77 protein-coding genes, 2 tRNA genes and 2 pseudogenes are annotated in these 91011 nt (G+C 69.2%); 42 read left to right on the forward strand and 39 right to left on the reverse strand.

From position 1 onward, the window contains the following. Both QL985_RS00925 and QL985_RS00930 read left to right on the forward strand, forming a co-directional pair. Positions 1 to 733: pseudogene (locus QL985_RS00925) on the forward strand (glucose-6-phosphate dehydrogenase); the annotation flags it as partial. 190 nt (positions 734 to 923) lie between these two features. After that, positions 924 to 3884 (forward strand): hypothetical protein, encoded by a 2961-nt coding sequence (locus tag QL985_RS00930; RefSeq protein ID WP_259906392.1) that lies wholly within the window; start codon positions 924 to 926, stop codon positions 3882 to 3884. A gap of 144 nt (positions 3885 to 4028) precedes the next feature. Here QL985_RS00930 and QL985_RS00935 read toward each other — a convergent pair whose 3' ends face one another. Beyond that, positions 4029 to 5591: an AbgT family transporter gene (locus QL985_RS00935; RefSeq protein ID WP_070637234.1), complete on the reverse strand. Its 1563-nt coding sequence runs from the start codon at positions 5589 to 5591 to the stop codon at positions 4029 to 4031. A gap of 249 nt (positions 5592 to 5840) precedes the next feature. Here QL985_RS00935 and QL985_RS00940 point away from each other — a divergent pair, with 249 nt between their 5' ends. Genes QL985_RS00940 through QL985_RS00960 form a run of 5 tightly spaced genes read left to right on the forward strand, consistent with a single transcriptional unit; the run spans position 5841 to position 11923 of the window. Next, positions 5841 to 6665, forward strand: a complete 825-nt coding sequence (locus tag QL985_RS00940) for an NUDIX domain-containing protein (RefSeq protein ID WP_135010542.1) — start codon at positions 5841 to 5843, stop codon at positions 6663 to 6665. Next, on the forward strand, positions 6662 to 7999 hold the full coding sequence (nadA, locus tag QL985_RS00945; protein WP_070637238.1) for a quinolinate synthase NadA: 1338 nt from the start codon (positions 6662 to 6664) through the stop codon (positions 7997 to 7999). Before QL985_RS00940 ends, nadA begins: the two co-directional genes overlap by 4 nt. Then, positions 7992 to 9818: an FAD-dependent oxidoreductase gene (locus QL985_RS00950; protein WP_259906236.1), complete on the forward strand. Its 1827-nt coding sequence runs from the start codon at positions 7992 to 7994 to the stop codon at positions 9816 to 9818. The genes nadA and QL985_RS00950 overlap by 8 nt, the downstream gene beginning before the upstream one ends. Further along, positions 9796 to 10695 carry a carboxylating nicotinate-nucleotide diphosphorylase gene (nadC, locus tag QL985_RS00955; RefSeq protein ID WP_259906235.1) on the forward strand — a complete coding sequence of 300 codons (900 nt, stop codon included), beginning with the start codon at positions 9796 to 9798 and terminating at the stop codon, positions 10693 to 10695. The genes QL985_RS00950 and nadC overlap by 23 nt, the downstream gene beginning before the upstream one ends. Positions 10696 to 10744: 49 nt before the next feature. Then, entirely contained in the window at positions 10745 to 11923 is a 1179-nt protein-coding gene (locus QL985_RS00960; protein ID WP_259906234.1) for a cysteine desulfurase family protein, read from the forward strand. A gap of 151 nt (positions 11924 to 12074) precedes the next feature. On the opposite strand, the gene QL985_RS00965 is transcribed toward QL985_RS00960, so the two are convergent. Further along, complete coding sequence (locus QL985_RS00965; RefSeq protein WP_259906233.1) at positions 12075 to 13052, reverse strand: D-glycerate dehydrogenase; 978 nt, start codon at positions 13050 to 13052, stop codon at positions 12075 to 12077. Positions 13053 to 13162: 110 nt separating this feature from the next. Next, the gene (locus tag QL985_RS00970) at positions 13163 to 13783 is read right to left on the reverse strand and encodes a superoxide dismutase (protein WP_019310464.1); all 621 of its coding nucleotides are present in this window, start codon (positions 13781 to 13783) and stop codon (positions 13163 to 13165) included. A 162-nt stretch (positions 13784 to 13945) separates the two neighbouring features. On the opposite strand from QL985_RS00970, the gene QL985_RS00975 reads away from it, so the two are divergent. Beyond that, positions 13946 to 14641, forward strand: coding sequence for a GNAT family N-acetyltransferase (locus tag QL985_RS00975; RefSeq protein ID WP_259906229.1), 696 nt, complete (start codon positions 13946 to 13948; stop codon positions 14639 to 14641). Here the strand turns inward: QL985_RS00975 and QL985_RS00980 are convergent, their stop codons facing one another. The 9 genes from QL985_RS00980 to QL985_RS01020 form a co-directional block, all read right to left on the reverse strand. Continuing rightward, positions 14642 to 15250 (reverse strand): hypothetical protein, encoded by a 609-nt coding sequence (locus QL985_RS00980; protein ID WP_259906227.1) that lies wholly within the window; start codon positions 15248 to 15250, stop codon positions 14642 to 14644. A gap of 412 nt (positions 15251 to 15662) precedes the next feature. Beyond that, positions 15663 to 17624 (reverse strand): alpha-amylase family protein, encoded by a 1962-nt coding sequence (locus tag QL985_RS00985; protein WP_039101559.1) that lies wholly within the window; start codon positions 17622 to 17624, stop codon positions 15663 to 15665. A gap of 458 nt (positions 17625 to 18082) precedes the next feature. Further along, a complete protein-coding gene (locus tag QL985_RS00990) occupies positions 18083 to 19051 on the reverse strand; it encodes an ABC transporter substrate-binding protein (RefSeq protein ID WP_047978877.1) in 969 nt (322 codons plus the stop codon). Beyond that, positions 19048 to 19725 (reverse strand): ABC transporter permease subunit, encoded by a 678-nt coding sequence (locus QL985_RS00995; protein WP_039101560.1) that lies wholly within the window; start codon positions 19723 to 19725, stop codon positions 19048 to 19050. Before QL985_RS00995 ends, QL985_RS00990 begins: the two co-directional genes overlap by 4 nt. Continuing rightward, complete coding sequence (locus QL985_RS01000; protein WP_039101561.1) at positions 19722 to 20477, reverse strand: ABC transporter permease; 756 nt, start codon at positions 20475 to 20477, stop codon at positions 19722 to 19724. The genes QL985_RS00995 and QL985_RS01000 overlap by 4 nt, the downstream gene beginning before the upstream one ends. Continuing rightward, complete coding sequence (locus QL985_RS01005) at positions 20474 to 21640, reverse strand: ATP-binding cassette domain-containing protein (RefSeq protein ID WP_039101562.1); 1167 nt, start codon at positions 21638 to 21640, stop codon at positions 20474 to 20476. The genes QL985_RS01000 and QL985_RS01005 overlap by 4 nt, the downstream gene beginning before the upstream one ends. A 64-nt stretch (positions 21641 to 21704) precedes the next feature. Further along, positions 21705 to 22280, reverse strand: coding sequence for a YetF domain-containing protein (locus QL985_RS01010; RefSeq protein WP_102613347.1), 576 nt, complete (start codon positions 22278 to 22280; stop codon positions 21705 to 21707). 45 nt (positions 22281 to 22325) lie between these two features. Next, on the reverse strand, positions 22326 to 24212 hold the full coding sequence (locus QL985_RS01015; protein ID WP_047978874.1) for an ABC transporter ATP-binding protein: 1887 nt from the start codon (positions 24210 to 24212) through the stop codon (positions 22326 to 22328). A gap of 166 nt (positions 24213 to 24378) precedes the next feature. Further along, a complete protein-coding gene (locus QL985_RS01020; protein ID WP_019310454.1) occupies positions 24379 to 24855 on the reverse strand; it encodes a MarR family transcriptional regulator in 477 nt (158 codons plus the stop codon). A gap of 237 nt (positions 24856 to 25092) precedes the next feature. Here QL985_RS01020 and QL985_RS01025 point away from each other — a divergent pair, with 237 nt between their 5' ends. Together QL985_RS01025 and QL985_RS01030 are read left to right on the forward strand one after the other, a co-directional pair. Continuing rightward, entirely contained in the window at positions 25093 to 25836 is a 744-nt protein-coding gene (locus QL985_RS01025) for a hypothetical protein (RefSeq protein ID WP_070637258.1), read from the forward strand. A gap of 34 nt (positions 25837 to 25870) precedes the next feature. Further along, entirely contained in the window at positions 25871 to 26680 is an 810-nt protein-coding gene (locus tag QL985_RS01030) for a hypothetical protein (RefSeq protein ID WP_101888172.1), read from the forward strand. Between the two features lie 199 nt (positions 26681 to 26879). Here the strand turns inward: QL985_RS01030 and QL985_RS01035 are convergent, their stop codons facing one another. Further along, positions 26880 to 27254, reverse strand: coding sequence for a hypothetical protein (locus tag QL985_RS01035; protein WP_101888171.1), 375 nt, complete (start codon positions 27252 to 27254; stop codon positions 26880 to 26882). Positions 27255 to 27398: 144 nt separating this feature from the next. On the opposite strand from QL985_RS01035, the gene QL985_RS01040 reads away from it, so the two are divergent. From QL985_RS01040 to QL985_RS01055, 4 genes are all read left to right on the forward strand, one after another. Next, on the forward strand, positions 27399 to 28229 hold the full coding sequence (locus tag QL985_RS01040) for an aldo/keto reductase (RefSeq protein ID WP_259905812.1): 831 nt from the start codon (positions 27399 to 27401) through the stop codon (positions 28227 to 28229). 125 nt (positions 28230 to 28354) lie between these two features. Next, the gene (locus QL985_RS01045; RefSeq protein ID WP_208547551.1) at positions 28355 to 29866 is read left to right on the forward strand and encodes a peptide MFS transporter; all 1512 of its coding nucleotides are present in this window, start codon (positions 28355 to 28357) and stop codon (positions 29864 to 29866) included. Between the two features lie 197 nt (positions 29867 to 30063). Then, a complete protein-coding gene (locus tag QL985_RS01050) occupies positions 30064 to 31563 on the forward strand; it encodes an APC family permease (protein WP_019310448.1) in 1500 nt (499 codons plus the stop codon). 49 nt (positions 31564 to 31612) lie between these two features. Next, positions 31613 to 32023, forward strand: a complete 411-nt coding sequence (locus tag QL985_RS01055; RefSeq protein WP_019310447.1) for a universal stress protein — start codon at positions 31613 to 31615, stop codon at positions 32021 to 32023. A gap of 280 nt (positions 32024 to 32303) precedes the next feature. Here QL985_RS01055 and QL985_RS01060 read toward each other — a convergent pair whose 3' ends face one another. Then, complete coding sequence (locus QL985_RS01060) at positions 32304 to 33074, reverse strand: phosphatase PAP2 family protein (protein WP_237708745.1); 771 nt, start codon at positions 33072 to 33074, stop codon at positions 32304 to 32306. A 347-nt stretch (positions 33075 to 33421) separates the two neighbouring features. Here QL985_RS01060 and QL985_RS01065 point away from each other — a divergent pair, with 347 nt between their 5' ends. The 3 genes from QL985_RS01065 (at position 33422) to QL985_RS01075 (ending at position 38352) form a co-directional block, all read left to right on the forward strand. Continuing rightward, the gene (locus QL985_RS01065; protein ID WP_083310958.1) at positions 33422 to 34714 is read left to right on the forward strand and encodes an ROK family transcriptional regulator; all 1293 of its coding nucleotides are present in this window, start codon (positions 33422 to 33424) and stop codon (positions 34712 to 34714) included. Between the two features lie 344 nt (positions 34715 to 35058). Continuing rightward, on the forward strand, positions 35059 to 36489 hold the full coding sequence (locus QL985_RS01070; RefSeq protein ID WP_070637264.1) for a sugar porter family MFS transporter: 1431 nt from the start codon (positions 35059 to 35061) through the stop codon (positions 36487 to 36489). Positions 36490 to 36690: 201 nt separating this feature from the next. Next, positions 36691 to 38352, forward strand: coding sequence for a thiamine pyrophosphate-dependent enzyme (locus QL985_RS01075; RefSeq protein ID WP_102613343.1), 1662 nt, complete (start codon positions 36691 to 36693; stop codon positions 38350 to 38352). A gap of 78 nt (positions 38353 to 38430) precedes the next feature. On the opposite strand, the gene QL985_RS01080 is transcribed toward QL985_RS01075, so the two are convergent. Beyond that, on the reverse strand, positions 38431 to 39684 hold the full coding sequence (locus QL985_RS01080; RefSeq protein ID WP_029603341.1) for an MFS transporter: 1254 nt from the start codon (positions 39682 to 39684) through the stop codon (positions 38431 to 38433). Positions 39685 to 39790: 106 nt separating this feature from the next. Here QL985_RS01080 and QL985_RS01085 point away from each other — a divergent pair, with 106 nt between their 5' ends. Further along, complete coding sequence (locus QL985_RS01085; RefSeq protein WP_102613342.1) at positions 39791 to 40792, forward strand: zinc-binding dehydrogenase; 1002 nt, start codon at positions 39791 to 39793, stop codon at positions 40790 to 40792. A 12-nt stretch (positions 40793 to 40804) separates the two neighbouring features. Here QL985_RS01085 and QL985_RS01090 read toward each other — a convergent pair whose 3' ends face one another. Next, positions 40805 to 41461 carry a VTT domain-containing protein gene (locus QL985_RS01090; RefSeq protein ID WP_259905814.1) on the reverse strand — a complete coding sequence of 219 codons (657 nt, stop codon included), beginning with the start codon at positions 41459 to 41461 and terminating at the stop codon, positions 40805 to 40807. 395 nt (positions 41462 to 41856) lie between these two features. Here QL985_RS01090 and QL985_RS01095 point away from each other — a divergent pair, with 395 nt between their 5' ends. Both QL985_RS01095 and QL985_RS01100 read left to right on the forward strand, forming a co-directional pair. Beyond that, positions 41857 to 43014, forward strand: a complete 1158-nt coding sequence (locus QL985_RS01095; protein WP_259905815.1) for an esterase family protein — start codon at positions 41857 to 41859, stop codon at positions 43012 to 43014. Between the two features lie 19 nt (positions 43015 to 43033). After that, positions 43034 to 43723 (forward strand): hypothetical protein, encoded by a 690-nt coding sequence (locus QL985_RS01100; protein WP_259905816.1) that lies wholly within the window; start codon positions 43034 to 43036, stop codon positions 43721 to 43723. Between the two features lie 12 nt (positions 43724 to 43735). Here QL985_RS01100 and QL985_RS01105 read toward each other — a convergent pair whose 3' ends face one another. From QL985_RS01105 to QL985_RS01115, 3 genes are all read right to left on the reverse strand, one after another. Then, positions 43736 to 44986, reverse strand: a complete 1251-nt coding sequence (locus QL985_RS01105) for an MFS transporter (protein ID WP_259905817.1) — start codon at positions 44984 to 44986, stop codon at positions 43736 to 43738. A gap of 404 nt (positions 44987 to 45390) precedes the next feature. Beyond that, on the reverse strand, positions 45391 to 45933 hold the full coding sequence (locus tag QL985_RS01110; protein ID WP_259905818.1) for a rhomboid family intramembrane serine protease: 543 nt from the start codon (positions 45931 to 45933) through the stop codon (positions 45391 to 45393). A 430-nt stretch (positions 45934 to 46363) separates the two neighbouring features. Further along, positions 46364 to 46918, reverse strand: a complete 555-nt coding sequence (locus QL985_RS01115; protein ID WP_259921724.1) for a peptidylprolyl isomerase — start codon at positions 46916 to 46918, stop codon at positions 46364 to 46366. 159 nt (positions 46919 to 47077) lie between these two features. Between QL985_RS01115 and QL985_RS01120 the strand changes: the two genes are divergently transcribed. Continuing rightward, entirely contained in the window at positions 47078 to 47989 is a 912-nt protein-coding gene (locus QL985_RS01120) for a hypothetical protein (RefSeq protein WP_259906011.1), read from the forward strand. A 94-nt stretch (positions 47990 to 48083) separates the two neighbouring features. Here the strand turns inward: QL985_RS01120 and QL985_RS01125 are convergent, their stop codons facing one another. The 11 genes from QL985_RS01125 to dnaA form a co-directional block, all read right to left on the reverse strand. Beyond that, a complete protein-coding gene (locus tag QL985_RS01125; protein WP_259906012.1) occupies positions 48084 to 49379 on the reverse strand; it encodes an Nramp family divalent metal transporter in 1296 nt (431 codons plus the stop codon). 282 nt (positions 49380 to 49661) lie between these two features. Then, positions 49662 to 49734 (reverse strand) — tRNA-Ala (locus tag QL985_RS01130). Between the two features lie 51 nt (positions 49735 to 49785). After that, the gene (locus tag QL985_RS01135) at positions 49786 to 49908 is read right to left on the reverse strand and encodes a hypothetical protein (protein ID WP_256388763.1); all 123 of its coding nucleotides are present in this window, start codon (positions 49906 to 49908) and stop codon (positions 49786 to 49788) included. Between the two features lie 49 nt (positions 49909 to 49957). Further along, positions 49958 to 50031, reverse strand: a tRNA-Ile gene (locus tag QL985_RS01140). Between the two features lie 91 nt (positions 50032 to 50122). Next, complete coding sequence (locus QL985_RS01145; protein WP_019310431.1) at positions 50123 to 50608, reverse strand: DUF3566 domain-containing protein; 486 nt, start codon at positions 50606 to 50608, stop codon at positions 50123 to 50125. Next, positions 50605 to 53319: a DNA gyrase subunit A gene (gene gyrA / locus QL985_RS01150; RefSeq protein ID WP_259906013.1), complete on the reverse strand. Its 2715-nt coding sequence runs from the start codon at positions 53317 to 53319 to the stop codon at positions 50605 to 50607. Before gyrA ends, QL985_RS01145 begins: the two co-directional genes overlap by 4 nt. A gap of 77 nt (positions 53320 to 53396) precedes the next feature. Beyond that, positions 53397 to 55460, reverse strand: coding sequence for a DNA topoisomerase (ATP-hydrolyzing) subunit B (gene gyrB, locus QL985_RS01155; RefSeq protein WP_124109061.1), 2064 nt, complete (start codon positions 55458 to 55460; stop codon positions 53397 to 53399). Positions 55461 to 55710: 250 nt separating this feature from the next. Continuing rightward, positions 55711 to 56304: a DciA family protein gene (locus tag QL985_RS01160; RefSeq protein ID WP_019310428.1), complete on the reverse strand. Its 594-nt coding sequence runs from the start codon at positions 56302 to 56304 to the stop codon at positions 55711 to 55713. Continuing rightward, the gene (gene recF, locus QL985_RS01165) at positions 56297 to 57511 is read right to left on the reverse strand and encodes a DNA replication/repair protein RecF (RefSeq protein WP_019310427.1); all 1215 of its coding nucleotides are present in this window, start codon (positions 57509 to 57511) and stop codon (positions 56297 to 56299) included. Before recF ends, QL985_RS01160 begins: the two co-directional genes overlap by 8 nt. A 4-nt stretch (positions 57512 to 57515) precedes the next feature. Continuing rightward, entirely contained in the window at positions 57516 to 58640 is a 1125-nt protein-coding gene (gene dnaN / locus QL985_RS01170) for a DNA polymerase III subunit beta (RefSeq protein WP_019310426.1), read from the reverse strand. Positions 58641 to 59241: 601 nt separating this feature from the next. After that, complete coding sequence (gene dnaA, locus QL985_RS01175; protein WP_039101583.1) at positions 59242 to 60936, reverse strand: chromosomal replication initiator protein DnaA; 1695 nt, start codon at positions 60934 to 60936, stop codon at positions 59242 to 59244. 595 nt (positions 60937 to 61531) lie between these two features. Here dnaA and rpmH point away from each other — a divergent pair. The 7 genes from rpmH (at position 61532) to QL985_RS01210 (ending at position 65942) form a co-directional block, all read left to right on the forward strand. Then, a complete protein-coding gene (rpmH, locus tag QL985_RS01180) occupies positions 61532 to 61669 on the forward strand; it encodes a 50S ribosomal protein L34 (RefSeq protein WP_012399425.1) in 138 nt (45 codons plus the stop codon). 25 nt (positions 61670 to 61694) lie between these two features. Beyond that, positions 61695 to 62036, forward strand: a complete 342-nt coding sequence (gene rnpA, locus QL985_RS01185; protein WP_039101584.1) for a ribonuclease P protein component — start codon at positions 61695 to 61697, stop codon at positions 62034 to 62036. Between the two features lie 66 nt (positions 62037 to 62102). Beyond that, positions 62103 to 62537: a membrane protein insertion efficiency factor YidD gene (gene yidD / locus QL985_RS01190; RefSeq protein ID WP_224764933.1), complete on the forward strand. Its 435-nt coding sequence runs from the start codon at positions 62103 to 62105 to the stop codon at positions 62535 to 62537. Further along, entirely contained in the window at positions 62534 to 63517 is a 984-nt protein-coding gene (gene yidC, locus QL985_RS01195; RefSeq protein ID WP_101888159.1) for a membrane protein insertase YidC, read from the forward strand. The genes yidD and yidC overlap by 4 nt, the downstream gene beginning before the upstream one ends. Before the next feature lie 13 nt (positions 63518 to 63530). Continuing rightward, a complete protein-coding gene (locus tag QL985_RS01200; protein WP_039101587.1) occupies positions 63531 to 64079 on the forward strand; it encodes a R3H domain-containing nucleic acid-binding protein in 549 nt (182 codons plus the stop codon). Beyond that, positions 64076 to 64810, forward strand: coding sequence for a 16S rRNA (guanine(527)-N(7))-methyltransferase RsmG (rsmG, locus tag QL985_RS01205; protein ID WP_191871947.1), 735 nt, complete (start codon positions 64076 to 64078; stop codon positions 64808 to 64810). Before QL985_RS01200 ends, rsmG begins: the two co-directional genes overlap by 4 nt. A gap of 79 nt (positions 64811 to 64889) precedes the next feature. After that, on the forward strand, positions 64890 to 65942 hold the full coding sequence (locus tag QL985_RS01210; RefSeq protein ID WP_290147284.1) for a ParA family protein: 1053 nt from the start codon (positions 64890 to 64892) through the stop codon (positions 65940 to 65942). 441 nt (positions 65943 to 66383) lie between these two features. Here the strand turns inward: QL985_RS01210 and QL985_RS01215 are convergent, their stop codons facing one another. Continuing rightward, positions 66384 to 66527, reverse strand: a complete 144-nt coding sequence (locus QL985_RS01215) for a hypothetical protein (RefSeq protein ID WP_019310419.1) — start codon at positions 66525 to 66527, stop codon at positions 66384 to 66386. 535 nt (positions 66528 to 67062) lie between these two features. Here QL985_RS01215 and QL985_RS01220 point away from each other — a divergent pair. Then, positions 67063 to 68367, forward strand: coding sequence for a ParB/RepB/Spo0J family partition protein (locus tag QL985_RS01220; RefSeq protein WP_237708748.1), 1305 nt, complete (start codon positions 67063 to 67065; stop codon positions 68365 to 68367). Positions 68368 to 68511: 144 nt separating this feature from the next. Here the strand turns inward: QL985_RS01220 and QL985_RS01225 are convergent, their stop codons facing one another. The 6 genes from QL985_RS01225 to QL985_RS01250 form a co-directional block, all read right to left on the reverse strand. Next, positions 68512 to 69825: a peptidoglycan-binding protein gene (locus QL985_RS01225; RefSeq protein WP_019310416.1), complete on the reverse strand. Its 1314-nt coding sequence runs from the start codon at positions 69823 to 69825 to the stop codon at positions 68512 to 68514. Positions 69826 to 69979: 154 nt separating this feature from the next. After that, on the reverse strand, positions 69980 to 70315 hold the full coding sequence (trxA, locus tag QL985_RS01230) for a thioredoxin (RefSeq protein ID WP_259921384.1): 336 nt from the start codon (positions 70313 to 70315) through the stop codon (positions 69980 to 69982). A 116-nt stretch (positions 70316 to 70431) separates the two neighbouring features. Next, a complete protein-coding gene (trxB, locus tag QL985_RS01235) occupies positions 70432 to 71415 on the reverse strand; it encodes a thioredoxin-disulfide reductase (RefSeq protein WP_059281318.1) in 984 nt (327 codons plus the stop codon). Between the two features lie 247 nt (positions 71416 to 71662). Then, positions 71663 to 73504, reverse strand: coding sequence for a hypothetical protein (locus tag QL985_RS01240; protein ID WP_059281290.1), 1842 nt, complete (start codon positions 73502 to 73504; stop codon positions 71663 to 71665). Between the two features lie 65 nt (positions 73505 to 73569). Next, positions 73570 to 75225 (reverse strand): lipid II flippase MurJ, encoded by a 1656-nt coding sequence (locus tag QL985_RS01245; protein ID WP_019310412.1) that lies wholly within the window; start codon positions 75223 to 75225, stop codon positions 73570 to 73572. Between the two features lie 65 nt (positions 75226 to 75290). Further along, positions 75291 to 75791: an NUDIX hydrolase gene (locus QL985_RS01250; protein ID WP_029603333.1), complete on the reverse strand. Its 501-nt coding sequence runs from the start codon at positions 75789 to 75791 to the stop codon at positions 75291 to 75293. A gap of 165 nt (positions 75792 to 75956) precedes the next feature. Here QL985_RS01250 and QL985_RS01255 point away from each other — a divergent pair, with 165 nt between their 5' ends. From QL985_RS01255 to dnaB, 10 genes are all read left to right on the forward strand, one after another. Beyond that, on the forward strand, positions 75957 to 77381 hold the full coding sequence (locus tag QL985_RS01255) for a CCA tRNA nucleotidyltransferase (RefSeq protein ID WP_223110091.1): 1425 nt from the start codon (positions 75957 to 75959) through the stop codon (positions 77379 to 77381). Positions 77382 to 77620: 239 nt separating this feature from the next. Beyond that, complete coding sequence (locus QL985_RS01260; protein WP_059281288.1) at positions 77621 to 78880, forward strand: glycosyltransferase 87 family protein; 1260 nt, start codon at positions 77621 to 77623, stop codon at positions 78878 to 78880. A gap of 15 nt (positions 78881 to 78895) precedes the next feature. After that, on the forward strand, positions 78896 to 80047 hold the full coding sequence (locus QL985_RS01265) for a hypothetical protein (protein WP_019310408.1): 1152 nt from the start codon (positions 78896 to 78898) through the stop codon (positions 80045 to 80047). Between the two features lie 51 nt (positions 80048 to 80098). Beyond that, a complete protein-coding gene (locus tag QL985_RS01270) occupies positions 80099 to 80488 on the forward strand; it encodes a TM2 domain-containing protein (RefSeq protein ID WP_039102103.1) in 390 nt (129 codons plus the stop codon). A 130-nt stretch (positions 80489 to 80618) separates the two neighbouring features. Then, positions 80619 to 80924 carry a 30S ribosomal protein S6 gene (gene rpsF, locus QL985_RS01275; protein ID WP_012399407.1) on the forward strand — a complete coding sequence of 102 codons (306 nt, stop codon included), beginning with the start codon at positions 80619 to 80621 and terminating at the stop codon, positions 80922 to 80924. A gap of 121 nt (positions 80925 to 81045) precedes the next feature. Next, a complete protein-coding gene (locus QL985_RS01280; protein WP_059281287.1) occupies positions 81046 to 81672 on the forward strand; it encodes a single-stranded DNA-binding protein in 627 nt (208 codons plus the stop codon). 66 nt (positions 81673 to 81738) lie between these two features. After that, complete coding sequence (gene rpsR, locus QL985_RS01285; RefSeq protein ID WP_012399405.1) at positions 81739 to 81975, forward strand: 30S ribosomal protein S18; 237 nt, start codon at positions 81739 to 81741, stop codon at positions 81973 to 81975. A 20-nt stretch (positions 81976 to 81995) separates the two neighbouring features. Continuing rightward, the gene (rplI, locus tag QL985_RS01290) at positions 81996 to 82445 is read left to right on the forward strand and encodes a 50S ribosomal protein L9 (RefSeq protein WP_012399404.1); all 450 of its coding nucleotides are present in this window, start codon (positions 81996 to 81998) and stop codon (positions 82443 to 82445) included. 189 nt (positions 82446 to 82634) lie between these two features. After that, on the forward strand, positions 82635 to 82949 hold the full coding sequence (locus QL985_RS01295) for a hypothetical protein (RefSeq protein ID WP_059281286.1): 315 nt from the start codon (positions 82635 to 82637) through the stop codon (positions 82947 to 82949). Between the two features lie 207 nt (positions 82950 to 83156). Further along, positions 83157 to 85523, forward strand: coding sequence for a replicative DNA helicase (gene dnaB, locus QL985_RS01300; RefSeq protein WP_101888153.1), 2367 nt, complete (start codon positions 83157 to 83159; stop codon positions 85521 to 85523). A 47-nt stretch (positions 85524 to 85570) separates the two neighbouring features. Here dnaB and QL985_RS01305 read toward each other — a convergent pair whose 3' ends face one another. Continuing rightward, the gene (locus tag QL985_RS01305; RefSeq protein WP_141564922.1) at positions 85571 to 86518 is read right to left on the reverse strand and encodes a hypothetical protein; all 948 of its coding nucleotides are present in this window, start codon (positions 86516 to 86518) and stop codon (positions 85571 to 85573) included. A gap of 139 nt (positions 86519 to 86657) precedes the next feature. Here QL985_RS01305 and QL985_RS01310 point away from each other — a divergent pair, with 139 nt between their 5' ends. Then, a complete protein-coding gene (locus tag QL985_RS01310; RefSeq protein WP_259905303.1) occupies positions 86658 to 88007 on the forward strand; it encodes a threonine/serine exporter family protein in 1350 nt (449 codons plus the stop codon). A 4-nt stretch (positions 88008 to 88011) separates the two neighbouring features. Here QL985_RS01310 and QL985_RS01315 read toward each other — a convergent pair whose 3' ends face one another. Further along, entirely contained in the window at positions 88012 to 88515 is a 504-nt protein-coding gene (locus QL985_RS01315) for an FBP domain-containing protein (protein WP_259905305.1), read from the reverse strand. A 667-nt stretch (positions 88516 to 89182) separates the two neighbouring features. Here QL985_RS01315 and QL985_RS01320 point away from each other — a divergent pair. Together QL985_RS01320 and QL985_RS01325 are read left to right on the forward strand one after the other, a co-directional pair. Beyond that, on the forward strand, positions 89183 to 89632 hold the full coding sequence (locus tag QL985_RS01320; RefSeq protein ID WP_059281283.1) for a hypothetical protein: 450 nt from the start codon (positions 89183 to 89185) through the stop codon (positions 89630 to 89632). Positions 89633 to 89684: 52 nt separating this feature from the next. Beyond that, positions 89685 to 90935 (forward strand): annotated as a pseudogene (locus tag QL985_RS01325) (RecQ family ATP-dependent DNA helicase); the annotation flags it as partial. Between the last annotated feature and the right edge of the window lie 76 nt (positions 90936 to 91011).

The raw sequence follows: 91011 nt of genomic DNA on the forward strand, positions 1-91011 counted from the left end.
CGCGCGGGACATGCTGCAGTCCCACCTGCTGCAGGTCATGGCGCTGACCATGATGGACCCGCCCTCGCGTTTCGACGCCGTGGAGGTCCCCGCCAACACCGCGCACATCCTGCGGGCCACCCGGCTGTGGGACGAGGAGTCCGCGATGCACGCCGCCGAGCACCCCGGCATCACCCCCGTGGTGCGCGGACGCTACACCGCCGGAACTGTGGGCGGACACGAGGTCCCGGACTACGCACGGGAGAAGGACGTGGACCCGGAGCGGGAGACCGAGACCTTCGTGCAGGTGACCCTGGAGGTGGACACGTGGCGCTGGAACGGGGTGCCCGTGACGCTGCGCTCCGGCAAGGCGATCGGCGATCCGGCCCAGCACATCCGCGTGACCTTCCGCCGCCCGCCGCACGAGTACAAGGGCTGGCCGCACCCCACCGCACCCAACGCGCTGAGCGTGGGCTTCGAGGAGGAGCACGTCCAGCTGGAGGCCAACGTGGGCAGCCCCTTCGACTCCCGCGGGATGAACCGCCTCACGCTGTCCAGCGGCGTGCCGGAACCCGGGCTCACCGCGTACGGCTCCGTGATGCGCTGGATCCTGGACGGGGACCCCACCTTCACCGTGCGCTCGGACGCCACCGAGGAGGGCTGGCGGATCATCGACCTCATCCAGCACGCCTACGACACGTGCGCGCCCCTGCAGGAGTATTCGGCGGGATCCGCCGGTCCGCAGACCACCTGAGCCCACGCTCCGCCGCCACCCCACCGGGGGTGGCGCGCATCCGGGCGATGCTCCTCTTTTTCGTGACTTATTCATAAACATGTCCCCCTGTCGGTAGGTCGCGCCCTCGGCGGACCCCGGAGTCTGTTATCCAGGAATTGCCCAGGATCACGTGCTGGGCACCAGCTGCAGACACCAGGGAGAGATGACCATGCCTTCATCGGCGCACGATCCGGCGGGCGAGTCCCGGGAACCGGACCCGAACACCACCGGGGGTGTTCCCGCCGCTGAAGGCACGGGACACCACCGGGACGAGACCACCTCCGCCGCGAGCGACACGGAGCAGACGCGGGCGATGCCGCCCGTCCAGGGCACAGACCGCACGGGCGAGGCCCACCAGACCAACGGTGCCGCCGCGAACGGCACCGCGGGAGCGCCGTCGCCCGCTCCCGCCGCGAGCGCCGGGGCACCCGCCGCCGGCACCGCCACCACCGCAACCGCCGGTCAGCCCGGCGCCCCCGCCTACACACCCCCCGCCGCACTGGCGAGCATGACCTCTCGGCACTGGTGGACGCCTCTCGTGGCGGGCATTGCCGGCTACCTGGGAACCGTTGCGGGCACCGTGGTCGCCCTGCTGCTGACCCTGCTGGGCGCGGCCATCTCGGACGACTCCGGCACCAGCCTGAGCGAGCAGCTCAACGACCAGGTGGACGACATCACCGGCGTGCAGCCCGATTCCTCCACATGGAGCTGGATCGTCGCCGCTCCGTTCCAGCTGGCCGCGATGGCGGCCCTGGTCCCCCTGCGCCTGATCATCAGCGCGGACGGTGAGAGCGGTTCCGCGGGCATCACGATCCCGCAGTACTTCGCCCTCGCGTGCGGCATCGCCGCGGCGTGGTTCACCGCCCGCAAGCTCACCTCCCACCTGCGCGTGGAGACCCGCGCGGTGCAGTGGCTCATGGCCGCTCTCGCCGGTGTCAGCTGGGGTGTCGTGGCGCTGATCTTCACCGCACTCACCGCACTGCAGTCGGACACCTCCTTCTTCTCCACGGATCTGCGGGTGCGCATCACGGCCATGGGCGGCCTGCTGTTCCCCGTCCTGTTCGTGGTGGGGCTCCTGAGCGTGGCCGCCGCCCTGAGCGTGCGCTCCACCCACACCTCCCCCGGCCGGGTGGTGATCGGTGCCGAGCGCACCGCCCCCGGGCTGCTGCAGGTGCTGCGGCCCATGGTCGTGCAGTTCGTTGTGTTCGGCGCCATCAGCGGGCTGCTGCTGGTGATCTGGGCGTTCGTCAAGGGCGGCGCGGTGGCGGGCTTCTCCGCCCTGTTCTGGCTGCCCCTGGCCGTGGGCTGGCTGTTCGTCATGGGCCTGCTGTCCGCCCTGTTCGTGGGCGGCGAGGCCGCATCCCTCGGTGACCTCACGGGCCGCGCCCAGGCCGCCTACCTGTGGACCGACGGCGCCGTTCCCGCCTGGGCCGTGGTGCTGGTCATCGTCCTGGCCGTGCTGTCCGTGGTCTGCGCGGCCCTCGTCTGGGCGCACGTGCGCCCCGTGGACCAGCGGGTGGCCCGCAATCCCGTGGCCTGGGGCGTCCTGCCCCTGGCCTACTTCCTGCTGGGCCTGCTGCTCATGTGGCTGCTGCGCGTGGCCGGCTATGCCTTCGAGGACGTCAACAGCCCCGCCTCGGGAGCTTTCAGCGTGCGCCCGGCCGGCTGGACCTGCCTGGTCTTCCTCCTGTGGGGCGTGGTCATCGAGCTGCTCGCGCGCTTCGTGGCCCCCGCCTTCATGCACTCCCTGCCCGCCCCGGTGACCCGCTGGCTGCGCGGTTCGGAGCGCTCCCGCGGGCGCGCCGCCGTGGTGGCCTCCGCCGCCGCGATGGGGGGCGCGGCCGTCGCACACCACGGCGCGGCGAACGCCGCCGCACCGCAGGGCGCCGCGGCGTCCGGCACCCCCGTGCCCGCTGCCCCCGCGCAGGAAACGGCCGCGGCGGCGTCGTCCCCGCAGTACCCCGCGGAGCCCGCCGTGACCGCGCAGCGCGACCACACGGCCCCCGTCCCCGGGGAGCAGACCCAGGAGCTGCCCCGGTACGACGACGCCGCGGCTGCCACCTACACGCGCCCGCCGCGTGAACCCATGGACCCCGCCAAGAAGAAGCGGATCCGGCTGATCGCGATCATCGTGGGCGCCGTGCTGCTGCTGGCCGTGGTGGCCGCCGTGGTGTTCTCCGTGCTGGGACGCACCGTGTTCGGCCCGGACAAGCAGGCCGAGCAGCTGCTGCAGTCCGCGACGAACGGGAAGGCCACCGCCGTCACGGAGGCGGCCGACCCGAACGTGAGCACCAGCGAGCGTGCCCTGCTCACGGACGAGGTCTACGGCGCCGCCGAGAACCGGATCTCGTCCTACGAGATCAAGGACACCCGGATCGACGGGGACCACGCCACCGTGAACGCCACCGTGACCCAGGACGGCGTGACCACCCCCGTGGACGTGCCCATGGTCAGCGACTCCCGCAACGGGCTGTTCAAGTCCTGGCGCGTGGACGAGAGCGCGGGGGTCCCGCTGTACCAGAGCTTCAGCGTGGAGATCCCCGCGGGCGTCAGCGAGCTCACCGTCAACGGCCAGAAGGTCGCGGTGGACGAGCAGGGCGAGGCCCACAGCACGCAGTTCACGGTGCTGCCCGGTGACTACGCCGTGGCCGTGTCCTCCACGAGCAAGTACGTTACCTACGGCGGCGAGCAGGTGGCCGAGATCCGCGCCGGGTCCGCACCCCTGTCCTCCGGCATGGCGTTCCAGCAGTCCTTCACCCCCGCGCTCGAGCAGGACGTCACCAAGCAGCTCAACGCGCAGCTGGACAAGTGCGCCAAGACCGCCGAGTTCGAGCCCGAGGGCTGCCCCTTCGAGTACTCCATCTACGGGGACGAGAAGGACTACCGCAACCCCGTGTGGAGCATCGAGAAGTACCCCACGTACTCGGTGTCCCGCTCCCCGTTCGACAGCGGCGAGATCTCTTTCACCACCACCAAGTCCGGTGAGGCGCGTCTGGACTACCAGCACAACGAGGAGTACGACGACGACGAGCCCGCCGACTGGTCCGACGAGGACACCACCACGAGCATCTCCACCTCCGGCACCGTGGTGGTGTCCGGGGACAAGCTCACCGTGAAGACCGGCGACTGACACCCCTCCCGCTGCCGCGGGACGTGACGACGGCGCCTCCGTCCGCATCGCACGGGCGGGGGCGCCGTCGTCGTCGGACCAGGAGACCTGGCGGTCGCCGGATCGGGGCAGTGGCGGGGCCCTGGCCGACTGGTCAGGCCGGTGTCAGAGGTCCTGGGGGCCCAGCGGCAGGCCCAGCAGGTACCAGGCCACGAACAGCAGGAACCAGCCGATCAGCATGGCGATCGACACCGGCAGCACCAGGGAGATCAGGGTGCCCACGCCGGCCTGCTTCTGGTAGCGGCGCAGGTAGCCGAGCACCAGGGCGAAGTACGGGCTCACGGGGCTGATCACGTTGGTGGGGGAGTCGCCGATGCGGAACAGCGCCTGGGTCATCTCCGGGGACACGTTCAGCAGCATGAGCATGGGCACCATCACCGGGGCCAGCAGCGTCCACTGGGCGGAGCCGGAGGTGATGAGCAGGTTCATCACGGCCACGATCACCACGATGCCCGCGAACGTGAACACGGGACTCAGACCCAGCGAGCCGATGAAGTCCGCGCCGTGCACGGCCAGCACGGGCCCGATCCCGGACCACTGGAAGTACGCGGTGAACTGCGCGGCGGCGAAGAACAGCACGAGCACGGGAGTGACGCCAGCCAGGCCCTTGGCCATGGCCTCGGGCACCTCTCGGGCGGTGGTCATGGTCCCGGCGGCGCGCCCGTAGACCCAGCCCACCACCGCGAACATGATCGCGATGACGATGCCCACGTTGAGCAGCAGCGGGGACATCAGGATGGAGCCGTCCTCCGCGCGCAGCGGCGAGCCGGGGGTCAGCAGCAGGGCCAGGTAGATGGCCAGCATGATCACGAACGCGATCCCGGCGTTGCGCAGACCGCGCTTCTCGCGGGGCTTCAGGCGCATGTCGTTGAAGTCGCCCATGTCCTGCTGCTTGGTGTCCGTGTCCTCGGCGAGCGCCTCGCCGCGCTTGGACAGCACCGTCTCGGTGACAAGCGTGATGATGGCCGCGAGCACGAAGGAGGAGACGAACGTGAAGAAGTAGTTGGACACCGGGGTCACGATCACGGAGTCGTCGATCAGTCCCGCGGCGGCGGTGGTGATCCCGCCCAGTAGCGCGTCCGACGCCGTGGGCAGCAGGGACGCGTTGAAGCCCGCCGCCACGGACGTGAACGCCACGATCAGCCCCACCACGGGAGAGCGCCCTGCGGCCTTGAACGCGAGCGCGCCCAGGGGGATGAGCACCACGTACATGGCGTCCGAGGCGATGGAGCCGGTGATGCCGGTCAGCGCCAGCACGAAGGTCAGCCACTTGGGGCCCACGCGCGCCACGGAACCGCGCAGCGCCGCGGAGATCATCCCGGACTGCTCCGCCACGGCCACGCCGAGCAGGACCACGATCACCAGACCCAGCGGCGGGAACTCCACGAAGTTGGTGACGGCCTCGGAGACCATCTTGCGCAGCCCCTCCGGGGACAGCAGGTTGGTCACCGCCACGGCCTCCCCCGTGGCGGGGTTGACCGCGCTGAGGCCCACGGCGGACAGGATCCAGCTGAGCAGCAGGACGATGCCCGCGAGCATCAGGAACAGCCAGAAGGGATCGGGGAGCTTGTTGCCCAGCCACTCGATCCAGTTCAGGACCCGGAGCAGGCCGCCGGTTCCCTTGCTGCCCGCGCCCTTCGGGCGGGCGCTGGGTGCGGTTGAGGACATTGCGGATTCCGTTCTGACGGTGGACGTGTGATCTGCCTAACGTACGCAACGCCCGGCCCGTCGTGGGTGAGGACACGAGGGAGCGCGCAGTGTGGCGCCGTTCCCCGGGCGCCGCACACAGAGTCTCAGCCGGTCGCACCCCCGCACGTCACAGTCGCGCACTCAGTGTCACAGTGACTCTAAGAGGGTTAGAGTCTCTGTGACATCAACGGGCCCCGTCCCGGTTCTCTCCCGCGAAGGGCGGTGGTCATGGGCACCCCGTGCACGAGCATCGCCGTGTCCACCGTGATCTTCACGGTGCGCCCCACCGGGCCGGGCGGGCGCCACGAGCTCTGGCTGCCCCTGGTGCGCCGGATCCGCGAGCCGTACCACCACCGGTGGGCGCTGCCCGGCGGGCCCCTGGGCGAGGACGAGGCGCTGGAGGACTCCGCCGCCGCGTACCTGCGCCTCACCACGGGTCTCGACGCCGCCCACCTGGAGCAGCTCGCCACCTTCGGCGGCCTCACCCGCTCGCAGGGCGCCGACGAGCGCGTGGTCACCGTGGTCTACTGGGCCGCGCTGTCCCCGCAGGAGGCGGCCGCGCGCGAGGACGACCTCAACGTCACGTGGCTGCGCGCCACCGACCTGCCACCCCTGGCCTTCGACCACTCGCTGATCGTGACCCACGCCCTGGACCGGTTGCGCGACCGGATCGCGGACCCCGCCGTCGCCCGCTCCTTCCTGCCGGACTCCTTCACGATCGCCCAGCTGCGCGAGGTGCACGAGGCCATCCTGGGCCGCGCCGTGGACGCCCCCAACTTCCGCCGCCACGCGCTGCGCTCGGGCCGGCTGCGGGACACGGGTGAGCGCGTGGCCGGAACCCCGCACCGGCCGCCCGCGCTGTACCGCTTCACCGAGGACACCGCTCCGGACTTCACCCGCGCCGGTCCGCACCCCGTGGAGCGTCCCAGCCCCGCGAGCGCTCCCGGCCCCTCGAGCACTTCCAGCCCTTCAAGCAGTCCCGGCCCGCCGGGGCCGTCGACCCCGCCGAGTCCGCCAACACACGAGAGCCCTTCGAGCCAGGAGACACCATGACCTCCGTAGCCACCCGCCTCACCCTGCTGTCCTCCCGCCCCGGGGACGACGCCGCGCAGTCCGGCGCGCCCGGCGGCTCGTGCAGCGCCGCCCTCGCGGAGCAGCCGTGGGACTTCCCGGCCCCGCTCACCGAGGGCTACGGCCCCGGGGCGTCCCAGCACGACGTCGTTCCCGCAGGTTCCCCGACGCAGCCCGCCATTCCGCAGCGCTACCGGGACGCGAGTCCCGAGGAGCTGGACGCCATGATCCGCGCGGCCAAGCAGACCCTGGGGGACCGCGTGGTGGTGATGGGCCACTTCTACCAGCGGGACGAGATCGTGGCGCACGCGGACTTCATCGGGGACTCGTTCCAGCTCGCGCAGCAGGCGAAGGCGCACCCGGAGGCCGAGACCATCGTGTTCTGCGGCGTGCACTTCATGGCCGAGACCGCGGACATCCTCTCCACGGAGCAGCAGGCCGTGATCCTGCCCAACCCGGCCGCGGGCTGCTCCATGGCGGACATGGCGGACGAGGACTCCGTGGAGGAGTGCTGGGCGGAGCTCATGGACGTCCTCGGCCCCCACGCCACGGACGAGCACGGTGACGCGCGCACGGATGAGCGGGGCGAACCGCTGGCCTCGGTGGTTCCCGTGACCTACATGAATTCCTCCGCGGCGCTCAAGGCGTTCTGCGGGCGCCACGGGGGCATCGTGTGCACGTCCTCGAACGCCGCCACCGTGCTGGAGTGGGCGTTCGCCCGCGGGCAGCGGGTGCTGTTCTTCCCGGACCAGCACCTGGGCCGCAACACCGCCAAGGCCATGGGCGTGCCGCTGGAGCAGATGCCGCTGTGGAACCCGAACAGGCCGCTGGGCGGCAACTCCCCCGCAGGGCTGGAGGATGCGAGGGTGATCCTGTGGCACGGCTTCTGCTCCGTGCACCGCCGCTTCACCGTCGCCCAGATCGAGCAGGCCCGCGCCGAGCACCCCGGCTGCACCGTGGTGGTCCACCCCGAGTGCCCCATGGAGGTGGTGGACGCCGCGGACTCCGCCGGCTCCACGGACCACATCCGCAGGGCCGTGGCCGCGGCGGAACCGGGACAGACCTTCGCGATCGGCACTGAGATCAACATGGTCAACCGCCTGGCCGCGGAGCACCCGGAGCACACCATCTTCTGCCTGGATCCGGTGATCTGCCCGTGCTCCACGATGTACCGCATCCACCCCGGATACCTTGCGTGGGTCCTGGAGGAGCTCGTGGCCGGGCGCGTGGTCAACCGGGTGAGCGTGGCACCGGAGGTCGCGGCCGAGGCGTCGGTGGCCCTGGAGCGCATGCTCGCCGCGGTGCCGCGTGCGTGAGGCGCGGGACCGCCCGGACGACGATGCCGCGCCGCGCTTGCTCGTCGTGGGCTCCGGTGCCGCCGGACTCACCGCCGCACTGGGTGCCGCCGCCCGCGGCGCCCGGGTCACCGTCCTGACCAAGTCCACCCTCGGCCACACCGCCACGGACCGGGCGCAGGGCGGAATTGCCGCCATGACCCGCGACCTCCCTGGCGGTCAGCCCCTGGACACCCCCCAGCTGCATGCCCGGGACACCGAGGCCGCAGGAGCGGGGCTGTGCAATGCGGAGGTGGTGCGCGGCGTCGTCGCCGACTCCCCGGAGGCCATCACCCTGCTCACGGAGCACGGCGTGTCCTTCGACCGCGTGGCCGGGCCGGGCTCCCCGTGGGTCCAGGGGCTTGAGGGGGCGCACAGTGTGCCGCGGATCCTGCACGCCGGGGGTGATGCCACCGGACGGGTGATCCAGGAGGCCCTCACGGCACGGGTGCGGGAGGCCAGCGCGTCGGGAGGCATGAGTGTCCAGGAATACACACTGGTCACCGGCATCCTGCAACGGGGTGGAACCGTGTCGGGTGTGACCGCGCGCTCCGTGGATCCGGCGGGTCGCCTGGGTCCCGAGCACGTCCTGGCCGCCGAGCACGTGGTGCTCGCCACCGGCGGCGCGGGCCACCTGTACCCGTTCACCACCAACCCCGAGGTGGCCACGGGGGACGGCATCGCGCTGGCCCTCCGTGCGGGGGCCGCGGTGCGCGATCTGGAGTTCCTGCAGTTCCACCCCACCGCCCTGGCCGAGCCGGGTTCGTTCCTGATCTCGGAGGCCGTGCGCGGCGAGGGGGCCGTGCTGCGCAACCACCGCGGGGAGCGCTTCATGCTCGGCGTAGATCCCCGGGCGGAGCTGGCGCCGCGGGACGTGGTGGCCCGGGCGATCGCCGCCGAACGGGCGTCCGCCCCCGGAGCGCACGTGGTGCTGGACTGCACCGCGGTGCCCGTGCCGGACGGCCTGACCCGCGCGGAGCACCTGGCCCGTCGCTTCCCCACGATCGACCAGGCACTGCGTGACCGCGGGATCGACTGGTCACGCGAACCGGTTCCGGTGAGCCCCGCCGCGCACTACCTCATGGGCGGGATCGCCACCGACGCCGCCGGACGCACCACGGTCCCCGGGCTGTGGGCCGCGGGCGAGTGCGCGGCCACGGGACTGCACGGGGCCAACAGGCTGGCGTCCAACTCGCTGCTGGAGGCCGTGGTGTTCGGGGACCGGGTGGGCCGGCTCGTGGCCGCTGCACCGGCCGATCCCGCGTCCTGGCCGGGACCCGCACCCCGTACCGCCCCGGAGGGCGACGACGCCCGGACCACGTCGCAGGGTCCGGATTCGTATGCATATGCATCTTCTAGAGCGGCGTCCGCCCCGCTCCCCGGCGCCGCGCCAGGTCCGGACGAACGGATCCCGTTCACCCGTGCGGCCCTCCAGGCCGTGATGTGGCAGGGTGCCGGAGTGGTTCGCACCGAGGAGGGACTAGCGCAGACGGAACGGGTGCTGGACGGGTGGCTCGCGGCGTCGTCGTCCGCGGGGCTCCGAGCGGGTACAGACACCCTCGCCGAGCACGAGGACCGGAACCTGCTGACCGTGGCGCGTGAGCTCGTCCGGTCGGCGCGGCGGAGGACCGAGTCCCGCGGAGCGCACCACCGCGCCGACGATCCGACGAACGCAGACCACACCGCCCCCGGCACCGGCACACCCCGCAGCGCGGAGTCGGTCCTCCCCGGAGGACACCACGCCGTCAGCGCGCCCACCAGCAACGAGAGGACAGCACATGCTGCATCGACCAGCCGTTGAGGCCGCGATCCGCGCGGGACTCGCCGAGGACGCCCCGTGGGGTGACCTCACCTCCGAGCTCGCGCTCCCCGAGGACGCGCACGCCACCGCCACGGTGACCTCCCGGGAGAGCGGGGTGTTCGCGGGCGCGGAGGTGATCCGGGTGGGCTTCACCGTGCTCGACCCCTCGGTGGAGGTGGAGCTCCACGTGGCGGACGGGGGCTCCCTCGATCCCGGCACCGCCATTGCCACCGTGACCGGACCGGCACGGGCCATCCTGACCGCCGAGCGCGCGGTGCTGAACCTGGTGCAGCGGATGTCCGGGATCGCCACGACCACCGCGCGCTACGTCGCCGCCGTGGAAGAGACCGTGGCGGAGGTGGAACGCACGAACAAGCTGCCCGCCGGAACCATCACCCGCACCCGCGTGTGCGACACCCGCAAGACCACGCCGGGTCTGCGAGCACTCGAGAAGCACGCCGTGACGTGCGGCGGCGGGCACAACCACCGCTTCGGGCTCTCGGACGCGGTGATGCTCAAGGACAACCACCTGGCCGTCCTCACCGCCGGGGGTGCGTCCCTCCCCCGTGCCCTGCGCGAACTGCGCCGGAAAATGCCCCACACGGCATGCATGGTGGTGGAGGTGGACCGGCTGGACCAGATCGAGGACGTCCTGGCCGGCGGCGCGGACGTGGTGCTGCTGGACAACTTCGCCCCCGCGGACCTGGTCAGCGGGGTGGCCATGATCGACGGCCGCGCCGCGGTGGAGGCCTCCGGCGGGATCACCCTGGAGACCATCGGCCGGGTGGCCGCCACGGGCGTGGACGTGATCTCCGTGGGAGCGCTGACCCATTCGGTGCGTGCTCTGGACCTGGGCCTGGACATCGCGGTGGACTGAGCCCCGCCCCGCCTGGACCACCCGATCGCCACCCCGTGAGAGGTCACCCATGATCTACCTGGACCACGCCGCCACCGCGGCTCCCCGCCGGGACGTGCTCGAGGCCATGTGGCCGTGGCTCACGAGCGAGTACGGCAACGCGTCCAGCCACCACGAGCGCGGGCGCCGTGCCGCTCGGGCCCTGGAGGCTGCCCGCGAGCGCGTCGCGGCGGTGCTCCACGCCCGCCCGGGGGAGATCGTCTTCACCTCCGGGGGCACGGAGGCGGACAACCTCGCGGTCAAGGGCATTGCCCTGGCCCGCCGCGAGCGCCGCCCGTCCCGCACCCGCGTGGTCACGAGCGCCATCGAGCACCACGCCGTCTTGGACTCCTCCGCGGACCTCGCCCGCTACGACGGCTTCACCGCCCGGACGATCCCCGTGGACCCGAGCGGCGCGGTCACCCCGGAGGCCTTCCGCGCCGCGCTGCTGGCCGACGACGCCGCGTCCGAAGTGGCGGTGGCCTCCGTGATGCTCGCGAACAACGAGGTGGGGACCGTGCAGGACCTCGCCGCCCTGGCGGAGATCGCCGCCGAGCACGGCGTTCCCCTGCACACGGATGCCGTGCAGGCCGCGGGCGTGCTCCCCCTGGACGTACGGGCACTCGGAGTGAGTGCGTTGAGCCTCGCGGGCCACAAGATCGGCACACCCCCGGGCATCGGACTGCTCTGGATCGCGCGGGGCACACCGCTGCGGCCGCTGCTCAGCGGCGGCGGTCACGAACGGGGTCGCAGGTCCGGGACCTCCACCGTGGCGGGAGCGGTGGGACTCGCGGTCGCCCTGGAACGGGCGGAGGTGGAACGCGAGGAGCACGCACGACGCACGGCGGCGCTGCGGGACCGGCTCATCGAGGGCATCCTCGGCCGCGTTCCCGGTGCCCTGCTCACGGGCCCGGATCCCAGAGCCGGTGGGAACAGGCTGGCCACGAACGCCAGCTTCTGCTTCCCCGGGGTCAACGGGGAGACGGTGCTGGTGGACCTGGAGAACCGCGGGGTGCAGGTGTCCTCGGGGTCCGCGTGCTCGGCGGGTTCCACGGAACCGTCCCACGTGCTCACCGCCCTGGGCCTCTCACCGGAGGTGGCGAGCACCGCGGTCCGCTTCAGCTTGGGCAGGGACACCACCGAGCAGGACGTCGACACCGCGATCGCCGTCACGGCGGACGTGGTCGCAGCACTTCAGGGGCGCGGCTGACCCGCCGGCACCGTCTCACCAACCGACGCCGCTCACCGGGCCCGGCCAGCACAGCACCCGCGCCCCGACCCCTGCTCCCGGGAACTGGACACCCCGGGGTTCACGATCCGCCCCACAACGAGTATCCGGCTCCACGAGCCACCCGCGCGGGCTACGCCTCCACCGGGTACGGCGTCCTCTCCCCGCGGGCCATGGCCACGGCGTTCTCCGCGGCCATCCGCGCCATCCCCGCCCGGGTGCCCGCCTCGGCGGAGCCGATGTGCGGGAGCAGGAAAGCGTTGGGCAGCTCCAGCAGACCGGGCTCCACGGCGGGTTCGTTCTCGAACACGTCCAGCCCGGCGGCGAAGATCTGGCCCTCGCGCAGGGCGTGCACCAGGGCCTTCTCGTCCACCACCGGCCCACGCGCCGTGTTGACCAGCACCGCCGTGGACTTCATGCGGCGCAGGACGTCCGCGTCCACCAGGTGCGTGGTGTCCTCCGTGAGCGGGACGTGCAGCGAGAGGTAGTCGCTCGTGGCCACGAGCTCGTCCCACGGCACCTGGGTGACGTGCCCCGCCAGCTCGCCCAGTTCGTCGTCCGACACCGCCCGGTCCTGCGGCGGCCGCTGCGTGAACTGGACGGTCATGCCGAGCCCCAGTGCGCGCCGGGCCACGGCCTTGCCGATCCGCCCCATGCCCGCGATCCCCAGGGTGGCGCCGGTGACGTCCTGACCCACCAGCAGCTGCGGACGCAGCCCCTGGAACTGACCGCCGCGCAGGAACTCGGAGGCCTCGTGCGCCCGGCGCGCCGCACCCAGGAGCAGCAGCACCGCCACGTTCGCGGTGGCGTCGTCCAGCACGTCCGGGGTGTTGCCCACGGCGATCCCGTGCTCCGCGGCCGCCGCCACGTCGATGTTGTTGTACCCCACCCCGTAGTTGGCGATGCCCCTGATCCGGGCCTCACCCAGCAGCTCGGCGGAGAAGGCGTCCGAGGTCTGGGAGAGCACCACGTCGTACTCGCCGCCCGTGACAGCCTCCCGCAGCTCCTCGGCGGTCATGCCGCTGCGGATCTCCACCTCCCCCGCGTCGCGCAGGATGCTGGGGCCGGGTTCGGGGATCTCCCGGGTCACCAGGAAACGGGGTGTGCTCATGGACGGGACTCCTCGGAATGGCTGGCTGGTAGCGCGAAACCCCGCACGGCAGAGTACCGGGCGGGGTTTCGACAGGTCACGGCACCGCGGGGCGATGCGTCACTGCGGGATCAGATGAGGGACTTGGCCCCGGCACGCGCCTTCTCGAAGCGCTCGGTGACGTCCGCCCAGTTCACGATGTTCCAGAAGGCCTTGACGTAGTCCGCCTTGACGTTCTGGTAGTCCAGGTAGAAGGCGTGCTCCCACATGTCCAGCTGCAGCAGCGGGATGGTGGCCACGGGGACACCGTTCTGCTGGTCGTACATCTGCTCGATCACCAGGTTGCCGGCGATCGGCTCGTACGCGAGGATCGCCCAGCCGGAGCCCTGGATGGTCGTGGCCACGGCCGTGAACTGGTCACGGAAGGCGTCGAAGGAGCCGAAGAACTCGTCGATCGCGGCGGCCAGCTCACCGGTGGGCTTGTCGCCGCCCTCGGGGGAGAGGTTCTTCCAGAAGATCGAGTGGTTGATGTGGCCACCCAGGTTGAACTGGAGGTCCTTGGAGAGCTTCGCGGCACCGGCGGCGTCGCCGTTGGCGCGGGCCTCCTCCATCTTCTCCAGGGCGGTGTTCGCACCGGTCACGTACGTGTTGTGGTGCTTGTCGTGGTGCAGCTGCATGATCTGCGCGGAGATGTGCGGCTCGAGCGCTGCGTAGTCGTACGGAAGATCGGGGAGAGTGAACTTTTCAGCCATGGTGAATCATCCTTCCTTTGCGGAGACGTGATGCTTCAACTTTCCGCCCGCCGTCTTGCCCGGGTCAAGCACGTTCAGCCCCTGGCGTACGGGCCCCGGGCTCCCCGTCACGTTCTGTCACACCCTGCGCCCCCGGCCACGGGCCTGACCTAGTCTCGGGTCATGCCAGACGACGCCGCCGCACGCCCCGTTCCGCACCTCGCCCCGGGTGTCACCGCCCCGGGCTCCCGCGCGGAATCCGGGAACGCCCCGGGGTCCGAGAGCGCAGCCGACTCCGGGGACCCCGCCCAGCGGCGTCGTGCCCCCGCACGCCTGGACCCGAACGCCCTGGAGGTGGTGCGCGCGCGGCGCGAGCACGCGCGCGGCATCATCGCGCTCCGGGACACGCTGGCCCGCTGGATGCAGGCGCGCGGGATCGACCAGTGGCGCGAGGGCGAGTTCGCCCTCGGCCACGTGGAGCAGGAGATCGAGCGGGGCGAGTGGTGGGTCATGGAGTCCCCGCAGCGCCCCGGGGACGTGCTCGCCAGCGTGCGCGTGATCTGGGAGGACCTCCCGATCTGGGGCCCGCAGCCCGAGCCCGCGGGGTACATCCACGGCGTGGCCGTGGACCGCTCGCTGAGCGGCACCGGAACGGGGTCCCGCCTCATCCGCGTGGCGGAGCAGGCCATTGCGGCCTCCGGGCGCACGATCTCCCGCCTGGACTGCGACGAGTCCAATCCGGTGCTCCAACCCTTCTACGCCGGGCTGGGCTACACGCCGCGCGGGGCGGTGGACTTCGACGTCCCCGGCATGGACTACCGGGTGCGCGTGCTGCGCATGGAGCGTTCCCTGGCGCCGGAAGCCCCCGCCGAACCCTGATCAGACGCGCTGCGCGCGGTGCCGCGCGTGGGCGGCACGGTGGGCGGCGGCCATGCGGCCCCGCCCGGGAGCACCGGTCTCCCGGGTCGTCTCCGCGCCACTGCCTGCCACCACCGGCGCGGCCGTCTGGACACTCGGAGCCGCGCCCAGCTGCTGGCGCATCCGCTCCATCCCCACCGTGAGCTTGCGCCGTGCCACGGCTTGCGTCCACCGGGTCCGCCACCACAGTTCATGGCGCAGCCGGAAGTCGATGTTCATCCGCACACGGGTTCCGGTGCTCGTGGCCCACCACGTGTACTCGAGGGTGACGTCCACGGATCCGCGCGTGGTGCGGAACAGCAGTGACTCCCCGGGCACCCGGTCCGCCACGATCATGATGAAGTCGAAGTGCAGCGGGCCGATCGGCGCCCTGAACTCCAGGGCGGAGCCCACCTCCATCTGGTGGTCGGGGCACGTGGGCCAGGTGAACTCCACACCGAACCACTCGCCCATCCCCCTGGGTCGACCAATCGCACGGTCGAACTCTTCGACGGTCACGGCCACATCCTGCTCCGCGACCATGGTGAAACTGCGGTCGGACTCCCCGACCTGCGTGATGCACACAGACATGTTTTCCCCCTAGGACGTGCCTCTCCCCATGCCGCTCGTCCCACCGAGCGGCCACGGCACGCTTGTCATCAGAACTCCAGTCTGATGCAAAGGGCACAACTCGTCACCCCGCTCGGGGAGTGTGTCTCGTGCACACCTGGTGGACAACGGTTATCCACAGCCGTGGAGAAGTCTGTGCACAATTCGAACACATATTCGATGCAATTGCATACTCCACGGGCGGGCCGCCCCGAAACCCGCCCGTGACCAGACGAGATACCGAACGGTCGTGCGGTTCGCCCGGGGAGAGCACAGGCGTGTAACTTATCCACGCCTGTGGAGATCTCCTGTGGACAACCGTGAATGTCCGCCCTTATGGGTGCAATCACCCCTCTTGGGGGGACACTCAGATCACACCCCCGCCGGGGGCGGTTCAGCGCACCGGGATGACCCGGAGCCACCGGAATCCGTGGGCCTCCAGGAGGATCCCGCCGCGCAGGTCCACCTCGGACTGCGCGTGCAGCAGCGTGGCCGTGGGCAGGAACCCGCTGAGCGTCTCCCCGGTCACGAACTGCGACCAGTCGCTGACGTTGGCCAGGCACAGCACCAGGCTGTGCTCGCCCGGGCGCTGGTACCCCAGGACGTGGCTGTTGTGCGTGTCGAACGGGATGAGCGTGGTGCCCTCGAACTCCGGCGTGCTGCGGCGCACCGCGATCATGCCCCGGATCCCGCCGAAGATCCGCCCCTGCACGGAGAACAGGTCGTGGCGCCGCTCGTGGTCCGCCTCCCTGCGCCGCGGGCGGTGCACCCACCGGGCGTCGTCCCCGTGACCGGGCTCCTGGCTCCAGTGGGGGTCGTTGAGCTGGCCCACCTCGTCCCCAAGGTAGACCAGGGGGACCCCGCCGGTGCTCATGGCCAGGGAGTGGGCGAGCAGGATGCGGTCCACCGCGGCGCCGGGCTCGGCCTCCAGACCCAGCAGGGACGCCGTGGTCCCGCAGATCCGGCAGTCACCCGTGCGCGGGTTGTCCTGGAAGGCGACGCCGTCCGCAAAGCTCCCCGGGTGGCGCCCGGTGTAGAAGGCGTTGAGGAAGCGGCGGTGACCGGCGGGGTCCACACCCAGCCGTGCGGCGTCGTCGTCGGAGAAGGTCCAGCCGATGTCGTCGTGGCCGCGCACGTAGTTGACCCACGCAGTGCCCTCGGGGGTCTCGTGGCGCTCGGCGAGCGCGGCGGAGAGCAGGGTGACGTCCCGGGTGGCCAGGGCCTCCCACGTGAGCGCCATCTGGAGGGGGTTGTAGGACAGGGCGCACTGCTCGGGGTGGACGTAGCGGATGACCTCGTCCGGGTGGACGATCGCCTCCGACTTGAACTCCACGGCGGGCGCGGCGAGGGCCGCGACGGCGCGGAACGCGCGCAACAGGTCGTGGACCTGCGGCTGGGACTCGCACGTGCTGCCCAGCTGCTTCCAGATGAAGGCCACGGCGTCCAGGCGCAGCACCTGCGCGCCCTGGTTCGCGAGGAACAGCATCTCCCCCGCCATGGCGTGGAAGACCTCCGGGTTGGCGTAGTTCAGGTCCCACTGGAAGCGGTGGAACGTGGTCCACACCCAGCGGGGATCGGGGTCGAACGGGCTCGCGGCGCGCCCGGCCGGGGTGCTGTCCACACGCGTGAAGACTCCCGGGTGGTCGTCCGGGAAGATCTCCCGGGCCGTGCGCTCGAACGCGTCCGGAAGGGTGCGGTCCCGGTGGATCCAGTAGAACCGTTCGAAGTGCGGGTCCCCCGCGGCCGCGGCCCGGGCCCACTCGTGCTCGTTGGAGGTGTGGTTGAACACGAAGTCCAGCACGAGCGCGATCCCCTGCGAGCGCAGCTCGGCGGCCAGCTCCGCGAGCTCGTCCATGGTCCCGAGGGCCGGGTCCACGCGCCGGTAGGAGGAGACCGCGTAGCCGCCGTCGGAGTTGCCCGCGGGGCTCTCGTACAGGGGCATGAGGTGCAGGTAGCTGAGCCCGAGCTCCCGGAAGTAGGGGATCTGCTCCCGCAGCCCGGCGATCGTGCCGGCGTAGCGGTCCACGTAGCACACCCCGCCCACGGCCTCGCGGGACGTGAACCAGGGAGCCGCACCCTCGCGCTGCCGGTCCAGGTCCCGGAGGTCCGCGGGGCGCTCGGCGTAGGCGTCCCACGCGGTCAGCACGGCCCGTGCGACGACGTCCCAGATCTCCGGGCCGGAACCGTAGACGGCGGACAGGGACGTGACGATCCGGGGAAGCTGCTGCGGCAGGCGGTGGAGGAACACGTGGCGGTCCGCGGCGGCCACCCGGGTGTCCCGCACCAGGTGCTCCTGCAGCACGGCCAGCAGGTTCTCGCGACCGGTGATGCGGTGGGGGATGTTGTCAGTCAGCACGGGAAGGCCTCCTCTGCCGGCACGCAGCACGTCCGCGAGCAGTGATGGTGCCCGGGATCCCCCTTGACTCCGAGCTCGGATCTGCCGGGCGCTCCGGAGGGAGGACGCGGCCCGTCCAGCATAGGCAGGCGAGATCCCGTGACCGGCAGGTGACGTCCCCGTGACCGTCCGCGCACCCGGTGTTCACTGCACAGCGTGTGCACAGCGTTGTCCACAGGTGTGGACAACACCCTGTGTGCAACACGGTGCCACGTGGGGAAACGCCCGCGTCACCGCAGGTCAGGAGGGTGCGACTCCTGCCCGGTGACCGTGTGGACAACGCTGTGCAGAACGGAGTTTCCACCACGTCACCCCTGTGCGTGCGCACGTGCGAATGAACGGAAGATGACGCGCGCCCGGTGGTTCCGCCCGATCGGCGGGACCACCGGGCGCGGCCCGGCCCCGTGGTGGGAGACGGCTCAGGAGGCCTTGTCGTACCCGTTGTCCTTCAGCCACTGCTTGGCGGCGTCCGCGGGGTTCTGCTGCTCGTCCCCGCTGACCTTGCGGTTGAGGTCGATCAGGTCCTGCGTGGTGAGCTTGGTGGAGAACTCGTTGAGCGCGTCCACCGCCTCCTGGGGCAGGCGGTCCGGAGCGGTGAGTGGCAGCACCTGCTGGGCGATGAAGTTGTTCTTGGGGTCCTCCAGCACCACCAGGTTCTCGTCCTGGATGGCCGGGGTGGTGGTGAAGATGTCCGCCACCTGCGCATCGCCCTTGGTCAGCGCCTGGACCGTGAGGGGCCCGCCGCCGTCGTTGATGGGTTGGAAGGACTTGAACGAGCAGTCGTACTTCTCCTTGAGCCCGCTCACGCCGTAGGCGCGCTCCTGGAACTCCGGGGGCCCGGCCATGACCAGCTCGCCGCACACGGAGGAGAGGTCCTCCGCGGACTTCAGACCGTACTTCTCCGCGGTGGCCTGCGTGACCACCAGCGCGTCCTTGTCCTCGGCCTTGGACGCGTCCAGCACCGACAGCCCCTGGCTCTCCAGCGCACCCGGCAGGGCCTTGGCGATCTCCTCCGCCGACGCCGCCTGGGCGTCCTTGTCCGCGAAGAGCAGCAGGTTGCCGGAGTAGTCCGGGACCACGTCCACGGAACCGTCCTTGACGGCGCCCACGTACGCCTCCCGGGCGCCGATGCCCGGAGAGGTCTCCGCGGTCACGCCGGCGTCCCGCAGCACCCCGGCGTAGAGCTCCGCGATGATCTGCGACTCGGGGAAGTCCGCCGAGCCCACGGTGACGGTGTCGGAGGAACCGCCCGAGGCGGCGTCGTTGTCCTCCGCCAGGGGGTCGGAGCCGCCGCCGCACGCCGTGAGGGCGAGCAGGGCGGAGACGGCCACCCCGGCGAAGGCCACGGGCCGCCAGCGGGGGCGGGGGGACGAGTGGTGGATGGTCATGGGCGATCTCCTGTCAGTCTGAGACCCGGCGACGTCACCAGGCGCTGGATGAGGGCGAGCAGGGCGTCCGCGGTGAGCGCGAGCGCCGCCACGAGCACCACGGACGCGAGCATGCGCGAGTAGTCGCGCACCGCGAGCCCGTCGATCAGGTAGCGGCCCAGCCCGCCCAGGTTGATGTACGCCACGATGGTCACGGTGGCGAGCACCTGCAGCGCGGCGTTGCGGATCCCGCCCAGGATCACGGGCAGCGCCACCGGGACCTCCACGCGGAACAGGGTCTGGGACTCCGTCATGCCCATGGCGCGCGCGGCGTCCACGAGCGCGGGGGACACCGCGGCGATCCCGGAGTAGGTGCCGGACAGGATGGGCGGGATGGCCAGCAGCACGAGCGCCAGGATGGGCGGCATCAGACCCAGGCCCATCAGCAGGGTGAACAGCGTGAGCAGGCCCAGGGTGGGCAGCGAGCGCAGCGCGCCGGCCAGGCCCACGACCACTCCCCCGCCGCGGCCCGAGTGGCCGACCCACAGGCCCAGCGGGACGGCGATCACCAGGGCGATCACCATGGTCAGCAGGCTGTAGCCCACGTGCTCGAGCATCCGCTGGGGGATGCCCGTGGCACCCGTCCAGTTGGCGGGGTCGGTGAGGAACTGGCCGGCTTCGGCGAACAGGTTCATGCGGTGGCACCTCCTGACTCCACGGCGGCCAGGGAGCCTGCCTCGTCCCGCGAGCCCCCTTCGTGGGCCCGGGTGCCCCGGCCGTCACCGCGCCGCACGGCCGGGTTCTTCCCGCCGGCGCCGGTGCGCTGCCAGCGGGTCAGCACGTGGCCCAGCAGGCGCAGCAGCTGGTCCAGGACCACCGCGATGAGGACGGTGGCCACGATGCCCACTACGATCTCCGCGACGATCGAGCGGCGCAGCCCGTCCGTGAAGAGCGTGCCCAGGGACTGGATGCCGATCACCGCGCCCACCGAGACCATGGAGATGTTGGAGACGGTGGCCACTCGCAGGCCCGCGATCATCACGGGCACGGCCAGCGGCAGCTCCACCCCGAAGAACCGGCGCGCGGGCTTGTAGCCCATGGCCGTGGCCGCCTGCAGGACGTCCCGGTCCAGCGACTCGAACGCGTCCACGCACGAGCGCACCAGGATGGCGATCACGTACAGGGTCAGCGCCACGACCACGTTGACCACGGAGGTGATCTGCGTGCCCAGGACCAGCGGCAGCACCACGAACAGCGTGAGCGAGGGGATGGTGTAGAGCAGCGAGGAGCCCGTGACGAACACGGGTCGCAGCCACCGGTTGCCCGCCGCCAGCCGCGCCAGGGGAACGCTGATGAGCAGCCCCACGAGCACCGGGATCACGGACTGCACCAGGTGGGAGCCCGCAAGCTCCAGGACCGTGGGCCAGTTGTTCGTCAGCCAGTTCACGGCCTCCGCCCCCGGTCCTCACGGGTGGAGCGCTGGTCCTCGATGGCGCGCATCACGGCATCGCCCGGGACCACACCGGCCACCGATCCGTCCTCGTGGACGGCCACGGCCTGCCCGGACGGCGAGGACAGCGCGGCGTCGAGCGCGGTGCGCAGGGAGTCGCCCGAGTGCCAGAGGGTCCCGCCCACACGCAGCTCCTCGTGCCCGGCGGCCTCACCGCTCTCGCGCACCGGGAGCCACCCCAGGGGATGCTGCCGCTCGTCCACCACGAGCACCCAGTCCGACGTCGCCGCCGCGCCGTCTCCCTGCCACGGCGCCGGGTTCTCCACCCCGGGACCCACCACGGTGCGCTCACCCGTGGTGGAGGACAGCACGGTCACGGGCTGCAGGGCCACGCTGGCGCTGTCGAAGCTGAGGGAGCGGAAGCCGCGGTCCCGGCCGATGAAGTCCGCCACGAAGTCGTCCGCCGGGGCCCGCAGCAGCTCCTCGGGTGTGGCGTACTGGGCCAGCCGGCCGCCCCGGGCGAAGACCGCCACGCGGTTGCCCAGCAGGACGGCCTCGTCGATGTCGTGGGTCACGAACACGATGGTGCGGTGCAGCCGCTTCTGCAGGTCCAGCAGCTCCTGCTGCAGGTCCTGGCGCACCACCGGGTCCACCGCGGAGAACGGCTCGTCCATGAGCAGGATGGGCGGATCCGCCGCGAGCGCCCGGGCCACGCCCACGCGCTGCTGCTGACCGCCGGAGAGCTGCGCCGGGTAGCGGGTGGCCAGGGACTCGTCCAGGCCCACCGAGCCCAGCAGCTCACGGGCGCTCGCCCGCGCCTCACGCTTGGAGACCCCGTTCAGCCGGGGCACCGTGGCGATGTTGTCCTCCACGGTCTTGTGCGGCAGCAGGCCCGACTGCTGCATCACGTAGCCCATGGAGCGGCGCAGCTGGGCGGCCGGGATGGTGGAGACGTCCTGCCCGTTGACCTCCACCACGCCGCCGGTGGGCTCCACCATGCGGTTGAGCATCCGCAGGGACGTGGTCTTGCCGCAGCCGGAGGGTCCCACGAACACCGTGAGGGACCCCGCGGGGACATCGAGGTTCAGGTCGTCGACCGCTGTGGTTCCATCCGGATAGACCTTGCTCACACCGCGATAGCGGATGGCCATGTCGGTCATGGGGTCCGTGTCCCTTCGTAGGCGTGGCCCTCATCATAGTCGGCGGCAACAATCAGCGTGCGAACTAATCGGTGCGTTCCGGGGCGAGGAGCTCGTCCGGGATCCGCTCCGCACCGGCCACGTCCGAGAGGAGGTGGCGGTCCACGGGGACGCCGCGGCGCAGCACGCTGATCCCGCCCCCGGACTCGTGGAGCACGCAGGCCACCTCCCCGTAGGAGCGCACACCGGCCCGGCGCAGGGCCCCGTGGAGCTCGGAACGGGTGATGTGGGCGCGCCGCAGCTCCGCCTCCTGCACCTCGTCCCCGACCATGAGCAGCCGGGTGGGGGCGTTGAACAGCCGCTGCAGCCGCGGGCGTGTCCCCAGCTGACCGAAGACCGCCTCCAGCAGGAACAGGGTGGCCAGCCCCAGCACACCGCTCGCGAGGGTGGGCGGGTGGCCCAGGATCACACGCCCGGCCACGGCGCCGAGCATCACGGTCACCACCACGTCGAACGTGGACATGGCCGAGAGCACCCGCTGGCCCAGCAGCCGGACGAACACCAGGAACACCACGTAGATCCCCGCTGCGGAGAGCACCACGCCCACCGCGTGCGGGAGCGTGATGCCGAGCTCCGCCCAGAGCCTCTCCCAGCCGCTCATGCCTGACTCCTGATCTCGAGGGGAACCGTGCGTTCGCCGGGAACGCTACCGGGCGTCGTCGTGGTCCGAGGTCGTGGCGGCGAACTGCGTCTCGTGCAGCTCCGCGTAGCGGCCGCCGCGCGCGAGCAGCTCCTCGTGGGTGCCCCGCTCGGCGATCCGACCGGCCTCGACCACCAGGATCTGGTCCGCCCGGCGGATGGTGGACAGCCGGTGGGCGATCACCACGGCGGTGCGACCGGACATGGCCTCGTCCAGCGCGGCCTGCACGTGGGCCTCGTTGGTGGAGTCCAGCGCGGAGGTGGCCTCGTCCAGGATGACCACGCGCGGGCGCGCCAGGAGCAGCCGGGCGATCGTGAGGCGCTGCCGCTCACCGCCCGAGAGCCGGTAGCCGCGCTCCCCCACCACGGTGTCCAGCCCGTCCGGCAGGGACGCGATGACGTGGCGCAGCCGCGAGCGCTCCAGAGCGTCCCAGACCTCCTCGTCGGTCACGCCCTCCCGCGCCACCGCGAGGTTGGCCCGGATGGTGTCGTGGAAGAGGTGCCCGTCCTGCATGACCATGCCCACGGTGTGGCGCAGGGACTCGAAGGTGGTGTCCCGCACGTCCTGACCGCCGATGCTCACCTCGCCGGAGTCCACGTCGTACAGCCGCGCCACCAGCTGGGCGATCGTGGACTTGCCGGCGCCGGAGGAGCCCACGAGCGCCACGGTGTGTCCTGGGGCCGCACGGAAGCTGACGTCGTGCAGCACCTCCTCACCGCCCCGGGAGTCGAGCACCGCGACGTCCTCCAGGGACGCGAGCGAGACCTTCTCCGCGGAGGGGTAGGAGAAGTTGACGTGGTCGAACTCCACGGCCACCGGACCCTCGGGCAGGGCGCGGGCGCTGGGGCTCTCTGCAATCAGGGGCTTGATGTCCAGCACCTCGAACACGCGCTCGAAGCTGACCACCGCGCTCATGATGTCCATGTGGGCGTTCGCGAGCATGGTCAGCGGTGTGTAGAGCCTGGTCAGCAGCATGCCCAGGGCCACCACGGAACCGGCGTCCAGGTGGCCCAGCAGCGCCTGGGTGCCACCCACGCCGTAGACGAGTGCCAGCGCCAGGGCGGAGACCAGGGTCAGCGCGGTCACGAAGGTGGTCTGCAGCATGGTGGAGCGGATCCCGATGCCGCGGACGTCCGCCGCACGGGCCGCGAACTCACGGGACTCCTCGGCGGGATCGCTGTAGAGCTTGACCAGGGTGGCGCCGCCCGCGGAGAAGCGCTCGGTCATGCGCGTGGACATCTGCGCGTTGTACTGCGCGGACTGCCGCTGAAGCGAGGCCAGCCTGCCGCCCATGGCGCGGGCGGGGACCAGGAAGATGGGGAGCAGCAGCAGGGACAGCAGTGTCACCTGCCACGAGATGGTCACCATGACCGCCACGGTGAGCACCAGGGACACCAGGTTGGACACCACGCCGGACAGCGTCCCGGCGAAGGCGCGCTGCGCGCCGATCACATCCGTGTTCAGCCGGGACACCAGCGCACCGGTGCGCGTCCGGGTGAAGAAGGCGAGCGGCATGGTCTGCACGTGGTCGTAGACGGCCGTGCGCAGGTCGTAGATGAGGCCCTCGCCGATGCGCGCGGACTGCAGGCGGCTCAGCAGGGAGAGCCCGGCGTCCGCCACGGCCACCACCGCGATGGCGATGGCCAGCCACACGACCACGGAGACGTCGTGACCGCCGGTGATGGCGTTGACCACGTCCCCGGCGAGCACCGGGGTCACGACCCCCAGCACCGCCAGCACCACGGACACCAGCACGAACGCGATCAGCGCCCGGCGGTGCGGCCGGGCGAACGTGGCGATCCGCTTGACGGTGTCCCAGCTGACCCGCCGGCCCTTGTTGTCCTGCCCGCTCATGGTCCGCCACATGGCCATGTGGGCGCTCTGCATGCTCACGCCGTCACTGTAGACCTGCGCTCAGACGTGCCCAGCAGTCCTCGCGACCACCCCGTCCGTCACGGACTGGGCAGGGTCAGTGGCCCTTCAGTGGGCATGCTGTTCACGCCGGGATGGAGACTTTCCGGGGGACCGCACGGCACGAGCGGCCATGGCGCTGGGCCCGTCAGTCCAGACCCAGCACGCTGCGGGCGTTGTCGCCGCAGTTGAGTGCGCGGCCGATCTCCCGCAGCTGCGCCACCTGCTCGGTGCTCAGCCGGTCGAAGACGATCTCCCGGACGTGGCGCACGTGGGCCGGCGCGGCCTCCTTGACGCGCTCGAGGCCCGCCGGGGTGATCTCCGCGATCACCACGCGCCGGTCGTCCTGACGTCCCTGCCGGGTGACGAGCCCGTCCCGCTCCATCCGGGCGACAATGCGCGAGAGCCGCGACTGCGAGGTGTTCGTGGCCGTGGCCAGTGCGGACATCTTGTGCTGACGCCGCGGTGCTTCCGAAAGCATGGCGAGCACCAGGTACTCCGCCAGGGACATGTCCTCCTCGGTGCGCAGCTGGTTCTCCACGCGCCCCGGCAGACGGAACATGATCGACACGAGCGCGAGCCACGCCTCCCGCTCGTCCTCGGACAGCCACTTCGTCTCAGTCATGGCAAGGATTGTAGTAAGCAAAGATTGCCGCTGCAAATGTTTCTGACCCGGGGCCGCACCCGGACGTTGGCCGCGTCCGCGCTCCTCAAAGACGGCGCGTAGCCTGGTGGGCGAGGGATTCGCCCCGGCCGGCACCCCCCAGATCCGACCGCCTGCCCGGGCCCCCGCCGCCGGACCCGGCAGACGGACGGCATCGCGCGCCCCCGGGCGCAGACACACGAGGGAGAGCACCAGAGCATGACCCAGCAGCACGACGCCGCCCGCACCCTCACCCGGCGGACCCTCGCCAAGGGCGCCGCGTGGTCGGTTCCGGTCATTGCGGCGGCGTCGGTTGCGCCGGCGCTTGCCGCGTCCAGCCAGTGCCAGCCCGCGCTCCGGTTCAGCGGGGGCATGTTTTACGACTTCGGCACCATCGATTCCGGCACGGGGAGGACCAATCAGTACCTGACCCTGGGAGGTCAGACCTACGTGGACAACCTCCCACCCGGAGTAATCGTCACGGACATCAGCTACACCTTCTGGATGGAGAACCGACAGGGGCAGGACAGTAGCGGCCCGGGGGTGTTCTGGATGGGAAACTCCACCGCTAGCACGCGCAACACATGCTCGAACGGGACCTGCAATGCCTCTTGGTCCCCCACATCTGGCAGTGGATTCCGGTCACGGGTCACCAACACCGTCAACAACACGACTGTTGAACACCCAAATGCTGGCCCGCTGCCTTCGTGGGATGTCAACATGTTCTGGTCAGCCGCCCAGGACACCGGAAACCGGTACAAGGTCGACTCTCAGACTGGGTGCAGGAATTTTGATTCAGGACCTTCTGGCCGGTTCCGCGTGGATTACACAGGGGTGGTAGCCCTCACCACGGCCGATGTGCGCAACGGCAAGAAGAGAATTCGGTCATTCGCGGAAGTCACGGCCACTTTGAACACGGGTCAGAAACTCACCAAGTCCTACCCCGTGGTCTATACAGGCTGATCTACCCCCTCCCCACTCCCTCATAATGGACCCCATGGATTCCCACGCCACCTGGCCCGCGCCCGTCACCGTGAACGACCGGGGGTTCGACGCCGCCGCGCTGCGCCAGCTGAGGAAGGCGCCCTCTCCTGCGAGCGGCGACGAGGCGGGGCGGCCCCACGCGTCGTCGAGCACGGAGGCCGGGGAGACGGGCGTGGCGGCGGCCGAGTCGGCTGGTTCCCACGAGAGCGCGGTGACGTCTGCCGAGGCGGGCAGCGGGGCGGCGTCGTCGGACGGCGCGGCGGCGGACGGCCCCGGTGGCAGCGCACCTGCCGCGCGGAAACCGCCCGTGGGCGAGCGTCTGGTGGCGTCCCTGCTGCTCGTGATCCCGCTGGTGTCCGCGCTCGTGATCGTGCTGAGCGGAATGCGCTTCGCGGACACCCGCAACGGGCTGTGGCTGGGGGTCATCGCCGTGGTCCTGGTGGCCGCGGCGCTGTCCTGGGTGGCCGTGCTGCGCCGCTCCTTCGCCAAGGCGCAGGGACACCTGGCCGCGCGGCTGCCCGGCGTGATCGGCTACGGCGTGGGCATCGTCCGCGAGCTGGACGTGGAGTCGCCCTTCGACGAGAACGGCGTCTCGGACACCGTGACCGCGCACCTCACCGTGCGCGTGAACCCCGCACAGGGCCCCGCGTTCACCGGCACCCTGGATGCCGTGTACGCCGTGGCGGACGCGGAGAAGCTCGCGGTGGGCTCCCACGGCCCGGTGCGCTACCTGCGCTCGGACCCGGAGAACACGGTCAGCATCGAAACCCGCCTGCCCGCGGAGAAGGTGCAGCAGATCTACCGTGCCGCCGCGATGAACTGACCACCGACCGTCCCTGCGGGGGAGGAGGGCCCCGTCTCTCGCCCCTCGCCGGAGGAGGACTGACGGCGGGCCGGGCGCGAACGCGCCCGCCGTGACGAGCTGGCCCGGGTGACAACCGGTGATGGCGGGACGGCCGCCGGCCCGGGTCCGGACTCTGCGAGAGCAGTTCCGGAGTGGGAACGGTCCTGGCCGACGCCGCTCAGAACTCGGCGCGGTCCCTGGCGGGGGCTGCGGAGGGACGGACCGCCGAGGAACCGCCCTGCGCGGACGTCCCCGCCGATGCTGCGGAGCGCCCGGAGACCGAGTGCTGGGCGCGTGCGGGGGCGACGACGTCGTGCTGGTCGGTCTCCGGCTCCGAGTCCTCGACCACGCGGGTGCCGGTGCGGCGAGCGCGCGCGGGGAGGTCGTCGATCGCGGTGATGCTCACAGCCATGACGTTGAGGGCGATCCCCAGGATGGTGAGGATCCACGCGAGCACCGCCAGCGAGCCCACGGCGCACAGCAGCCCGATCACCACCAGGGCCACGGACGTGAGGTAGGCGGGGGTCTTGACACGCTGGAAATCGAACTTCATGGATCCATTTCACCACGTTTCCCTGACCGCCCCGCCCGGTCGTGGGACAGCTGGGGGAACTTCACCCACAACTTAACTGCTTGTCAGACCCGGCCACCGCGCAGTTGACTGGGAGGTAGTTGTCAACGAAAGGATTCAGTAACGATGTCCAAGAACCAGACCCTCCAGCTCAATGACGGAAACACCATCCCGCAGTTCGGCTTCGGCGTGTGGCAGGTGGACGCGGACGTGGCGGAGGACGTGGTGAGCCAGGCCCTCAAGATCGGCTACCGCCACATCGACACCGCCAAGATCTACGGCAACGAGGAGGGCGTGGGCCGCGCGATCGCCAGCAGCGGCATTCCGCGCGAGGAGCTCTTCGTGACCACCAAGCTGTGGAACGACGACCAGGGCTACGAGTCCACCCTCGAGGCCATGGACAAGTCCCTGGAGCGCCTTGGCCTGGACTACGTGGACCTCTACCTCATCCACTGGTCCCAGCCGGAGAAGGGCAAGTACCTGGAGACCTGGAAGGCCTTCCAGGAGATCAAGGCCTCCGGCAAGGCCCGGTCCATCGGTGTCTCGAACTTCACGGAGAAGGCGTTGCAGGACGTGCTGGACACCGGGGTGGCCCCCGCCGCGCACCAGATCGAGCTGCACCCCTACTTCAACCAGCAGGCCCTGCGCGAGCTGGGTGCCCAGCACGGCATCGTCACCGAGGCGTGGTCCCCGCTGGGCCAGGGCAAGGCGGACCTCCAGGACGAGACCATCGGGAAGATCGCCGGGGCGCACGGCGCCACCCCCGCCCAGGTGGTCATCGCGTGGCACCTGGCCATCGGCAACGTGGTGTTCCCCAAGTCCGTGACCCCTGAGCGCATCCAGGAGAACTGGGACGCACAGAAGCTCACGCTCACCCCGGAGGAGATCGAGCAGATCAACGGCCTGACCCGTGACAACGGCCGCATCGGCCCGGATCCCGCGGACTTCAACGACTGACTCCGCACGGTTCGCGACTGCCGTGTGACGAAGCCCCCGGGTGTCCTGCCTCACAGGAACCCGGGGGCTTCGTCCTGTGCGTCGGAAAGCAGTTCCCCGGGCATCCGGGTGCATCATGGTGACCCATGAGTCACAGCACACCAGGCAGCGGCCTCACCGGCAACGCGCCGAACGATCCGAACCCGACCATCGACCCGCACAACCCCGCGGGCAGAAGAACCTTCTTCGGTCAGCCCGGCATGCTGGCCAACCTCTTCTCCGTGGAGATGTGGGAGCGCTTCTCCTTCTACGGCATGCAGGCCCTCGTCCTGTTCTACATGTACTACCCGGCGGCGGAGGGTGGTCTCGGCCTCGACCAGGGTGTGGCGACAGGCATCGTGGGCGCCTACGGCGGCACCGTGTACCTGTGCTCCATCCTGGGCGGCTGGGTGGCCGACCGTCTGATCGGCTCCGAGCGCACCATGCTCGCCTCGGCGGTGCTGATCATGGTCGGCCACATCGCCCTGGCACTGATCCCCAGCGTGCCCGGTCTGGCCATCGGCCTGCTGTGCGTGGCCGTGGGTTCCGGTGGTCTGAAGACCACGTGCGTGAACCTGGTGGGCACGCTCTACGAGCGCGACGACCCGCGCCGTGACGCCGGCTTCTCCATCTACTACATGGGCGTCAACATCGGCGCCCTGTTCGGGCCGCTGCTCACGAGCTTCGCGTGGGGCACCTGGGGCTTCCACGCCGGCTTCGGCATCGCCGCCTTCTTCATGGCGCTCGGCCTGGTGCAGTACTTCCTCACCCGCAAGGGCCTGCCGGACTCCGTGCACACGGTGGCCAACCCCCTGCCCCGCTCGCAGTACGGCAAGTGGATCGGGATCGCCCTGGGCTTCGTGGTCGTGGTCCTGGTGCTGCTCTTCACCGGGATCCTCAACCCCGGCAACCTGTCCGGCGCCGTGGTCCTCATCTCTCTCGTGGCGGCCATCGCCCTGTTCGCCATCATGCTGAAGGACAAGGGGCTCTCCCCCGAGGAGCACTCCCGGGTGGTCGCCTTCATCCCCCTGTTCATTGCCACAGCGGCATTCTTCGCCCTGTTCCAGCAGCAGTTCACCGTGCTGGCCGTCTACGCGGACACCCGCCTGGACCTGAGCCTCTTCGGCATGGAGTTCAAGCCGTCCGCGGTCCAGTCCATCAACCCCGTGTTCATCATCCTGTTCGGCATGGTGTTCGCGGGCGTGTGGACCAAGCTCGGAACGCGCCAGCCCAGCACCCCGGTGAAGTTCGGCATCGCCCTGCTGCTGATCGGTGCGGCGTTCCTGCTCTTCATCACCCAGGCGGACACCGCGTCCGTGTTCGTGGGCTGGATCGTGCTGATCCTCCTCGTTGCCACCCTGGGCGAGCTCTTCCTCTCCCCGGTGGGGCTGTCCCTGGCCACCAAGCTGGCACCGCGGAGGTTCCCGGTGCAGATGGTTGCCCTGTACAACCTCTCGGTGGCGCTGGGCACTGCACTGTCCGGCTCGCTGGCCGAGTTCTACAGCCGCGAGAACGAGGTCGCCTACTTCGGCACCATGGGCGCGGTCACCATCGTCCTCGGTGTGGTCATGCTGCTGACCGCCAAGCCCATCCTCAGGATGATGCGCGGCATCCGCTGATCCAGCTCGTCGCGTGAGAGCGCGTCCCGCCCCACCCAGGGCGCGGGGCGCGCTCTTTCCACTCCTGCCGCAGTGCCCCCTGCGGCGCGCAGCATCCCTTAGGGTTACCTGTACGCAATGAGCCGCAGATCACAGGTCGAACCCCCGAGCGGGTGAACCGTGCGCGGCCGCACTCTGGTCGATCCGCGGAGGACAACATGAGCAGTTCAGCTACGCCGAACGGCGCCGCACCGGCGTCGTCGGCCACGGGCCGTGACACGGCCGCAGCCGGGGGCACGGACCCCTCGGGAGAGAACCACGAACTCAAGCGGGTGATGGGCCCAGGCCTGCTCCTGCTGTTCATCGTGGGCGACATCCTGGGCACCGGCGTCTACGCCCTGACCGGCAACATCGCCGGTGAGATCGGCGGCGCCGCGTGGGCCCCCATCCTCGTGGCGTTCGTGGTGGCCACCATCACCGCGTTCTCGTACCTGGAACTCGTGACCAAGTACCCGGGCGCCTCCGGTGCGGCGCTCTACACGCACAAGGCCTTCGGCATCCACTTCCTCACCTTCCTGGTGACCTTCGCGGTGCTGTGCTCCGGACTGACCTCGGCCGCCACCGCGTCGAGCACCGTGGCGGCGAACTTCGCCAAGGGCTTCCACCTGGACCTGAGCCCGTTCGGCATCACCCTCGTGGCCGTGGGCTTCATGGCCCTGCTCGCACTCGTCAACCTGCGCGGCGTCTCCGAGTCCGTGAAGCTCAACGTGGTGCTCACCGTCATCGAGCTCACCGGCCTGCTGATCGTGATCCTCGTGGGCTTCTGGGCGGCGTTCCAGGGCAACGCGGACTTCAGCCGCACCATGATCTTCGAGACCGCCGAGGACAAGAACATGTTCCTGGTGCTCTCCTCGGTGACGTCCCTGGCGTTCTTCTCCTTCGTGGGCTTCGAGGACTCCGTCAACATGGTCGAGGAGACCAAGGATCCCACCCGCAACTTCCCGCGGGTCATGCTGTTCGGGCTGTGCATCACGGGCGTCATCTACGTGGTGGTGTCCCTGTTCACCGTGGCGATCGTTCCCATCGGTCAGCTCAGCGAGTCCACCACCCCGCTGCTGGACGTGGTCAAGATCGGTGCGCCCAACATCCCGATCGACACCATCTACCCGTTCCTCACCATCTTCGCGGTGGCGAACACCGCGCTGATCAACATGCTCATGGCCTCGCGCCTGCTCTACGGCATGGCCAAGCAGGGTGTCATCCCCGGGTTCCTGTCCAAGGTCCTCCCCGGGCGCCGCACGCCCTGGACGGCCATCCTCTTCACCACCGCGCTGGGCATGCTGCTGATCGTGATCGTGAACAACATCATGGGCAAGAGCACCGCGTCCGCGCTCGGTGGCACCACGGCCCTGCTCCTGCTGGGCGTGTTCACCGTGGTCAACGTGGCCGCCATCATCCTGCGCCGCGACCGCTCCCAGGAGGGCCACGACTACTTCCACGCGCCGCGCGTGCTCCCCTACCTGGGTGCCGTCACGTGCGCGTTCCTGCTGGGCCCGTGGGCGCAGGACACCATCGAGTACCAGATCGCCCTGGTGCTGATCGCCCTCGGCGTGGTGCTGTGGCTCGTGAACTTCCTCTACGCCCGCCTGTTCACGGGGCGCCGCACGCGCTTCCAGCACCCCGAGGACATCGCCCACCTCGAGGACGTGGACCGCTGAGGTCCCCGGCCCACCCCAGAACCCACCACGTCACGGACCAGGAGACCCCATGAACATCGTTGTCGGATACCTGCCCACCCCCGCCGGGCGCGCCGCGCTGCGTGCCGCCATCGACGAGGCCAAGCTGCGTGCCGCGGACCTCGTGGTGGTCCAGGGCCACCACACCAAGCGGTGGGGCCGCCACACTGGTCCGGAGGAGACCGAGACCGCAGTGAGGGAGGACCGCGCCGCGCTGGACGCGAGCGGCGTCGCCTACGAGCTGATCCCCATGGCGGACGACGCCGACCCGGCGGACGTCATCCTCGACGTCACCGACCGCACGCACACCACGCTGCTGGTGATCGGCACCCGCCGGCGCACGCCGGTGGGCAAGCTCATCATGGCGCCCACCACCCAGCGTCTGCTGCTCGAGGCCGGGTGCCCCGTGCTGTGCGTGAAGGCCGAGTACACGCAGGACTGACACGCCGCTGGACTCCCCCGGGAAATACCCCGGGACGTCCACGGCGGCGCTGAGGGCCGTGCGACGGGTGCACGCCGCGAGTGCTTCCCGAGACCGGGGCTGCTGCGGGCACATCTCAGACTCCGCGCGCAGGACCGCACGACGACGGCGGGCCGAACCTCCCAGAGGTTCGGCCCGCCGTTCGTCGTGGGCGCGCGCACACCATGTCCTGACGCGTCCGCCAATGCTCAGCGCGGGCCCACCCGCCACCGGCAGTGGGCGCGCGAGGGGGGCGCAGGGATCAAGCCGCTCGGTCCGAGCGCCGCGGATCGTGGGTGTCGGAGGATCCCGTGACGCGGCGGGCCGTGGAGCCGTGCGCCTCGGTGGGAACCGCCGCCCGGGTCGCGGCACGGCGCGAGTCTGGTGCCTCGAGGGACACGCCCACCTGCTGCCACGAGAAGCCGTACGCCAGGGCGGGGACCACCTTGTTGGCCACGGCGGTTCCCACCATCACCCCGGCCCAGGCCACCGGCAGGGCGGCCAGGACGTCGAGGGGGTAGTGGGCCCCCGAGTACACGCGGGCGGCACCGACCACGGCCACCCCGAGGGTGCCCCACAGCAGCACGTTGCGCCGGGTCCGCCGGCGCGCGGCCACGAAACCGAGGGCGAGGACGATGGCGACCAGGGCACCCGTGTGGGACGAGGGGAAGGATGTGGATCCCGCAACCACTTCCAGTGGATCGCCGGACACCGCCGGCCGGGGACGTTCCACGAGCACTTTCACGAGCCCCACCGCGCCCCAGCCCGCGAGCGCGGTGATGGCGAACCCCGTGGCGTCGAGGGGGCGGCGTCGGATCACGGCCAGCCAGCCGATGACGGCCGCGATGATGAGAACCACCCCGCCGTTGGACAGCGTGAACTGCACCAGGGTGGCGATGCCGTCCAGAAGGACGTTGCGATGCTGGGAGAGCCCCTCGAGCAACGCGGTCTCCCCGTCGGTCACCTGCGGTGAGAGCACCAGCAGACGACCGATTGTCGCTGTCAGCAGCACCACGACCAGAGGAACGGCCACGCGGTGACGCAACTGCGGCAAGTGCCACGGGGACCCGCCCGGCGAGGGGGAAGTGTACTGCGCCGGATTGGTCATACAGCAATGGTGACACGAGACACCGTGTGAATCCTGGTGTCGGCGTGTCGTGCTCCGCGTGGCGCCAGCAGACGCTCGTTTCACGTGAAACAGCTTGTGAAAAGGCTACCCATAAGCATTGCATGTCTTCTACGCCATATTAGACGCCCGCTCCCGCGGGCCCCTTCCCGGCACCGGAGGACTTCCGCCCCACTTTCGCCCGGACTTCGTGTTCGTTGCCCGAACGTTGACTACACTCAGGCCACCACGAGCATTCGAGAAGGGAAGAGACGATGACGTCCTCACCCACGGCGCGGCCCGCGGAGCGCCCGGCCACGGGTCGGCTCCGTCCACCGCGTCCATCCCCCGTCGAGAGCCCCGACGAGGCGGAGTCCAACGCCGCGCGGGCCGACACCGCGGCACGGGTCGCCAGTCCCACCGCCCCGGGATCGCAGACGGCCCTGCGCGTGGCCAACCGGCGACGAGTGGTGGACGCCGTGCGCGAACTGGGGGCCGTGACCCAGGCGAGGATCGCGCGGGAGACGGCCCTGGCGCCGTCGACCGTCTCGTCGATCGTCAAGGAGCTCACCCGGTGCGATCTGCTGGCCGTGGAGCCGGATCACGGGGGACGCAGGGGTCAGAATGTGCGGTTCAGCCCCCGCGCCGGGCACCTGCTGGGGGTGGACGTGGGACACCGCCACGTGGCCGTGGCCGTGGCGGACCTCAACGTGGAGATCCTCGCCCGGAAGCGCTGCGAGCTGCCGCCCGACCACGGAGCCGCCGAGGTCCTCGAGACCGCGCGCCGCATGGCCGACGAGCTGCGGGACGAGCTCGGGATCTCCGCTCAGCGCTTCCTGCAGGCCGGGATCGCGGTGCCCGCTCCCGTGGCCGAACGAGGGCGGGAGCTGGACTCCGCGGCCATCCTGCCCCGCTGGGCGGGAATGGACGTCCAGGATCTGGCATCCCGGGTGCTGGACTGCCCCGTGGTCCTGGAGAACGACGCGAATGCCGGCGCGGTCGGCGAGCACTCCCTCGGTGCCGGGCGGGACGTGCGCGACATGGCCTACCTGAAGGTCTCCCACGGGGTGGGTGCGGGGCTGGTCCTGGGAGGTCGGCTCTACCGCGGCGCCACGGGCTCCGCCGGGGAGATCGGCCACGTCACCCTGGACGAACGGGCCGGGCTCTGCCGCTGCGGGAACAGGGGCTGCCTCGAGACCTTCGTGTCCTCCGCCGCCGTGCTCGGTCTGGTGCACTCGTCGGGACGCCCGCTGGAGACGGTGCCGGACGTGGTGGACGCGGCCCTCGCGGGAGACCCGGGCTGCACCCGGGTGGTCGCGGATTCCGGGGGACTCATCGGCGGGGCCGTGGCCCAGCTGTGCAACCTGCTCAACCCGCAGCTCGTGGTCGTGGGCGGGGACCTCGCCCGCGCCGGGGACCTGCTGCTCGAACCGCTGCGACGGGCCGTGGAGAAGTACACCCTGCAGCGCGGGGACCGGGTGCGGATCACCACGTCCGAGCTGGGCCCGTTGGCGCACCTGACCGGCGCGCTGCTGCTCGCCCGGGCGGGGACCCCGCTCCCCGTGTGAGCCACCCGGTCCCGCCGGGTGGCTGTGGCCGGCCCGCGGTGCCTCCGCCCACGGGGCCCGGCGCGAGAGACCTCCGCGGGGCCTGATGCGATGTGGTGCGTCCGCCCTCTGAGCCGGAGCAGACATGACGCGCCGTTGTGTTCGACTCATGGACATTCTGTGATGCGAGTCCTACGCTGGGGTCACCGTCCACACCGGCGGCCGCTCCACATGCCTCCACGGTCACGGAGGCCCGGTCCTCGCCGACCGCGCCCCCTGGTCCCGCGCGTCCAGCTGTGCACGGCGGACGGCGGGGCACGGTATCCACCGAGCGTTGAAATTCACGACAGCAAGGGAGCTGTGGGATGAGCCAAGCGGCGCAAGCACACCCGACGGAACACCACCAGACGAACACCGCGGCGGTGGTTCGCATCACCACCGTGGCCGCCTTCGGTGGCCTCCTCTTCGGATACGACTCCGCCGTGATCAACGGCGCCGTCTCCTCGATCCAGTCCACCTTCGACGTGGGCCCCGGACCGCTCGGCTTCGCCGTGGCCGCCGCCCTGCTGGGTGCTGCGGTGGGTGCCTTCTTCGGCTCCCGCATCGCGGACCGCACGGGCCGCATCCCCGTCATGAAGGTCGCGGCCCTGCTGTTCCTACTCTCCGCGATCGGCTGCGGTCTCACGCAGTCCATCGAGTGGCTCATCTTCTGGCGCGTGATCGGCGGCGTGGGCGTAGGCGTGGCCTCCGTGATCGCTCCCGCCTACATTGCCGAGGTCTCCCCCGCCCACCTGCGCGGGCGGCTGGGGTCCCTGCAGCAGATGGGCATCGTGCTGGGCATCTTCCTGTCCCTGCTCGTGGACGCCCTGCTCGCCAACTGGGCCGGCGGAGCCTCCCAGGAGCTGTGGCTCGGGCTGGCCGCGTGGCGCTGGATGTTCCTGATCATGGCCGTCCCCGCCCTCCTCTACGGCATCGGCTCCTTCCTGATCCCGGAATCCCCGCGCTTCCTGGTGGCTGCCGGCCGCGAGGACGAGGCGCGCAGCGTGCTGTCCCGGATCCACGGTGACGACGCCGTGGACGTGCGCGTGGACAAGATCCGCACCACCGTGAACAACGAGCGCAAGCCGCGCTTCTCCGATCTGCGCGGTTCCATGGCCGGGCTCAAGCCCGTGGTCTGGGTGGGCATCGGCCTGGCCGCCCTGCAGCAGTTCGTGGGCATCAACGTGATCTTCTACTACTCCAACACGCTGTGGGAGTCCGTGGGGTTCAAGGAGTCCGACTCCTTCGCCATCTCCGTGGCCACCTCCGTGGTCAACGTGCTCGTGACCATCGTGGCCATCTTCCTGGTGGACAAGGTGGGGCGGCGCCCGCTGCTGCTCGTGGGCTCCGGCGGCATGGCCGTGACCCTTGCTGCGATGTCCTTCGTCTTCGCCACCGCCGGCAAGGAGATGGTGGACGGTCAGCTCACCCCGGTCCTCGGCCCCGTGGCGGGCCCGGTGGCTCTCGTGGCGGCCAACCTCTTCGTGGTGTTCTTCGGCGTCTCCTGGGGCCCGCTCATGTGGGTGCTGCTCGGCGAGATGTTCCCCAACCACATCCGCGGTGCGGCTCTCGCCGTGGCCGGCGCGGTGCAGTGGCTCGCCAACTGGGCCGTGACCGTCTCCTTCCCCACCATGTCCAACAACTCGCTGGGCCTGACGTACGGGATCTACGCGTTCTTCGCCGTGGTGTCCCTGGTGTTCACCATCAAGATGGTGCGCGAGACCAACAACGTGGAGCTCGAGGACATGCACGACTGACCTGTTCCCCCGCACCACACCGTCCGCCCCGGCCTGCACCTGCGCAGACCGGGGCGGACGGCGTCCGCGGCCCTGTCCGTGTCGCATGCTGGACGCATTTCCGTGCGCTTTCCTGCCGTCGGGTATTTTGCGAAGAACACTCGTGGGCGCTGCGGCCTTCCGGTCCCGGCGCCCGTCCTGACGGCGAAAAGAGACCTTCCCATGACGCAGCCAACCGCCACCGCAGCTCCGGGCCGTATGTCCGCCGGGCACGTGATCGTCGAGTCCCTCGCGGCGCACGGCGTGGAGCGCGCGTACGTGGTCCCCGGGGAGAGCTACCTGGACGTTCTCGACGGCCTGCACGACTCCTCCATCGAGACGGTGGTGTGCCGCCACGAGGGCGGAGCGGCGTACATGGCGGAGGCGGACGGGAAGATGAACCAGGTCCCCGGGGTGGCCATGGTGACCCGCGGCCCCGGTGCGGCCAATGCGCACGTGGGCCTGCACACCGCGTGGCAGGACTCCACCCCCATGGTGCTGTTCGTGGGGCTGATCCCGTTCGAGCACCGGGAGAAGGAGGCCTTCCAGGAGTTCGACCCGCACCAGTGGTTCGCCTCGGGCGCCAAGCGCGTGATGGTGCTGGACCACGCGGAGCGCGCCTCCGAGTACGTGGCCGAGGCCATGTTCGCGGCCCGTTCAGGACGGCCCGGTCCCGTGGTGGTGGGGCTCCCGGAGGACGTCATCACCCGTGAGATCGACGCCACGCTGCACCCGGAGATCCCCGTGGCCGGCGGCGGCATGACCGTGGACGACTGGAAGGCCCTCGAGGCCGCGCTGCAGCAGTCCATGAAGCCCCTGTTCGTGTTCGGCGGCAACGACTGGAGCACGGAGGGCGCCGAGCGGTTCACTCAGTGGCTCGAGGAGCACCACATCCCGGCCGCCGCCGAGTGGCGCTGCGAGGGCACAGTGCCCTTCGGATCCCCCTCCTACGTGGGCCCCATCGGGTACGGGCGCCCCAAGCCCACGTTCGACCTCATGGAGGAGACCGATCTGCTGGTCTTCGTGGGCACGGTCCCCGGAGACGTGATCACCAACGGGTTCCTGGTGCGCCAGGACTGGTCCAAGAAGAACTTCATCGTGACCATGGATCCCTCCATGCGCGGTCGTTCGGGCGCCGTGACCTACCAGATCGTGGCCAAGCCGGACGTGTTCGTGAGGGACCTGGTGCGGATGAACCTTCCGGTCAAGGACTCGTGGCGGGACTGGTGCCACCGCATGCGGCAGCAGCAGGTGGACTTCTGCACGCCCCAGCCGTGGCCCGAGCAGGACGGCCCCGCCACCATGGACGCCGTGATGACCGAGCTGACGCGGACCCTCCCGGAGGACGCCATGGTCACCTTCGGGGCGGGTGAGCACACCAACTGGGCGCACCGCTACTTCCCCACCAACGGGTACGCGTCCATGATCTCCGCGCGCAACGGGTCCATGGGGTACTCGGTGCCCTCCGCGGTGGCGGCATCGCTGAACTTCCCGGGCCGCCGGGTGATCTCGATCGCCGGGGACGGCGAGTTCCTGATGAACGGGCAGGAGCTGGCCACGGCCGCCCAGTACGGCGCCACCCCGCTCGTGATCGTGATGGACAACCAGGAGTACGGCACCATCCGCACCCACCAGGAACGCCAGTACCCGGGTCACGTGTCCGGGACGCAGCTGAAGAACCCAGACTTCGCGGCCATGGCCGCCGCGTTCCACGGCGTGGGCATCCGGGTGGAGTGGCAGTCGGAAATCCCCGGGGCGCTGGAGCGGGCATACCGGGCCATCGACGAGGACCACACGTTCGCGGTGATCCACGTGGTCGTGGAGCAACGCCAGAAGGCATACTGATCCGCACATAAATACAGGTCAGCAAGGCATCACGACGCCGCCGCGAGCCTCCCTGCGAGGCTCGCGGCGGCGTCGTCGTCAGCGCAGCGGGTGCTCCGCCTGGTCCCGGTGCATCCGGCCCACGACGACCGCCACGACACCCAGGGCGGGGGTCAGCAGGGCCACGCCCCAGAAGATGGCCTCGGGTGGGACCACCTGCGAGACCGGGCCCGCCACGGCCATGGAGATGGGCATGAGCAGCAGGGACACGAAGAAGTCCAGGGAGGAGATCCGCCCGAGCATGTGCGAGGGGACCCGACGCTGCAGCAGGGTGCCCCAGATGACCTGGCCCGCCCCGCCGGTGGCGCCGAACACGCACAGCGCGCCCGCCATGACCCACCACGAGCCGGTCATTCCCACCAGGCCGAAGGGCAGCGTGCCGAAGCCCCAGAGCCAGATCATGGTGGTGAGATACTTCCGCGGCAGCTGGAGGGAGGCCATCACGCTGGAGCCCACCGCCGTGGAGATGCCGTAGAGACCCAGCATGGCGCCGTAGTCCGCCACCGTGCCCCCCAGCCGGTCCACCACGAGGAACGGGACGAGCACCTCGAGCGGACCCATGAACATGAAGATTGCACTCATGGCCCAGAGCAGGGTCCACAGCAGCCACGGTGTGCGCACGCAGTACTGGAAGCCCTCCAGCATCTCGCGCAGCATCGAGGACTGCGACGCCGCCGCGTCCTGCGCGCCGTCACCGCCCCGCTCCGGGAGCCGCAGCCGCAGCATGAACACGAGCGCCACGGCGTGGCACACGGCGATGGCCAGGACAGAGGCCCCGGGCAGCGCCAGACCGGTGAGCGCACCGCCCACGGCGGGGCCTGCCGCGAGCTGCAGCAGGGGGCGGGCCGTGCCCTCCACGCCGTTGGCCGCGAGCAGCTGGTGGACCGGCAGAATCCGGGGCAGCGCGGCGGAGTAGGCCGGGTAGAAGAAGCCCACGGCCCCGGAGAACACGAAGGCCGCAACGCCCAGGTGCCACAGGGCGAGGGTGTCCGTCCAGGTGAGGACCACGATGGTCGTGGCCGTGACCAGGTTGGTGACCTCCACGCACCGAAGGATCACCGTCAGTCGGAACCTGTCCGCAGCCACTCCCCCCACGAGCACGAAGACGACCATTCCCACGGCCCCTGCCGCCGTGACCAGGGACAGGTCCACGGCCGATCCCCCGAGCTCCATGACCCGGGCCACCATGGCCACGGCCCACAGCCCGGACCCGAACACGCTCACGCCCATGGCCAGGGCGAGCACCGTGTAGGCGCGCGAGGAGAAGGGGGCGAGGGCCCGGGGAAGTTTCACCGTCACAGGCTATCGGCAGCCGGAGACGCCCCGCGTGTGAGCCGGAACTCACCATGGCGTAGCGTGCAGAGTGACCAGCACACCTGCACCGATCCGAAGGAGCACCATGCGCGCCACCCACGTCCCCAGCCCCGGAACCGTCGTGGTGAAGCAGTGGCCCGATCCCGAGGCCACGCAGGACGGCGAGTTCGTGGTCAAGATGGTCGCGGCGTCGGTGTGCGGCTCCGACCTGCACTCCGTGCTGCACGGGACGCTCCACCCGCGGGGCCCCGAGCTCCCCGGCTACCCGGGTCACGAGGGAGTGGGCGTGGTCACGGAGTCCCGCTCGGAGAAGTTCCCCGAGGGCACCGCGGTGCTGTGCCTCGCGCCCGGGGAGCTCGGCGGCGCCTTCGCCGAGTACATGCTCCTGGACGAGGACCACGCGGTGGCGCTGCCCCCGGAGGTGGACCCCACGGACCTCACCGAGATGCGGCGCTACCTCATGGCCCAGCAGATGGGCACCTGCATCTACGCCATGAACCTCTACTGGCCCACCGAGGTGCCGCCCCGGCGTGCCGGGACCTGTGTGGTCATGGGAGCGGGTTCCGCGGGGCTGTTCTTCCTGCAGGACGCCCTGCGGCGGGGCTTCGAGCAGGTGATCGTCTCCGACAAGGAGGAGTCGCGGCTCGAGATCGCCCGGCAGCTGGGTGCCCGCACCGTGCACGTGCCGCACGAGGAGCTGACGGCCGTGGTCTCCGAGGCCACTGGCAACACGGGTGCGGACCTCGTCATCGAGGCCGTGGGCTCGGACGCCCTGCGCGCGGAGGCCGTGGAGATCGTGGCCGACCGCGGAATCGTCGGGTGGTTCGGCCTCTACGAGAGCTTCGAGTCCGCACCCGTGCCGGTCTACGAGGTCTTCCGCAAGTCGGTCCGGCTCCAGGGCTCCGTGGCCGCCCAGTCCGAGCCCGGTCTCGTGTCCTTCCACGAGGCCGTCCGGCGCATCCGGGACGGCGAGGTCACCGTGGACTACTGCCTGGGCCCCGTGCACCCGCTCGAGGAGACCATCGACGTGCTGCGCACGGCCGAGCGCGGCGGGGACGGCCACGTGAAGTTCACGATCGTGCCGTAGGCCCCGCGCGGGTCAGCTCTGCACGCTCCTGCCCCGCATACTCGTGATGATCTGGACGGCCACCGGGATCAGCGAGAGGAGCACAATCAGGATGGCGATCAGGTCCACGTGGTCCCGGATCAGCGGGATGCCGCCCAGCAGGGAGCCCGCCACCACCATGATGGTGACCCACAGGAAGCCGCCCAGCACGTTCCAGCCCACGAACTGCCGGTAGGGATGGCGTGCGGCCCCCGCCACGAGGGGCACGTAGGTCCGCACGATCGGCACGAAGCGCGCGAGCACGATCGACCGGCCCCCGTACTTGTGGAAGAAGTCCTCGGTCTGGCGCAGGTACGCGGTCTTCAGGAACCGGGCGTCGTCCTTGAAGAATCGCCGCCCGTACCGGTGCCCCAGGAAGTACCCCACCTGGTCTCCGGCCACCGCGGCGATGAACGGCACCAGGATCATGAGCCACAGCGGAATGTTCAGCGCCTCGTGCAGCAGACCGCCCGTGAACAGCAGCGAGTCGCCGGGCAGGAACGGGAACAGCAGCCCGGACTCGATGAAGACGATCACGGTCATGCCGGCCAGGGCCCAGGGTCCGAGCTGCTGCAGCAGCTGCTCGGGATCCCCCAGTGGGAGCAGCTGGGGCGCGAGGGCTCCCGCGGTCTGCATCAGTTCAAGCGTCATGGTGACCCATTATGCGCCCTCGGGACCGGGTCGCCGCGGCGGGGGTTCACGACGCCGCCCGGACCGTCCACGCTCCCGTCACCCGATTCCCGGGGCGCGTTCCACGGGGCGCGTTTCCCCGGGCTCACTTTCCCCGGGGCCCGTCGTACCTGGGCAGGCGGGTCCGGAGTCCCCGTGCGGCTTCCTCGCCGGCCGAGCTCCGGCCGGGAGTGCGCTGGTGTGCACCTGGCAGCAGCCCCCTTGTTTTCTGCCAACACCCTGCCGTGTTCCGTGCCGTGCCCGTCCGGCACTCCGGATACCTATGCTGTCCCCGTGCGATGATCCAGTCTCCGTGGGGAGACCACCGGTCGTCCCACGGAGTCCACGGACAGTCCACAGGAAACGAGCAGTGTGCCATGGCGTTCTTCGAGCTGACAGGGTGGCCCCTCTTCGTCCTCGTCGCGGGGGCCGCGCTGGTCCTGCTCGCGGTCACGGTGCTGGTCCTGCCGCGCCGTCGTGGGCCGGGGCTGGGAAAGTACGTGGTGCAGCTCGTGTGCGTGGTGCTGGTGCTGCTGCTGACCCTCGTGGGCGTCTTCCTGAAGATGAACATGGACAACCAGTGGTACTCGAGCTGGGGTGACCTCCTGTCCAACGGCGGGGGGCCCGTGACCACCGCGACCGTCGGCGCCGTCCCGGCCGCCGTGACCACCGCCGCGAAGGATCTTCCCCACCAGCCCTTCACCTCCGCACAGACGGATCCCACCGGCAGCACCTTCTTCGGATCGCAGGTGGATGCCGCCAACACCTCGGGACAGTGGGTGCACTTCACCCTTCCCGGCCGGGAGTCGGGCATCACGCAGGATGCCACGGCCTGGCTGCCGCCCTCCTACATGGCGCAGCCGCAGCGCGCCTATCCCGTGATCACCGCCTTCACCGGCTTCCCGGGGGACGTGCGGACGTACACCAAGGCCATGGACATCGGCCACCACATCCGCTCCGCCGTCTCGGACGGCACCATGCGGGAGTCGATCGTGGTGATCCCGGACGTCTACCCGGGCAACAACGACACCGAGTGCGTGGACAGCGACCACGGGCTGTGGGACACCTACGTGAGCAGGGACGTGGTGTCCTGGATCCGCGAGAACCTCCGGGTCTCGAGCGATCGGGCCGCGTGGTCCACCCTGGGCTACAGCGCCGGCGGCTGGTGCTCGTCCATGTTCACGGTGCGTCATCCCCAGATCTGGTCCAGCAGCGTGAACCTGGCCGGCTACTTCGCGCCCATGTACAGCCCGGGACAGCAGTGGAAGACCGCGGATCCGGCGGCCTACGACCTCGCCTCGGTGGTCCGTCGCGAGAAGCCGGACGTGCGTCTCTGGTTCTTCTCGGGCGGTGAGGACACCGTCTCGGTGAACGCCGTGCGCCGCTTCGCCCCGGCCGTCTCCGCCCCCACGAGCCTGGAGACGAACATCTCCCAGAGCGGTGGTCACCGGGTCGCCCTGTGGGAGGCCCAGCTGGACTCCTCCCTGGCCTGGTTGGGCCGGACGTCTCCCGCGTTCGCGCCGGTCGCGGCATGAGCGGCTCGCGTCACCGAATATGAACGCCGGGGAATACGCCGGGACGGTGTTCGTCACCGCCCTGGGTGGCTTCGACCCTGCCCCCATGATCATCATGGCCGCAGCGCTCGGTGCGGGGGTCCGCCGACGCCACATCATGGGCGCGTCCGCCCTCCTGCTGGGAGGCACCGCGGCGTGGGGCGTGGCGCTCACCCTGCTGGTGGGACCCCGCCTGCAGCGCGTGGACTGGTGGGCCCTGGTGCGCCACGGCAGCACCGCCGCATGGGTCGAGGTCGGTCTCGCAGTGGCACTCGGGGGCTACGCGCTGTGGCGGGCCGTCTCGCGCCGCCGGGCCCGGGGAGAGCCGACTCCCGAGAAGCCCGCCGCGAGCCCCTGGGCCCTGTACACCACGTCCCTCGTGTTCGTGGGGATCGTGGTGCTCGACATCCCGTTCGACGTCCACGTGGCGGTCGCCGCGTCCCAGCCCCTGCCACGGATGGTTCTCGGATGGGTGGTGTGGGCCCTGCTGAGCCAGATCGCCCTGACCGCCCTGGTGCTGCTGACCCTGCTGGGCAGGCAGGAACGGTTCTCCGCAGTGATGCGACGCGCGTGGGCGGCCGTGGCACCCAGGATCTCGGTGGTCGTCACCGCCCTGCTGGGCCTGGCGTCCCTGCTCATGCTGCTGGACGCCGGGCTGTTCCTGTGGGCGGGCCAGTTCCTGTTCGTGTGATCCGGTCCCTGCTCAGACCGCCGTCTGGGAGGCGGTGACGGGGTGCCCGGCCGCCAGGCGGCGTCGCCGGTCCGCCTTCTGCCGCTGCACTCCCGCGAGCGCTAGCAGTCCGCCCACGATGGACAGCGCGCACGCCACCACGGCGGGTGAGCGGTAGCCGAAGCCGGCGGAGATCACGACGCCGCCCAGCAGGGCCCCGATCGAGTTGGCCACGTTGAACGCGGCGTGGTTCAGGGATGCGCCCATCAGCTGGGCGGAGCCCGCGGCCGTGATGAGCCAGCTCTGGATGCTGGGCATGATGAACGAGTTGACCAGCGCCATCACGAAACCGGCCACGAAGATTCCCACCGGGGAGCCACCGAGGATCCCCATGAGGAGAAGTGCTGCGGCCAGTGCCGGGAAGCCCACCGCCATGGTGCGCCGGGCGCTGCGGTCGGCGCTGATGCCGCCGAGGGCGTTGCCGATCGTCATGCCCACGCCCACCACCGCAAGCAGCCACGGGATCGCGCCGGCGGGCAGCCCCGCGAGCTCGCGGCCCATCTGCGTCAGGTACGTGTAGATCGCGAAGAACCCGCCGAAGCCCACGGCGGCCACCCCCATCACGATCCACACCTGGGGCAGGGCGAAGGCCTTGAGCTCACCGCGTCGGCTGGCCCCCGCCACGGGCTCCTGGCGGGGAACCGTGAACCACAGGCCGAGGACGGTCACGGCGAAGACCAGGGCCACCGCGCCGTACGCCATCCGCCATCCCCACGCCTGGCCGATGGCCGTCATGACGGGCACGCCCACCACGTTCGCCACCGTGAGACCGGACAGCGCGAGGGCCACGCCCTTGGCCTGGTTGCCGGGGCCCATGACGGTGGCGGCCACCAGCGAGGCGAGCCCGAAGTAGGCACCGTGGGGCACGCCCGCCAGGAAGCGCAGCACGACCAGGGACTCGAACGAGGGTGCCAGCGCGGAGGCCAGGCTGCCCGCGAGCAGTGCCGCAGCCATCACCAGGAGCATGACCGTGCGCGAGGACTTCGCCGCCAGGAAGGAGATCACCGGGGCCCCGACGACGACGCCGGCCGCATAGGCGCTCACCATCCAGCCTGCCCGGGCGATCCCCGTTTCCGGCGACTGCCCGTAGAGCTGCGGCATGAGATCCTGGGCGATCTGCGGGAGCAGGCCCATGGAGGCGAATTCGGTGCAGCCGATGCCGAAGCCGCCCAGCGCCAGGGCGAGCAGGGCGAGTCGGCGGCGAGCAGGAGTCAGCTGAGTCATGACCACGCGGCCTTTCGAGGATCCGGGAGCGAGGGGCGGCACGGGGCGGCCGTGCCTCTCGGGGCGGCTCTTCGCACGCGACGGCGGGTACGCAATGAGCAGGCGGCGTCGGACGGCGCACATCCGTCACGGCGCACACACGGACAACGCACGCGGAGGGGAAATTATTCGCTCCGGGGGACCCGTGTGCGGGAGGTCACCGGCGGCTTCTCCCCACCCGGTGCACGGACGTTTTCCACAGGTGTGGAGAAAAGTGTGAATATCTTCCGGCACATGTGTGGATCGGGGGCCGTGAAGCCTGGAAATCCGGTATCCACAAGGTTGTTCACAGGTGTGGAATTACAGATGTGTAAGTTGTTAACAGGTGTGGACAAGCCCTGTGGAGAACACCGTGGGGCACCACGTCAGATCCTCCGCCGCAGCTGCGGCAGCATGAGCGCCGCCACGATCGCGCCGGTGACGAGGCCGCCCAGGTGGGCCTGCCACGCGACCCCTCCCACCAGGAATCCGAAGGCCAGGTTGATCACGATCAGCACCGTGATGGGCACCATGTTGTTCTCGAAGTGCCGCATGAACACGAACATGGCGCCGAAGAGTCCGAAGATGCCGCCGGAGGCACCGATCACGAGCACCCAGGGATCACCGAGCAGCAGCACTCCCACCGAGCCCCCGACCACGGAGAGCAGGAACAGCGCGGCCATCCGCCACGCTCCCAGCAGCGGCTCCAGCATCCGTCCGAAGAGGTAGAGGGTGTACATGTTCAGCAGCAGGTGCACGGGAGAGGGCATCGCGTGAACGAAACCACTCGTGAGCATCCGCCACGGCTGGGACGCGGTGAGGGCGGGGGCGTAGCCCAGCACGGTGGAGAGGTCGTAGGGCGTGAACAGACGCGTGAGCCACTGCAGCGCCCACATGCCCGCACAGATGCCGATGAGCGTCCACGTCACCGGCCAGCCGCTGCGTCCGCGCCCCCTCCGGGATCGCCCGTGGGAGGGCGCACCGCCCCAGGCAGGGTTGTGCTGCCCGGGGTTGTCCTGCCCGGGGTGGGACGGTCCGTGGCCGTGCGGCCCGTACCCGTGCGGTGCCGGGCCCTGAGGGGCGCCGCCGCCCGCCCGGGGGTCGCCCGGCTGCTGCCCGGGAAGGTACTGGCCGTAACGGGGCGCCGGCACACCACCACCCTGCGGGACTCCGGGGACTCCCCCGAGGCCGGGGTCCCCGTGCGGGTGGGCCGACCGCGGGTCGGAGCCTTCACTGGCGTGGTCGTCACTCATGTCATCTCCGGCATGTCAACTGGTGGGAAGGGGAATTCCTCCCCGGATAGACGTGGAGCCCACCCGGTGACCGGGTGGGCTCCACGCTGTGTGGTCTCGAGGGGGCTCAGAGAGCTTCCACGTCGATGGAGGTGATCACGCAGTCCTCTACGGGGCGGTCCTGGCCGCCGGTGCGGACGGTGTTGAGCTCGTCCACGACCTTCTTGGACTCGTCGTCCGCCACCTCACCGAAGATGGTGTGCTTTCCCTGCAGCCAGGTGGTGGGGGCGGTGGTGATGAAGAACTGCGAGCCGTTGGTGCCGCGTCCGTTGCGGGTGCCGGCATTCGCCATGGCCAGCATGTACGGAGCGTTGAAGTTCAGCTCGGGGTGGATCTCGTCGTCGAAGTTGTAGCCCGGGCCGCCGATCCCCTGACCCAGCGGGTCGCCGCCCTGAATCATGAAGTCCTTGATGATCCGGTGGAACACGACGTCCTTGTAGAGGGGTCCGGTCTGCTTCTCACCCGTGCGGGGATCGGCCCACTCCTGGGTTCCGTCCGAGAGACCCACGAAGTTCTTGACCGTCTTGGGGGCGTGGTTGCCGAAGAGCTCCACCACGATGTCCCCGTGGTTGGTGTGGAAGGTGGCCTTGTGCGTGGCAATAGCGGAAGTCATGGCTGTCATTCTGGCACGGGTGTCACGCAGCCGTCAGGACGGCCGAAAGGTGTTCAGCGCACAGTGAAAAGCCCCCCGGGCAGCCCGATCCCCGGGAGTCTCCCAGCTCACAGAACGTATGCTGGGAAGTGGAGATTGACATCATCGCCACTGTAGGAGGGAGACATCATGAGCGTGTTCAAGAGCAAGGCTCAGAAGCAGGCCGAGGCTACAAGCAAGGCGGCCGGGCACAAGGTCGTCCACGCGGGGGACTGGCTGTCCACCGAGATCGGTGAGCTCGGCGAGAAGCTGCAGCACGGCGTGGAGGCCGGCGCCACCGCCCTGGCGAGCGGCGTCGAGGCCACGAGCCCGTACGTCCAGGACGGTCTGGGCAAGGCCCAGAGCTTCAGCGAGGACGCCCGCAAGCGCAGCGAGAAGGCCAAGGCCGCGAGTGTCGCGGCTGCTGCTCCCCTCGCCGCCAAGGCCGCCAAGAAGACCGCCTCCGGTCGCGCCGCCGCCCAGGAGAAGTACTCGGGTGCCGTGGCAGCACTGGCCGCCAAGGTCGCGGACGCTGACACCTCTGACCAGTTCGACGCCCTCGTCACCAAGCTGACGGGCGACAAGAAGACGGTCAAGCGCATCCAGAAGGCCGCCAAGAACTCGGCCAAGGAGTACGCCAAGCAGCAGAAGAAGGCCCAGGGCGGTCACAAGGGCCTGCTGGTCCTCGGTCTGCTCGTGGCCGGCGGCGTGGCAGGCGTGGCCGCGTGGCGCGCCTCCCGTCCGGTGCAGGATCCCTGGAAGACCCCGGCCACTGCGTCGCCGCGCGTCTCCGCGTCCCCCGTCAACACCAACTCCACCGTGGCCGCCGGCACCGGTGTGAAGGTGGACGACGTCAAGGACCCCACGTCCACCGTGCACCAGGAGGGCACCGCCACGCAGGCGGCCCACCGCGCCACGGACGGCGTGAAGTCGGTGGCCGAGGACGCCAAGCAGACCGTCAACGAGGTCAAGGAGCAGATCAAGGGCTCCAAGACCGATGACACCAAGCTGGGTTCCGCGGACAACGCCTCCAAGCACAACCCGGGCAACACCAAGCACTGAGGTTCCACAGGATCCCCGCAGGGGATCCCGTGACCACAGCACGACGCCGCGCTCCTCCTCCGAGGGGCGCGGCGTCGTCGTTGTCAGGGCCGGGTCAGGAGAAGATCCCGGCCACGGTGTCGTAGGTCTGGTACACGCCAAGGATGATGAACAGCACCGCGCACACCACCAGCACGGCGTTCGTGAACATGCCGTTGCGCCACTTCTTGGGGGTGCGTGACGTGTTGAGCAGCCCCAGCAGCGTGATGGCCAGGAACGGCATGAACAGCGCCCCCAGCACGCCGTAGAGCAGGATCAGGAACACGGGCTTGCCCAGGAGCAGCAGCAGCATGGGCGGGAACGTGAGCCACAGCAGGTAGAACTTGAAGTACTTCCCACCGGATCTGGTGTCCGGGTGCCCACTGGGCTTGTGGCGGACATTGCCCCAGTAGTCCGCGAACATGAGGGAGACTCCGGACCACACGCCCACCACGGAGGAGAACGAGGCGGCCCAGAACCCCACGAGGAACGTCACGCCGATCACGTCCCCGTAGCGCTCGCGCAGCACCTTGTCGAGGTCCAGCAACCCCTCGTCCCCGGCGCTGATCGCATAGCCCGCCGAGTAGAGCACCTCCGCACCCACCACGAGCATGGCGAGCACGAAGATGCCCGTCATGGTGTAGGCCACCACGTTGTCCAGCTGCATCACGCGCATCCAGCGGGGCTGGTGCCATCCCTTCTCCCGCAGCCAGTAGCCGTACGCGGCCAGGGTGATGGTGCCGCCCACACCGCCGGCCAGGGCGAGCGTGTACACCACACCGCCCTGGGGGATCACGGGGATCAGCCCGGTGATCATCTCGGGGATGTCCGGCACCGTGATGACGGCCAGGCCCACCATGACCACGAACATGATGCCCACCATGGCCGCGGTGATCTTCTCGATGACCGCATACCGTCCGAGCCACACGATCCCGAACCCCAGCACGCCCATGATCATGGCCCACGCCCACAGCGGCAGGAACGGGAACAGGGCCGCCAGGGGCAGCGCGGACGAGGACATGGCGGTGGCTCCGTACACGAAGCCCCAGATGATGATGTACGGGCCGAAGTACCAGGAGGTCCAGCGGCCCAGGGACCGCCAGCCCTCGAAGATGGTGCGGCCACTGGCCAGGGAGTAGCGCCCCGCTCCCTCCACGAGCACGATCTTCATGATGGTGCCGGCCACGACCGCCCACAGCAGGGTGTAGCCGTACCGGGAACCGGCGGTGAGGGTGGCCACCATGTCCGCGGCACCCACGCCCGTGGCGGCGACCACCAGTCCGGGGCCGATCAGCTTCCACCGCTCGATCCGCTCGAGCGGCTCGTGGGGATCGACCGAGGCCAGGGGCTGCAGGGGGGTCTTGTCGCGCATGGGGAGACTCCGCACTTCGATATGGGGCACGTCACAGGTGGGGACCAGTCTGTCACGGCCCCGGGCCCCTCGGTGACAGTCGCGTTCCACGGCGGGCCGCCCGTGCCGCGCAGGAGGCGCCCCCGGGAACCGGCGGGCCTGAGGCACCCGGTGCCCCGGCGCCGTCGGCCCCGTGCATGTCCCTCTGTCGGTGCCGGCGGCCCTGCGCGGCCCCCCGCTCACCTGCTGGGGAACGAGAAGAACCCCGGACACCTCATTGCAGAGGCGTCCGGGGTTCGGGTGTGGAGCCTAGGAGATTCGAACTCCTGACATCTGCCTTGCAAAGGCAGCGCTCTACCAACTGAGCTAAGGCCCCGTATTCAGTTGCGGCGCTCCTCCGCCGGGAGGAACGCCGTGCCCGCGGTTCTCAGTCCACGGGATCCACTGCCGAATTCCACGCGTCCCGCTTGGCCTCGGCATCGCGCCAGGACTTCACAGCGGCCACCGTCAGTCCGGTCAGGGCAACCAGTGCCGCAATGCGTGACTTCACAGGGATCCTCCGGTCGAGCAGAACTCGCGGTGGGTGGGAATTCGATGGGTGGGCGTACCAGGAATTGAACCTGGGACCTCTTCGTTATCAGCGAAGCGCTCTAACCGTCTGAGCTATACGCCCTCAGCGTGGCCGGAACAGAGCATTCTCTGGCTGGCCACGCCAAGACTTTACCGGAGGTTGGTCCCCGCACCAAATCTGTGCGGGCCGGGGATCAGTCGTCGGTGAGGGTCACGCCGATGCCGCCGATCAACGACGCCGCGATGTTGTACAGGATCGCTCCCAGCACGGAGAGCGCAGACAGCAGGATCACGTTGACCACGGAGATCAGGGTGGAGAACAGCGCCGTGTTGCCGAGCGACAGGAACTTCTTGATGTCCGCTCCCTCCGCACTGCCACCGAGCATGGAGAGCAGCTCGTTGATGCCCTGGAAGAGACCGGTCAGATCCAGCACGAGCCACAGCACGAGGGACGCGACCACGGTGATGATCCCCAGGGCCACGGACAGCAGGAACGCCAGCTTCAGGACGGACCACGTGTCCACCTTGGAGACCACCAGGCGGGCGCGGCGCACCTTGGCCCGGGGGGCGGGTCGCACGAGCCCCTTGCCGGAAGTCTTTCCGTTCTGCTGGGGCTTGGACTTCTTGGGGGAAGAAGTCGTCGCGGGCTTGCCCGCTTTCGAGGCCGAGCTCGCGCTCATGCGTCACCTCCGTTGTCGTTGTCCTCCAACGCTACTGCATCGTTCTGGCCGTCGGAGTCAGCCTGGCCGTCCCCGGTGCCCTCCGGGACGACGTCACCGGATCCGGTGTCCCGTCCCTCACCGACGACGCCGCCCGGCCCGGTGCCGTGCGCCGCGTCCTCCTCGGCCACTTCCTTCTCGATCTCGCGCTCCGCGTTGCGGGCCACACCCACGATGGTGTCCTCGGGGCCCGGCTTGGCGAAGATCACGCCCATGGTGTCGCGGCCGCGGGCCGGCACCTCACTCACGGTGGAGCGGACCACCTTCCCGCTCTCCATGACCACGAGCACCTCGTCGTTCTCGCCCACGATCAGACCACCCACGAGGCCGCCGCGGACCTCGGCGAGCTTGGCCACCTTGATGCCCAACCCACCTCGGCCCTGCACGCGGTACTCCTGGACGGAGGTGCGCTTGGCGTAGCCGCCCTCGGTCACCACGAACACGTGGGAGTCGTCGTGGACCACGTTGGCGGAGAGCAGCTCGTCACCCGAGCGGAACTTCATGCCCGTGACACCCGAGGTGGCGCGACCCATGGGGCGCAGGGCGTCGTCGTCGGCCCGGAAGCGCAGGGACTGGCCGTGGCGCGAGATCAGCATGACGTCGTCGTCCGTGTCCACGAGCATGGCCGAGACCAGCTCGTCGTCCTCGCGCAGGTTGATCGCGATCACGCCGGCGGAGCGGTTGGTGTCGTAGTCCGTGAGGCGGGACTTCTTGACCAGGCCGTTGCGGGTGGCCAGCACCAGGTACGGCGCGTCCTGGTACGAGCGCAGCTCCATGACCTTGGCGATCCGCTCCTCGGGCTGGAACTCCATGAGGTTGGCCACGTGCTGGCCCTTGGCGTCCCGCCCGGCCTCCACGAACTCGTAGGCCTTGACGCGGTAGACCCGGCCCAGGGTGGTGAAGAACAGGATCCAGTGGTGGGTGTTCGTCACGAAGAAGTGCTCCACGACGTCGTCCCCGCGCAGCTGGGCGCCCTTGATGCCGCGGCCGCCGCGGTGCTGTGCGCGGTACTCGTCCGCGCGGGTGCGCTTGACGTAGCCGTCACGGGTGATGGTGACCACCACCTGCTGCTGCGGGATGAGGTCCTCCATGGAGACGTCCCCGTCGAAGCCGTACAGCACCTCGGTGCGGCGGTCGTCCCCGTAGCGCTCCACGATCTCCGCGAGCTCCTCCGAGATGATCTCGCGCTGGCGTGCCTCGGACGCGATGATCTCCTCGTACTCCGCGATCAGCCGCTGCAGCTCCGCGTGCCGGTCCTGGATCTTCTGGCGTTCCAGGGCGGCCAGGCGCCGCAGCTGCATGTTGAGGATCGCCTGGGCCTGTGCCTCGTCGATCCCGAGCAGCTCCATGAGTCCGCTGCGGGCCTCCTCCACCGTGGGGGAGCGGCGGATCAGGGCGATGACCTCGTCCAGGGCGTCCAGGGCCTTGAGCAGGCCCAGCAGGATGTGCGCCTCCTCCTGCGCCTGCTTGAGGCGGTACCTGGTGCGCCGCACGATGACTTCCATCTGGTGCGTCACCCAGTGGTGCACGAACGCGTCCAGCGACAGGGTGCGCGGCACGCCGTCCACGAGAGCGAGCATGTTCGCGGAGAAGTTCTCCTGCAGCTGCGTGTGCTTGTAGAGGTTGTTGAGCACCACCTTGGGCACGGCGTCACGCTTGAGCACGATGACCAGGCGCTGACCGGTGCGCCCGGAGGTCTCGTCGCGCATGTCCGCGATGCCCTGGACCTTGCCGTCCTTGACCAGGTCCGCGATCTTGATGGCCAGGTTGTCCGGGTTGACCTGGTAGGGCAGCTCGGTGACCACCAGGCACGTGCGGTTGTGGATCTCCTCCACGCTGACCACGGCGCGCTGCGTGATGGAGCCGCGGCCCGTGCGGTAGGCCTGCTCGATCCCCTTGTGCCCCAGGATCTGGGCGCCGGACGGGAAGTCCGGGCCCTTGACCCGCTTGATGAGCTCCTCCAGCAGGGTCTCGCGGTCCACGTCCGGGTTCTGCAGGTACCACTGGACGCCGTCCGCGACCTCGCGCAGGTTGTGCGGCGGGATGTTCGTGGCCATGCCCACCGCGATGCCCGCGGAGCCGTTGACCAGCAGGTTCGGGAACCGGGACGGCAGCACCGTGGGCTCCTGCTGCTTGCCGTCGTAGTTGTCCTGGAAGTCCACGGTGTCCTCGTGGATGTCCCGGACCATCTCCATGGCCAGCGGCGCCATCTTGGTCTCGGTGTACCGGGGTGCCGCAGCGCCGTCGTTGCCCGGGGAGCCAAAGTTGCCCTGTCCCAGCGCGAGCGGGTAGCGCATGGTCCAGTTCTGGATCAGTCGCACCAGGGCGTCGTAGATCGCGGAGTCGCCGTGGGGGTGGTAGTTGCCCATCACGTCCCCGACGACGCGCGCGCACTTGTTGAACGAGCGCTCCGGGCGGTAGCCGCCGTCGTACATGGTGTAGAGCACGCGGCGGTGCACGGGCTTGAGGCCGTCCCGCACGTCCGGCAGCGCACGGCCCACGATCACGGCCATGGCGTAGTCCAGGTAGGAGCGCTGCATCTCCGTCTGCAGGTCGATCTGCTCCACGCGGTCCGAGGTCACCTCGAGGTCGTCCACCACGACTCCCTCGACCGCCTCGGGGGTGTTCTCCGGATCCACGGGGCCGGGGCCGGCCTGCGTCTCGTCACTCATGCGTTGCTGTCCGTTTCTGCTGGTCTGTCACGGTCCACTGTTCATGCCGGCAGGGGAATATCCGGCGGTTGACATGCCTAGATGTCGAGGAACCGAATGTCCTTGGCGTTCTGCTGGATGAACTCCCGACGGGACTCCACGTCCTCGCCCATCAGCACCGAGAAGACCTGGTCTGCCGCGGCGGCGTCGTCCATGGTGACCTGCAGCAGCGTGCGGTGCTCCGGGTCCATGGTGGTCTCCCACAGCTCGGTGTAGTCCATCTCGCCCAGACCCTTGTAGCGCTGGATGCCGTTGTCCTTGGGCAGGCGGCGGTTCTCCGCGAGACCCCTGGCCAGGGCGGCGTCGCGCTCCGCGTCCGAGAACACGTAGTCGTGCGGCGCGTTGGACCACTTGATGCGGTACAGCGGCGGCTGCGCGAGGTACACGTAGCCGTGCTCGATGAGCGGGCGCATGAAGCGGAACAGCAGCGTGAGCAGCAGCGTGGTGATGTGCTGGCCGTCCACGTCCGCATCCGCCATCAGCACGATCTTGTGGTACCGGGCCTTCTCGATGTCGAAGTCGTCCCCGATGCCCGCGCCGAACGCCGTGATCATGGACTGCACCTCGGCGTTGGACAGTGCACGGTCCAGCCGGGCGCGCTCCACGTTGAGGATCTTGCCGCGCAGCGGGAGGATCGCCTGGTGCGCGGGGTCGCGGCCCTGCACCGCGGAACCACCCGCGGAGTCGCCCTCCACGATGTAGATCTCCGAGAGCGTGGGGTCCTTGGACGAGCAGTCCTTGAGCTTTCCGGGCATCCCACCGGACTCCAGCAGACCCTTGCGGCGCGTGGTCTCGCGCGCCTTCCGGGCGGCCAGGCGGGCCTGGGAGGCGTAGATGGCCTTGCGGACGATGTCCTTGGCCGGGTTCGGGTTGCGCTCCAGCCACGCCCCGAAGAGCTCGAACATCTCACGCTGCACGAAGGTCTTGGCCTCGGAGTTGCCCAGCTTGGTCTTGGTCTGACCCTCGAACTGCGGCTCGGAGAGCTTGATGGAGATCACCGCGGTGAGACCCTCGCGGACGTCCTCGCCCGTGAGGTTGTCGTCCTTGTCCCGCAGCAGCTTGTTCTCCCGCGCGTAGCGGTTGATCAGCGTGGTCAGTGCGGTGCGGAAGCCCTCCTCGTGGGTGCCGCCCTCGTGAGTGTTGATCGTGTTGGCATACGTGTGCACGGACTCGTTGAACGCCGTGGTCCACTGCATGGCCAGTTCCAGGGACATCTTCTTGTCCTGGTCGTCCACCTCCAGGGAGATCACGTCCTGGTGGATCAGCTCCGCCTTCTTGGAGGAGTTCAGGAACGTCACGTAGTCCAGCAGGCCGTCCTCGTAGCAGTAGACCACCTGGCGCGCGCCGGCCACCGCGGCGTCGTCGTCCGCGCCGGCCGTGCCGCCGTCCTGCCCCTCGAGGGGACCGGTGGCGTCCGCGGGAGTGTCCCCGGCGATCTCCTCGCCGGTCTCGTCCGTGGCGCGCTCGTCCGTGAGGGAGATCCGCAGGCCCTTGTTCAGGAACGCCATCTGTTGGAAGCGCGCACGCAGGGTCTCGAAGTCGAAGTCCACGGTCTCGAAGATCTCGGCGTCCGGGTAGAAGACCTGGGTGGTGCCCGTCTCCTCCGTGGCCTCGCCCTTGACCAGCTCACCCTGCGGGCGGCCGCCGTTGGCGAAGCTCATGCGCCACACGTGCCCCTGGCGGCGGACCTCGGTGTCCACCCGCGAGGACAGGGCGTTGACCACGGAGATGCCCACGCCGTGCAGACCACCGGAGACCGCGTAGCCGCCGCCGCCGAACTTGCCGCCCGCGTGCAGGATGGTCATCACGACCTCCACGGTGGGCCTGCCCTCGGTGGGGTGCATGTCCACGGGGATGCCGCGGCCGTTGTCGGACACGCGCACGCCGCCGTCCGCCTGCAGCGTGACCTCGATGTGGTCGCAGTATCCAGCCAGGGCCTCGTCCACGGAGTTGTCGACCACCTCGTAGACCAGGTGGTGCAGACCCCGGGGCCCGGTGGAGCCGATGTACATCCCCGGGCGCTTCCTGACCGCCTCGAGACCTTCCAGGACGGTAATGTCGCTCGCGCCGTACTCGTGCTGTGGGGAGTCCTCTGTAGCCACGGGGTTTCCGGTCCTCCTGCGTAATCGTTGGCGATCGTCGCCCGGCCCACATGAGTACAGCCGATGAGACGGCTCGCGGCTCATCGGCTGGCGGGACGAAGAGATCTGTGACTTCTCATTCTAGCGGATGTTCCCGCGGATCAAGCCCTCAACGGCCGCCAGACGCTCCGGAACCCCGCCGTGATGGGTGGCGTCATTTCCGGGGCTCGGAGCGGCTCGCGGGATTCTGGCGGGTTTTGGGCGGATCCGCCTACCCGTACGTGTCCCGGGGGCCTCGACCCTGCACCGCCCAGCGTCCCCGCTTCCAGCTGGGCCCCACAGGGCCGTGGATCTCCAACCTGGTGACGATGCCCTCGCCGAGCTTCTCGGCGAAGCTGCGCAGGATCTCGGACTGGATCAGCCGCAGCTGGGTGGCGTACGCCGTGGAGTCGCAGCGCACCCGCACCACCGTGTCCTCGAAGTGCTCGGGCCACGTGTGCTCCGCGTTGCGCGGACCCACCAGGGAGGCCCAGTCCGCGAGCACGCTGCTCACGTTCACGGGGGTCTTCCACCCGCGGTGGGTCATGAGCGTGTCCACCACCGAGGACAGCGGCCGGGGGTCCCGCGCCGAGCGTCCCGGGCCGGAGAATCCCCCCAGCTGCCGGGGGTCCGTCCCGTAGCGGTTCCTGCTGCGCAGCGCCGGGGAACCGGTCCCCTCCTCCATGGCGGTTCCGAACGCCCGCATGTTCTTGGCCGCGGCCGCGGTGGACAGCGGCTTGTCCCCGCGGTCCTGCGCCGCCTTCCGCGCCCGCTGCAGGGCCACGGCCGCGGCGTCCACCACGTCCCGGTGCACCGTGTCACTCATCTCCGGCGCCCTCGTGCTGGTCCGCTCCGGCGGACGACGCCGCCGCGCCGCGTTCCCGGACCACGCCCGGCTCCACGTCCAGGACCGTGTGGGAGCTCTCGAGCAGAGCCGCGGGAAGGTCCTCGTCCACGGCCGCCGTGACGAGCACCTGTTCCGCCTGCCGCACGAGCTCCGCCAGCCGACTCCGGCGGCGGGCGTCCAGCTCCGCGAACACGTCGTCCAGGATCAGCACCGGAGCGGCACCCGGGGACGGGTCGTCGGCCACGTGCACGTACCAGGACCCCAGGCGCAGCGAGAGGGCGATGGACCAGGTCTCCCCGTGGGACGCGTAGCCCTTGGCGGGTGTGTCTCCCAGGCGGATCAGCAGATCGTCCCGGTGCGGACCCACCAGGGTGATGCCGCGCTCGCGCTCCTGGCGCTCCACGCGTTCGAAGGCGTCCATCATGAGCCCGTGGAGGTCCGCCACGGTGAAGTGGGCGAGGGCGTGCTGGTCCGCGCCCGGGGCCACGGAGGAGCTCTCGTACTCGAGCCTGACGTGCTTGGGGCCCTCCGTGAGCTGCTGGTAGGCACGGTCCACCTCGGGCTCCAGGGCCTCGAGGAGCTGGAGCCTCGCGGCCATCAGAGCCGCGCCGGCCCGTGCCAGCTGGTCGTTCCACACCGCGAGCGTCGCCCGGTCCGAGTCCGAGAAGGCCCGGGAACGGCGAGTGGACTTGAGCAGGGCGTTGCGCTGCTTCAGCGCACGGTCGTAGTCCGAGCGGGCCGCGGAGAGCACGGGCCGCATGGCCGTGGCGAGGTCGTCCAGGAACCGCCGCCGGTGGGACGGATCACCCTTCACCAGGGTGAGGTCCTCGGGGGAGAACAGCACGGTGTGCAGTGTCCCGAGCGCCTCCCGGGCGCGCACGGGTGCGGCGCGGTTGATCCGCACGCGGTTGGCCCGCGCCGCATTGAGCTCGTACTCCAGCACCGTGCGCTGCCCACCGCGGTTCACCCGCAGCCGGATGATCGCACGCTCCGAGCCCGTGGCGATCAGGGGCCCGTTGCCGGAGACACGGTGGGAGGCCAGGGACGCGGCCCAGTCGACCGCCTCCACGATGTTGGTCTTGCCCACGCCGTTGGGACCGGCGAACACCGTGAGTCCCGGGGTCAGTGCGAGGTCCAGACCGGCGTAGGTCCGGTAATCCAGCAGCGAGAGGTGGTCTACGAACACACGATCACTGGTTGGGCAGACGGACCGGCATGAGCAGGTACTTGTAGTCCACGTCATCCTCGCCGTCCGGCTCTGCCTGCGCGGAGAGCACGGCGGGCTTGGGCGGAGCGGTGAACGAGAACCGCACGTAGGCCGAGTCGAACGCGTTCAGTCCCTCGGACAGGTACGTGGGGTTGAACGCCACGGTGATGTCGTCCCCGTTGAGCTGCGCGTCAAGGACCTCGGAGGCCTGGGCATCCTCACCGGTGCCGGCGTCGAGCGCCACCTGGCCCTCGCTGAAGGCCAGCCGCACCGGGGTGTTGCGCTCGGCCACGAGGGACACGCGGCGCACGGCCTCGACGAGCTCCGAGGTGCGCACCACCGCGGTGATCGGGGTGTTCTCGGGGAACAGCGAGCGGATCTTGGGGTACTCGCCGTCGATCAGCAGGCTGGTGGTGCGCCGACCGCCGGACTCGAAGCCCACGAGCTCGGTGTTCTCGGCCAGCGCCATGTTGACGTCCCCGGCAGAGCCGAGGGTCTTGGCGACGTCGTTGAGGGTCTTGGCCTTGATGAGTGCCGCGGTGGACAGCGTGGGATCGGTGGGGCGCCACGTGAGTTCGCGCATGGCCAGGCGGTACCGGTCCGTGGCCAGGAGGGTCATCTTCTCGCCCTCGATCTCCATGCGGATGCCGGTGAGGATCGGGAGGGTGTCGTCCTTGGACGCCGCGATGTTCACCTGCGCGACGGCGTGGGCGAACTCGTCACCGGCCACCACGCCCGAGAGCTCCGGGAGGCCCGGCAGCTGGGGGTAGTCGTCCACCGGCATGGCTGCGAGGTTGAACTTGGAGGACCGGCACGTGAGGGTGACCTTTCCGCCGTCGGCCTCGAGCTGAACGGGCGCGGAGGGCAGCGAGCGGCAGATGTCCGCGAGCAGGCGACCCGAGACGAGGGTGGTTCCCTCCTCCATGACGTCCGCACTGATGGTGAGGCGAGCGGAGATCTCGTAGTCGAAGCTCGCGATGGACAGGGACCCGTTCTCCGCCTTGATGAGCAGACCGGACAGCACGGGAACGGGGGGCCGCGGGGACAGCGAACGAGCAGTCCAGGTGACTGCTTCAGCCAGTACGTCGCGCTCGACCGAGAACTTCACGAAGGTGCCCCTCTGTTGGCTTTGGACAGGAGTGTCTTCCCTGCATGGTATCCGCCACGGAGGACGCCTCCCCAACGGGGTGAGGTGGTGGGGAGATCGTGTGCGCCGCCGTCGCGTCGGGGATTCGTGTAATTACAGAGATCCTCGAGGGGCGCACGGGGCGGATCGTCCGGATTTTTGTTATTCGGTGGATCTTTCTTTAAGGGTCAGAAGTGTTAATAACCCCTGTGGGTTCTGTGGATAACCGCCTGCATCCCAGCCGTCGAGCGGCTCCACGGTGTTGATGCACTGTGGATCGGCGGCCACCTGCCTGTGACCGCTCGGTGCAGAACTTCCGCGTGATTCCGGGGATTCCACAGCACTGCCCACCGATTCGCAGACGTTCTCCACCGGCCCAGGCTCGTTGTCCACAGATTTTTCCACACCGCCTCGTTCTCGCCCGTGCACAGGCCGTCCACACAGGGCCCTGGAGCTGTGGAACGCGCCTCCAGAAGCGCGGGGTGGAGCGGTCCGTGCCTGTGGACGAATCACAAGAACGGGGCCCCGGACATGGCCAGGGCCCCGTGGAGGATCTCTGCGGTGCGGGTGCTCGCCGCCGGGCTCAGCCCTCGCGCGACTGCTGCTTGATCCGGTTGGTCAGTTCCGTGACCTGGTCGAAGATCTGTCGACGCTCCGCCATGAGGGTGCGGATCTTGCGGTCGGCGTGCATCACGGTGGTGTGGTCACGCCCCCCCAGCTCCTGCCCGATCTTGGGAAGGGACATGTCCGTGAGCTCGCGCAGCAGGTACATGGCGATCTGCCGAGCCGTCACGAGGGTCCGGGTGCGGGACTTGGACTTCAGCTCGTCCAGGGTGATGTTGAAGAACGCCGCAGTCTGGCCCAGGATCGACGCCGCGGTGATCTCCTGCCCGCCGTCGTCCGTGATCAGGTCCTTGAGCACCAGCTCGGCGAGGGGAAGATCCACGGGCTGCTTGTTGAGCGACGCGAACGCGGTCACCCGGATGAGCGCGCCCTCGAGCTCGCGGATGTTCGTGGAGATGTGGGACGCGATGTACTCCATCACGTCGTCCGGGGCATCCATGCCTTCACTGATGGCCTTCTTCCGCAGGATCGCGATGCGCGTCTCAAGCTCCGGCGGCTGCACGTCGGTGATCAGACCCCACTCGAACCGGGACCGCATGCGCTCGGCGAAGCCGGTGAGCTGCTTGGGAGGCATGTCGGAGGTGATGACGATCTGCTTCTCGTGGTTGTGCAGCGCGTTGAAGGTGTGGAAGAACTCCTCCTGCGTGTGCTCCTTGCCCGCGAGGAACTGGATGTCGTCGATCAGCAGGAGGTCCACGTTGCGGTAGATGCCCTTGAAGGACGAACCCTCGTCGTCCCGGATGGAGTTGATGAAGTCGTTGGTGAACTCCTCGGAGTTCACGTACCGCACCCGCATCTTGGGATAGAGCCGCTTGGCGTAGTGGCCAATGGCGTGCAGCAGGTGGGTCTTGCCCAGGCCGGAGTCCCCGTAGATGAACAACGGGTTATATGCCTTGGCGGGGGTCTCCGCGACCGCGAACGCTGCGGCGTGGGCAAAACGGTTGGACTGGCCGATCACGAAGGAGTCGAACACGTACTTGGGGTTCAGCCGGGCGGAGCTGTCCCACTCGGAATCGGCGGGGCTGGTGTCCGAGCCGTTGCCGGTGGTGAGCACCTCCCGCGGCGCGGGGACCGGGGTCTGCTCCCTGCGGGGCGGAAGTCCTCCGAACTCCGCATCCCGACCGGGTGGGGCAACGGACGGCTCTGCGCCGGGACGGGTCGAGAACCGGCTCTCGGGATCCGCCGCCTGTTCCTGGGGGGTGAGGAACGAGCCCGGCGCGCGCTCCGCCTCGATCTCGGTCAGCGAGGGCGCGCTGGGTCCGCGCTGCTGGGTGGAGCTGGACTCGGTGTCCGCCCGGCCACCGTCCGCCGGGGCGCGGTGCGTGCGATCAGCGCCGGCGCGGCGGGTGTCAGCCGGGGGCCGGGACGGGCTCGGCTGCATCTCGAGCTCCGGGTCCACCACGAAGGCCACCAGGGTGTCGGCGCCGAAGACCCTGTGCACGGTGTCGTCCAGGATCTCGGACATGGGTCGGTGCTGGAGGAACTCGCGGGTGACCTCACTGGGAACGGCCACCAGGAGCGTGGAGCCCATCAGCCCACGGGGTTCGCACAGCGCGATGTTGCCGCGTGAGCGCCCGGTCACCCGGGGATTCTCGTTCATGAAGCGGACACACTCTGCCCACTGCTCGGACAGTGTCTGGTTGTCCTGCTGCATGAGCGACTCCTGACGTGTTGGACCGGGAACGGCCCAGTTTTCCACAGAGTTGTTCACAGCGGTGGATAAACCTCGTGGGGGGTGGCCGTGGGGTTCAGCCTAGATCAGGTGTCACGGCACTTCATAGCCCGAATCCGCGGGCAGGTGGAACTACAGACGTGTAGTTCGCGCCTGGGGATAACCTGCCGCGCCACGGCGCGGACCGGCCGTTTTCCACATGCCCTGGGGACCGTGGATGCACAGCTGTGGAAGTGCTGTCCGCCGCGCGTGCGACCCCTTCGGGAGAGCGGGGTGCGGGTCTGCGGGCCGGGTGGCCACCGGCAGGGCAGCTCCGGGTCGGGCCCTTCGTGGCGGTAACGGCGCGGTGCCCGCTGGCCGGCGGCGGGAGCTCTGGTCGGCGACGGCCTCGGACCCGGGGGCGGGCGGCGTCGAGCCCGGTATTTGACCCGGCTGGCCCCATTGACTACTGTGGATAGGTCTTGTGCGTGCAGCATCGCGATCTCTGCATGCCCGCACGCCCCCAGAAACCTACCGCGTGCGCCCCCTGCGACTTCTCGCAGTCGGCTCACCGTAGTCCAACCTCATGGAGTGACTAATGCCCAAGCGGACTTTCCAGCCGAACAACCGCCGCCGCGCCCGCAAGCACGGCTTCCGTGCTCGCATGCGCACCCGCGCCGGCCGCGCCATCATCGGTGCCCGCCGCAGCAAGGGTCGCGCCAGCCTCTCGGCCTGAGCCCCCGCGTCTCGAGGTTCGCGTCATGCTGCCCACTCGGCACCGGATGCGGACCTCGGCGCAGTTCACGACCACCGTACGTTCCGGTGCCCGCAGCGGTCGCCGGAACGTCGTCGTATCCGTGCGCATGCACACGGGTGAACCGTCCCGCGTGGGGTTCGTGGTCTCCAAGGCCGTGGGCAACGCGGTGACGCGCAACAAGGTCAAGCGCCGGCTGCGCGAGCTCAGCGCGAGCAGCGTGCGGGACCAGCCCCACGGCATGGACGTGGTGGTGCGGGCCCTGCCCCCCGCTGCGGCCGCGGACTGGGACGAACTGGGCAGCGACTACCGGGCCGCATTCACGGCCGCGGTGCGGCGGGCACGATGACGCTCACAGCTGGTCCCGGGCACCATGCCGTAACGTGCCCCGTGGACGATCGAGAAGGAGGCGCACGTGACACCACGGGTGACTCCTGAGCAGCTGCTGGCACGCGCCCCGCACGAGTTCAACACCTCGGGTGGTGTGCTCGGCGCGGTCAAGCAGGCTCCGCAGAACCTTCTGATCGCCCTGCTCAAGCTCTACAGGACCATCGTCTCCCCGCTCTACGGGGACGTGTGCCGCTACTTCCCCTCTTGCTCCGCCTACGCGCTCGAAGCCGTCACCGTGCACGGTGCTGTGCGCGGACTGGGGCTGAGTGTTATGCGGCTGCTGCGCTGCCACCCCTGGGCCGCCGGGGGGATCGACAGGATCCCGGGGGGTGGCCGGGAGTTCCCGACCCTCGCCACGACCCCCAGAATCGTTCTGCTCAACCACCCGAACCTCGTGCGTGAGTACACGCACGACTGTCAGGCCCGCCACCATGCGGCTCAAGGAGCCAACGCTCGATGAACTTCTTCGACCTGATTCTCTTGCCCTTCAAATGGATCGTGTCCGCAGTCCTGTGGGTGTTTCACGAGCTGTTCACCCTGATCGGTGCCGATCCCACGTCCGGTCTCACCTGGGTGCTGTGCATCGTGGGTCTCACCCTGGTGATGCGGACGCTGACCATCCCGCTGTTCCTCAAGCAGATCAAGTCCATGCGCGGCATGCAGGAGCTGCAGCCGGAGATGGCCAAGCTGCAGGCCAAGTACAAGGGCAAGAAGGACCAGCTCTCCCGCCAGGCCATGGCGGAGGAGCAGATGGCCCTGTACAAGAAGCACGGCTCCAACCCGTTCGCGGCGTGCCTGCCCGTGATCGTGCAGATGCCCATCTTCTTCGCCCTGTTCCAGGTGCTGCGCTCGGTCCCCCAGGCGGCCGCCAACAACGAGGCGATCCACCTCCTCACGCCGGAGATGGTCCACCAGTTCAACGAGTCCACCATCTTCGGCGCCCCGCTGTTCTCCACACTGATGCAGCCGGGTGACGGCAACCACACCGCCACGGTCATCCTGGCGATCGTGATGATCGTGGCCATGAGCGCCACCCAGTTCATCACGCAGAAGCAGCTGACTGCCCGCAACATGAGCGACACTGCCAAGGCCTCGCCCATGTACCGCCAGCAGCAGATGATGCTCTACCTGTTCCCCATCATCTTCGCGGTGGGCGGCATCAACTTCCCCCTGGGCGTGCTCGTCTACTGGACCGTCTCCAACCTGTGGTCCATGGGCCAGCAGTGGTGGGTCATCCGCAACAACCCCACCAAGGGTTCCCAGGCGGAGCGCGAGCTCAACGAGCGGCGCGCCGCCAAGGGTCTGCCCCCCGTGGGCATGACCAAGAAGGAGCACGAGGAGAAGGTCGAGGAGCAGCGGGTGCGTGCGGCTGCCGGCCAGCGCAACCAGCCCGTGTCCAAGAAGCGTCAGAAGCAGCAGACCAAGAAGAACAACGGCTGAGAGGTCTCCCGCCATGAACGAGACGGACAACGCCCAGGACACGGCTCTGGAGGAGACCGTGGCACCGGAGTCGCAGGTGGACACTGCCCCGCTCTCCCCGCTGGAGGAGGAGGGCGAGATCGCCGCGGACTACATCGAGGAGCTCCTCGACACCGCGGACATCGACGGTGACATCGACATCGAGGTGCGCGACGGCCGCACCTACGTCTCCGTCGTGGCCGAGGACGACGACGCCGATCTGCGGGCTCTCGTGGGCCAGGACGGTGAGATCGTGGAGGCTCTTCAGGAGCTCGCCCGCCTGTCGGTCCTCAGTGCCACGCAGCGGCGCAGCCGCCTGATTCTCGACGTGGCGGGTCACCGGGACGAACGCGCGGCCGAGCTTCGTTCCCTGGCCGACGACGCCGTGGCCAGGGTCCGCGCGGACGGCGAGAGCGTGCACCTGCCGCCCCTGTCCCCGTACGAGCGCAAGATCGTGCACGACGCCGTGGCGGAGGCCGGGCTGGTCTCCGAGTCCGAGGGCGACGGCGCTGGGCGCCACATCGTGATCTCGGCCGGCGTATGAGCGCCCAGGAGTCCAACGGACGGCCCGCGGGGCCGTCGGCCGGAGGGGCAGGCGGTTCCGGCCAGGAACCCGCTCACCGGGCCGCACCGGAGCCCCAGCCGGCTCCACCACTCGGGGACCTGGAACCTGCGGCGCGGGCCATCTTCGGCCCCCGGCTGGACCTTGCGCGGCGCTACACGGAGCACCTGGCCTCATCCGGGATCGTACGCGGTCTCATCGGGCCCCGGGAAGCCCCGCGCCTGTGGGAGCGGCACGTTCTCAACTGCGCCGTGGTGCAGGAGCTCATCCCCGCTGACTCGCGCGTGGTGGACGTGGGGTCGGGGGCGGGTCTGCCGGGTCTGTGCCTGGCCATCGCCCGCCCGGATCTGCAGATCACCCTGGTGGAACCGCTGGAACGGCGCGTGGTGTGGCTCGAGGAGGTCGTCTCCGACCTCGAGCTGGACAACGTCCGGGTGCTGCGGGCCCGCGCGGAGCAGGCCAAGCAGGATGTCGGCACCGTGGACGTGGTCACGGCGCGCGCCGTGTCAGCTCTGGTCGGTCTCGTGGACATCACCCTCCCCCTGCTGAAGGGCCGGGGTGAGCTGCTCGCCCTCAAGGGCCGGTCGGCGGAGGACGAGCTCACGAAGGCGTCCAAGAAGTTGGGGCGCTTCGGTGTCAGGGAGTCGGAGGTTCTGACCGTGGGCGAGGACCTGCTGGCCGAACCCACCACGGTGGTGCGCCTGGTGCTCTGACCTGCCTCTGGCACCAGGGTGCGGGGACGGATGCGGATAAGCTACGAGGAGCACGCATCAGCCATGAAAGGGACTGTCGATGACCACCCCGGAGCACGACCCGCAGGCCGTGAAACGCGGACACGATTTCGGGTTGCCGCCCGATCCCGCTAATCAGTCCAAAAAGGTTGTCCCGGATCGCGGCAAGCATGTTTCACGTGAAACAGACGCTCACGCCGGTCTTGCAGCACAGGATGCGGTGGCTGATACCGCTCTGGGGAGGAAACTCGTGGAAGAGAACAAGCGTCGCGCCAAGCTCAAGAACGTCCACTTGGAGCATCCGAAGAACACTCGCTTCATCACCATCAGCAACCAGAAGGGCGGCGTGGGCAAGACCAGCACGTCCGTGAACCTGGCGGTGGCGCTGGCCCAGCAGGGTCAGCACGTGCTGGTGGTCGACAACGACCCCCAGGGCAATGCCTCCACTGCCCTCGGCATTCCCCACGGAGCGGATGCGGACTCGGTGTACGACATCCTCATCGACGAGGTGCCCGTGGCGGACGTGGTCAAGGAGTCTCCCGAGATGGAGAACCTGTGGGTACTCCCCGCCACGATCGACCTCGCGGGCGCGGAGATCGAGCTGGTGTCCGTGGTGGCTCGCGAGCAGCGTCTGCAACGAGCTCTCGCGGAGTACGCGGAGTCACGCGAGCAGAACGGTTTGCCGCGGCTGGACTACGTGTTCATCGACTGCCCCCCGAGCCTGGGTCTGCTGACCATCAACGCGTTCGTGGCGGCCACGGAGGTGCTGATCCCCATCCAGTGCGAGTACTACGCCCTGGAGGGACTGAGCCAGCTCCTCAACAACATCAAGATGATCCAGAAGCACCTCAACCCCCAGCTCACGGTTTCCTCCATTCTGCTGACCATGTACGACGGCAGGACCAACCTGGCGTCGCAGGTGGCAGACGAAGTGCGTCAGCACTTCCCGGACGAGGTCATGGAGACAATGATCCCGCGATCTGTGCGGATCTCGGAAGCACCCAGCTACCAGCAGAGTGTCATCACCTACGACCCGAGCTCCACAGGCGCGCTCTCCTATCTTGAAGCGGCGGCTGAACTGGCCACGCGGGAGCCTGGCACTTCCCGGGAATGATGCCTCACGTGAGTCGGCGCCACTGACTGGTTCACATGAGGTGGCGGCCGAGCATGCAGGGCAGCTAAGACCGCCGGCCAGGGCGCGGATGATCTCACCGGCGGATGCGGCCCACGACGGGATGCCCCGATGTTTCACGTGAAACATCGGGGCATCGTGCTATTCGCAGTGGGGGTGCCGAGCGACTCCCTGATTGACTCGGGACGCCCCAGGACATGTCGGGGAATGCTTCCGACAACGCGAGGGGCGAACCCCACCACGACTACGATGGGCAGCACATCATCGGTGAAAGGACATGAACGTGGTCGAACGACGTCGGGGTCTTGGGCGAGGTCTTGGTGCCCTCATCCCCAGTGGAGAACCGGAGACTCAACGCAAAGCTGCGGGGAGCCAGAACGAGGCCACCGATGAGCCCAGTAAGCCGGAAAGCGGTCAACGACGTCAGCGAACCGGCTCGGTCGGCGGCGCAGAGGCATCCAAGACATCCGGGAACTCGAAGAACGCGGCCTCGACCGGCAAGGCGCCAACAACCGGAACGGCAGGCAAGGGCGCGCCTTCATCGAAGCGAACGACGACAAGCGACAAGGCGACCTCTCATTCTTCCGGGACTGACGCGGTTAAGAAGGCCGGGTCTGGAGCCAAGAAGTCCACGAAGGCCACGGCAGTGGAGGCGCGCAGTGCTGCGGGGGCCGAGGAGATGGACAAGAACACGAGGACGACGGCCGGCAAGGCGTCCTCGGACGGCGCAAAGACCGTGGGGGCCAGGAAGTCCTCCAATGGTGGTGCCGGTGCCGGTGCCGGTTCCGGCGCCGCAGCCGTCGGCACGGGGAGCGAGCGGAAGAATGCGGTCAGCTCCGAAGGGCCAGGCGCACATGCTGATGTCGAGCAATCCGCCACGCCCAGGGCACGCGCGGCGTCAACCACGCAGGACTCCGCGAGGCATGAGAGCTCAGTCCGAAAGGACAGCGATCGGGACTTCGATGTTTCACGTGAAACATCCAGTGCAGGCGCGTCCCGGCCGGGCGGTCGTTCCAAGGATTCGACAGGTCGAGCAGCTCAACGCCGTCGTGACATGGGGCAGGCACTGCGAAGCACAACGAATGTGAGCCGGCCCGTGGACATGTTCTTTCTGCCGTCCGATCCAGATTCCTTCTCCGATGCCCCTTCCAGCCCTGTGGGCACGTCGCGGGTGACGCCGGACGGTGACGGGGACACGCTACAAGCAACGCGCCCCGAAGGCGCGTCGCATGTCTCGGAGACATCCACGCCGGATTCCGGGCGCAATTCCTCCCTGGCGCACGGGCCCACCGCGTCTCCTGCGGACGATCAGAAAACGCGTAGCGATCTGGCTTCAAAGCAGGTCAGTTCCACCGGGGCGAGCGATGTTTCACGTGAAACATCCGCGACCAAGGGCTCTGACCCCACGGGGTCACAGAACATGGGAGAAGATCTCACGGTGGACGGCGCGCGGACTCGAGACGAAGACACGTCCGTGCCGGTCGAGAGCTCTCCGGAGACTGCGCCCGATTCAAGCGCAGGTGTGCCCACGGATGGTGCAGGCATCACCGAATTAAAGGGTGACGGCGGCGACCTGCGAGCCGTTCCGGGTGCTACCTTCGCCGAGTTGGCGGTAACGGACATCCACCCCAACCGCAAGCAGCCACGGCAGGTGTTCGACGAGGACGAGCTGGCGGAGCTCGCCTTCTCGGTGAAGGAACTTGGCGTTCTCCAGCCCATCGTCGTGCGACCCAGCCGCGACGGTGGCCCGGAAGCCTATGAGCTGGTCATGGGTGAGCGCCGTTGGCGGGCGGTTCAGGCTGCCGGGATGAGCACCATCCCCGCGATCGTCCGGGAAACGGCGGACAACGACCTGCTCCGTGATGCACTGCTGGAGAACCTGCACCGCGCCCAGCTGAATCCCCTGGAGGAGGCGGCCGCGTACCAGCAGCTGATGGAAGAGTTCGGTGCCACTCAGGAGCAGCTGTCGGAGCGCATCGGGCGGTCCCGCCCGCAGATCTCCAACACGCTGCGACTGCTGCGTCTTCCTGCGCTGGTGCAGCGACGTGTGGCCGCCGGTGTACTGAGTTCCGGTCACGCTCGCGCTCTGCTGGCGTTGACGGATCCCGCGGAGATGGAACGTCTGGCTCAGCGCATTGTGGCGGAAGGTCTGTCCGTGCGGGCGACGGAGGAAGCGGTGGCGCTCTCCGACGGCCTCAAGCGCCAGTCCACCAGGCGCAAGGCGCCGAGCACCCGACACGACGACCGTCTGGGCTACATCGCTGATGCCTTCTCGGACAAGCTCGACACCAGCGTGAAAATTCAGCTGGGCGCTCGTAAGGGCAAAATGACCATCGAGTTCGCGTCGGTGGAGGACCTGAACCGCATCATCGACGTGCTGGACCCCAAGCTCGATTCGGAGAACTGACCGCCAGAAGGACCCTCGGGGCATTCCGAGGACACAGAAGGCCCCGATGTTTCACGTGAAACATCGGGGCCTTCTATGTCCGCAAGCTTTACCGGCAGCGCACGCACCCCGGGCAGAGAGGGGCACAGACGCAGGGCACATCGCTCAGACCGAGGGGTCGCTGTGCACCTCAGTACGGGGGTTCACCCGGTAGTAGGCTTCGATGTCCGCGAGGCTCATGGTGCCCGTGGCGGTCGGCTCCGGCGCGGGAGCCGTGACGCGCTGGAGCCCGCACAGCAGTGATTCGGCCAGACGAGACCGGTAGGACTCGGTGCGCAGCTGCTCCCGCTCCACGGGGCTGGAGAGATAGCCCAGGTCCACCCAGGCGGTGGCTGCCCCTGCGCTGCGCAGCGTGCTCCACTGCCGGGCGTGGCTGCCCAGGTCCAGGGCTCCGGTTCGAGCCACCAGTTCCCGGAGGATCATGTCCGAGGCCTTGTGGCCGATGGGTGCGTAGGACTGTCCGGTGGCGGGGTCGCCCCAGTAGAACGTGGCGACGCCCTGAGCATGTGGGGAGCGGTTCCAGTCGCACTGCAAGCACAGCACCACAGCCTGGGGGTGCGCTGCCAGGGCCTCCTGCTGCGTCCGGACGCTCACACGACCGTCCGCCGCGCGGTTCCCTGAGCTCGGTCCCGGGGAGGAAGAAGTGCTCTCGGACTCTTGGTCCCATGGTGTGACGGCAGGAGCGTGCTCCGTGCGTGGGTGCTTTGGCTCTTCCTGGGGCGAGGAGCCCCCGCAGGAGGAGGGATCCACCAGCACGGGCACGGCCCCCACGTTGCGCAGCAGGTCGTAGGCGCGGACCGCCACGTCCATCGTGATCTCGTCCTGGGCCGTGGTGAACTCGGGGGGTGCGGCATCGGGTGCTGTGGCTGAGCTCGCGGCGGAAGGGACCAGAACGACCTCCCGTCCGCGGAGCGCCTCGTGCAGCGACTCCAGCCGCCGGTGGTCGCGCAGGGAGAAGGCCTTGGCGGTGGTGATCTTCTTGCTCACGCGGGCCAGTCCCGTGAGCGTCTCCCGGTCCACGACGCCGTCGACCTCGGTCCCGAGGCTGCTCTGCAGCTCCTTGACCGCGTACTCGGTCTGGCGCGTGAACGTCCCGTCCAGGTGTCCGTAGTAGAAACCCAACAGGGAGAGGTTGGTTTGCAGCTCTTCGACGTCGTCACCGTGCAGCGGCCGGTCCTCCTGCAGGAACAGCGGCCGGTCTCCCAGGGAGTACTGCGCATCGTTGAGCGCCGCCTCGGTGTCCGGCCCCACCACACCGTCCACGATGAGCCCCTTGCGCTGTTGGAAACCCCTCACCGCCCGGTCCACGTGACCGTCGAAGACCGAGGGATCGCGGGCGGCGTCGGGCGCCAGCTCGGTGTCCTGCGCGCCGGCGCGCAGCAGCCTTTCCCTGAGCCCCAGGACCCGTCGGTCGGACACGCCGTGGCGAAGCGGTGCTCCTGCGGTGGGTTGCGGCACGTGGGCCTCCCTGCTGTTGGTCGTCCCGCTCGTGCGGGCTTCTGGTCTGGGGTGAATGATGTCAGAGAAAACCCGGGTCAGCGCACCGTCGGTGCGCTGACCCGGGCGGGTGGTCTCACGCGGAGGGGGTGAGGTACTCCCCGAACTCCTTCTCCAGCGCGGATTTGGGCTTGGCGCCCACGGAGGTCTTGGCCACCTCGCCGTCGGCGAAGAGGTACACCGCGGGGATGGAGGTGATGCCGTACTGGGAGGCGATTGCGGGGTTGTCGTCCACGTTGACCTTGACCACGTCCACCTGCTCGGCGTACTCGGCGGCCAGGGCGTCCAGGACGGGGCCGAGCTGGCGGCAGGGGCCGCACCACTCCGCCCAGAAGTCCACGATGGTGGGCTTGGAGTTCTCGAGGACCTCGGTCTGGAAGGTGGCGTCGGTGACGTCCTTGGCTGAGCTCATGTCTGGTTCCTTTCGTCGGTGTCGCCCGGACGGTTCTGTCCGGAGGGGTCCGCGGGGACGGGTCCGGGCGGAGGAGTGGGGTCAGCGACCAGGGGGTGCACACGGCCCCCGCCGGCTCAGCTGTCCAGCGCCGCCAGGTAGTGCTCCACGTCCACGGCGGCCACGCAGCCCGAGCCCGCGGCCGTGATGGCCTGGCGGTAGGTGGGGTCCACCACGTCGCCCGCGGCGAAGACACCGGGCAGCGAGGTGGTGGAGGAGCGGCCGTCCACGGCGATCGTGCTGTCCACCGTGAGCTCCAGCTGGTCCCGCACGAGGTCCACGCGCGGGTCCGAGCCGATGGCCACGAACAGCCCGGTGACCGCGAGTTCCGAGGCCTCACCGGTGACCGTGTCCTCCAGGGCGAGGGACTCCACCTTGTCCGCACCGTTGATGCCCGTGACCCTGGTGTTCCACAGGATCTCGATCTTGGGGTCGTCGAACGCGCGCTGCTTCATGATGTCCGAGGCACGGAACTCGTCCCGGCGGTGGATCAGCGTGACCTTGTCCGCGAACTTGGTGAGGAAGGTGGCCTCCTCGATCGCGGAGTCACCACCGCCCACCACGGCGATGTTCTGCCCCTTGAAGAAGAAGCCGTCGCACGTGGCGCACCAGGAGACACCGTGTCCGGACAGCCGCTCCTCGTCCTCGAGCCCCAGCTTGCGGTAGGCGGAGCCCGTGGAGATGATCACGGCGCGCGCCCGCAGGACCGTGCCGTCCTCGATGGTCACGGTCTTGACCTCACCGTCCAGCTCCACCGAGACGACGTCCTCGAAGCGGATGTCCGCGCCGAAGCGTTCCGCCTGCTGCTGCATGCTGTCCATGAGCTCGGGGCCCATGATGCCGTCCACGAACCCGGGGTAGTTCTCCACCTCGGTGGTGTTCATGAGTTCGCCGCCGGCGGTCACGGAGCCCGCCAGCACCACGGGCTTGAGGTTGGCCCGTGCCGTGTAGATCGCGGCGGTGTACCCCGCGGGGCCGGAGCCCACGATGACGACGTCGTGGACGGCGTCGTCACCCGGGGCCGCGGCCGGGGCGGTGGACGGCTGGGCGGCGCCGCCCACGCCGATGTTCACGGCGCTGGAGAAGATGCCGGGCTGGTTGCTCACTGCTTCGAAGCCTTTCCCTGGGTCACCGCGTTCGCGGAGGTCGACTACACGTCAGAACGTGGGGAGCACGCTCAGATATTCCACCCTGTGGGGCGTCCTGGGCTGGTCGCGCCGCACGGGGGACGACGACGCCGCACCGCGGGTTCCCGGGGCCTGGACAGCCCCGTGGGCCCACCGTGGGGACCACCCGGACCCCGTGGGGTCAGCGGACGTCCACCTCTCCGATCCGCAGACCGAAGGGGTATCCGCCAATGGGGTTGCTCAGCTGGGGCAGCTCGGTCCACTGGACCAGCACGTACTGGTGGGGCGTGCTGCGGGCGGCGTCCGCGAGCGGAACGGTGACCTCGGGGCCGGTGAAGGAGCCCTTGCCCACCTCCTGGGCGCCCTCGAGAGAGGGCTGGTCCGAGACGTAGACGGTGAACTGGCCACCGGAGCCGTCCGCCTGCTGGATGGTCAGCTCCTGGGCCGTTGCGGGTTCCTTCAGCTGCACCGCGAGACCCACGCTGTCCGCAAGGTTGCCGAACTGCGCGCTGGAGAACCCGTAGCTGAGCCAGTAGGTGGCGGGATCGCCGTCCGTGGCCTGGTTCAGGGTGGCGTCCGTGTCCGCCATGAAGTTCGGATCGGAGGTCAGCCGGGAGGCGGAGGCCACGTCCGGCGCCGCCGCGGCGCTGGGTGCGGCCGTCGCGGCGGGAGAGCCGCTGGGATCCGCCGGAGCCGCGGTCTGCTCCGGTGCTCCCTCACTGGTGAACTGGCTCGTCAGGGTTCCGAGTCCCCGGAACCCCAGGACAATGGCGGCAATCAGCACAATGGCCAGCAGGAGCAGCAGGAGCCAGCGCAACGGCCCCTTGCGGGAGTCCTCCGCGGTGGAGCCGTCGGTGCCCGGTGCGCCCCCGGCGCCCGTGCCCGTGGCGGCCGCACCGACCGTGGCCGTGCTGGTGGGTGAAGACGCGGTGTCCGAGCCTGCAGGGTCCGGCTCCGGATCAAGCCCCTGCCCGCTCCGCTGATCCGCAGCACCCGCCTCCGCGGCTCCTCCGAGGGCGGCGTCTGCCCCCGCAGCTCCTCCGAGAGTGGCCCCGACACCAGCGGTGCCCGCGACGGCAGCTCCCGCACCGGCGGTCTCACCGGTGCTCTCATCGGCCGTTCCCGCGGTGGTCCGCCCCGTGGCCCGCCCCGCGGTCCTCTCGTCGGTCCGCGCGGTGGAACCTGCGGTGGCTCCCTCGGCGCGGTCCCGGGATGCGGCGGCCGGAGCGGCGTCGTCGAGGGGTCCGGGCGCGTCAGGGGACCCGGCGGCGTCGCCGGACGGGACGGCGCGTGAGCCGCCGTGGCGCTCGTCCAGGCGGTCCGGCTTGCCCTCGGTGCGCTCGAAGCTCTCGTAGCGGTTGTCGCCGTCGTACGTGGGGTCGATGGCGCCGGCGGCCACCGTGGCACCACCGGAGCCGCCGCGGGAGGCCGCGCGGTCGAACATGGTGGAGCGCACGGCACCCGGGCGGACCTTGCGCGCGAGGCCGAGCCTGTTGCGCACGGACGGTGCGGGCGGCGCCGAGGAGTAGTCGTCGTAGTCCGAGGCGCTCCAGCGCGTGACGGCGGGCTCCTCGTCCTGGGGCTCCCCCGTGCGGGGTGCGACGCTGCGCTGCGGCTGGGTGGGATCCGGCTCCTCGTAGATGTAGGACGCGGAGGACGCGGTGCGCGCATCCCCGAAGATGTCGTCGGAGAGGGAGTAGTCGTCCGAGTGCTGGTCCGCGAACAGCAGCGCGTCCAGCAGGTCCGTGGCGGGTGCGTAGGACGTGACCAGGTAGGTGGCGTCCTCGGTCTGGCCCATGTCCAGGACCTGGAAGCCGCTGTGCCCGGAGCCGGCCGCGAGGGAACGGGCGTTCTCCACCACGGTGGACTCGTGCGCGGGCGCGGGAACCAGGATGGACACCCGACGGCGCAGGATCTGGTCCTCGCCCTGGAGCACGTGGTCGTGGTCGGCGGTGCTCAGCAGCGACGCGCTGACCTTGTAGCGGCCGCCCAGGACGGTTCCGAGCGCGATGGGCTGGGACACGGTGGCTCCCTCTGATTCGGGCGCCGCGGCGGTCGCACGGACGCGAGAACGAACTTTCCGGCAGTCTACCGGCCGAGCTTGGCCTTCAGCGGGGCCACGAGGGACGCGAACTCCTGCACCCGGAAGACCTTCAGGGCCACCGCGTAGCCCACGGCCATGGCGATGCCTCCGACCGCGATGGTGACCAGCGCCGTGACCTGCCGGTGCCACGGGAAGCCGTCCGTGCTGTAGCCGCCCATGAGCCACAGGGCCGCCACGCCGACGAGCCCCGCAACGAGGGAGGCCGCCAAGATCCGGGCGTGCGAGCCCACGATGCGGGACAGGCCGTAGTCGCCGATCCGCCGCTTGAGCGCGTAGTGGTAGATGACCGTGGCCAGGATGTTCTGCAGGGCGTAGCACCCGGCCACGGCGAACACCATCTGCTCGGGCGGGACGGAGTGGGCGATGACCACGGCGCCGACCACCGTGAACACGGACACCGCGAGCTGCACCATGAACGGCGTGCGGGCGTCCTCCTGGGCGTAGAACGCGCGGCCCAGCATGAACGCCGTGGACATGAACGGTGCGCCGATCGCGATCACGGTGATGACCTGTCCGATCACGGCGCCCGCCGCGGGGACACCGCCGGAGAACAGCATGCCCAGCGGTCCGGCGTAGACGATCAGGGCCACCATGCAGAACACCGTGGCCACGCCCGTGACGCGCAGGCTCGAGGAGAGGGAGGACACCAGGGACTCGCGGTCGTGCTCCGCGGCGGCGGCCGCCATCCGGTTGAACAGCACGGTGGCGATGGACAGCCCGATCACCCCGTGGGGCAGGGCGTAGAGCATCGTGGCCTGGTCCAGCACGGCCGTGCCCGCGATCGGGGCGGGACCGCCCGGGCCGGCGGGAACGTCGGAGCGCGCTCCGGTGGGAATGGCCGCCGTGCGGTACAGGGCCATGAAGGCGAGGTTGGCGATCACGCCGGTGGCCAGGGTCCAGCCGCCCAGCCGACCCGCGGCGGACAGCCCGATCCCGCGCCACCCGAAGCGCGGGCGGATGCGCAGACCCAGGCGGGCGAGCGGCCAGAACAGGATGAAGGCCTGGGCGGCCACGCCCACCGTGGACATTCCCACGAGCCAGAACGTCTGCGCCGACGTCCAGTTCTCCAGCGTGTGCGGGGTGGTGCGGAACGGGCCGAACAGGTAGATGAACACCAGCAGCGAGGCGATCGCGATGACGTTGTTCAGCACGGGCGCCCACATGTAGGCCCCGAACGCGCCCTTGGCGTTGAGCACCTGGCCCACCACGGTGTAGAGCCCGTAGAAGAAGATCTGGGGGAACGTGATCACCGCGAACATGGTGCCCATGGCCAGCTGCTCCTGGGACCAGCCGGGGCCCATGAGCCGCATGATGGGCCCCACGCACAGCAGCACGGCGGCGGTGATCACCAGCAGGGCGATCACGGCGAGCGTCAGCAGCCGCGAGATGTAGTCAGCGCCCTCGTCCTCGGACTTGGACGCCTTGATGATCTGCGGCACCAAAACCGCGTTGAACACGCCGCCGGCGATCAGCACGTAGATCAGGTTGGGCAGGGTGTTGGCCAGCTGGAACACGTCCGCCATGGTGGCGGCGGAGCCGATGGCCACCGTGATCAGGAAGGTCTTGACGAAACCCAGGATCCGGGACACCAGGGTCCCGGAGGCCATGATGGCGCTGGCGCGCGCCCCGGAGCTCTGCATGGAACAAGGCCTCCTGCACGAAGGGTGGGACCGTCCGCGGCGCGGCACGGGTCGAACGGGACACCTTACAACTGGTGGATGATGTATTCCCGGGCGATGTCGGCAATGCGCCGCTCGTTGGGGAAGGACAGCTTGCGCCCGAGGTCGTCGATGCCCGCCCACGCCACGTCCACGGCCTCGTGGTCGGGATCGTTCTCGGTGGTCAGAAATCCGCCGGTGGCCTCCAGCAGGAAGTGGTGGACGGTCTTGTGCACACGGTGCCCGGAGACGGTGAACCAGTAGTCGATGCTGCCCAGCGGGGAGAGCACCCGGCCCCTGATCCCGGTTTCCTCCTCGATCTCCCGCACGGCGGCTTCCTGGTTGGTCTCCTCACCCTCGGGATGCCCCTTGGGGAGGCACCACTCCAGGCGCCCACCGCGGTTGATGCGAGCGATGATGGCCACCGGATGCGTGGGGTCGGACAGGTTGACCACGATCCCACCGGCCGAGACCTCTTCCACCGTGGGCAGCGCGGAGACCGGTTGGTTCGGTCGCCTCTTGGGCGCGCTGGGTACGGGGAAAGCCATGCCGTCTACCTTAGCCACAATCACCTGGCACTCCCTGACGGCCGCCGGAGGCCCCCGCCGCAGCCCCGGCAGGGCAGTCGAGGAGCCGTGGCGCGACCCCGCCCCGGTTCGGTGGCGGCGGCCGGCGAGGCCGCTCGGGGCCGTGATGCGATAATGGCTCGCATCATGACGCAGCTGCTGGACACCTCCTCCCTCCATCCCGTCTCCCTCGAACTGGGTCGGCTCTTCGCCGCCTCCGGGCACGACCTGTCCCTCGTGGGCGGTCCCGTCCGCGATCTGCTCCTGGGGCGGGAGGCCCTGGACCTGGACTTCACCACGGACGCGGATCCCGATCAGACCCTGGCCGTCATCCGTGACTGGGCGGACGCCCACTGGGAGATCGGACGGGACTTCGGGACCATCGGGATGCGCAAGGCGGGCATGCAGCTGGAGATCACCACCTACCGTGCTGAGGCCTACGACCCCGACTCGCGCAAGCCCACCGTGGCGTTCGGGGACGACCTCACGGAGGATCTGCGCCGCCGTGACTTCACGGTCAACGCCATGGCGCTGCGGCTGTCGGACATGGAGCTCGTGGATCCCTTCGGGGGCATCAAGGACCTGCACGCGGGTGTCCTGCGCACCCCCGGAACCCCGGAGGACTCCTTCACGGACGATCCCCTCCGCATGATGCGCGCCGCCCGCTTCACGTCCCAGCTGGGTCTGACGGTGGCGGAACCGGTGCGGGAAGCCATGACCGCCATGGCCCAGCGGATCGAGATCGTCTCCGCGGAGCGCGTGCGCGAGGAGCTGGTCAAGCTGATCTGCGGCGCCCACCCGCGGCGCGGCGTGGAACTCATGGTGGACACCGGTCTCGCGCAGATCGTGCTGCCCGAGGTGCCGGCGCTGCAGCTCGAGACGGACGAGGCCCACCACCACAAGGACGTCTACCAGCATTCCCTCACGGTCATGGAACAGGCCGCAGAGAAGGAGACGGACCCGGCGGGCCCCGTTCCCGCCCCGGACTTCGCGCTGCGCTTCGCCGCGCTGATGCACGACGTGGGCAAGCCCGCCACCCGGCGCTTTGAGCCGTCCGGGGCGGTCAGCTTCCGCCACCACGAGGTGGTGGGCGCCAAGCTCACACGCAAGCGGATGAAGGCGCTGCGCTTCGACAACGAGACGATCAAACGGGTCACCCGCCTGGTGGAACTGCATATGCGTTTCTACGGATATGGGGAGGCGGACTGGACCGACTCCGCGGTGCGCCGCTACGTGCGGGACGCGGGGAGCGAGCTCGAGCGGCTGCACCGGCTGACCCGCTCGGACGTGACCACCCGGAACCGGCGCAAGGCCGCCCGGCTGGCCGGGCACTACGACGAGCTCGAGCGGCGCATCGCGCAGCTGGCGGAGCAGGAGCAGCTCGACGCCGTGCGCCCCGAGCTGGACGGGCAGCAGATCATGGAGATCCTGGGCATCCCGCCGGGACCCCAGGTGGGGCGGGCCTACAAGTACCTCCTGGAGCTGCGCCTGGACGAGGGGGCGCTCGGGGAGGACGAGGCGCGGGAGCGGCTGCTGCGGTGGGCCCGTGAGAAGGGCATCGGGGGCTCCTGAGCTGAGCGGCGGCGTCGTGCCGAGGGGCGGGGCACTGCGCCACCCCGGTGTGGTCCGGCGCTGGGGCCGCGCCACAGGCCCGGTGCCGCGCGCCGTTCCACGGACTCGGTGCCGTGCGCCGCTCCACCGGGCAGGTGTCGCCCGGCACTGCGCGCCGCAGAGTGACATGACGCCCGAGAACGCGCACCCGCGTGGAACACTGGTGATCGATTTCCCACCCACGTCCTAGGAGACCCCGCATGAGCCTCGAAGGTGCGCGCAACAGGTCCGGAGCAAGTGCCGGCCTGATGCTGCTGGGCGTGGGGCTGTACACGGTGATGATGGCCTACCTCATCCGCATCCCGTGCCACGTGCCGGAGTGGAACGTCGCGGAGCAGGTCCCGCAGCTGTGCGCCACCGTGATCGACGCGGGCGATCTGGGGGTGCACTCCTCGGACGTGGCCGGAGGTTTCTTCACGGGCGGCCCCACGGGGGACCAGCCCGTGCTGGTGGGCATGATCACCACGATCATCGGGTGGTTCGCCTCCAACCTGTCCTCCCTGATGGGCCTGGACGTGGGGCAGGGCTTCTACCTGGACCTCTCGGTGGTGCTGCTGGCCCTGGTGTGGCTGGCGATCGTGGCCGTGGTGTCGTCGTTGAGCGGCAACCGCAGCACGGATGCGCTGGTCATGGCGCTGTCCCCCGTGGTGGTGCTGGTGGGCTTCCAGTCCTGGGACCTGTGGGCCGTGCTCTTCATGATGCTGGCCGTCCTGGGGTACGTGCGCGGCAACCCCGCTGTGGCCGGGATCATGGTGGGTTTCGGCGCGTCCGTGGCCTTCTTCCCGGTGGTGGTGCTGCTGGCCATCCTGATCATGGCCGCCCGGCACCGGTTCCTGAAGGACATCGTCTCCGCGCTGCTGTGGGCCGTGTTCGCGTGGGCGGTGATCAACGGCACGTACATGCTCACGGCTTGGGACCGGTGGCTCGCGCAGTTCAACGAGATGGTCCGCTCCGACACGGGCAGCTCCTCCCTGTGGAACGTGTGGGGCTCCACCGTGGAGCCTCGCACCGGAGTCTCCCTGGGCGCCGGGGACGGTGGCCAGTTCGTCCTGCTGAGCATGGTGCTGGCCCTGGTGTTCGTCCTGCTCGTGGCACTGCTGAGCAAGCGTGAACCCTCCGTGGTGCAGGTGACGTTCCTGCTGCTGGCGCTCTACATCCTGCTGGCCAAGGAGTACTCCCTGACCTACGTGCTGTGGCTCGTGCCGCTCGTGATCCTGTGCCGGCGCAACTGGGTGGAGTTCGCGCTGTGGCAGGTGGTGGAGACCCTCTACTGGGCCACCGTGGTGCTTCCCAGCTCGGCGTGGCCCACCCTGCCCTGGGTGCAGGAGTTCGGGTGGAGCGCCCAGGACCTGCTGGCCGTGGTGCGCTACGCGTTCCTCGTGTACCTGGTGGTGGCCGTGGTGGTGGACATGTTCCGGGGCCGCAAGGCGGCGGCCCTGGGCGCCTCCGCCGTGCAGTAGCCCGCCGCGGAACCCATGAGCAGACACGAACCCGAGGCCCTCGAGAACCTGGCGCTGCCCACCCTGCGCGCCCTGGCCGTGCCGCTCGTGGTGGTCCTCGCCCTCGTGGTCGGCATCGTCACGGTGTGGACCTCCGCCGCGAACTGGTTCCTGGTGGCTCGGGACCCGGAGTCCCCCGTGGACACCTACCTGAGCCACCTGGAGGGCGGCAGCTCCCGGCAGGTCATGGCGCCGCTGCTGACCACGGAGGACGACGGGCTCGACCAGGTGCTCACCAACCCCGCGTACCGAGCCGCGGGCAACCGCCCGCAGCGCCACGAGTTCGTGGGCACCCGGGTCACCGGGGACACGGCGGTGGTCACTGTGGACGTGGGCCTGGGGGACGGCTCCGTGGTCCGGCGCGCCTACACCGTGCACCTCGTGACGGCGTGGGGGCCGTTCAACGACGCCTGGCAGCTGCGCGAGCGCGAGCACGCGCCCGTGACCGTCCGCCTGCCCGCCGCCGTGGACGCGCTGGCCGTCAACGGGCAGAAGGTCCGCCCCGAGGGCACCGCGATCGGGTCGGACCCGGACGCCCCTCCTGGCGGTCCCGCCCGCACCTGGCGCTTCGAGGGCCTCCCCGGTCAGTACGACGTCGCCCTGCCGCAGGACTCGTACCTGCTGGCCGGGAAGCATGCCGTCACGGAGATATCTCTTGCGGATCCGCGTCCGGCCGAGGCGGGCATGACCTACGAGGCCTCGCCACGCATGTGGGAGGAGGTAGAGCGCGAGGTGCAGAACACCCTCAGCATGTGCGGCAGCGTGGTGCGTTTCGACGCGGCCACCTGTCCCGTGCCCCGGAAGGCCGAGCGGGCGCCGTCGTCCGGGGGTGGCGCACCGACCGGGACGAGCGGTCTGGCGGACGGGGTCTCCAACGTGCGCTGGCAGCTCACCTCGCGTCCCGCGCTGCTGCTGGAGCCCGACGCGCGGGATCCCCTCACCTTCCACGCGGTGCCCTTCCGGCAGGCGCAGGCCCGGGTCACGTGGCTGCAGAACGGGCGGCAGATGGTGGAGACGGTGTCCTTCGAGATCGAGGTGACGGCCCGCACCACCGGGGAGCACCTGGACACCGACGTCCGGTTGCGCTCCCCGCTGACCCACGCCCAGGCGGGCCCTCGGCCCTCCTAGACTGGAGACAGCCGAGACACCGCAGTGCAGCACGAGGACAGGGGAGCCACCATGGCCGAGGAACCGGAGTACTACCGCGCGCAGCCCATGCCGCCGCGGGGCGGGGCCGGTCCGGGCTCGCCGTACGGCAACACCGCCGGCGCCTCCTGGGGAGGCCCTACGGTCAACGTGAACGTGGTGGGTGGCAAGTCCACGCTGCTCGCGTACGTGCTGTGGTTCTTCCTGGGCCAGTTCGGGATCCACAAGTTCTACCTGGCCCAACCGTTCCAGGGCCTGATCTACCTCACCCTCGGGGTGGCGGGGTGGGCCACCGTGGGCATCATCATCGGATGGTTCCTGCTGATTCCCCTGTGGCTGCTGCTGCTCGTGGACATCTTCGTGATCCCGGTGCGGGTGGGCACTCTCAACGCCCGGCTGGCCCGGCGCGTCAGTGGCTACTGAGGCTCCGCTGTAGTAAAGTGGGCAAGTCTGTGTGCCGTGCGCCGTTTCTCGTGCCGGCACCGACAACGCACAGAACCTCCTGCTGCGGAAGGACCGCAGCCGCTCAGCCCGAAGGAGGTGGGTTCTTTACATGCGTGAATACGAACTGATGGTCATCCTCAACCCCGAGGTGGAGGAGCGTGCCGTCGAGCCGACCCTCAAGAAGTTCCTCGAGGTCGTCACCAAGGAGAACGGCACCGTCGACAAGCTCGACATCTGGGGCCGTCGTCGCCTGGCCTACGAGATCCAGAAGAAGTCCGAGGGGATCTACGCCGTGGTGAACTTCACCGCCGAGCCGCAGACCGCCAAGGAGCTGGACCGTGTCCTGAGCCTGAACGAGGCCGTGATGCGCACCAAGATCATCCGCCCGGAAGAGCAGAAGATACACGGCAAGTGAGCTGACGTGCGGTTCACCCGGACTGCACACCGCACTCTCCCCGGCAGCCCTCACGGGCTCCATGAGATGCTTGTCAACCCACTGAGTCTCGCATCCAGCGTCCACACATCCGGAGGTTCACATGGCTGGCGACACCGTCATCACAGTGATCGGAAATCTGACCGCAGACCCCGAACTTCGCTTCACGCCGTCCGGAGCCGCCGTGGCCAACTTCACCGTTGCGTCCACCCCGCGCGCCTTCGACCGGCAGAGCAACGAGTGGAAAGACCAGGAAACTCTTTTCATGCGCTGCTCGGTGTGGCGTGAGGCAGCCGAGAACGTGGCGGAGTCCCTCACCAAGGGCACCCGCGTGATCGTCCAGGGCCGCCTCAAGGCACGCTCGTACGAGACCAAGGAAGGGGAGCGCCGCACCAGCACCGAGCTGGAAGTGGACGAGATCGGCCCCTCCATGAAGTACGCGACCGCCAAGATCAACCGGAACTCGCGCGGCGGAGGAAACTCCTACGGCGGGAACCAGGGCTTCGGTGGCGGTCAGGGCGGCTTCGGAGGAAACCAGGGCGGCGGCCAGGGAGGGTTCAACGACTCCCAGGGCGGCGGCGGTGGTTTCAACCAGGGCGGCGGGTTCAACGGGAACCAGGGCGGCCGTGGCGGCCAGCAGCGACCGCAGCAGGGCGGTGACCCCTGGGGTCAGTCCTCCGGCGGGAACTACGACTGGGGCGCCGACTCCGAGGACGAGCCCCCCTTCTAAACATCAACAATCCACCCCATCCCGCAGGTTCGCCTGCGGGCTCCGCACCAGAAAAGGAGCACCACGATGGCCAAGGCTGAAATTCGCAAGCCGAAACCAAAGCAGAACCCGCTCAAGGCGGCTGACGTCACCGAGATCGACTACAAGGACGTCGCACTGCTGCGCAAGTTCATCTCCGATCGCGGAAAGATCCGCGCTCGCCGCGTGACCGGCGTGTCCGTCCAGGAGCAGCGCAAGATCGCCCAGGCGATCAAGAACGCTCGTGAAGTGGCACTGCTGCCCTACTCCGGCGCCGGCCGCTGATCAGAGAGGACTGAGAACTCATGGCAAAGATCATCCTGACCCAGGAAGTCTCCGGGCTCGGTTCCGCTGGCGACGTGGTGGACGTGAAGAACGGCTACGCCCGTAACTTCCTGTTCCCCCGCGGCTTCGCCACCCCGTGGAGCCGTGGCGCCGAGAAGCAGATCGAGTCGATCAAGCAGGCTCGTGCGGCACGTGAGCTGTCCTCCCTCGAGGACGCGCAGGCTCTCGCCGCCAAGCTGACCTCCACCACCCTGACCGTTCCGGTCACGGCCGGTGCCGAGGGCCGCCTGTTCGGCACGGTCCGCGCCGGCGACATCGCCTCCGCTGTGGAGAACGCCGGTCTCGGTTCCATCGACAAGCGTCGCGTGGACCTGACCCAGCGCATCAAGACCACCGGCGTGTACCAGGCCGTGGTCCACCTGCACGAGGACGTCAACGCGAACGTGGAGTTCGAGGTCGTCCCCGCCTGATCCCCGTGGTCCCGCCGCAGCACCCCGGTGCTCGGCGAGCCCGTCCGCATCCGTCAAGGGGCGCGGACGGGTGGACCCCGGTGGATCCGCGCAGGATCCGTGAGAACCCCGTGGAATGCCCTCCACGGGGTTCTTCCATGCCCGGAGGCATCCAGCCTCTCCGGAGCGGTTCGTGGGAGGATCGAGGTCATGATCTCCAGGAGTGTGTACACGGTGAGCACGGGCCGCAGGCTGTTCTGGGCCGGGCTGGGATGTGTGGCCCTGACCGTGGTCCTCTTCTTCGGCGGGTTCCTGGTGGGCAACTCCTTCAGCCCGGAGTTCTCCATGGGGGTGCTTCTGGCGGGGCTGATCCTGAGTGCCGTCACTTCCCTGGTGGCCGGGATCATCGGGGTCGCCGGGATCGTGGCGTTCCCCCGGCTGCGCGGCAGGTTCGTGCTGGTGCTCCTGCTGGCGCTGCTGTGCTCCCCCCTGCTGTGGCTCATGTCCCTGGTGCTCATCAGCTGATTCATCCACAGCTGAGCCTGCTTGTCCACAGAGATCTCCACATGCTGTGCACACGGCCGAGCGGCGTGTTCCACACGTTTCCCACAGTGTTTTCCACAGGCCGTGGACAGCGCGGGAGCACGCGCTGTGCGGGTCTGAGGGCGGTGCGAGAATGGTGGGGTGCGCCGCGGAGGACGGGCGCCGCCGTCGTGAAGAAAGTGAGACAGGGTGTCCGAATACACGTCCGGGCCGCGCGAGGACTACGGCCGCACCATGCCGCACGACAACCAGGCCGAGCAGTCGGTGCTGGGCGGGATGATGCTCTCCAAGGACGCCATCGCGGACGTGGTGGAGGTGCTGCGCGGCGTCGACTTCTACAAGCCGGCGCACGAGAACATCTACGACGCCGTGGTGTCCCTCTACGGGCGCGGCGAGCCGGCGGACGCGATCACCGTGGGGGACGAGCTCACCAAGAACGGTGAGATCGAGCGGATCGGCGGGATCGCCTACCTGCACTCGCTCATCGCCTCCGTGCCCACTGCGGCGAACGCGGGCTTCTACGCGGAGATCGTGCGGGAACGCGCGGTGCTGCGGCGGCTCGTGGAGGCCGGCACCAAGATCGTGCAGCTGGGCTACGCGCACGACGGCGAAGTGGACGACATCGTCAACGAGGCCCAGGGCGAGATCTACCAGGTGGCGGAGCGGCGCACGGCGGAGGACTACGTCCCGCTGAAGGACGTCATGGAAGCCACCGTGGACGAGATCGAGGCCGCGGGCAGCCGCTCGGGCATGCAGGGTGTGCCCACAGGGTTCCACGAGCTGGACGAGCTGACGCACGGCTTCCAGGGCGGGCAGATGATCGTGATCGCGGCCCGTCCGGCCATGGGCAAGTCCACGCTCGCGCTGGACGTCGCGCGCTCGGCCTCCATCAAGCACGGCATGACCTCGGTGATCTTCTCCCTGGAGATGAGCCGCAACGAGATCGCCATGCGACTGCTCTCCGCGGAGGGAACCCTCAACATGCAGGACCTGCGCGCGGGCACCCTGCACGACGACCAGTGGGCCAAGATCGCGCAGATCATGGGCAAGATGAACGAGGCACCCCTGTTCATCGACGACTCCCCGAACATGTCGCTCATGGAGATCCGCGCCAAGTGCCGCCGGCTCAAGCAGAAGCACGACCTCAACCTGGTGATCCTGGACTACCTGCAGCTCATGAGCTCCGGCAAGAAGGTGGAGTCCCGCCAGCAGGAGGTCTCCGAGTTCTCCCGTGCGCTCAAGCTGCTCGCCAAGGAGCTGGACGTGCCCGTGGTGGCGCTGTCCCAGCTGAACCGTGGAGCGGAGCAGCGCCAGGACAAGAAGCCGCAGGTGAGTGACCTGCGTGAATCGGGCTGCCTCACCGGTGACACTCGCATCCTGCGGGCGGACACCGGCGCAGAGACGACCATGCGTGAGCTCTTCGACGCCGGCGAGAAGGACGTGCCCGTGTGGGCGCTTGCGGATGACCTCCGGTACGTCAAGCGGCCCATGACGCACGTCTTCTCCACAGGCACCAAACCGGTGTACAAGCTCCGGCTCGCATCCGGCCGCGAGGTCCGGGCCACGGCCAACCACAAGTTCTACACCTACGACGGTTGGACGGCGCTGGGAGATCTCACGGCTGGAGAACGACTGGGCATCCCGCGGCACGTGTGTGCGCCGGAGCAGGAGACGCAGTGGGACGACGACGCCGTGTCCCTGCTGGGCGCGTCGCTCACCACCTCAACGTCTCTGTCCGCCGAGATCTTCACACTTCCGAAACAACAGATTCGTGACCTCTTGAGCGCGGCGTGGTCTGCGTCGGGCACGGTCACCGGTGGGGAGCGAGTCAACGACCACGTCGGTGAGGTCTTCATCGACGGACTGACCCGGGGCGTCGCCGACCAGGTCGCCCGGCTGCTGCTGAGGTTCGGCATCGTGGGGACCGTGCACGATTTCGGCAGGGGCGCAGATCTGCGCATCGAGGAGTTCGAGGATCAGCTCATGTTCCTCGAGCAGATCCCCGTGGACGGCCACTGTGCCCGGGCGGCCGGTCAGCTGCGGGCTCGCCTCCGCATGGTCAAGAACGAGCGGACGGCAGGGGCTGGCGCGTCAGACGAACCCGTCAACGTGTGGGACGACGTCCGCCGAATCGTGAAGAGCCGGGGTGTTCCAGCGCTGACTTCGGACACTGCGGTGCTGGAACGGCCGACTCGTGTGGGTCAGCTCGTCGAGGCCCTCGACACCCACGAGCTCGACATGATCGCCATGAACGACCTCTACTGGGACCGCATCCTGTCCATCACGCATGACGGCGAGGAAGAGGTTTTCGACGCCACCGTGGTGGGTTCGCACAACTTCATTGCCAACGGTGTGACGGTGCACAACTCGATCGAGCAGGACGCGGACATGGTCATCCTCCTGCACCGTGAGGATGTGTACGACAAGGAGTCCCCGCGTGCCGGCGAGGCGGACGTGATCGTGGCGAAGCACCGCAACGGCCCCACTAAGACCATCGTGGTGGCCTTCCAGGGGCACTACTCGAGGTTTGCGAACATGGCGCTGGAAGGGTTCTAAAACTTGTCCGGGGGTGCAATTGATAGACTTCCAAATAAGACCTGACCTCATTGGCTGTATCGCCGGATCTGTTCACCATTAGCATCCCAGTAAATGAGGTCCATGGTGTTGCGCAGAACAAAATCGATGAGGTCCTCACCGGGGTACTCAGGGATGACAACAACGCACTTGAATTCTGGACCGTCGATGTAGCGGCTGTAATCCAAAAGTTGGCCGATCGCCATTCTAATATTTTGGCGCGAGGAAGAACTTTTTACTTCATAAAGTTCTCGTTCGGCGGGATCCCACACGTCCGTGTACAAGGTAGAAGGTGAATTTGCGGGCTTGATGGACAGGCGAAGTTCAAGGCGAAGTTTTTCACGAAGTCGATCTTCGATCTGTCGCTCGCTACGCGTAACGCTCATGGCTGCAGTCTCGGCGCGATGGACGAGAACAGCCTTTGTCTGCTCCGCGGCGACCTCTTGTACTCGCAGTTCCGGGGCGGGCGGAGATGCCGGAGGGGCCACTGCGATGGGGACAGAGGCCGTGAAATCTCCTACCCGTTCAAGCGTAAAGACAATTACTTTGCGATGCGCGCCATTGCCAACCGGTGCGAACTCATAACGCCACCCATGATCGGGGTGGGTCTCGAACTTTCCTTCGTAGCGATGAGTGCGCCGCTGAGTTCCAGGGACGAATCCTTCGGCAATGAAAAGATGGACCTCCCTATTGTCTGCCATCGAGGTCCGCAACACCTCGTTCCGGCGAATGAACTGCTGGTCGCCGGAGGTTCCGTGGCCGGTATAATCGAACGCGGTTTGGTCCGGGGTTACCCAGCCATCGAAATTGTAACCGTGATAGTGAACTACCTTTGGGTCTGAGAAGAGGAAAATGAAGCGACCGCCTGCGGGGGTCACCATGCCGCTTTGGGTGTCACCCCCGTACCGAGCGCTGATTTCCTTGCGGGTAACGACATCGCCGATGTTTAGGGAAAATTTTGTCTCCTTGGGTTCCACAAGGTCAGTGTACGCAGGCAGTCAATGCGTCTGCATGTAAAAGGCGGCGTGCAGTGGTCTGTCCCGTGTGGCCAACCTCCCACCAGACTGCCCCCTCCTCGCCTCGCCGGTAACTGCGGCGCCCCACTACGCTTGGCCAGTGCTCACCACTGAACAGGCCGCTTACAAACTCGCCTTCCAGATCGCGGACGCCCTGATCCGTAGCGGGGCGGGGTCCGCGAACACCACCAAGTCGCTGCTGTCGATCTTCCGCAAGACAGACCTGCGGGACGTGACCGTCAGTGTCTCCCTGGGGCAGGTGACCATCAGCCACCAGGACCAGCCGGACAAGGCGCCGAGCACGCGGGTGTTCGAGACCCAGCCCGGAACGCTGGACATCGAGCTGCGCAGTGCAACGGGTGCGGTCCTGGAGGACTTCGTGCTGGGCCGGCTGGATGCCGATGAGGCGAGCCGTCGCATGGACGAGATCATGGCGAAGTCGCGGGTCATCGGCCACAAGCTGATCATGACCGGTTTCACGATGTTCGGGGTGGGCTTCGCGCTGATCCTCGGCGGCAGCTGGGGGACGGCCATCAGCGCCGCCGCGGTCTCGGCCGTGGTGTACGGCGTGTACGCCCTGGTGCAGCACGTGAAGGCCCCAGAGATCTTCAGCCTGGCCGCCGGTGGCCTGGTGGCGGTCATGGGGGCCACCGTGTGCGGGATGTTCTTCTCCATCACTCAGACGGCGGTGTGCATCGTCGCCGCGCTCGCGGCATGGCTCGCCGGGATCGCGGCGTACGGGGCGGTGCACGACGTGATCACCGGTTGGTACGTCTCGGCCTCGGGCCGGATCCTCGAGGCCGTCACGAGCACGGCGGGTCTGGTGGCCGGTGTCACGGTGGGCATCCACGCCATGCAGCCGCTCGTGGGGGGCTCGATGGACTACATCGAGACCCTGGAGATGGACGACTCCCGCTGGGCGCTGACCGTGCTGGGTGCCGCGGTGGTCTCCGCAGGTTTCGCGCTGGCCTCCGGTGGCCGCGGCTGGAAGCTCGCGGCCCTCGGGCTGTTCGGCGGCCTGGTGCAGCTGGGTGTGCTGGGCGTGGGTGCGCTCGGGATGAGCTCCTACAGCGCCATCCTGGTCTCCTCGATCGTCGCGGGGGCACTCAGCGTGGCACTCACGCGCGCCCTGGACCTCGCATCCAACGCCACCCTGATGATCGTGCTGCTTCCCCTGTTCCCGGGCATGCTCGTCTACCAGGGTGTGCTGGGCACCATCTTCGGCCTTGAGGACGCCGGCGAGTCCGTCCTCAAGGCCGCGATCACCGCGTTCTGCCTGTGCATGGGCGGCATGCTGGGGCAGTACCTGGCCTCGGAGACCCTCTGGGCCGGGCGCCGCAGGCAGTTCGCGCTGAAGCACCCTGGCCAGAAGTTCCGCCGGGAGATGACGGACGAGGAGAACTTCAGCGACATCATGGTCCCGATCTTCTCCAAGCCCTTCAACAGCTGATCAGCTACTTCCTCATGGCCTCGGCCACGCGCTGCACGAGGCCGCGCATGTTCTCGAGCGTGCGCTCGGTGCGTTCCTCGGGACTCATGGTCTCCTCCATCTGGCGCACGCCCTCGGGCTTGCGCCGCCCCAGCGTGTAGTCGCTGCACGCCAGGTTGGAGCACACGTACGTGCCCACGGAGCTGTACTTGTCCTTCGCGGACTTCGAGCGCTGGATGGACACGAGCGACACTCCGCTGGCCGGGTGCAGGGTCAGACAGATCTGGCACATCCGCGCCCCACCCGTCGCCTTCTGCGCGCTCTTCTCCATGACGAGCCCGCGCAGGCCGTCCTCGGTCTCGACCACCACGTAGCCGGCGCGCGGCGACTTGGGGTCGTACCACCCCAGGAAGATCTGCTGCTCCCACGCGGTGTGCAGCACGTCCTGGGGGATGTTGATGCGCTGTGCAGCACCTTTGGAGCAGTTGATGAAGCTCTTGCGGATCTCGGATTCTGTATGCGTGTGCATGATTCTGGGCTTTCGTTCTGGTGTGTCACTACGCGCACGACGTCGCTCGCGGGCGTTGTGCGAGGCACGCACCCGGGCGCGGGGCGGGGAGGCGCGGCGGCGTCGTCGTACGGGAGCGTGAGGACGCCGGGCACGGTCCGGCGGCGGGGCGGGGACGCGGTAAGGTTTTCGGGCGTGGCGAAGGGCGCGGCCCGGTCGTCCGCAGTCGACGGCCGCGCGGGTCAGCGCTGTCTGGTGCCGGCGTGGAAGCCGGCTGCCTCCTGGCGCACGTGAGCCTCGTTCCTCCGCGGGTGCGGATCGTGGTGACGTACCCGGCGAGTCTAACGCCGGGCTGTCGCATGTGCAGCGAGGGCGGCTGAGGGGCGCGTTGGGGGGGCTTTCCACGGGTTCACATGATGGGAAAGGTGGGGTGCGCTGAATCCCTGACAGAGATGCATCTGACATGGGAAAACACCAATATAAGATACATATGTATGATAAAATCCATGTTTCTACATGAACGGCGGTGACACGGAGGACCACCATGGGCAGCGTAAGCATTGATCGCCGGCAGCTGGCGAAAGGAGCTGCTTGGAGTATCCCCGTGGTGGCTGTAGCGACTGCCGCCCCCGCAATGGCCGCCTCGCCCACGCCGCAGCTCGACCCATGGGGGCGCGCCACGTGGAATTTGACCTGGTACACCGAGCGGGTGGACAACTACCAGAGCTTCAAGCTGTTCTCCACGACTCCGAAGTCCAATGTGCCGGGCCGGGGGTTCTGCGTGCTGAACACGAACTCTTCCACTCAGATTTCCAACGCTGCCGTGACGTACTACCTGCCCTACTACAGCTCTCTCACGTTCTCGGCACAGAACGGCCCGGGATTCAACGGCTGGAGCAGGCTCTCGCGGGACTCCAGCAAGTCGAACAAGTACTTCAACGGGGTGACCTACTACGCCTACACCACCGTCTACACCGGCGGGGTCACGGCGCAGGACGGGACCACGTGCCTGCCCTCATTCGGGTTCGAGAGCAATGACAATCTCTCCTCCACGGGGTACTTCTTCGTGGATCACTCGGTGCTGGTCAATGGCAACACCCTCAGAGCCAACTTCGGCCCTGTGACCATGGTTGGCTGAGGTCCCCTCCACAGCCCGGGCCCGCAGTGGCCGCACCGCCTACCCTGGGGGCATGACCTCCACGAGCACCGAAACCGAGTCCCTTGCTGTCCTGCGGGAGGTCTTCGGCTACGACGCCTTCCGGGGTGAGCAGGCGGAGATCATCGACCAGGTGGTCGGCGGCGGGGACGCCGTGGTGCTCATGCCCACCGGCGGCGGCAAGTCCCTGTGCTATCAGATCCCCGCGATCCTGCGGGAGGGCACGGGCGTGGTGGTCTCCCCGCTGATCGCGCTCATGGCGGACCAGGTGGCCGCGCTCGAGGCCGTGGGCATCCGCGCGGCATTCCTCAACTCCACGCTGGAGCCCTACGAGGCACAGGAGGTCGAACGGCAGCTCGGTGCCGGGGAGATCGACCTGCTCTACCTGGCTCCCGAGCGGCTCATCCTGCCGCGCACCATCGACCTGTTGAAGCGCTCGCCGGTTGCCCTGTTCGCGATCGACGAGGCGCACTGCGTCTCCCAGTGGGGCCACGACTTCCGCCCCGACTACATGGGACTCTCCGTGCTCGCGGACGCCTTCCCGGACGTTCCCCGGATCGCGCTGACTGCCACCGCCACGCGGGCCACGCACCAGGAGATCACCGAGCGGCTGCGCATGGAGAACGCGCGGCACTTCGTCTCCAACTTCGACCGCCCCAACATCCAGTATCGGATCGAGCCCAAGGACGGCGCCAAGGACCAGCTGCTGCGGCTGATCCAGTCGGAGCACCCGGGGGAGGCCGGCATCGTCTACTGCCTCTCCCGCAAGAGCGTGGAGACCACTGCGGCCTGGCTCTCGAAGCGCGGGGTCACCGCCCTGCCGTACCACGCGGGGCTCGACGCCGCGGTGCGCCAGGACACCCAGGTGCGGTTCCTGCGGGAGGAGGGGATCGTCGTCGTCGCCACGATCGCGTTCGGCATGGGGATCGACAAGCCGGACGTGCGCTTCGTGGCCCACCTGGACCTGCCCAAGAGCATTGAGGGGTACTACCAGGAGACCGGCCGCGCGGGTCGCGATGGCATGCCCTCCACGGCATGGATGGCGTACGGCCTGGGGGACGTGGTGAACCTGCGGCGGATGATCGACCAGGGCGAGGGCAGCGACCTGCACAAGCGCAATGCGCGCTCGCACCTGGACGCCATGCTCGCCCTGTGCGAGACCACCGACTGCCGGCGCGTGCAGCTGCTGCGGTACTTCGGGCAGGACTCGGAGGCCTGTGGGAACTGCGACACATGCCTGAACCCGCCCAAGGTCTGGGATGCCACCGTGCCTGCCCAGAAGCTGGGACTGCCGCACCGATAGGTGACCTCTGATCTGGCTTGCCCACTGGGCGGCCTGGAAGGATGTGCACCATGCCCGC

Source organism: Kocuria sp. APC 4018, from assembly GCF_030407675.1.
Classification (GTDB): domain Bacteria; phylum Actinomycetota; class Actinomycetes; order Actinomycetales; family Micrococcaceae; genus Kocuria; species Kocuria rhizophila.

Excerpts from the sequence above, each read along its gene's own strand:
- QL985_RS00930 (WP_259906392.1), top strand. The coding sequence starts at position 924 with ATGCCTTCATCGGCGCACGATCCGGCGGGCGAGTCCCGGGAACCGGAC.
- QL985_RS00935 (WP_070637234.1), bottom strand. The coding sequence starts at position 5,591 with ATGTCCTCAACCGCACCCAGCGCCCGCCCGAAGGGCGCGGGCAGCAAG.
- QL985_RS00940 (WP_135010542.1), top strand. The coding sequence starts at position 5,841 with ATGGGCACCCCGTGCACGAGCATCGCCGTGTCCACCGTGATCTTCACG.
- nadA (WP_070637238.1), top strand. The coding sequence starts at position 6,662 with ATGACCTCCGTAGCCACCCGCCTCACCCTGCTGTCCTCCCGCCCCGGG.
- nadC (WP_259906235.1), top strand. The coding sequence starts at position 9,796 with ATGCTGCATCGACCAGCCGTTGAGGCCGCGATCCGCGCGGGACTCGCC.
- QL985_RS00960 (WP_259906234.1), top strand. The coding sequence starts at position 10,745 with ATGATCTACCTGGACCACGCCGCCACCGCGGCTCCCCGCCGGGACGTG.
- QL985_RS00965 (WP_259906233.1), bottom strand. The coding sequence starts at position 13,052 with ATGAGCACACCCCGTTTCCTGGTGACCCGGGAGATCCCCGAACCCGGC.
- QL985_RS00970 (WP_019310464.1), bottom strand. The coding sequence starts at position 13,783 with ATGGCTGAAAAGTTCACTCTCCCCGATCTTCCGTACGACTACGCAGCG.
- QL985_RS00975 (WP_259906229.1), top strand. The coding sequence starts at position 13,946 with ATGCCAGACGACGCCGCCGCACGCCCCGTTCCGCACCTCGCCCCGGGT.
- QL985_RS00980 (WP_259906227.1), bottom strand. The coding sequence starts at position 15,250 with ATGTCTGTGTGCATCACGCAGGTCGGGGAGTCCGACCGCAGTTTCACC.
- QL985_RS00990 (WP_047978877.1), bottom strand. The coding sequence starts at position 19,051 with ATGACCATCCACCACTCGTCCCCCCGCCCCCGCTGGCGGCCCGTGGCC.
- QL985_RS00995 (WP_039101560.1), bottom strand. The coding sequence starts at position 19,725 with ATGAACCTGTTCGCCGAAGCCGGCCAGTTCCTCACCGACCCCGCCAAC.
- QL985_RS01005 (WP_039101562.1), bottom strand. The coding sequence starts at position 21,640 with ATGACCGACATGGCCATCCGCTATCGCGGTGTGAGCAAGGTCTATCCG.
- QL985_RS01010 (WP_102613347.1), bottom strand. The coding sequence starts at position 22,280 with ATGAGCGGCTGGGAGAGGCTCTGGGCGGAGCTCGGCATCACGCTCCCG.
- QL985_RS01020 (WP_019310454.1), bottom strand. The coding sequence starts at position 24,855 with ATGACTGAGACGAAGTGGCTGTCCGAGGACGAGCGGGAGGCGTGGCTC.
- QL985_RS01025 (WP_070637258.1), top strand. The coding sequence starts at position 25,093 with ATGACCCAGCAGCACGACGCCGCCCGCACCCTCACCCGGCGGACCCTC.
- QL985_RS01030 (WP_101888172.1), top strand. The coding sequence starts at position 25,871 with ATGGATTCCCACGCCACCTGGCCCGCGCCCGTCACCGTGAACGACCGG.
- QL985_RS01035 (WP_101888171.1), bottom strand. The coding sequence starts at position 27,254 with ATGAAGTTCGATTTCCAGCGTGTCAAGACCCCCGCCTACCTCACGTCC.
- QL985_RS01040 (WP_259905812.1), top strand. The coding sequence starts at position 27,399 with ATGTCCAAGAACCAGACCCTCCAGCTCAATGACGGAAACACCATCCCG.
- QL985_RS01045 (WP_208547551.1), top strand. The coding sequence starts at position 28,355 with ATGAGTCACAGCACACCAGGCAGCGGCCTCACCGGCAACGCGCCGAAC.
- QL985_RS01050 (WP_019310448.1), top strand. The coding sequence starts at position 30,064 with ATGAGCAGTTCAGCTACGCCGAACGGCGCCGCACCGGCGTCGTCGGCC.
- QL985_RS01055 (WP_019310447.1), top strand. The coding sequence starts at position 31,613 with ATGAACATCGTTGTCGGATACCTGCCCACCCCCGCCGGGCGCGCCGCG.
- QL985_RS01065 (WP_083310958.1), top strand. The coding sequence starts at position 33,422 with ATGACGTCCTCACCCACGGCGCGGCCCGCGGAGCGCCCGGCCACGGGT.
- QL985_RS01070 (WP_070637264.1), top strand. The coding sequence starts at position 35,059 with ATGAGCCAAGCGGCGCAAGCACACCCGACGGAACACCACCAGACGAAC.
- QL985_RS01075 (WP_102613343.1), top strand. The coding sequence starts at position 36,691 with ATGACGCAGCCAACCGCCACCGCAGCTCCGGGCCGTATGTCCGCCGGG.
- QL985_RS01085 (WP_102613342.1), top strand. The coding sequence starts at position 39,791 with ATGCGCGCCACCCACGTCCCCAGCCCCGGAACCGTCGTGGTGAAGCAG.
- QL985_RS01090 (WP_259905814.1), bottom strand. The coding sequence starts at position 41,461 with ATGACGCTTGAACTGATGCAGACCGCGGGAGCCCTCGCGCCCCAGCTG.
- QL985_RS01095 (WP_259905815.1), top strand. The coding sequence starts at position 41,857 with ATGGCGTTCTTCGAGCTGACAGGGTGGCCCCTCTTCGTCCTCGTCGCG.
- QL985_RS01100 (WP_259905816.1), top strand. The coding sequence starts at position 43,034 with ATGAACGCCGGGGAATACGCCGGGACGGTGTTCGTCACCGCCCTGGGT.
- QL985_RS01105 (WP_259905817.1), bottom strand. The coding sequence starts at position 44,986 with ATGACTCAGCTGACTCCTGCTCGCCGCCGACTCGCCCTGCTCGCCCTG.
- QL985_RS01115 (WP_259921724.1), bottom strand. The coding sequence starts at position 46,918 with ATGACAGCCATGACTTCCGCTATTGCCACGCACAAGGCCACCTTCCAC.
- QL985_RS01120 (WP_259906011.1), top strand. The coding sequence starts at position 47,078 with ATGAGCGTGTTCAAGAGCAAGGCTCAGAAGCAGGCCGAGGCTACAAGC.
- QL985_RS01125 (WP_259906012.1), bottom strand. The coding sequence starts at position 49,379 with ATGCGCGACAAGACCCCCCTGCAGCCCCTGGCCTCGGTCGATCCCCAC.
- QL985_RS01145 (WP_019310431.1), bottom strand. The coding sequence starts at position 50,608 with ATGAGCGCGAGCTCGGCCTCGAAAGCGGGCAAGCCCGCGACGACTTCT.
- gyrA (WP_259906013.1), bottom strand. The coding sequence starts at position 53,319 with ATGAGTGACGAGACGCAGGCCGGCCCCGGCCCCGTGGATCCGGAGAAC.
- QL985_RS01160 (WP_019310428.1), bottom strand. The coding sequence starts at position 56,304 with ATGAGTGACACGGTGCACCGGGACGTGGTGGACGCCGCGGCCGTGGCC.
- dnaA (WP_039101583.1), bottom strand. The coding sequence starts at position 60,936 with ATGCAGCAGGACAACCAGACACTGTCCGAGCAGTGGGCAGAGTGTGTC.
- rpmH (WP_012399425.1), top strand. The coding sequence starts at position 61,532 with ATGCCCAAGCGGACTTTCCAGCCGAACAACCGCCGCCGCGCCCGCAAG.
- rnpA (WP_039101584.1), top strand. The coding sequence starts at position 61,695 with ATGCTGCCCACTCGGCACCGGATGCGGACCTCGGCGCAGTTCACGACC.
- yidC (WP_101888159.1), top strand. The coding sequence starts at position 62,534 with ATGAACTTCTTCGACCTGATTCTCTTGCCCTTCAAATGGATCGTGTCC.
- QL985_RS01200 (WP_039101587.1), top strand. The coding sequence starts at position 63,531 with ATGAACGAGACGGACAACGCCCAGGACACGGCTCTGGAGGAGACCGTG.
- rsmG (WP_191871947.1), top strand. The coding sequence starts at position 64,076 with ATGAGCGCCCAGGAGTCCAACGGACGGCCCGCGGGGCCGTCGGCCGGA.
- QL985_RS01210 (WP_290147284.1), top strand. The coding sequence starts at position 64,890 with ATGACCACCCCGGAGCACGACCCGCAGGCCGTGAAACGCGGACACGAT.
- QL985_RS01220 (WP_237708748.1), top strand. The coding sequence starts at position 67,063 with ATGTTCTTTCTGCCGTCCGATCCAGATTCCTTCTCCGATGCCCCTTCC.
- trxA (WP_259921384.1), bottom strand. The coding sequence starts at position 70,315 with ATGAGCTCAGCCAAGGACGTCACCGACGCCACCTTCCAGACCGAGGTC.
- QL985_RS01245 (WP_019310412.1), bottom strand. The coding sequence starts at position 75,225 with ATGCAGAGCTCCGGGGCGCGCGCCAGCGCCATCATGGCCTCCGGGACC.
- QL985_RS01250 (WP_029603333.1), bottom strand. The coding sequence starts at position 75,791 with ATGGCTTTCCCCGTACCCAGCGCGCCCAAGAGGCGACCGAACCAACCG.
- QL985_RS01255 (WP_223110091.1), top strand. The coding sequence starts at position 75,957 with ATGACGCAGCTGCTGGACACCTCCTCCCTCCATCCCGTCTCCCTCGAA.
- QL985_RS01260 (WP_059281288.1), top strand. The coding sequence starts at position 77,621 with ATGAGCCTCGAAGGTGCGCGCAACAGGTCCGGAGCAAGTGCCGGCCTG.
- QL985_RS01265 (WP_019310408.1), top strand. The coding sequence starts at position 78,896 with ATGAGCAGACACGAACCCGAGGCCCTCGAGAACCTGGCGCTGCCCACC.
- QL985_RS01270 (WP_039102103.1), top strand. The coding sequence starts at position 80,099 with ATGGCCGAGGAACCGGAGTACTACCGCGCGCAGCCCATGCCGCCGCGG.
- rpsF (WP_012399407.1), top strand. The coding sequence starts at position 80,619 with ATGCGTGAATACGAACTGATGGTCATCCTCAACCCCGAGGTGGAGGAG.
- QL985_RS01280 (WP_059281287.1), top strand. The coding sequence starts at position 81,046 with ATGGCTGGCGACACCGTCATCACAGTGATCGGAAATCTGACCGCAGAC.
- rpsR (WP_012399405.1), top strand. The coding sequence starts at position 81,739 with ATGGCCAAGGCTGAAATTCGCAAGCCGAAACCAAAGCAGAACCCGCTC.
- rplI (WP_012399404.1), top strand. The coding sequence starts at position 81,996 with ATGGCAAAGATCATCCTGACCCAGGAAGTCTCCGGGCTCGGTTCCGCT.
- QL985_RS01295 (WP_059281286.1), top strand. The coding sequence starts at position 82,635 with ATGATCTCCAGGAGTGTGTACACGGTGAGCACGGGCCGCAGGCTGTTC.
- QL985_RS01315 (WP_259905305.1), bottom strand. The coding sequence starts at position 88,515 with ATGCACACGCATACAGAATCCGAGATCCGCAAGAGCTTCATCAACTGC.